Origin of the sequence: Lactococcus hircilactis (assembly GCF_009601015.1) — a bacterium.
Taxonomy (GTDB): Bacteria; Bacillota; Bacilli; order Lactobacillales; family Streptococcaceae; genus Lactococcus; species Lactococcus hircilactis.
Map to the genome: position 1 here is coordinate 1 of NZ_WITJ01000005.1, position 115343 is coordinate 115343.

The window sequence follows — 115343 nt, forward strand, 5'->3', positions numbered from 1 at the left end:
CAATTGGTGCTTAGCTTTAAGCGTTTCACTAAAATGCAGTACGCCCCAGAGGTAACAAGCGATAACTAAGCAATCTGATGTTGCGAGATGGACGTTCTTTCGGTTTTGAACCTCAAGGGGAACACTCGTTTGATAAAGCGTCTCAATGGTTGTCAGTAAATAAACAAAAACTTTTGGAAGTGTGCTATTATAAGTCATATAAGTCGTGCGCTTTCTAATGCTTAGTGGTTTAAGATTAGGATAGCACGACTTATTTATTTTCCAATGAAATTAACTAGCAATTCGGGTTTTGCTATTGTTTCAGGCATTTAATGTTCCTCCTTTTCTTGTTCTAAAATTGACAGGCTCATCTTTAAAAAGAGGGCCCAATCTTCGATAAATTGTTGCGTTCTTTCTTCTCCCATCGCCTTAAATACGTTTGAGATGCGAGTGATGATCCGCGTGCGTCGTTCTTTTGTTTCTCTTCGTCCTTTATCCGTCAGAAAAACTAAGATTTTTCTACGGTCTTCTCTTGAAATTTCTCTTGAAATCATTCCTTTTCCTTCAAGACTGTTGAGGATACTTGCAACACGTGCGGTACTTGTTCCAATGTATTTCGCAATATCACTCGGGACGATCAAAGCGCCAGCATTTTTGTATAAATAAACCAAAACAAGTGGTTCACCTTGTGAATTTTCATTGAGCTTTAGTAAGACTTTTTTCGCGTCTTTTTGCTTCATACATGAGAAAAAATCCTCCGCTGCTTTTGTATAATCCATGCGTTTCCTTTCTGAAAAAAATAGTTTTTCGCTAACCTCATTTTATTGCTAACGGTGTTACTTGTTATATCCTACTCCTTTCTTTGGGGATTGTCAATCATTTAAAACATTTTTTTGAAAAAAAAAAGGAAATTATCCTTTTCCTTTAAATAATTCGCGATAAGCTTCTGGTGTTCGGATAAAATTTAAATCTACATCTCCTGAATACCCACTGATTTTGCCACGACTGGTGTATTGTTGCATGAGATAATTCAAGTTCGTTTTAGGAGAAGCATCCCAAGTCCCTGTATTTCTACCATAATCCGCCATCCAGATGGCATTAAATTTACTTGTATTAATTTTATTTTCTGTGATGAACCAGTCTTGTGCGTAAATGCCAATTTTTTTAGCGCCAAGTTTTGAGAGCTCTGATCGAAATGCTTCAATGCCGACGTTCATGTTGGGCATATTTGTTTCTTCAACATCTAGCCAATAATAAGTTGGGGCATATTTTTTCGCATGTAGGTAAAATTGTTGCGCTTGTTTTTTCATTTGAGCCACTGTTTTTCCAGAAACATAAGCATAAACAGCAACAGGCACATCTCTTTTTTTAAAGGCACTCAAGTGAGCGCCATAATACTTATCCTCCCCCGATGCTTTGGCGGATCCGTCTCCTTTTCCTGGTGTTGCTTCAACGCGAATCACCGCTCCAATCACTTGTTTTGAGAGGAGGTCATAGTTAATCTGATCTGGCGGTTGCCAGCCTGAAAGATCAATGACGGGTTTATTGAGATTAGTGGTCGGTTTATTTTCTTTTGTTGGGGATTGATTTTTTTGTATTGTACTTTTAATTGGATCAAGAGTAAAATCGGGTGAAAATCTTGTCATTCCTAAAAGAATGAGCATTCCAATCATTGCACATGTGAAAAAAATCGCACTTAACGCATTTAATTTTCGCCTCATTATTGTTTTCTTCGTTTCTTTTTATCAATTTTTTTGAAATCTATTGTATCAAATTTTGATGCTTATTCAAAATCTTCTGCAAGTAAAAACTCAGCAAACACTTCATTTCCGAGCTCAAAACCTTGATTTGTGAGTCGGATTGTTTTTTCATCATCTACTAATAAACCACGTTTGATGTATTTTCTCACCACATCACCATACAATTCATCAAAATTGCGATGGAACTTTTCTTCAAATCTTTGAACATTGACGCCTGTTTTTTTACGTAATCCAAGAAACATTTCTTCTTCAATTTTTTCTTTTTGAGTCAATCGTTCTTCGTGGACGCGTTTATTTTTTGCTTCAATGTAGTGATGAATGGGACCATGATTTTTATACCGGATGCCGTCTAAATACCCGCTTGCTCCAGCTCCGATTCCGTAATACTCTGCATTGTCCCAATAAGTGAGATTGTGTTGGCTTTCAAATCCTGGTTTCCCAAAATTCGAAACTTCATAATGATTATAGCCTTTTTTACTTAAAGTATCAACGATATACTCATACATGTCGGCATTTTTATCCTCATTCGGCAGTTTTAGCATCCCTTTGCGTTGGCGATTCATAAAAATCGTGTGATCTTCTAAGATTAAACTGTAAAGCGCAACGTGTGGAAGATCAAGCGCTAAAAGCTGCTTGAGATCTTCTTTTACCATACTCATCGTTTGTGTGGGAAGGGCATAAATCAAATCAATCGTGATATTTTTAAATCCCGCGTTTCGGAGCTTTTGTATGGCTTCATAGACTTGTGCTTGCGTGTGCGTTCGTCCAATTTTCTTTAAAAGGCGATCATTAAAGGTCTGAACACCAAGTGAGATGCGGTTGACTGGGGATTGTGCTAGGACTTCAATCATTTCGTCGGTCAAATCTCCTGGATTTGCTTCGACAGTAAATTCTGTCAGTACTGACAGATCAAGCGAAGCTGTCAGCGCTGACAATAATTTTTTCATTTGCTGAGCACTCAGTGCAGTCGGCGTTCCTCCACCAATATAAAGCGTTTTGAGCGTTTTAATTTGGTAAGTCCGGTATTGTTCAATCACTGCGTCCAGATATTCCTCTACGGGCTGACCTTCAAGAAGGACTTTTGCAAAGTCACAATAATAACAGATCTGTGAACAAAATGGAATATGAACATAGGCAGCTTTGGGATGATTCAAATCAATTTCTTCTTTCATTTATGATGCTTTTTTTGCAACCTGAAATTTCCGTGTTTCAAATAACAAACAAAAACTGAGTCCTAGTCCGATGAGATAGAGTGGAAAAGCAATTTCTACAAAACTCCAAGCTTTGATTTCTGTGAAGCTTGCAGCTGCTGAGAGAGCTGAACCAAGATAGAGCCATCCATTTTCTGTTTCCGGAAATCTCCATCCTTTCACAAGTGTCGGAAGAGCTGCTAATGCATCTGCACTTAAGGATAAGAAAATCGCGACATTCGCATCTTGAGTTAATGCCCAAGCAATGAGCGCCAAAATCGAACAGCCGCCACAAAGCAAATCAAAAACTGTGACTTTCCAGTAAGCGGATGGATTAAAAAAAGATGCGAAAAAGATAAGAAGAGGACCTAAACCTGATGCAAAAACTGGTAACGTAGCCCATGAAACACCCGCAGAAAATGATGCAAAAGCACTGATTAATGGTGCAACAGCCCAGATGAGCCATGTAACTTTATTGGGTTTTACACTTCCTTTTAACGTGGCAAATAAATAAAGCCCTGAAAACCCCAACGCAACAAGTGCTCCAACAACGACAATCCAATGCAATGTTCTTCCTCCTTTTTGTCAGTACTGACAAAATTACTTTTATTTAAAATCCAGTCCAAAACTGAATTTTAAAACACAAAATAAAATGGAAGCGCTCAGTTCATGAGAAACTACCATTTTTGACCTTATTTATATTGTAGCACAGACTGTCCATTTCTTCAACTATATCTTTTCAATCCATCAGAAATGAAAAGCGTTGAATTGAAAAATCCTGATAGGCTTGAAAATAAAGACTGCAGCTCGAAAGATCCACTGCTGCGCGATAAATTGTGTACGTATCAGATCTACCGTCTGATTTCGGAGTGGTCACACTGTTTAAAATATGCCACGTTTCAATCACATTTTGAACTTCATCTTTTGGTGTGACGGCACGTTCTTTAAGCACTGTCGCCCTCACAAAACGACTGGTTGGCGTAAATCCACCTGGCATCACTGTTTTTCCAGAAAATTGTCCATCTGAAATCTGATTAAGCCCCCTTTTTTCTGATGTAAGCGTCAAATAAGGCGTGAGTTTTTCAATTTCTCGCTCCAGTTTTGGTGCATTTGTGACGACGCCAATCGGATTTTCTTTGACTATAAACGTCTGATTGATTGGCTCAATGGAGATCATGCGTCCCGTGCGATCCGTTGCAGAAAAATGCAAATCATTTCTTCCAAATTTAAAATCCGAAAAATCATCCGTCATTAACTGAAGAAAATCAAGTTGCTTGATCAAATCTGCTACAGACCGACATTTTCCAAGTGCCCACAGTACAAATTCAAACGGAGCAATCGCTAAATGATTTGGTTTTTTTGTCAGCTGATAACTGGACGCATTTGAAAAAGTGAGTTTTTGGACAGACAGTCCATATTCATTTACTCCATCAGAGAGATCGACGCTGCCGTCATCAAGATTTTTTCCCACGCCTAAAATTGCATAAGTATTTTGTATTTTTTGTTGATCATAAACGGTTTTCCACTGATAATTTTTGGGGAGCCTGAGTGGATTTGGACGATACTCATGCCAATCCATCGTTCTTGCAAATAAAATGCTCCCATCGCTTGCCTTCATTTGAATAGATGTACACATCACTCGATTATATCATACTTTTTCTCGCTACAAGAAGTATTGCTCTATAAATCCCACAAAATTGGGCGGTAAGCCTTTGTGGGATTCACTTGTAAAATCGTAAGCCTGCGCATTAATTTATTTGTCAATTCTATTGCTCACACAGCTTTGAAGAATCATTTATTTGCACGATTTCAAAAATTGCTACGTGGGTGCAGTGACGGATCATTTTTAGATGCACACTTAACGCAATAAACCCACTTTCTCACGTCTCGTCTGGACTTTTTTACGATCCAGCGCTTTCGTAGGCTTGAATTCCACGATTCCAAAGAAGTAAAGCCAAAATCATAGCGATGATGGAAACGATTATCAGCCCACCGATATTGAACAAAGAATTATTTCCCGTCAAAAAATAATGCGCGGGATAGTAGGCGGTGAAGGCAAAGGGAATGATAAAACTGACAATAAAACGCACGCCGCGGTTGAAAATCGTGAGCGGATACTGGGTGAAATTATTCATCGAATAAACCAGATAAGTCACGGAATTCGACTGTTTGAGCCAGAAAGCAACGCTTGAAGCGGCAATTTTGATAGCAGTATAAATGAGTGTCGCAAAAGGAATGCTGATGATAAATAAAAGTATCTTTGTCGCTGTCCAGTCAACACTTGCACTACTTGTGATGAGCAATGCAATCCCGATAATGAGCTCGCCCAGCGCATCGAGCTGGAAAACTTCCATCATCACATGGAGTAATGGGTTCATGGGGCGTGTCATGTATTTGTCAAAATCGCCTTTATACACTAAGCGCTGCCCGACTGCCCAGAGATTGTCGGTTAGCAAATGGTCAATGCCGCGCGGAATCAGCGCAAAACCGTAAATGAAATAAATCTGTGAGAGTGTCCAGCCGTGCAGAGACGGAATTTTGCTCATCAAAACACCGATGAAAAGGAGCGAGAGTCCTTGGCTCAGCGAAAATCCGATGAGTCCTGTGATGAAATCTGCCTTGTACTCCATGAGTTGCTTGAAATATTGCTTGATAAAGACGCGTTCAAGTCTGAAAAGTCTTTTCATATCAGATTAACCTCCTTGCACGGTCAAATGACCAATCACAGCCCGCCAGATGATTTTTGACAGAACATAGAAAAAGATTGCCCAAAAAGCCTGTATGACAAATGCAATCAGGAGCTGATGCGGATTGTAACGGCCGAGATAAATCATAATCGGAGTGTAAATCAGTGATGCAAAGGGCAAAAATGAGAAAATACTGGCGACAAGTGGCGGGAAAAATGCCAGCGGAATGAGCGTCCCTGAGAAAAAATTAACAATCGTGCTTTTCATGTTATTTGCACCCCAGAGATTCTGAAAAATGAACGCCGTGAAACCAAAACACAAGTCAAAATAATAGCTGATGAGATAGCTAAGGAGACTACTCAAAACAAAAAGTGCGAAATTTCCAAGATGAAATGCAAGAACTTGCGGATGCGTCAGCTGAAAAGTCACAATCCCACCTAGTAGAATGACGGTCATAAAGCCAACTTGCAGGAGTTTTGAACCGATTTCCTCGAAAAAGTAGGTCAGCGAGTAATTGACTGGCTTTAGCAAACGCATCGCAATCGACCCATCTTTGATTTCTTGCCCGATATTTCCACTTGCATAAGAGGCTGTCAGCGTTGCGAGATAAAAGCTGAGAAAAACGTAAATAATCATCTCAGGCAAGGTAAAACCGCCAAGATTTGGGCTGGTACTGCTTGAAAATACTGCACGCCAGAGAAAATAAGCAACCAGCGCAAAGGTTGCATCAGCGAGTCTGTAAATCAAAAAATTCCCTTGATAGGCGAGGACTTCTTGGTAACCCGCACGAAAAAAAGGCAGATAAGTCCTGAAATTAGAGAGTTTTGGCATCTGAAAGCTCCTCCTTTCTGAAGAACCTGCGAATGATGTCCTCAATATCCGCACCTGTGACAGACACATCTTTGACAGGTGCGACAGCGAGCGCTTGGGCAATCAGCTCTGGTGCAGTGATTTGGCTGCTGTCAAATTTGACAGAAACCGTGAGGTCATTTTGTTCGATTTTGACAAGTTTGTCAGGGATTTTGTCAAATCTGACAGGGATATTTTCTGACAATTCAATCGTCAGCGTGTGTGTTTTTCCGTATTTTTCTTTCAATTTTTTGACAGAACCGTCAAAAATCGCAGCACCTTTGTCAATCATGAAAATCCGGTCGCTCAGCAATTCAATATCGTTCAAATCGTGCGTCGTCAGGATAATCGTCGTCTGTTCTTCCGCATTTATCTGCTGAATTGCCTGACGAATATTGTCCTTGACCGCAACATCAAGCCCAATCGTGGGTTCATCGAGAAACAAGACTTTTGGAGAATGCAAAAGACTTGCCGCAATATCTGCGCGCATCCGCTGACCGAGTGAGAGCGTGCGCACAGGGTCTTTGATGAAATCTTGTAAATCTAGCACTTCATTCAAAAATTCCATGCGCTTTTGATACTGCGCATCTGGCACTCTGTAAATTTCTTTTAGCACACCATAAGTCTCTGACAGCGGCAAATCCCACCAAAGCTGCGTGCGCTGTCCGAAAACGACACCAATGTCGCGGACATAATTTTTACGGTCTTTCTGCGGAATTTTACCGTTGATTTGACAAAAGCCTGATGTTGGCGTGAGAATGCCTGTCAACATCTTAATTGTCGTTGATTTTCCTGCGCCATTTGGCCCAATAAAGCCTAAAATCTCGCCTTTTGGCACTTCAAATGTCAAATCCTTGACCGCTTCGAAAATCTCAAATTTCGGGTGAAAAAGCGATTTGACAGAGCCTGTCAGCCCTGACTGTTTCACAGTTTTTTTGAAATTTTTCTGTAAGTGATTGACTGTAATCATATTTTCAGTCATCGTTGCTCCTTTGCTGGTTAGTGTTTGTCTTGACAAGTCAAGACAAAACTGATAGGCCTAGTCTATCAGCAAATTTTCTGATTATATTATACCCTAAAATTGGATTTTTTTCTTCTGTGCGATCAAAGAAATCCACCAATCTTCACTTTTTTCTCTCAAAACTCAGTCCAGATTTTCTGTCAGTACTGACAGAAAAAAAAGACACCTTTGTGCCTTTTTGTCAGTGCTTATTTGTAAATATCAAGCAAACCAAGGAAACTGTCAGCAACGAGCGATGCGCCACCTACGAGTGCGCCATCAATATTTTCTTTACTCATCAATTCTGCGACAGTTTCAGGTTTTACAGAACCACCATATTGGATACGAACTGCTTCTGAAACATTCTTACCGTATAATTTTTCAACAACAGACCGAACAACACCACACGTTTCATCAGCAATTTCGGCAGTCGCTGTTTTTCCAGTACCGATAGCCCAGATTGGTTCGTACGCAATGACAAGTTTAGAAACTTGTTCAGCTGACAATCCTTTAAGTCCAGCTTCGATTTGATTTGAAACCCATTGTGCTGTTTTTCCAGCTTCAAAAGTTTCAAGCGTTTCACCACAACAAAGAATTGGTGTCACACCAACTTCAAACAAAGCATGTGCCTTTTTGTTGATGTCTTCGTCTGTTTCGTGGAAATATTCACGACGTTCAGAGTGACCGATGATTGAATATTCAACTCCTTCATCAGCAAGTGATTGAGGTGAAGTTTCACCAGTGAATGCACCTGAATTTTTGAAATAAACATTTTCAGCAGCCACTTTAAGTGGATTTTTTCCACGGTGATGTACCAAAGGTACAAGATACATTGCAGGTGCAGCAATAGCAACTTCTACTTTATCTTCTGAAGGCAATTTGCCGTCAATTTGATCCAAGAAGGCTAACACTTCTTTGAGGTTTTTGTTTAATTTCCAGTTACCTGCGATAAAAGGTTTACGTGATGACATCTAAGTTTCTCCTTTTTAAACTTTGTTTTGCAAAGTTTTATGTCGATAAAACACCAAAGTGTTTACAATTTGAACAATTTGTTCATTCTTACATTTATAATTTTATCACAAAGTGCTCAGTTTGTCAGGCATAAATATCAATTTTTACAGGCGTAAGCGTTTTTTTATTTCATCTTTTTTATTGACTCAACATTCGATTTCAAGATTGCTGCAGATTTTTTATAGTGTTCAAGTTCTTCATCCAATAAATCCAGTATAAGCACTTCACGTACCCCTTTAGCATCAATCACTGCAGGAGCACCAATATATACCCCAAAAACGCCATACTCGCCACTCAAATAAGTAGAAACAGGCAAAATTGCTTTTTCATCTCGCGTAATCGCCATCGTCAAGCGTGCCAAAACGGATGCAATCCCATAAGACGTATTTCCTTTTCCATTAAAAATATCAAAACCAATCTCACGCACACGACGATCATAATAATCAAAGTCAGCGAGGGCATTTTCAGGATGTCGCTCAAGCCAGGTTTTCAAAGATAATGCACCAATCATCATCGTGGACCACGCAGAAAAACTCGAATTCCCGTGTTCTCCAAGAACATATCCGTGTATATTTTTAGGACTTACATCAAGATTTTCAGCAATCATATCTTTTAGACGTGCCGTTTCAAGCAATGTTCCTGTCCCAATGATTTGCTTTTTAGGAAGTCCAGAACATTCAGCAATGACTTGTGAAATCACATCAACTGGATTTGAGGCCACTAAAAAAATTCCGTTAAATCCAGAAGCCATGACAGACATGGTAATGGTTTGAATCATTTTCACATTTGCTTCAAGAAGTTTGAGACGATCTGGTTTTTCATCAAACGTGGCCGCACGCGCATTCGCTGTAATCACAACAATATCCGCATCTCGACATGTATCATAATCTGCCGAAGTGATTTTTTTAGGCGAGGTGGATAAATACGGCACCGCATGAAGCAAGTCCCAAGCATTCGCCTGTGTTTTTTCTTTATTCAGATCAATAATTGCGATTTCATCTACTAAATCCCCTGCAACAAGGGTGTTCGCATAGGTCATCCCAACAGCACCAGCACCAACGATTGCAACTTTACTCATGTTTTCTCCTTAATAATGATGTTTGAGCATTTTATTTATTGATAGGCCCTTGCAAGCACTTCATCTGCTTTCATTTGAGCGATGAGACTTTCCATGCCATCAAATTTAATCATGTCACGAATTTTATCCAGCCAGAACACCGTCAGATTTTCTCCATAAATATCCAAATCAAAATCAAAAACATGGACTTCGATCGTTTTTTCTTTAACATCAAAGGTTTCGTTATATCCAATTGATGCAAATCCACGATGGCGCATGCCTTGAATCAAAACATCAACAGTATAAACTCCTGCACTTGGAATATGGATATAATCTTTAATGACAAGATTTGCAGTTGGATAGCCTAATTGACGACCACGAGCAAAGCCATGAACCACAAGCCCTGTCGTTTCATACGCATAACCAAGCAAGTCATTTGCGTGTTTTATTTCTCCTTGATGAATTGCATTTCTAATCCGCGTGGATGAAATTTTTTGCCCATCTTGTGACACTTCGGGTACGCGGATCACTTTGTATTCTTTTGTTGATTCCAACGGTTTCATATCTGATCCCGTCTTGTGATCAAATCCAGTAATTACGACTTTTGGATTGAATTTTGAAATAATTTTTTTACTAAATTCAGTAGTCGTAAGTTTTGAAAACGATGACGTCATATTCTTAAAAATTAAATAATCAACGCCATTGTCAGCAAAGAGAGCCGCACGTTTTTGATCACTCGTTAACTTTAAAAGCATCTCTGGTTCGTATTTTTGAAAAGTCAAGCTTGGTTTTTCAGGAAAAGTCAATACAACAATTTTTAAATTTAACACAGCAGCGACTTTTCTTGCTTGTGCAAATAAGGCCTGATGCCCACGGTGGAGCCCATCAAAATAACCTAACACAAGCACAGACTGCTCATCAAACGCGGTCATCTCATCAAATTCTAATATTTCCATGATTTATGTCATTTAACCAAATACTTTATTTGGTTTCCATTCTCCTTTATTTTCGGGGTGCTTCATATACACCGCCACGAGTTTTTCATTATAAAATGCAGCAAATTGAGAAACTGTCAGCGCTGACAGTGCTTGAAAATCAGTTTCCTGAAATTTTTTTCCAACGATTGCTGCTTCATATTGTTCACGCGTGAGTGGGACACGCACAAGATCAGACACCGCCAACTCAATCGGATAAAGACACTCTGATAATCGATTTTCATCTCGCATTTTTTCAATATCAGACAAAGAAAGTGCAGAATCAAGCTTTAGTCCATTGGCTGCTGTACGTTCCAATCTTGACATGTGCCCAGGTAAATTTAATTTTTTGGCCAGATCAACAGATAGCGTTCTGACATAAGTCCCCTTGCTGCATGCCACTCGAAAAGTAAAATGTGCACATTTTTTGTCAGCGTCATATTCAATCGGACTTGTGCGCACAAACTCATAAATCTCAATCTCTCGTGCAGGACGCTCCACTTCAATACCAGCTCGTGCATACTCATAAAGTTTTTTTCCTTTAATTTTTACTGCTGAGTACATTGGAGGAACTTGCTTGATTTTTCCGTGCATCTTACTCATCGCGTCATCAATCTCTTTTTCACTCGGTGGTGTCAAAATTGGAATGTGCTGGATGATTTTTCCGTGTGCATCCTCAGTATCTGTCGCACTTCCTAGTGTGACTTCTCCCTCATACACTTTTCCGGACGCTTCCATGTATTCCAATAAACGCGTTGCTTTTCCAACAGCAATCGGCAAAACACCCGTCACCTCTGGATCCAGCGTCCCACCATGTCCTATTTTTTTTGTTTTTAATATGCCTCGAAGTTTCGCAACCACATCAAAAGAGGTCCATCCTGCTTCTTTATAGACATTGATTATGCCATTTAAATTTTCATTCATCGATAAAAATTATATCATTTTTTTAAGCAAAATACCGCTTTCTAATTTCTTTTGCGATACAAGAAAAAGCAGTGCCTTTTATCACTCCTTTTTCTAAAACGTTCTGATTATTTTATAATCCTTTTAATTCTGAATATCTAAAACAAGTTTCTACATGATCATTGATCACTCCAATCGCCTGTAAATACGCATAAATGATCGTCGTTCCAACAAATTTAAATCCTCTTTTTTTCATCGCTTTACTCATGCGATCAGACAGTGCATCACTTGCAGGAACCTCACTTTCATTTTTAATGTGATGTTGTACTACTTTTCCATCTGTAAAAGACCAAATGTATGCATCGAACGTACCAAACTCTTTAATAATGTCACACACGATTTTTGCGTTTTGGATGGCTGCATTAATTTTTAATTTATTGCGAATAATTCCTGCATTTTGGATGAGTTCATCCACTTTTTTTTGATCATATGACGCTACTTTTTTGATGTCAAATTGATCAAAAGCTTCATAAAAATGCTCTTGTTTGTTTAAAATCGTATTCCAAGAAAGTCCCGCTTGATTCATATCTAACACTAATTTTGCAAAAAGTTCTTGATCATCGTGTAAGGGAGTTCCCCAAAATTCATCGTGATAGTGCTCCATTTTTGGTGAAGATTCACACCAAGCACAACGTTTTTTCTCTGGCATTATCGTCTCTTTTCTATAATTAACATAATTTTTATTCTGTTAATTAATAAAATTTCTTTTTCCAATCTTCATTATCAATCTCATAATAGAATTCTGATGCCACTCTTTGACCCAACATCATCTCTGCCATCTCAATAAAACCTGACGAGAGTTTTTCTTGGGGAAGATGATCCAGATCAACCCAAAACACTTTTCCTTCTGGTGTTTCTTCACGCAGTTCACCTGAAAAATCTTCTGTGCAATAAAGAAATACGATATAACGTTTGTTTTGATCTTTTTCATACCAATCTTTAATGCCACAAGATTTGAGATTTTTGATTGAAAGCCCTGTTTCTTCTTTGATTTCTCGAATTGTTGATAAAACAACAGATTCTCCTTTTTCGACATGACCGCCTGGAAAAGCGATCCCGCACCAAGATTTTACGCGTTCTTGAACCAAAACTTTATGATTTTTTCGATCAATCACAGCAGCCATGTTCGTTAACTCTACCTGCTCAAGGGGATGATGACTCATCTATCTTAGTCCTTTCTTTCAATCGGTGCCATTGCTGCCAATAAGCGCTTCATTCCGATCTCTGGGAAGTTAATTTTTAGTTCCATATTTTTTCCAGTCCCTGTGACAGAAAGAACCATCCCTTCACCCCATTTTTTATGGACAGCAGTATCTCCAATTTGCCAGTGAGTTTCAGATTTTGATGAAACCGTCTCTTTTGAATTTGCAAACGGATTGAGGCGTGCTTTTCGATCATGTATCGCATCTAGCATTGCCATTCCTGAGCCGAACTGTGTTGTGCCATTTGTGTTTTTATAACTTGCGTTAAAACTGGTATTGGCTTTTCTTGCAAGACCTGCATAGTCTATTAGTTGATCTTCAATTTCCGAAATAAAGCGACTTGGGCGATTATAACTGGATTTTCCATACAGGACACGCTGGTTTGCATTGGTAAGATAGAGCTGTTTTTCAGCACGTGTGATTCCAACATAGGCTAGCCGTCGTTCTTCTTCAAGTTCTTCTGGATCTTCATTTGCCCGTCCAAGTGGGAAAATGTTTTCTTCCATACCAATTAAAAAAACGGTTGGGAATTCAAGTCCTTTTGCGGCGTGAAGCGTCATAAGTGTGACTAAATCTGAATCTTCCTCTCCTGAGTCTGTATCTGCAATCAAACTTAGATCATTCAAGAAACGGCTCAATTTTTCAAGTCCTGTCTCAATGATTGGCTCAGCCGTGGTCACGTCAGTAGGAACTTCATCTTTTTCATCAAAATGTTTTGTAACGGAAAGAAATTCTTCGATATTTTCGATTCGGGTCTGACTTTCGATCGTGCTTTGAATGCTTAAACTTTCTAAATAGCCTGATCTTTTGAGGACTTCTTCGACCAATGCTGTGATGGTTAGCGTTTTTGTTTTACTGCGCAAGAGATCAAACATCACCCCTAAATCAAAAATGGCGCCAGCAGCTTTTCCGCGAATATCAGAAAGCGTAATGTCCAGTGTGGCATTTTCCATTGATTTTTCCTTTTGCGTTGCAAATAAACGAAGTTTTTCAACGGTTCCAGGACCAATCCCTCTTTTTGGCTCATTAATAATGCGCTCAAAACTCATATTATCAGATGGATTTGCAATCACATTGAGATATGCGATGACGTCCCGGATTTCTTTTCTGGAGTAAAATTTCGTTCCTCCAACCATTCCGTAAGGGATATTTGATTTCATGAAGGCTTCTTCAATGTTTCGAGACTGTGCGTTGGTGCGGTATAATACTGCAAAATCTGAGTATTTCTTTTTCTCGATTCGGACTTGTTCAATAATTTTTTGTGCTGCAAAAAGCGCTTCATCTCGCTCATCATTGGCACGATAATAGACAATGTTTTCCCCTTCATTATTTTGAGTCCACAATTCTTTTGGCCTACGATTCACGTTGTTTTTTATGACATTATTTGCTGCTTGTAAGATGGTTTTTGTTGAGCGATAATTTTCTTCGAGCAAAACAACTTTAGCTTTCGGGTAATCTTTTTCAAAATCCAAAATATTTTGCATATCTGCGCCTCGCCACCCATAAATCGACTGATCAGCGTCACCAACAACGCAAATATTTTGAAAGCGTGAAGCTAAAAGCTTAACCAATTGGTACTGTGCGTGGTTGGTATCTTGATATTCATCCACATGAATGTACTGGAATTTTCCTTGATAATAGGCTAAAACATCTGGATTCTGATCAAATAAACGCAAGGTTTGCATGATAAGATCATCAAAATCCATTGCTTCTGATCTTCTCAATTCTTTTTGATAAGCTTTGTAAACGCGTGCTGTCAGTAGTTCATACGGATTTCTTGCATTGGCTTGTGCTTCATAAGCTGCTTCGTCTAATAAATCATTTTTGGCGTTTGAAATACTTCCTAAAAGTGTTTTTGGGTCCCACTTTTTAGGATCAAGATTCATTTCTTTCAAAATCCTTTTCATGAGTGTTTTTTGTTCACCTGGATCGACAATCGTAAAATTACGATGATAACCGATATGATCCGCATCACGACGTAAAATTCGAACGCACATGGAGTGAAATGTTGCAATTAATGTATCTTGTGCTTGTGGAGTAAGTGATAGCGCACGTTCCCTCATTTCACGCGCCGCTTTATTTGTAAATGTGATTGCTAAAATATTCCACGGATTGACCATTTTTTCATCAATTAAATAAGCAATCCGGTGTGTCAAAACTCGTGTTTTTCCAGATCCAGCACCAGCCATAATCAAAAGTGGACCTTGTGTCGTTTGAACAGCGAGTGCTTGTTTTTCATTCATTCCTTGGAGTAATCGATTCATTTTTCTTTCCTTATTGAGCAAAATTCATGCTTTTTCTAAAAATATCAGCTTCTCTATTATACCACGATTTTTCATATCCTCAACTTTTCTTATTTATTGACAAAGCGTGCGCTTAGGGATATAATCGGCTTATGGAAAATAAATTTTTAGTGCTACGCGAGGCACTTTTGAAAATGGAAGTGACTTCAGTTTTGACTGCACAAGCATTGACGGGACTTTCAAGACAAGAAATCATTGATTTTGTCAGTGCGGACAAAACATTGCGGATTTTTGACAATGAAGCTGGTGTTTGGCTCAATGAAAATGCGATTGGACACTGTTAAATGGTTCTGTCAGTACTGACAGAAATCCTCCTATGCTGCTTCATAAATTAAAACTTTCTGTCAGCACTGACAGAAAGTTTTTAGTTCTTAAATGAGTGAATTGGTGCTGGAATTTGTCCTCCACGTGCAACAAAATCTGCTGATGAGGCTTGATTGACCTCCATCACAGGTGCCACACCAAGCAGTCCACCAAACTCGATTTGCTCACCTGCTTTTCCGAGTGGAATAATGCGTACCGCGGTTGTTTTTTGATTGATGACACCAATCGCAGCTTCGTCAGCAATCATCCCTGAAATCGTACTTGCTGGTGTTGTTTCTGGAATGGCAATCATGTCAAGTCCAACAGAGCAAACACAGGTCATTCCTTCTAATTTATCAATTGAAAGCGCACCAGAATTGACCGCAGCAATCATTCCTTCATCCTCAGAAACAGGAATAAACGCACCAGAAAGTCCACCGACGTGTTCTGCTGCCATAACACCGCCTTTTTTCACGGCATCATTGAGCATGGCAAGCGCTGCAATCGTGCCATGAGTGCCCACAGTTTCCAATCCAATTTCTTCGAGCACACGTGCAACAGAATCTCCAATCGCAGGTGTTGGCGCAAGTGACAAATCTACAACACCAAATGGAACATCCAAGCGTTCACTCGCCATTTTTCCAATTAATTGACCGATTCTTGTGATTTTAAAAGCAGTTTTCTTGATGGTTTCGGCAACCACATCAAAGCGTTCTCCACGAACTTTTTCCAGCGCCCGTTTGACGACTCCTGGGCCAGAAACACCAACATTAATCACGACATCTTCTTCACCAACGCCATGAAATGCGCCCGCCATAAAGGGATTATCTTCGACAGCATTCGCAAAAACAACTAATTTGGCACAAGCCATCTTATCTGCTGCAGCCATTTTTTTGATTGTTTCGCCCATATCGCGCACTGCGGTCATGTTAATGCCTGCTTTTGTAGATCCGACATTGACTGAAGCACACACACGTTTTGTTTGAGCGAGTGCTTTTGGCAAGCTGTCAATCAAGATTTTATCGCCTTTTTGATAGCCTTTTTGGACCAATGCAGAAAATCCACCAATAAAATCAATCCCAATCTCATGTGCGACTTTATCCATTGCGAGTGCTAATGGAGTGTAATCTGTCGCATCGCTCGCTGCGCCAATAATCGAAATCGGAGTGACTGAAACGCGCTTATTGACAATTTTAATGCCCAATTCTTGCCCAATTTCATCGCCGACGCTCACTAGATTTCCAGCTTTTAGAAGAATTTTATTATAAATTTTCTGAGCGGCAACATTAATATCTGGATCAATACAGTCGAGCAAACTTATGCCCATTGTAATGGTCCGAATATCAAAATTTTGCTCATCAATCATCGCTAACGTTTCTTTAATTTTTTGAATTTGCATCGTTATTCTCCTCAATCAAAGCTCGTGCATCGCATTAAAAATCGCTTCGTTTTGAATATGCACAGTCACGCCCAACGTTTCTCCTTTTTGGCCCAACGTGTTTTGGAAAGCCAAAAAATTCTGATCCGCTTCAAGCGACACGACCATCATCATTGTAAACGCTCCGCTCATCAACGTTTGTGAAATTTCTAAGATATTTGCATTTAACTCTGCCAATGTGGCCGTAATTCCTGCAACAATACCGACTTTATCAGCCCCAACAACTGTAACAACTGCGCGCATAAGTTCTCCTTTTTTCTATCCCCTGTTTTGTCAGTACTGACAGAATTTTAAAAATTTTTTCTTTATTATACCATTTTTAACGCGTGAGCGGATGTAAAAAAGTCATTTTTCAGCTTTTTTTACTTGAAATGTTCGGATTATGTTCAATTTTGCACAAAAAGCCTTTCTGTCAGTACTGACAGAAAGGCTAAATTCATTTTAAAGTCGTGATATTTGCAATTTTATACGCTGTACTCGTCAATTTAAACTTATCTTTTAGTCCTGGCGTAATATAGACTTTGTCATTTTTATCCACGAAAACTGCCTCAACGTTTTTCATTTTTTCAACTAACGCGTAGCCTTTTTTTGTTCCTAATCCGAAAATTGTTGAAGACAAACCATCACCGTTCGTTGAATTTTTACCAGAAATCAGTAAGGTAATACTTGCAATGTCATTATCAAAAGGATAACCTGTTTTGGGATTGAGTTCATGTGAATATTTCACCCCATCAACAGTCAAATACCGCTCATAAATCCCTGAGGTATTGACGTGTTGATTTGCAGCTTGAAGAATTCCCATCTGCGCACCTGTTGGATCATTTGGATCTTTGATACCGATTCTCCAAGGTTGTGTGGCTCCGCGCGGAGAATCCCCAATCACATAAATCGAGCTGGATCCTAAATTGACAATTCCTGTCGTCACGCCAGCCTTTTTTAGTTGATCCACCATTAACATGGCGACATAACCTTTTACGATCGATCCTAAATCAAGTTGTGTGCCCTTGTGTGTCAATTCAATTTCATGTTTTGCATCATTAAACGAAATGAAGCGATAGTTAATCGTAGGAAGGACCTGATCAATCTGTGCTTGTGTCGGTTTTTTTGCATCAGGAAATCCAATATCCCAAAGTTTTGTTAAACTTCCAATCGTCACATCATACCCACTTTGCGGATATTTTTCAGAATAACTCACGCCATCTTTAATTAACTGATAAACTCCTTGATCGACCTTTACCGGCTTTATTCCAGCATTTTTATTGATCAAATCAATTTGCGAACCGGATTGATTCACTGTGGTCAGTGCATTATACTTTACAGGAATTTTCAGTGCTTCATTGACCGCTTGCGTTTTTCCTTTATCATAAACCGTGACTTGAATAAACGTTCCCATCGTGGTTGCATCTTTTGTAATGGGTGTTTTCAACAAATCACGTACAGGATGTTGCGCTTGATTTTTTCCACACGCACACAAAAGAACAAGACTCATCATGAGACTTAAAAATAAACTGACTTTTTTCATTTTGAATTCGAGTATCGAGCGATTTCTTTTCAAATTGCTTTTTCACCTCTCCATCTGATTAATTTAATCCTTTATTTTCACTCTTTCTCATCTTCCGATTGAGTTGCAGCTTCAATCAGACGCTCAAGTGAGCTGTCAGTACTGACAGCATCATCTAAGTTTATGCCATCAGCATCAAGCTCAAGCTCATCCGCTTCACGCTCAGCATCAACCAAAGCAAAGGTCACAATCTGTGCATCATCGTCAAGTCGCATCACTTTCACACCTTGAGCACTTCGTCCTGTTTGTGAAATATTTTGAACGCTGGTTCTGATAATGACTCCTGTATCAGTGATTACCATAATGTCCTCATCACCATTGATCGCAGAAAGTCCAGCCAATTTACCCGTGCGCGCGGTGATATTCATGACTTTAATTCCCTTACCACCACGACCTTTTGTAGGATATTCTGAGGCTAATGTTCGTTTTCCAAGTCCATTTTCAGAGATTACAAGAATTTCTTGTCCTTCGTTGACCGTTGATGATCCAACAACAAAGTCACTCTCGCGCAAATTGACCCCTTTTACTCCAGTTGCAGAGCGTCCCATATCGCGTACAAGATTTTCTACAAAACGTACAGAATAGCCATTGTGTGTTCCGATAATGATTTCATCTTCCCCTTGCGTCAAAAGCACATTAATCAACTCATCCTGATCGCGTAAATTCAACGCTTTTAAGCCATTCGTTCGAATGTTAGTAAATTGATTTAAGTTCGTCCGTTTCACGATTCCAAGACGCGTCGTAAAGAAGAGATACCGCTCAATTTCAGAATGTTCAACATTAATCACTGTTGCGATTTTTTCATCTTCATCAAGTTTCAAAAGATTAACAATCGGAAGTCCCTTTGCACTTCGACCGTATTCAGGAATTTCATATCCCTTCATCCGATACACGCGTCCTTTATTTGTAAAGAAGAGCAGATAATCATGGGTTGAAGTCGAAACTAAATGTTGAACAAAATCATTGTCACTCATTCCCATCCCTTGGACCCCACGTCCACCACGATTTTGCGCACGGAATTCATCATTTGCAAGGCGTTTAATGTATCCTTTGTTTGACAAAGTAATTAAAACATCTTCTTCTTCGATCAAATCTTCGTCTTCAATGGTCAAAACATCCCCGACTAAAAGTTCTGTTCTTCGCTCATCCGCAAATTTACGTTTAATTTCTTCCATTTCATCTCTGATGATGCGTTTCACACGCTCAGGTTTTGCTAAAATATCCGTCAAATCCGCAATCAAGGCCAATAGATCTTGATACTCTGCTTCTATTTTATCACGTTCTAACCCAGTGAGTCGACGCAAACGCATATCCAAAATCGCTTGAGATTGTTTTTCTGATAGGACAAATTCTGCCATCATTGTTTCTTGAGCAATCGCATCTGTTTTAGATTCCCGAATAATGCTTATGATTCGATCAATATGATCAAGTGCGATTCTGAGTCCTTCTAAAATGTGCGCCCGCGTTTCAGCTCGATTTTTATCAAATTGAGTGCGCCGTGTAACGACCTCAATCTGATGTTCAATATAATCCACTAAAATCTGCTTAAGTGAAAGGACTTTTGGCACACCATTTTCAATCGCTAACATATTAAAACCAAACGAAGTTTGTAAACTCGTCAATTTAAATAAATTATTCAAAATCACTGCTGCTGACAAGTCTCGACGCACTTCAATGACTACTCGAATCCCTAAACGATTCGATTCATCACGCACCGCAGTCAACCCGTCTATCCGTTTTTCGTGATTTAATCGAACAATGTGTTCAACCAATTTTGCTTTGTTCACCATATAAGGCAGCTCTGTAATCACAATGCGCTCTTTACCGCCGGAAAGTTCTTCAATGTGCGTTTTTGCACGCACCGTGATTGAGCCTCGTCCAGTCTCATAAGCACGACGGATCCCAGCTTTTCCCATCACAATTCCACCCGTTGGAAAATCAGGTCCAGGAAGCACATTCATCAAATCAGAAAGTGTCGCATCAGGATTTTCCATCAAGAGATCCGCAGCATCAATTGTCTCTGCCAAATTATGTGGCGGAATGTTTGTCGCCATCCCAACAGCAATCCCCGTCGTTCCATTCACTAAAAGATTTGGAAAACGTGCCGGCAAAATCACAGGTTCACGCTGTGATCCATCATAATTATCAACAAAATCAACCGTGTTTTTATTAATGTCACTCACTAATTCAAGTGCTAATTTGGACATCCGCGCTTCTGTATAACGCATCGCAGCGGCTCCGTCACCGTCCATCGACCCAAAGTTTCCGTGTCCATCAACAAGTAAATGCCGATAACTCCACCATTGAGCCATCCGCACCATCGCTTCATAAATCGAAGAATCTCCGTGAGGATGATATTTCCCCATGACATCTCCGACGATACTTGCTGATTTCCGATGCGGTTTATCAGGAGTGTATCCTCCATCAATCATTCCATAAATAATTCGGCGGTGGACTGGTTTAAGACCGTCTCTGACATCTGGCAAAGCACGCGCAACAATAACGGACATCGCATAATCGATGAAACTCGTTCGCATTTCTTTTGCAAGATTGACTGTTACAACATTTTTATCTTCCATGTTTCCCACTTTCAAAGCAAAATTTAACAAAAAGGAATAAAATTCCGCTTGTAAACATACTTCTTCTATTATATCAAAAAAACTGATTTTTTGCGACTTTCTACTAATAACTCCCTTTTGTTTTCGTGATAAAATTACAAAACATTGTACGTTGTTTATTTCATCATACACGTTTTTCAAAAATAAAAAAGCGTTTCATACGCTTTTTAGACTTTTGGAATAAATAAATTTCCAAGTGTTGCTGCCATGACTGCTTTAATGGTGTGCATCCGATTTTCTGATTGCTGAAAAACAATGGAATGTTCTGAATTAAAAATTTCATCGGTAACTTCAAGTTCATTGAGGTTATATTCCCATTTAATTTCTTTCATCACCGTGGTATTTAAATCATGAAAACTTGGCAAACAGTGCATGAAAACAAAATCTTTATTGATGATTTTATCTGTCATTGCACGATTAATCTGATAAGGCAATAATGCTTTGATTCTTGCTTTTGTTTGATCTTCTTCTCCCATACTGACCCAGACATCTGTATAGATGACATCTGCTTTTTCAACAGCATCCACATCACATCGAATCGTTATTTTACTGCGTGATTTCATAGCTAAATCACGCGCAAGATTTTGAATTTCCTTTGTTGGCTGCAATGCTTCTGGCGAGACGATTGTAACATTAACTCCCAAAATCGCTGCTGTAACAAGAAGTGAATTGGCGACATTATTTCGTCCATCCCCAACATAAACCAAATTAATATTTTGAAGTGTTCCAAAATGTTCTTTGATGGTCATAAAATCAGCCAGCATCTGTGTGGGGTGCCAAGCATCCGTCAGTCCATTCCATACAGGTACACCCGATTCTTTTGCTAAAATTTCAACATCTGATTGTTTAAATCCACGAAACTCAATGCCATCAAACATCGCACCAAGGACTTTTGCAGTATCAGAAATGGATTCTTTTTTCCCAAGTTGAATGTCGTGTGGACCTAAAAATTCCACATGAGCGCCTAAATCTTGAGCGGCAACAGTAAAAGCAGCACGCGTTCTCGTTGATGTTTTTTCAAAAATTAACGCGATATTTTTGTCCGTTAAATAGTGATGTGCGATATTTTGTTGTTTTAATTTTTTTAGATGAATGGCAAAATCAATGAGATAGAGCAATTGATCTTTTGTGAAGTCGATTTCTTTTAAAAAGTTTTTTCCTTGAAACATGTGATTTCTCCTATTTATTGGCTTGTGAAAGGGCGTAATTTTTTTTGACGGATTGATCAATTGCGCCATCTTTTTGCAATTGATCAATCACAGCATCTACTTTTGATTTGAGTGCTGATGAGTGTTTTGGCAGTGCAACAACCATTCCTGAGCTGTTTGAAAGTTCAGGCAGGGTGATCTTTGCGATCATTAAATCTGGATTAACTGAAACAAAACTTTCTGCACTCATTTCCTCCATGACGGAGCCTGCAACTTGACCACTCTTTAACTCATTGACTTCATCGCCCATCTGTGAGAGTGAAATTGCAGTTGTTTTTAAGAGTTTTTGTTGCGTGAGCTGCTCTTGGATGGTTCCTTTTTGAACTGCCAATTTTTTCCCATCCAAATCTGAAAGTGTTTTATATTTATTCACATTTGATTTTTTTATCAAAAGCACATTTGCAGTATGATAATAAACTTTGGACAAATCATACGTTTTTGCTCGAGCGGGTGTATATGAAATATCAGAAATCGCCATATCTACTTTGCCCATCCCAAGATTTGTGAGGACATTATTGAAATCCATGGTTTGAAATTTTACTTTTACGCCCAGTTTTTTTCCAATGGCTTGAGCTAAATCAACATCTGATCCTACAATTGTATTTTTTCCATTTTTAATGGTTTGATACTCAAATGGTGGATCATCTGGCGACATTGCGATGGTTAAGACTCCCTTACTTTTGATCTTGTCAAGGCTCGTTTGAGGGGATGATTTTTGACACGCGCTTAGCATTCCGATTGCTGATAACACGATTGTCAATTGAATGAGTTGTTTTAGTTTCATATTTTTGTCCTCTTGATTTATAATTATACATCATTTTTGAATATTGTCAAATATTTATTCATTATTTTGAGAAAAAATTCAGAAAATAAAAAAAATCTGCAATAGTTACAGATTTTTTAATCCTCATCCATGGATAAAACAGATAAGAATGCTTCTTGTGGGACTTCAACAGAACCAATCGCTTTCATCCGTTTTTTCCCTGCTTTTTGTTTTTCTAAGAGTTTACGTTTTCTTGAAATATCACCACCATAACATTTGGCAAGAACATTTTTACGTAATGCTTTGATGTCACTTCTTGCCATGACTTTGTTTCCAATCGTGGCTTGAATGGGAACTTCAAATTGTTGGCGCGGAATGAGTTTTTTGAGTTTTTCAACAATTAATCGGCCGCGTTCTTGAGCAAATGCTTTATGTGAAATAAATGATAATGCATCCACCTTGTCCCCATTCAAAAGAATGTCCATTTTGACAAGATCAGATTGGCGGTAATCACTGATTTCGTAGTCAAAGCTGGCATATCCTTTGGTGGAGGATTTGAGTTTATCAAAAAATTCAAAAACGATTTCGCTCAAAGGAATGTGGTATTGAACATTCACACGATTGGAATCTAAATAATCCATTGTAATGAATTCACCGCGTTTGCGTTGGGCAAGTTCCATCACAGCACCGACATAATCGTTTGGTACAAGGATTTCTGCTTTTACAAACGGTTCTTCAATGCGCTCTATTTGTGTGGGATCTGGAAATTCGGATGGATTTGCGACTTCAAGCGTTTCATTTGCAGTTGTTTTGATGTGATAAATGACAGATGGGGCTGTCATGATCAAATCAAGATCAAATTCGCGCTCTAAGCGCTCTTGGATGACATCCATGTGGAGCATTCCTAGAAAACCACACCGAAAACCAAAGCCAAGGGCTTGCGAGGTTTCTGGTTCAAATTGCAAGCTGGCATCATTAAGCTGGAGTCGCTCAAGAGCTTCTCTGAGGTCATTATATTTATTCGATTCTACAGGATAGATTCCTGCAAAAACCATGGGATTCATTTTTTTATATCCTGCAAGTGCCGTTGTTGCTGGATTTTCAAAAAGCGTGATCGTATCTCCAACGCGGGTGTCTTGAACGGTTTTGATGGCGGCAGCAATGTAGCCTACATCTCCTGCCATTAAAACATCGCGACTGACTGCCTTGGGGGTAAAAATTCCAACTTCTGTAACGTCAAACGTTTTTCCGTTACTCATTAACATGATTTTATCGCCGACTTTGACTGCACCTTCCATGAGTCGAACTTGCAAAATTACACCACGGTAAGGATCATAAACAGAATCAAAAATAAGCGCTTCAAGAGGAGCATCTACGTGGCCTTTGGGAGCAGGTACTTTTTTTACGATTTGCTCCAAAATCTCTTCGATACCAATCCCAGCTTTTGCACTCGCAAGAACAGCATCTTTAGCGTCTAGTCCAATGACATCTTCAATTTCTTGTCTAACGACTTCTGGTTGAGCACTTGGCAGATCAATTTTGTTAATGACAGGGAGGATTTCAAGGTCATTATCAAGTGCAAGATAAACATTAGCAAGCGTTTGAGCTTCAATGCCTTGTGCCGCATCAACGACTAAAATTGCACCTTCACATGCTGCTAGAGAACGTGAGACTTCGTATGAAAAATCGACGTGTCCTGGCGTGTCAATCAGATGAAAAATATAGGTTTCTCCATCTTTTGCTAAATAATTCAATTCAATGGCATTTAATTTGATGGTGATGCCACGTTCGCGCTCTAAATCCATACTATCAAGCATCTGTGCTTGCAATTCACGTTTTGAGACGGTTTGGGTTAATTCTAAGATTCGGTCAGCTAACGTTGATTTTCCGTGATCAATATGCGCAATGATTGAGAAATTTCTAATTTTTTCTTTTCGCGCGTTCATTTCTTTAATATTCATTAAAACTTCCTCATTTTACTCGGGGTATTTCATCTATTATAGCACATTTTCTGAGGAATTTTGATCTGTCAGTGCGCTGCCTTTTTTTGTGGGGGATTAGGAGATAAAAAGATGCTGTCAGTACTGACAGCATTCAGAGTGAAAAAAATGTTTCTTTGCTCAAAATTTTCCAATGTAAGATCACTTACAGTCGGCGTTGTGAGATTAAAATTTCATTGTGTTAAAAGTGGTGTTATTTTCAGAAAATTCTTGAGTCATCGTGCCGACTTCTCCAAATTCAACAGTGACATTTTCAGCGGAAAAATCGACGAGGTGAGCACCAAATGTTTTGTCAGTGCTGAGAAAATGAAGGTGAAATCCGTTGCCATATAGGGATTCTAAATGTTTCGGTGACCAAATGCCAACAATCACGCCTTTAATTTGCGTTTTTGTGAAGTGAGGTTGATGCGCTAAAATTTCAAGATACGGCGCGGTATTTTTAGGCGGTTTTGAGCTGATTTCAATCTTGCTAAACTGACCTGAAATGAGGACAGTGTGTGGCACATTTGGAGATGAAATTTTTTCTGTCAGTACTGACAAAAGCGTTTCTTGACTGAGCGTTTGATGTTCTAGGTGGACACTTGCATGATGCTCAACCGTTGCTGCATAAGGCATTGTTTCGTCAGCACTCACCAAACGCACCTGATTTTTGCTATCGCCTTGATAAACATGGCCGTTTAAAATAATGACTTCGCCATCTGCTCCATCTAGCGTACCGATGCCGTAAGCGCCATGGGTCAGCACCTCTTTTGCTGTAATTGTACCTTCATAAAATCCGCCGTACAGCGTGGTATAGGAATTATGTTGGAATATTTTACTTTTTTTCATTTTATCCGCTTTCTTCATTTTTATTGTTTTTCATTATAGCACAAATCAATTTTAAAAATACAAAATTTGACTCATTTTAAAAAAACGGGATTTCTTTTTTTGAGGTCTGCTAAGGAAAAAACAAAACTTTGTTTTGTCTCATTTGCTGTGATATAATATCAACATGACCATTAAAACCTCACTGGCAAAATTCACAGGAAAGTCTGCTCAACTGATCTTGGAAAAATTTTTCAAGCGTGGCTCGACTTTACCAGGCAAAATTGCCTTAAAATTTGATCCAGAAATTTTGTCAGCACTGACAAAAAACTATGAAATCATCGTTGTCACTGGAACGAACGGAAAAACATTAACAACGGCTTTGACCGTCGGCATTCTTGAAAAAGCATTCGGTCATGTTGTGACAAATGAAACCGGTGCAAATATGATCACAGGAATCGTTTCTACTTTTCTAAAAGCAAAAAAAGCATCCAAAAACGAGAAAAAATACGCTGTCCTTGAGATTGATGAAGCCAGTTTGCCACGCATCACTCACTATCTTAAACCTAGTCTTTTTGTATTTACGAATATTTTTCGTGATCAGATGGATCGGTATGGCGAGATTTATACGACGTATGATTTTATTGTTAAAGGAGCCGAGAATGCACCTGAAGCGACAGTTTTACTCAATGGAGACAGTCCGCTTTTTCATTCCAGAACATTAGTGAATCCCGTGAAATATTATGGCTTTGACCATGATCATCATCATGCAAAACGGGCACATTATAATACCGAAGGTGTCTTGTGTCCAAACTGTCATCATATTTTAGAGTACACGTTAAACACCTATGCCAATTTGGGAAATTATCAGTGCCCAAACTGCGATTTTGCCCGTCCAACGCTTGATTATAAGCTGTCAGCACTGACAGAAATCACGAATACGTCATCACAATTTGTCATTGATGACAACAGCTACAAAATCAATGTCGGCGGTCTTTACAATATCTACAATGCCCTCAGTGCTGTTGCTGTTGCTGAGTTTTACGACATTAAACCTGAGGTCATTAAAGCAGGATTTGATGAAAGTAAAGCTGTTTTTGGACGTCAAGAGACGTTCAAAATTGGACAAAAATCAGTTACAATTGTGTTAATCAAAAATCCCGTTGGTGCCAATCAAGCACTTGAGATGATGACACTCGCTCCTTATCCTTTCACGCTCGTGACCTTATTAAACGCGAATTACGCTGACGGAATTGATACCAGCTGGATTTGGGATGCGAATTTTGAACGGATCCAAGAAATGCATATTGATCAGATCTACACTGGCGGTGTCAGACATAGTGAAATGGCGCGACGCTTACGTGTTGCAGGATTTGACGAAAATAAAATCACAGAATATGATACACTTCCATCACTATTAACTGAAATTGAAACAAAAGCAAACGATCATGTTTATCTTCTTGCGACTTATACAGCGATGCTCTCCATGCGCGAATTACTTGCCGAAAAAGGCTATGTCACAAAAGAAATGAAATAAACAATCACCCGTTAAAATATAAAAGGAAAACCATGACCTACACATCCCTCCAATCAACACTCAAAAATCCAGCGTACGCCCTGCGCGTCGCCCATCTTTTTGGTGATCTCATGAATACTTATGGCGACAATGGAAACATTCTCATGCTGAAGTACGTCGGCGAAAAACTCGGCGTCCAAATGACTTTTGATATTGTCTCTTTAGGTGATTCATTCAAGTCTGACGATTACAATCTCGTGTTTTGGGGCGGAGGACAAGATTACGAACAAGGCATCATCTCAGAACATCTTAATTTATTAGACGAACTTCGAGATTATATTGAAGCGGGTAAACCCATGCTTGCAATTTGTGGCGGCTATCAAATGCTCGGTCAATCCTATATTTTAGCGGACGGAACGGCCATTCCATGTACAGGAATTCTTGGACATAAAACCGAAAATCCAGGAAATGATCGGATCATTGGAGATGTTGAAATCTACAACGAAACATTTGACGAAACGTACTACGGTTTTGAAAATCACGGTGGACGAACGACACTTTCTGACGACGAAAAACCGCTCGGAAAGGTGATTTACGGCGGTGGAAATAATGGCGTTTCTGGTGAGGAAGGATTGATTTACAAGAATACCTTTGGTTCTTATTTTCACGGACCATTGCTCTCAAGAAATGCCCGTCTCGCCTATCGTCTTGTCACCTTAGCCCTAAAACAAAAATACGGAAACGAAATTGAACTGCCTCTTTTTGAAACCATTTTAGGAAAAGAAGCTTCTGGGCAGAGCATTACTGATGCCAAAAGAAAAGCCTAACGTTTGTCAGTACTGACAAAAAAGTTGAATGAAAAAATCATTCAACTTTTTTTAATCAATTGCTTTTAACGCGCCCAACATATCGACGTGTTTGAGTTTATAATGAACCATCACACTCAAAAGAAGGGTCGTCGCCATCGTGATTACCGCAGACAAAAGCAAATTCTTCCACGCTAAATTTGGACTGAACATCACAAGATCTGTCGGAAGCATCGTAATAATCACCCGATGGAAATAAGCCCCCAACAAAAATCCTGCAAAAATCCCGAACACACTCAATAAAATCGTCTCTCGATAAATATACAACGTCACCTCGCGATCATAAAACCCAAGCACCTTGATTGTTGAAAGCTCACGAATGCGCTCAGAAACGTTAATATTCGTCAAATTATAAATCACAACCACCGCAAGCAAAATCGCACAAACAATCAAAACCACCATGACCGAATTAATCCCATACAAGAATGACTGAATTGTCGTTTTCAAGTCTGTATTTTTCGAAACCGCAAGCATTGACGGATTTTCCATCAGTTGATAAGCCATACTTTCGACATTTTTATCCGACGGATGCACCAGTTCAATCATTTTCGCATTTGCATCAAACGACGCATGAGCACTTTTTTCATACGCCGAAGCACTCATAAAAACGTAATGTCCCATATACATTTCAGTAATGCCTGTAATGTTCATTTGATACCGTTTGTGGTTCTCATTCTCCAAAGTCAGATGATCTCCCACCCTGACGTGCAATAATTTGGCCAATTTTTCAGAAATTACAGCGCCTTTTCTCCCTAATGTCAACTGTTTTTGAGACGTTCGATTTTGTAAGCTGACAAATTTTGAAAAAGAGGTTTGATCCTTCGGAACAATCATCTGAACGGGTTGTTTCCCATCGGCTGATGCTGTCAGTGATGACAACACTTCAAAATGAATGTCCGCATCTCGCTTAACCTTGCTGTCAGTACTGACAGCATCCAATTTTTTCTCATCCGTTTTAGAAACATGATCTTTTTCCACCGCAATCAAATCATAATGGATAATCGATCCAAATTGGCGCACTGAAAGTCCTGCAATTGAATCACGAATCTCAAATCCCATCACTAACAACGCCGTACATCCAGCTACACCAACGATTGTCATCAGCATTCTTTTTTTATAACGAAACAGATTGCGCGCCGTTACTTTATATGTAAAACTCATTTTTTTCCAAATAAAAGGCACACGTTCCAAAAAAATCCGCGATCCCACTTTTGGCGCTTTCGCCAAAAATAGCCGAGAAGGTCCTTCTCGTAATGTCTCCCGCGTTGTCCAATAGGCTGGAAAAACGCTACACAACAGTGCAATAACAAATGCAACAACCGTCCATTTTAAAGAAAATAACAATTTTAAATCGCTAAATGTCGATGATGCGCTATACGCATTAAAAACGATTTTAGGCAAAATCAAATGTCCCAAAATAGCACCAACAAGCGCGCCTAACGTCGCAGAAACAAAACCATACACCATAAATTTCCGTCGAATTTGTCGATTTGTATAGCCCAATGCTTTTAATAATCCCAAACTTGAGCGTTCTTCCTCCACAAATCGCGTCATCGTAGTCAAACTCACTAACGCCGCGATAGCAAACAAAACCACAGGAAAAATATTTGACAAAGTATCAATTCGCGTAGAATTATCCACGAACGTTTGATATCCTGAATCCGCACTGTTTCGATCATTCACCGTATATACTGGTGCTTTCATCGCACGCAATGTGTTTTTTTGCACCTCCAAATGGGACTGTGCACTGACCAATTGCGCTTTTGCATCATCAAGCGATTTTAAAGCGTCAGTAACCGCCATATTTTGAGTTTCACTTGGATTAATTTTTGACATCGCTTCTTTTTGCGAGTTTAAGCGTTGAATTTGTGCATCTAAACTTTGATTTTTTTCATTCAACGTCGTCTGCGCCTTTTTAAGTTCAGTAAAACCAGATGCTTGAATTTTTTTTAAACGCTGCGAAGCCTGCACATTTAGTACGTTTTCCATTGCTTTTTGATTTTTCAATGCACGTGATTTAAACGCATGATCATAAGGCGAAAGTCCAGACATATCCTTAAAAGATAGCCGTGCAATCATTTTAACGTCAGAAGAAAATTCCCGCGCGCCTACGAACGCATAACCCTTTAGTTGTCCTGTACCAATCAGTGTTTGTCCAAAATTACTTTTATCCACCCATTCACTTGATTTCACAAATCCAACAATTTTAAACGTCTGATTTTTCAAAACATCCGTCGTTTTTTTCTCCTGATTAAGTGTAATTTGCTCACCCAAATGATAGTGTTTGGACAATAAATAATCCAGTGCAATATCCCGCGCTTGTGACGGCATTTTCCCAGACATCAGCTGATAAGTCGATAAATCTCCAGCTTGACTGAAAACGCGCACCGCAGTTTTAGAATGCCCCAAAAGAACATCTTGAAAATAACCAAATTCGGCCTGCTTCACACCATTGACATCTGAAATCACCCTTTGATCAGAAGCATCAAGCCCCATTGTTGATGTCACCGTTAAATCAGCCAATTGATGCGTCTGATAAAATTGCTTTGCCGTTGCTCGCATGTCAGGTCCTGAAACCTTCAACCCAACAAAAGCAAACACGCCCAAAACCATCAAAGAAAAGATCGACAAAAATCGTCCCATTGATCCCGTAATGGCACGCTTAATCTCCTTGTTTAATTGCCGTGTTCGAATTTTTTTCATCGTCCACCTTACCATTCAATCTGCTCAATCGCTTTAGGATGCTCATTTTGAACAACCTTACTTACCTGACCATCATGCATATAAATCACGCGATTTGCTATATCACTGAGTGCAGCATTATGCGTCACTATGATGACCGTCGTGCCATTTTTAAGTGCCCGATCTTGTAATATTTTAAGCACTTGTTTCCCCGTTTGATAATCCAAAGCACCCGTAGGTTCATCGCAAAGTAAAAGTTTAGGATTTTTTGTCACCGCTCTTGCAATTGCAACACGTTGCTGCTCCCCACCTGAGAGCTGAGAAGGAAAATTATCCATTCGATGAGAAAGTCCAACTTGCGCCATCACCTCACGTGCTTCAAGTGCATCCGAAACAATTTCTGATGCCAGCTCCACATTTTCGAGAGCCGTTAAATTATTAATCAAATTATAAAATTGAAAAACAAATCCCACATCATTGCGTCGATAAGTAATTAATTCTTTTTCATTTAATCCTGAAAGCTCAAGTCCATCAACCGTTACCTGACCTTCATCGGAAGTATCCATTCCCCCCAAAATATTTAAAACTGTCGATTTTCCAGCACCAGAAGAACCCAAAACAATCGTCAATTCTCCCTTTTCAATTGAAAAACTAACTCGATCATTCGCGAAAATCACCTGATCTCCTGTTTTATATTTCTTTGATTCATTTTTTACCTCAATAAATGCCATCGCTCCTCCATCTCAACATTACTTTTTCTTACATTTATTATAACATTTTAAATTTTCAAAAACGAAGACAAAGCCTACCTCAAAGAGCGAAAAAAAAAACAGAAATGAAAAGTCAAATCTGTTTATTTTCAGGTTTATTACATTTTTATGGAAATTACCATCCGCCACTTTTGGGAACATTTCCCCAATCTCCACCAAACGCATCACGCACTAACGTATCTGCTAATAAATTTTGGTGGGCGACCGAAAAGTCAGTCGGACTCGTTGCTGTTTCACTACATAGCGCAAGCCATGTACTTTTAGCAAATCCATAGCCACCGATATATTGGAGATTTAGCGAGAGATTAATGTTCATATTCCCCCCCTGTTCAATTGAATTTCGTAACGCGCGCGCTGAATCAATTGAATCAAATCCCGTATATTTCAATCCATAAGGATTGTTGGCTTTTTCTTTTTCGCGCTGCGCTTCTTGCGCTGCTTGAGCCTCTTTTGCTGCTTGATCTGCAGCTGCTTTTTGTGCAGCAAGTGCTGCTGCTTTTTTAGCTTGTTCATTTGCAGCAATGACCGCATTAATGCGATCACTAAACGCAGTGGTATGTGCCACTTCAGAAGTCGGCAATTGCGCAATTTGAGCTTGTGCAGCAGAAATATCAGCATCAAGATGAGTTGCTTCAGCTTTATTTACACTCGCCAAAGTTTGATCATATTGTGAGATAAATTGGTTCAAATGCAATAAACTTGCTTCAACTGGCTCATGAAAATTCGTCCCAGATAATTTAGAAACTTCTTTTGTAATCACATCAACCAATTTAGCAGAACGCGTTTGATAAGCTTGCGTAAATTGTTGATTGATTTTATCATAGAGATTTGACTGAGTCGCAGTTGTGGTATCAGCACTTGCTTTAATACTTTGTGAAAAAGATAAAGTTAATAGCGTTGTTGCTAATACTGCGGTAAGTTTTGATTTAAATTTCAAACAAATAATTCTTTATTTTCGTCTCTGGCAAACATGGCGTGCAGCGGAGTTCTCAATGAAGAAAGATCATTCTTTTGAAAATCCGATGGCGTTTCATGTAGGGTCATCAAGATTACTTGCCGTCTAACATATAAGAACCTGAACTTTGAAAGACGGATTAAACGTAAGGTGGTAAGGCGGTCTCCGTTTACTGCGCCTCATAGTATAATAACATAAATCTCTCTCGTTTTATTTAAATTAAATTAAATATTCCTATCATATATTCTGGTTTCATTACAAAAACATAACATCGTATTCTATTTGTTTGAAAAACAATAAAAAAACCAGAAAACATTATGCGTTTTTCTAGTTTTATTTTTCTTTCTCACTTCCAAAAATCATCAAAAATTGAAATTGGTAAATGACGTTTATGTTGCGTTTTTAAATACCACTGCTCAATTTTTTCTTGTGCTTCTTTTTTAATGACTTTACCTTCTGTATAATCATCAATTTCTTGATATGTCACACCAAGTGCAACCTCATCTGCAAGACCAGGCTTTCCATCTTCAAGATCAGCAGTAGGAACTTTTTCATAAATCGCGGGATTCGCACCAAGTTCAGCCAGTAATTGCTTGCCTTGACGTTTATTCAAACGGAAAATAGGAATTAAATCTGCTCCACCATCTCCAAATTTCGTAAAGAAGCCTGTAATATTTTCAGCTGCGTGATCTGTTCCCAAAACAGCACCTTGATTTCCGCCAGCGACCGCATATTGTGTGATCATGCGTTGTCGTGCTTTGATATTTCCTTTATTGAAATCAGAAACCTTAACTCCTGCTGCTTCTACCGCAGCGACTTGCCCATCAACAGCTGCTTTTATATTAACAACGAGACTTTGATCTGGTTTGATAAACTCAATCGCCCGCTGTGCATCTGCTTCATCTGCTTGTACGCCATAAGGCAAGCGCACGGCAATAAATTGATACGCCTCATTTCCTGTCTCTTGACGCATCTCCTCCATCGTCAATTGGGCTAAACGTCCTACTAAACTTGAATCTTGTCCTCCTGATATCCCCAATACAAAGCTTGTAATGAACGGATATTTTTTAAGATATGATTTCAAAAAATCAATGGTTTTTCGAATTTCTTCTTTTGGATCAATTTCGGGTTTGACACCCAGTTCTTTAATGATTTCTTCTTGTAATTTCATTTTTTCTTCTTTCATGTTAATCATAGATTTTACTCATATAAAATTCATCAATAAACTGTCCATCCACGCACATGGCTTCTTGCCTCACTCCCTCAATCTTAAACCCATTTTTTTGATAGAGTGCAATTGCTTGAGCGTTAGTGACTAATACAGTGAGCTCCAAACGATGAATCCCATTTTCATGCGTCCATGCTTCTAAATGCTCAAAAAGTTGATGCCCAATCCCTCTCCCCTGATAGGCTTTTAAAATCCCAATTACAAGATATGCCGTTTTTTTGAGTCGAAGATAAGCTCCAATTTTTGCACTAAGATAACCAATCAAATCCCCGTCTTCTACTGCACCGATGATAAAATCAACGTGCGCAATCTGACTCACTGCTTTTCCAATTTCATACTTTCGCTCATCTGGTTCATACATCATAAAATGCGTTTCTTGATCTAACTGTTTTTGAAGATTCCAAAACGCTTGTGTTTCGCCAATGTCAATTCTTCTAATTTCCATCCATTCAGTTACAAACTAAATCTGACTTGAAAAAACGAGATTTAATTGCCTTCCTTAATTTAATTTTTGTTGAGAAACTTGTGTTCTCACTTTAGAAATCAAACGCATTTTATGATTCCAAAGGTCTTGCGACAAATCAACAGGATAAGGCTGTGGATTCAAATCTCGTTTGTATTCATCCCAAAGTTCAAATAAATTTTCCTTAGCAAAAGCTTTGATGTCCTGCAAATCAGGCAATGAATAAACCAGTTTTCCTGATTTAAATACATCTACCAACAATGCTTTGGCTTGATAATCTGTCACGTTTTTATTGATATAAGTGTAAGTCGGATGAAACATATAAATTTCATCTGCCAAATCTGGACGTTCACCATCAAACGTAATATAATCCCCTTCTGACTTGCCATCTGAAGCTCGAGTAATGCGCCACACTTGCTTTTTACCTGGAGTTGAGACTTTTTCAGCATTACTAGAGATTTTGATGGTGTCTCGCATCTTGCCTTGTTCATCTTCAATAGAGACCAATTTATAAACAGCCCCTAACGCGGGTTGATCATAAGCTGTAATGAGTTTCGTCCCTACTCCCCAAACATCTATCTTTGCTTTTTGCATCTTCAGACTTAAAATCGTTGATTCATCAAGATCATTTGAAGCGTAAATTTTTGCATCTGTAAATCCTGCATCATCTAGCTGTTGACGCACTTTCTTTGAGATATACGCCATATCACCAGAATCAATCCGCACTCCTTGAAACTGAATCTGATCACCAAATTCTCGCGCCACTTTAATCGCTGCTGGAACTCCACTACTTAAGGTATCATAAGTATCAACTAAAAAAACACAGTTTTTATGCGTCATTGCATACGCTTTAAATCCGTCATAATCATTCCCGTAACTCTGTATTAGTGCGTGAGCATGCGTTCCACTTGCAGGAATTCCAAACATTTTTGCCGCACGAACATTGGAAGTGGCGTCAGCCCCACCAATATAGGCTGCTCGTGTCCCCCAAATCGCAGCATCCATTTCTTGTGCGCGTCTTGTGCCAAATTCTAAAAGTGGATCATCTCCAATCACAGACTTTATTCTGGCAGCTTTTGTCGCAATCAACGTCTGGAAATTAATGATATTTAAAATGGCCGTTTCAACCAATTGACACTCCGCTAATGGTCCTTCAATCTGGACTAGCGGCTCATTTGCAAATGCCAATTGTCCTTCTTTTAGCGCTCTTACCGTTCCTGAAAATTTCAAGTTTTCTAAATAGTTCAAAAAAGCTTCTGGGTAATCTAATTCACGAAGATAATCAATATCTGATTTTGAAAAAGTAAGTTTTTGTAAAAAGTCAACCATTCGCTCAAGTCCAGCAAAAACAGCATAGCCATTTTTAAATGGAAGATCACGAAAAAAAACTTCAAATACAGCATGACGCTTGTGACGCCCGAGTTCAAAGTAGGTTTGCATCATGTTGATTTGGTACAAATCGGTGTGTAATGTAAGACTGTCGTCTTGATAAAGATGTGGCATAATTCCTCCGTGATTCGCTTTTTTCGAACTTCCCTCATTTTCAACACATTTCTAACCTTTATTTTATCAAATTTTCGACTAAATTTGTACTGCGAGCCTATTTATATTTGCTTTTCATTCCTTTTAATTTTGATTCTTCTTCTCAAAGCATTACAAACCCAAAAAAACAGGTCTTTTTTTGTTTTTTCTTGAAAAATGAACAAAGAAAGCATAAAATTAAGGCCATGACGCTTGTCGTCTATAAAACAAAGAAAGTGTTGCTCATGAAAATTTTAGTCACAGGTTTTACTCCTTTTGGAGAAGAAAAAACAAATCCTTCCCAAGATATCGTTTCTGCACTCCCAAAGAGCATCAACGGCGCGCGCATTATCCCACTGATTATTCCAACTGTGCGTTTTAAATCCATTCAAAGGATATGTGAAGTAATTGAAAAAGAAAAACCAGATGTTGTGATTTCAGTTGGTCAGGCAGGGGGACGTTTTTCAATTACTCCTGAACTTGTCGCCATCAATCGTGATGATTATGCAATTTCTGATAATGAAGGAAATCAGCCCATTGATGAAACCATAAGCCTTGATGGTCCTGCAGCTTATTTTACCACCCTTCCGATAAAAGAAATGGTGAAGCAAATTCGCGCCCACCATATCCCAGCAGAGTGCTCAACAACCGCAGGGACATTTGTTTGTAATCATGTTTTCTATGGAATCAGTGATTACATTTATCATCACCACCTTCAAATCAAAAACGGATTTATTCATCTTCCTTTTAGTAGCGTTCAAGCACTCCACCACCCTCATCAGCCCTCTTTATCAATAGATGAAATGCAACGCGGTCTTGAACTTGCCATTTCGTGCTGCACACGTGTGAAGGACTAGCTTTATTATTGCAACATCTCGTGGTAAAATAGAAATAGAAAAAAAGCGATGATAAAAAGGAACAGCGAGATGAATCATAAGAAAAAACAAAAAATAGGTCTTTTAGGTGGTAATTTTAATCCGATCCATCATGCACATTTGATGATGGCAGATCAGGTCGCACAGCAAATGAATTTGGACAAAGTTTTTTTGATGCCTGAAAATATCCCACCACATCAAGATACAAAAACAACGATTTCTCCAAACCATCGCATCAAGATGATTGAACTTGCGCTTTTGGATAATCCACGACTGGAAATTGAGAAGATTGAAATCAAACGCGGTGGAAAATCATTCACTTATGATACATTAAAACTCCTTACCGCCCTTCATCCTGAAAATGACTATTATTTCATTATCGGGAGCGATATGGTTGATTATCTTGAAAAATGGTATAAGATTGATGCATTGATTGAGATGGTTCATTTTGTGGCGATTAAGCGCTATGAACATCAAAAAGAAAGTCCTTATCCTGTTATTTGGTTGGATACTCCTCTTTTACCGATTTCAAGCACGATGATTCGTGAAATGATTGCAAAAAAAATTGAGCCGAATTATCTTCTTCCTAAAGCTGTGCTGGACTATATCCACAGTCATCATCTTTATGAAAAAAAATCTTGACATTGCTTTTTAAAACGACTATAATAGACGTATTCCAAAAAAATCAGGAGGACATCTTACGGAAAATAGAAGAAGACGCCGGCATATCCGAAAACGAAGAGTTACAATTGTTATCACATCATTTCTTGTCATTATTCTTGCGATTACTGGCTTTGGCGTTTTTAAAGTTTATGAAAATGCTAAAGAAAAACCATTTATTACTCAACTTTCAAAACATTTGAATTCACTTTATGTGAATCATGTTTTTCCTTCTCAACTCGCGACAAAAGCTGGAATTGCTAAATTTTCTTCTGAGTTGACCAATGAAAAATCAAAGATTTCCAGTTCAAGTTTTGAGGCATTCAAGAAAAAAATTGCTGTATTAGACTTAAAAATCGACAAGCAAAATGCAATCAATGCTTTATTTGCTTCTCCTGTATTCTCGGGTGAAAAAGTCAGTGCAAGCACTGTAAAAGATACAACTTATCAAAAAAATATTGATGAGGTTTCTTTGAATAAACTTCCAGATGACCGCTTCTTAACACAAGCTAAAAAAGAACTTGATAACGCTCAAACGCAAGTCAAAAAACGAGATCAAGCGCAAGTCAGTTTTCAAAAACTTGTGGATGTCGTCGCACAAAACCCATCGAACAGTCATCTTTTAGATGCACAAAATGTGCTTGATAAACTTCCAGAAGCTGCGAAAGCTAAAGAAACTCAAGCGCTCGTAAATGCCGTTCAAAAATTTTATGCTGGAAAAAAATTAATTGCCCTGACTTTTGATGATGGTCCCGATGCTACGACAACGCCAACTTTACTGAACAGTTTAGAAAAAGATAATGTAAATGTGACTTTCTTTGAGATTGGATCGAGTATTGCTGGAAATGAAGCAATTTTAAAGCGTGAAACCGCTGATGGCGATCAAATTTGCTCGCACACGTGGACTCATCCGCAACTTACAAGTCTTTCATCTGCAGCTGCAAATCTTGAAATCACACGCGCTGCAAACTTGATCACGCAAGTGACAGGACAAGATTGGCCTTTTTATCGTCCGCCTTATGAAGCTGTTAATCAAACCGTCTTGAACAGTGTCAACATGTCTGCAGTAAATTATGATGTGGACACTGAAGATTGGAAGGATTCAACGAGTGCTCCTGTTTATGCAGCTGCGATGGCTGGAGCACATGATGGAGCGATTGTTTTGATGCACGATATTCATCCGTGGAGTGTAGCTGCGGCACCTCAAGTTATTGATAGCTTAAAGGCACAAGGTTATACTTTTGTTACAGTAAGTCAGCTCATTTATGCGCGTTCAGGTGCGATTCAGATCCACCATGATTACTTTGGTTGGTAAGTAGATAAAAAACTCTTTCTAAGAAGAAAGAGTTTTTTTCATTTTGCTAAAGCAAGACCGATGATGACGGCGACGAATCCTAAGCCGTAACTGAGTAAAAAATATTCGGCGAAGTGTTTATAGTCGTGCTTGTCCAGTAAATCAAAAAGTTCAAAATTATAGGTGGAAAATGTCGTTAAACCGCCGCAAAATCCTGTGGCAAAAATTTTATAATTTTCGGATTGATTGCCAAATTTCCCGAAAAAATAACCAATCAACAAAGAACCAATAATATTTACGAGGTAGGTCCCCAGAGGAAATCCGATTTTTTTGAACACGACGCTGAGGTTACTGAAAAGATAGCGCACAATTGCGCCAATACCTGAAGCTAGTCCTACAAGTGCAATTTCTATCATCGTTTGTTTTCTCCTGCTTCGTTTTCTTTGTTTTCAGGACGAAGTTCAGCTTCTTTCAGTCGTACTTCTCCTGCTTCATCTTCGAGTGCTGTTACTGTTGGAAAGGCAACTGCGTGTCGTCCATGATACATTCCCAGCGCTGCCATGGCTAAACCTCCGCCAACTGTCAACAAGACATAAAGGGTTAAAAGCCAATAATGCTGCGTTGTCAGGAGGTTGTCAGAATCCATCATAAAGGAGGAAAATGTTGTAAATGTCCCAATATAGCCCGTACCAAGTGCTAAAATCGTTCGTGCTTTGGCATTTTTTGCCGTCAGATAATTTTTTATCAAAAAAGTAAAACAGTAACATCCGACAAGGTTGATGAGTAAGGTTGAAATTGGAAATTGTCCTAATTTGGGGAGATGGACGTTGAGCTCATAGCGGCTCAAGCCTCCAAGAACACCAAAAATAAACACAATGATGAAATTCATAATTTTCTCTTTTCTAAGAATTTAATAAGAAAAAGCACCTACAATGTGCAACAAAAACACACATTGTAGGCGCCATCAGTTGACTTTTGTCAGCGGTTTTGGGTGTGCACCATACCCATTTCTTTTTCCTATATTTTACCACTTCTTTTTCAAGATTACAATTTTTGAGTGATCTTATTCGCGCAATCCACGTTCTTTTTGTAAATTTTTTAGTTTCTTTGGTGTAATGTCTTTTCCATTATCATCCACAAGTTTTATATTTTCGACTTGAGAGCGGAAATTTGATTTTACTGAATCAATATATGCGCGCCGTAAAACAGCTTGTTCTTCTTGTTCTTGCGCTGTGAGTCCACCATTTTTTTTCTTGCGTGCTAGTGCGTTGATTCGTTCAATTTGTTCGTTTGAAATACCCAAATGTGTGACGCTCCTTTCCTTTAGTTTCTGTCAGTACTGACAGTTTTATTTCGTGATAATTTTGCTAAAATCTCCCAAAACTCGGGTCAATTTGACGGTTTCTGTCAGTACTGACAGACGATTATAGCGCAGTGTTTCATCCTCAGTCATGACCATTACATTTTCAAAGTAAGCTGAAATTGCTGGAGAAATTTTGTGGACGATGCTCTTGAATTTGAGTTCGGTAGGTAAGACATTCCAGTCTTTTTTAAGCGCTGTAATCGTATCATAAAGTCCATTTTCAGCTTCATTTTCAAAAAGATCTAGTCTGATCTCAACAAGATGATCTGCTTTTTTCGAGAGGTTAATCACACGTGCAACATTTTCAACGGTAGATTTAAATGGACTGTGTGTTTGGTGTTTTTCAATGACGCGAGCCGCTTGCATCAACGCAGTCAAGTCAAATGGGACAGCCTCAATCGCTGCATCCACAATATCATAACGCAGGCCTTCATCAAGCAAAAGTTTCTGAGCACGTGCTTTGACAAAATCCAAAATTTCAAGATGATTTTCACCTTCAAATTGGTCGATAAATAAAGAGAGATCGAAATGCCAATTCATTTTTTCAATAATCCGAATCAAGCCTTGTACTGCTCGACGTAGGGCATAAGGATCATTTGAACCAGAAGGAATTAAGCCAACATTAAAGAAAGAGAGGACTGAATCAATCTTGTCAGCAGCTGCAAGTACAGCACCAACTTTTGTTTCAGGCAATGCTCCGTCAGCTGAGGTTGGCATGTAATGTTCACGAATTGCTGCGGCAACATTTGCATTTTCCCCAGCTAAAAGCGCATATTTTTCACCCATCACGCCTTGTAATTCATCAAATTCTCCAACCATTCCTGTCAAAAGGTCAAATTTATAAATTTCTGCACTACGGGCAACATCTCTTTTTTCTTCAGCTGTCAAATCAGCAATTTCAGCAAGTTTAGCGGCGATTTCTTTTGTTCGTGCCATGTGTTCAGTAATTGAACCAATTTTAGCATGGAAAGTTACTTTAGCAAGTTTAGCGACCAAATCTTCAATTTTGAGTTTTTGATCTTCTTCCCAGAAAAATTTTGCATCTTCAAGACGTGCCACCAAGACTTTTTCATTTCCAAGCACGACATTTTCAATATGTTCAGCGTTCCCATTACGGACAGAAATAAAGTTTGGCGCGAGTTGACCTTCTTGGTTATAAACTTCAAAATAACGTTGATTATCGCGCATGGATGTCACTAAAACTTCAGAAGGAACAGCTAAATATTTTTCATCAAAAGAGCCTACAAACGCTGTTGGATATTCAACAATATTATTGACTTCTTCTAGTAAATCTTTATGAAGCGTTACTTGCCAATTGTTTTCAGATGCGAGAGCCAAAATTTGAGCAGAGATTTCTGCTTTACGATGTTCAGCATCAACTAAAACAAAGTTTTCTAGCATTTTTTTAGCATAATCATTGGCATTTTTGAGTTCAACCTCAACATTTGCCAAGAAACGATGGCCTCGTGAAAAACGATTTGCTGTTACATCTAATAAATCAAAAGCAACCACTTTATCTTCTAAAAGTGATACGATCCATTGAATCGGACGAACAAAGAGAAAATCATTATTTCCCCATTTCATATAAGTTGAGAAAGTCATTTTTGAGATGACTTCATCGCCAACTTTAGAAAGAATTTCTTCTGCTTTGACTCCGTCAATATGTTTTTTCACATAGTAATAATCACCGTTAAGGATTAAATCATCTGGAGTCGCTCCTTGCCCACGTGAAAATCCTTGAATCGCTTTTGACCAATTTCCTTTTGCATCTTTAGCAATTTTAGCTGACGGTCCTTTAACTTCTTCATCAATCGCTTCTGATGCTTCTGCCAGACCTTCAACAAAGATTGCTAAGCGACGTGGCGTTGAAAATTTAATCAATTTCTCAAATGCTAAGCGATTTTCCTTAAGGAATGTTTCCACTCGCTCAGCAAGCTGATTGATACTTGGAGTTACCAAATGTGCTGGAATTTCTTCCAGACCAATTTCTAATAAATAATTTGCCATAATTAACCTTTCAATTTTAACTCATATATCCGAGAATTTCGGTCTGGAAATGGATAATCCACCGTCAATTCCTCTTTTTTTATTTGCACAAAACCTTTTTTCTCATAAAATCCATGACTGCGATGCTCGCCTTCTGGTGTGTCAAGAACGATCGTCACAAACCCTTTTTCTTTTGCAAAATCAATGAACTGCTGATAAAGCTGTGCGCCCAAATGTTCAGGCGCTCCACGAAATTCAGGATAAGTAAAGAATTTTTTCAGCACAGCCGTTGTCGTGTCGACTGGAAGCAATGCAATCGATCCAACAACTTTATCCTCCTCAAAAGCTAGCCAAAACTCGCCACCTTTTGCTTGATAATAAGCTGGAATTTGAAACATATCATCTTGCTCTGCAAATTTAATGGATAAATCTGCTTCAATATTTTGGCAAAAATTGACCAAATCAACCAACTGCGCCAAATGATGCGGATTTTCCTTGTAAGATTTAATTTTCATATTTCCACCATTGATTTTTTTCTTTTATTGTCCGAACAAAACCGACTTTTTCAAGCACACGCTCTGATTTCAGATTTCCATCTTCTGTGTCAGCACTGACAGCTTTCACATCATTTTGTGTCAAAGCCCACTCACATAATGCGCACACCGCCTCAGTCATATAGCCAGAACCTTCAAATGGTGTGGCTAAACCATAACCAATCTCCACTTCTCCCGCTTCATTTGGCAGTGTTTTGAAATCCGCCGAACCAATCACAGTACGTGTGTCGCGCAAAATAATCAGCCAAAAATCCGAAAAATGCGCTGTGGGAAATTTTGAGACTCTATTTATCTGCTGCTTCACGATTTCCCGAATAAAGCCTGTCATCGCTTCACCCTGATAAGAAACAGCGAGTTTTTGCTCTAACTCATCCAAATGATCCAGCCAAAGCTTTTCTTCTTGACTATTGAGCTGACGCAAAATCAAGCGCTTTGTTTCAATTTTCATTTTTTTACTTAATATTCCTTTTTAAATTCAATTCCTAACTCATTTCCAAGCGAAATTAATTTATCAAAATCCGACAACGCAACAATAAATAGATGATAAGAATCACTGTCTGTATCCCAATAAATAAGCAAAAATCCTTTATTTTTTAGAAAATTAGAAATCTCGTAAAGTGCATTTTGAGTGTTTTTTTGATCAAAATGTTCATTTTTAAAATCAACAGAATATCCTTTATTTTTGGTCACGAACTCGAGACTTTTAAGTATCTCATCCGTTTCTTCTTTCCAGTCAATATAAGCACCAAATTGTTGACTATTTCCCAGCTCATATCCTGTCAATAAATAAGCCGCAATAATCTTGGTATCTTCAAAAACTGAAAAATCTGTTTCATAAAGCCAGTCAGCAAACTTTTCTTCAAATTCTTCTGGTTTTTCAACTAAAAGTTTGATTGTTGCTACGGCTTGTTCATTATCATTCGCTAAAAGCGCTGCAAGCTCAACTAAATGTAATCTCTCATTTTCTGACATCATCTCTTTTTCCTCTATTCATAATTCCCATTCAAATAGGCTTTTATTCCTTTTTCAGGACTTACAAAATGAATTTGAAAATTTTCTTTAAGTAGCTTGAAAAATTCTGGATAAAATTTTTCTTTGACGGGCAAAAATTCTAAGTCAACTTCTTTCTTTGTCAATATTTCTTCAAAATCTCTGTTTACCCAACGGCAACTATCTGCGCTTGTATTTAAGATTAAGGTCAAAATTTCAGTATTTCCCGATTTATGACGATGCTTTTGTGTCAGATAACTCACACGAGAAAGTGGAATTTCATAACGCATATTTTCATGTCCATCTGGAAAAATGTAAATGACATCATTCTTAATTTCAAAGGCTTTTTGTTTGCGACTTCTCAGCTTTTGTATAAATCCAGCGAGCAAAAGTAGGATACCAACAAAAAGACTGATCAATGCCACTATAAAACTAAACATCCATAAAAACGGAATAATAATGAGCGCAATGAGACCAAATGTCATCGCAATCGAACCTTGCGCATTTCCTCTGATAATGAGATGCTTTCCTTCAAGCGTCATCCCTGTCATCTTTTTTCTTCCGCTTTTTCACTATATTTCCCATTTATTCCAAGATATTTCTCGCGCAATGCTTCATCTTTCAACAATGGAAAACCAAGTTTTGCACGTTCTTCGATGAATGTTTTTGCGACTTTACGCGCCATGGTGCGCACGCGGTGCATATAGCCTGCGCGCTCAGTGACAGAAACTGCGCCACGCGCATCAAGCAAGTTAAAGGTATGTGAAGATTTCAAAATATAATCATAAGCGGGGTGAACCAACCCTTTATCAAGTAAATCAAGCGCTTCTTGTTCATATTCGCCAAAAAGTTTAAGTAAAAGTTCTTGATTGGATGCTTCAAAAGCAAATTTAGAATGTTCGTATTCAGGTTCTTTGAAAATATCCCCATAAGCAACGCCATTTCCCCATTCAAGATCATAAACAGAATCCACTTCTTGAATTACTGTTGCAATACGCTCTAAACCATAAGTGATTTCAGAAGTCACTGAATCCACTTCGATTCCTCCGACTTGTTGGAAATAAGTAAATTGAGTACATTCTTGTCCATCAATCCAAACTTCCCAACCAATACCAGCACAGCCCATTGAAGGATTTTCCCAATTATCTTCAACAAAACGAATGTCATGCTCAAGTGCATCAATGCCAAGCGCAGTCAAACTTTGAAGATAAAGTTCTTGGATATTTTTTGGAGAAGGTTTCAAAACGACTTGAAACTGATGATGTTGGAACAAGCGGTTTGGATTTTCTCCGTAACGGCCGTCAGCTGGACGACGTGAAGGTTGTACATAAGCGGCTCCCCAGGGTTCAGGACCATTTGAACGCAAAAACGTATATGGACTCATCGTCCCAGCGCCCACTTCGTTATCATAAGCTTGCATCAAATTTGCGCCTTGTTTAGACCAAAAGTCTTGAAGAGTCAAGATGATGTCTTGAAATGCTAGTTTTTTGTTTTCTGCCATTATTTCTCCTTTTTTATCAGAAAATCTGATTGACAACGATAAAACCACCCATGAGCGCCTGTAAGATTTTTCACTTACAAAGGGCGCAAATGCGCGGTTCCACCTTTATTTTTTACTTTTTATATCCCAATTGATTGTAAAGACCATTCATCACTGAGCTTTCACCGTCCTCAATTCGCTTTATGATTATTATAATCTTTTTTATTTCGTTTTGCAAGAGCTGTCTTTTAATGCGAGCGATTATATAGCACACTTGATACAAATGAGAGTAAAATCAAAACGCCTCCTAAAACGCCTGTGACGACATCATTGATTTCAAATCGAATACTAAGTAAAAGTAACACTGCAAGTGACAAAATTGCCCAGTGCGCTCCGTGTTCGATATAAATCAAATCATTGAGTGTTCCTTTTTTAACGAAAAATACTGTCAGTGACCGTACAAACATGGCACCAACCAATCCTAAACCAAGCATGATGATGATTGGGTCTGCCGTAATCGCAAATGCACCAATCACGCCATCAAAACTAAACGAGGCATCAATCACTTCTAAGTAGAGAAAAAGGACAAAAGCAGCTTTTCCAGAGACTTTTGTGAGCGAATTTTGCGCCTGATTTGTCCCTGTCCCTTTTTGTACTTCAGCTAAAGTATTGTGTTGACTCATTAATTTTCCTAAGCCATCCACGATCAAAAAAGTGATGATTCCTAAAACTCCTGAAAATAAGACCGTATGCGCATTTTTAGCTAAAAACTCAGAGGTCAAAACTAATACAATCAACGAAATCAATGCTGAGGCTAAAGGCAAACGACCGAGAGAATAGAGCATTTTTTCGGGAAATTTTAACCAATGATACTCCAAATCTTCAAAAAAGAAGGAGAGCGCAAGCATCAGCAAAAAAAGACCTCCAAAAGCTGCGATTGATGGATGCGCTGCATGTAAAATATAGCCATAAGTCCCTGGAATATCAGGATTTCCTTTTTCAAGTGCGAGATGAAGTGCACTCATTGGACTCGTCTGGGCAGAAATGGACACTACAATTAGCGGAAAAATAAAACGCATGCCGACAACAGCAATCAAAATCCCTACTGTTAAAAATATTTCTTGCCACGCTTTACTCATTTTTTCTAAAATTCGAGCATTGACAATCGCATTATCAAATGATAATGAAATTTCCAAAATCGCTAAAATTGCCGTCACGAAAACAGCGTTAAATCCGCCATAGAAAAAGGCAAAGCCAAGTGCTAAAACGGTAACAATAATTGATCCATAAAAATTTTTCAAAATCTTAAACTTTCTTTTTAAATGATGCGACAACCGTGATCAGTCGTCTCTTTCATCATAGCATAACTGAGTGCAAATAACGATGATGTTGTTTATTCTATCCTCTAAAGCGGTGCTGACGGGTCAAAATCAACTTCAACTCGGTGTTTTATTCCGGTCGTAATCTTGATTTTTCCAGCAAATTTTTCTGTCAGTACTGACAAAAAAGACGTTTGAGCGGATTCATCAATAAAAATCTCGACGGTGACCACTGACGAAAAATCACTTTTCACAATCGGAATTTTTTCCACTTGTAAAAGGTGTTGAAGGCGATCAAATTGGGCATATTCAAGCTCCAAATGAAGCGCAATTTGTTCCACTAAAACAACACGTCCGACGGTTTTGATTGCCTCATTGACACTTCCTGCATAGGCACGAATCAATCCGCCACTTCCAAGCTTTATCCCTCCAAAATAACGCGTCACGACAGCACAGACATTTGTGATGCCATATTTTTTAAGCATTTCGAGCATCGGAACTCCTGCCGTTCCTGAGGGCTCTCCACCATCACTGCTGCGCTGAATTTCTTGATGCTCTCCTAGCGTGTATGCTGTACAGTGATGATTGGCCAGACGATGTTCCTTTTTTACAGCAGCAATAAACGCGCGCGCATCTTCTTGACTAGTGACACGCTTGAGCTGACAAATAAACCGTGATTTTTTAATTTCCACTTCATACGACACATCATCTTTGATTGTAATGACCATTTTTTCTCCTTTTCTCATGAGATAAAAAAAGCGCCAAAAGGCACTTGAAAACTGGGATAGTAGGATTCGAACCTACGCGTGAAGGAATCAGAAACCTTTGCCTTACCGCTTGGCTATATCCCAATTGAACTTCTCCATTATATCACTTTTGAGGTAACTTTTACAAAAATTTTTTATGAATCTGTGACATTTTTTTAATTTTTTCGTATAAAAGAGTATGGAAAATCTTGAAAATTATTACGGACGTCTACTCCTCAAAGTGGATGTCGAAAATCAAAAGATACTCAGAAAACTAACACGCTATCCTGGAATGACTGAACTTTCATCACAAAAAATCAAATGCAATCGCTGTCACACTGAACACGAAAAATCTGAGGTTTCACTTGAGCTTTCAGAAACCTTTTATTGTCCCAGTTGCATCCAACTTGGTCGTGTCCGCTCTGATGAATGGCTCTATCATTTGCCTCAAAAGCATTTTTTGGGTCACGACTATCTTTGCTGGACTGGTCATCTCACTGATGCACAAGAAAAAATCTCACGCGAGCTTAACCTCCAACTCACTCATACTTCGCGCGTGATGATACTGGCTGTGACTGGTGCAGGAAAAACAGAGATGATTTATGCTGCACTCAACGCCGCCCTAAAATCAGGAAAAGTGGTTGCACTTGCGAGTCCGCGCATTGATGTCTGTATCGAGCTTCATAAGCGGCTCAGTCGGGATTTTTCTTGCACGATTCCTTTATTATTCGGCGGTGGAGCTCCTTATTTTCGTGCGCCATTAGTCATCACAACAACCATGCAACTCTTGAGATTTAAATCTGCGTTTGATTTTCTTGTGATTGATGAAGTGGATGCTTTTCCATTTTCTGAAAATCCTCAATTATATTTCGCTGCTGAAAATGCCTGTCAAAAAGAGGCGAAAATTCTTTATTTAACAGCCACATCAAGCCCGATGCTTGAAAGGCAAGTGAAAAAAAAGCAGCTTGTAAAACTAGAACTTGCAAAACGATTTCATGAAAATCCACTGGTTGTTCCAAAAACTTTTTGGCATCATCAGTGGTTAAAAAAAATACAGCAGCAAAGAAAAACAGGATTCCCTCTTCTCATCTTTGCTCCAAAAATTGATTCTGGTCGTCAGTGGACAAAGCAACTTCAAGAAAAATTTCCTTTAGAAAAAATTGAATTTGTTGCATCCACCAGTGAAAATCGACATGATCTCATTTCTCAATTTCATCTCGGACGTATTGATATTCTTGTCAGTACAACAATTTTGGAGCGGGGAGTGACATTTCCAAAAGTCGATGTCTTTGTTTTAAATACATCACATCCTAATTTCACGACTTCATCACTCATTCAAATGGCGGGGCGTGTCGGGCGAAGTCCTGAGCGTCCTTATGGATTAGTCTATTTTTTTCACGACGGAAAATCAGACGCAATGATTGCTGCCATCAAAGAAATCAAGCGTCAAAATCAATTAGGAAGTAAACAATGATCTGTTTATTATGTGCACAATCAATTCCAATAACTTATAAATTTCAAGATCTTTTCTTATTTCAGACTCCTGAAATTCAACTTTGTTCTTCTTGTCACGCTCAATTTGAGCACATTTCACATTCCCATTGTCCGCGGTGTTTCAAATCAGGAAGTAATGGCATTTGCATGGACTGTCAAAACTGGGAATCCAAAGGTGTTATCGTCTCTCATCATGCGTTTTATTGTTATAATGATGCGATGAAATCATATTTTAGTCAGTACAAATTTCAAGGAGATTATCGACTTAGAAAAGTTTTTCGCAACGTCTTTAAAAAACTTCCCAAAAATTTCGTTTATGTCCCAATTCCTGTCTCAATCGAGCGATTAAAAGAACGCGGATTTAATCAAGTGACTGGCTTTTTGTCTGAAATCGCTTATCAAGAGGTGTTGGAAAAAGAAGAAACCACACAACAATCCTCACTTTCAAGAGCGCTGCGCTTAAAAAGTGAGAATCCTTTTCGGATTAAAAAAGAGGCACATTTGCCTCAAAAAATCTGTCTCATTGATGATATTTATACAACAGGAGCGACGTTGAATCATGCTGTTAAACTCTTAAAAGACGCTGGAGTTTCTGAGGTTAGGACTTGTTCGCTTTGTCGATGAAATTCCTTTGATCCTGCCATTGTTCAATTGTAAGGTGATTAAAACGGGACTGCCATTTTTTGACTTTAGTTTCATAAAGCTCTTTTGAATTATCTGGATGATAAATCGGACGAATCAAGCGATGTTCGATATCATCTAATCCAAATGGCGCAAAAAGTGTGATTTGTTTAGCGCTTTTTGTAATTCCAATGGCATGAACTGTTGCAATAAAACGCTCAATCGCATTTTCTGTGGACTGATATGGTGCAATTTTTCGTCCTTTCCAGACGTGCATGTACGCTTCATTGTGGACGTCAAAAGTAAGGTTAAACTCTTGTGACAGTACGTTTTCTATTTTTTTATCTTGGATGAGCGACGATGCTAATGCAAGTGTTGGATCATGATAAACTAAATCTATGTCATGTAAACCGCTCATTAAGGGCAGCTCTTCTTGATCATTCCACAAGGTTTGAAAGACACATCCAGCGACCAAATACCAGTTGGTAAGTTGAAGTTTTTCAGCGCTATCAAGAATTTTCATCAATCGATCATTCTTTTTTAAAATCTGAATCGCGTCATTTTCGTCCATCACTTCTCTCCTTTTTCTGTCAGTACTGACAGAATCCATTTTTTAAGTTTCTATGGGATTATCCAAAAATAAATGCCCAAATTTTGGGTAAAAAGATAAAACATCCGACCACAAGCGCAAAACATGAAATCACAAGTACTGCACCTGCTGCCATGTCTTTAGAGCGTTTCGCGCGCATGTGAAACTGATAATCTGCAGCTAAGTCAACCACATTTTCAATGGATGAATTAAAAAGTTCTGCTGTGATGACCAAAAAACAAGAGAGGAGTAAAAAGAGCCAATCTGTCTTTGAGATTTGAAAAATCAGACCGCAAAAAATCGCGAGAAAAGTAGAAAAAAAGTGTTTTCTCATATTTCGTTCTTGTTTTAGCGCTGTCCAAATTCCTGTCACAGCAAAATCAAAACTTGCGATAAAAGACGTATTTTTCCAACGGTCGCGCTCTTTTTTACTGGGTGTATTGCCGTCTTTAAAATCCGTTTTATCATAAACTCTGATGTCTTTGTCTTTATCTTGTGAGTCCATAAGCCGTCAAAATTTCCTCTTGCAGCGAAAACATCTCTGCCTCTTCTTTTGGTGTATAATGATCGTATCCATTAATGTGTAAAAAACCGTGCACACACAGCCAACCGTATTCACGCTCAATGGAGTGGCCGTATTCTTTTGCTTGCTCTTTTGCTTTATCAATCGAAATATATAATTCTCCAATAAATGGATCCAGCTCTTCTAATAATTCTTTTGGAAGTTCCATTTCTTCGTCAAAAAAGAATTCTTCATCATCAGGTTTATACTCAAGTGAAATAACATCTGTTGGACGATCGGTTTTACGATAAGCTAAATTGAGTTCATGCGAGCGTTGATTATCAACAAAAGTCACTGCCATTTCTTTTTTTTCAGGTAATTTCATATAATCTGCAGCAAACATAAGCAATTTTTTGGATTGATCCATAATCCCATCAGGAAGTTGTCCTGTTTCATCTGTCATTTCAATATACATTTTTATTCCTTTTTGACTTATTTGTTAAGTGTTCTTTTACAAAATTTATAATTGGCTCTTTCGTGGGTAAATTAATGTTTTCAGGTAATTCATCCCAGTAAAACCACTGACAATCACTGACTTCTGATGATTCAAGTTGAATGGCGCCAGAAAAATCAGAACAGGTAAAAACCGTATCAACAATATGAACCTCATCGCCATTTGGATATTTGAAATGTTGATCTGCTCCTGAGGCAACCGTGTAAAGGTTCATTTTCTGTGCGTGAAGTCCTACTTCTTCAAATAACTCACGTTGAGCCGCTTGTTTTGCAGTTTCTCCTGGTTCAATGGATCCACCGTGATAGCACCAACTCCCATTATCTTTGCGCTTTTGAAGTAAAATCCCCTTGTTTTCATCATAGATGATCACACTTGCACAAGCCACAACAAGCGGCACATGACCAATTTTTTGACGCAATGCCATGATGTATCCTTCTGCCATGATTTTTCACTCCTTTTATTTCAATCTTTTTCAAAAAATCAGCTTTTTTTGACACAACACTTTTTGTCAGTACTGACAGCATTTATTTTATTCATAAGCTTTGATAATTTCGGCAACAACGGGGTGTCTGACCACATCTTTTGCCGTGAAATAGACAAAATCAATCGCATGAACATGGCCCAATTTATCCTTTGCATCGACTAATCCAGATTTAACGCGACTTGGAAGGTCAATTTGTGAGACATCACCATTAACAATCATTTTTGAATTAAATCCAAGACGCGTCAAAAACATTTTCATTTGCATGCTTGTTGTGTTTTGTGCTTCATCCAAAATGACAAAGGCATCATCAAGCGTTCGCCCACGCATATAAGCAAGTGGTGCGATTTCAATAATTCCACGCTCCATCATGCGCTCGGTTGCTGTTTTTCCTAAAATCGTAAATAAAGCATCATAGACAGGACGCAAATAGGGATCCACTTTTTCTTGCAAGTCTCCCGGTAAAAATCCTAAACTCTCACCAGCTTCTACCGCTGGACGCGTCAAAATAATGCGCTTCACAACGCCATTTCTTAGCGCCTGAACAGCCATGACAACAGCCAAAAACGTTTTTCCTGTCCCTGCTGGTCCGATTCCAAAAACAATATCATGTGTTTTGACGCTATCAACATAAATTTTTTGCACCAAATTTTTCAAACGAATGGATTTTCCTGCTGCATCTTTGGTCAATTCAACCTCATAAAGCGCTGTAAAATTTTCAATATCGTCTTGAAGAACCATTTTTGAAGCAATTAAAACATCTGAGGTCTGAAGTGTCATGCCTCTTAATACCAGAACTTGGAGCGCAAGAAGTGCTTTTTTCGCACGTTTTGCACTGGTTTCATCGTCTGATAAAATCTGCACCATTTCCCCGCGATAATTAATTTCAACCCCAAGTTGATTTTCGAGCAAAAGTAAAAATTTATCTTGTGTCCCAAATAAAAGAACGGCGTCTTCGGGATTTTCTAATTTAAAATCTACTGAATTTTTTGACAAAAAGGACATCTCCATTTAATGTTTTTCTTATATTATAGCATAAGTCCACGATCAGTGGTGATAATATCTACATTTCGTTTTTTGTCAGTACTGACAAGATTAAATTTTAAAAGAAAAACGCTCCAAAGCTGAGCTGTGAACCGTTTCTTTTTTTGTCAGTACTGACAAAAATCAAAAATCATCTAATTGACGCTTAGTATAACACGCGCAGGCAGAAAATCCTTTTTGTTGTATTAATTCAAAAGCAGAATCCAAAGCTTTTTCGTCACGCTTTGCGATGTGACTATCTGTACCTAACGTCACTAATCTCCCTCCAAACGCACGATATTGATCCAATAAATAGCCATAAAAATCAAGTGTCCTAGGATCATTGAAAAGTCTCGTGTTCACTTCTAAGGCTTTGTTTTTTTGCACGAGCACTTTCAAAATTTCATCCAGTGTACTTTGTAATGAACTTGGAAGATCAACGAAATTATTGTCATAAGTCGCATAACGAACAATATAATCCAAGTGTCCCAAACTTTCAAAGCAATCGAACATTTTGACACATTTTAGTGCTTCGTCAAAGTATATTTGATAAGCTTCGAGCTTTGTTTTATGATCAAAAAATGATGTCGTTTCAAAAAATTCTTCGTGATTAATGACATGAATTGAGCCAATCACAAAATCAAACGGAGCTTGTTCAACAAACGCAGCAATGGCGGAGCGATAATTAAGATCCAATCCAATTTCAAGTCCCCATTTTATTTTAATTTTTTTGCCATATTGCGCTTGTAACGTTTTAATTTTCGTGTAATAAGCATCCACATCTAAATCAAAAGCAAGTCCAGGATAATCAAAATCACGATGTTCAGTAAAACAAATCTCATCAAATCCAAGTTTTATCGCAGTTTCAATGTGGTTTTCGGGTTGTTCTTCACTATCTGCAGAAAAATAAGTGTGCATGTGATAATCGACTTTTTTCATCACATCTCCCCTCGTGTATGAAATTCTTTTTTATTGCCTGAAATTTGATGCCGTGCTTTTAATTTTGCTTCAATTTCATCTAAACTCACACCATAAATCGACATCAGAACAAAAAGATGATAAAGCAAGTCATCAATTTCTCCAATCAAATCTTCTTTACTTGGATTTTTACTTGCAATAATGACTTCACTCGCTTCTTCTCCCACTTTTTTAAGGACTTTATCAATTCCCTCATTGAGTAAATAATTTGTGTAGGATTTTTCCACTGGATTTTTTTTGCGTGTTTCAATCAAATCCTCTAAATCACGGAAAATATCTCTACTATCGAAAGCTTTAAGCGTGTTAAAAAAGCAAGAAGGTGCTCCTGTATGACACGCCACACCAATTTGCTCTACAAAAACGAGCAAACTATCCGCATCACAATCTAAATACATGCCTTTTATTTTTTGAAAATGTCCAGAAGTTTCTCCTTTGTGCCAAAGTTCCTGTCTTGAACGCGAGTAGAACCATGTTTCATTGGTTTTAAGCATTTTTTCGTATGCTTCTTCATTCGCATACGCAAGCATCAGGACCGCATTTGTTTTTTCATCTTGTACGATTACTGGAATCAATGCTTGTTTTTGAAAATCAGGTTTCATTCTTTTCTCCTATTTCTCTAGTCAAACGCATTTTGAGCTTGGATTTTTGACATTCTTTTTTGACATCAGCTACTGTCGCACGATGAGAGTGAAACAAACTCGCAACAAGCGCCGCATCGCTTTTTGTCTCTTGAAAAACGGTGATGATATCTTTTATCTCACCACAGCCGCCACTCGCAATCACAGGTAAATTTACTGCTGCTGTCACTGCATTGAGCATCTCAAGATCATATCCTTTTTGTGTGCCATCTCGATCCATTGATGTCAGCAAAATTTCGCCCGCACCTAAGCGTTCACAGGTTTTTGCCCACTGAACTAAATCTAATCCTGTATTTTCCCGTCCTCCCTTGACATAAACATCGAATCCCGATTGATCTGCGCGTTTTTTTGCATCAATCGCGACAACAACACACTGAACACCAAATTCGTGTGCTGCTTTTTGGATCAGCTCAGGATGAGCAATTGCAGCAGAATTTATGGAAACTTTATCTGCTCCTTTTGATAAAATCAACCGAAAATCATCTAAACTTTGAATTCCACCACCCACCGTTAAAGGAATCGATAATTCACGCGCTGCTAATTCGATGATTTGACTCATGATTGCTCGATTTTCAAAAGATGCTGTAATGTCGAGAAAAACAATTTCATCGGCATCTTCTTGTTCATATTTTTTTGCTAAAGCAACGGGATCTCCGACTTCTTTTAAGCCTTCAAAATTCACTCCTTTGACCACTTTTCCATTTTTAATGTCCAAACAAGGAATAATTCTTTTGGTTAACATCTTAAAAAGGCCTCCTTTAAATCAATTTTTCCTTCATAATATGCTTTGCCAACGATGACTCCTTCATATTTTCTGAGTGCCGCTTCATCTAAATCTGCTTGATCTTTAATCCCTCCTGAGACAATGATTTTTAGTGCAGTATGTGCTTTGATTTGATCGTACCACTCAAAATTTGGTCCCAAAAATGTTCCATCTTTGGATACGTCAGTGATGACAACAGTGGTCAGCCCCCTTTTTTCAAGATCAGACAAAAATTCAAGATAAGGATGTGAGCTCGTATCAAGCCAGCCTTTTGTAGCAATATTCCCCTCTTTAATATCTACACCAACGACGATTTTTTCTGGACCAAAACGCACAAGCGCAGCGTCTAAAAAATCAGGATCAACGACTGCAGCCGTTCCTAAAATCACACGATCAACACCGAGTTGATTCAGATAATAATCAATGGTTTCAAGCGTACGAATGCCACCACCAACTTGAATTTTAAGGTGCGTGAGCGTTTTTATCTTTTTTATAACACTGTCATTACTGACAATTCCTGTTTTTGCACCATCAAGATCTACCAGATGTAAAAAACTAGCTCCCAATTGCTCAAACGTAACAGCGAGTGTTTCTGGATGCTCACTGTAAACTGTTTTTTGTTTGTAATCTCCTTTATAAAGTCGAACAGCTTGTCCATTTTTAAGATCAATTGCTGGAATAATGAGCATGTTATACCTCCACTTTTTCTTCAATCATTGCTTTAAACGCTTGTAAAATCAACTGTCCGATGCGCGAAGATTTTTCAGGATGAAACTGACATCCAAGCACCCTTTGATGAGACACGATTGCTGGAATCCGTGCTTGTCCATAATCTGTCACAGCGATGATATTTTCATCTTTGCAGTTTGCTTGATAAGAATGGACAAAGTACACCTCATCGTTTTCTACTAAATTTTTGACCAACGGATGTTTTTGTTGCAAAATATGCAGTTGATTCCATCCCATGTGAGGTAATTTTTCATCTGTGACGATGGGCTCAACAGTTCCTTTAATCAAACCTAATCCCAATGTTTCTCCGTTTTCGTATCCTTTTTCAAATAAAATCTGCATGCCAAGACAAATCCCAAGCAATAATACACCAGCTTTTACACGCGCGCGAATCAAATCAATCAAATCATAACGCGCCAAATTTTCCATCGCAACAGAAAAACTTCCCACACCAGGCAAAATCAGTGCATCCGCTTTTTCAATGATCTCTTTATTTCTTGAAATCACACAAGGAAGACCAATTTTTTCAAATCCACTCTGTACTGATTGAAGATTTCCTAAATTATAATCAATAATAACAAGCATTGTCACTCCTTTTTTTAAATGATGCCTTTTGACGATGGAATTGCATCACTTTTATTTTTGTCAGTACTGACAGCGTGTTTTAACGCTCTTGCAGTAGATTTAAAACACGCTTCAATAATGTGATGGGTGTTTTTTCCGTATTTTTCATTCAAATGAAGTGTGACACCTGCATTAAATGCGAGCGCTCTAAAAAATTCTTCTGTCATTTCTGTATCATAGTTGCCCAATTTTTGATTGCCAGACAAATCCACATTAAAGACCAAATAAGGACGTCCACTAATGTCAAGATCACACGTCACCAAAGCCTCGTCCATTGGAATAGTAAAACTTCCATAACGCTTAATCCCACGACGTTCACCAAGCGCCTGATCAAAACATTTTCCTAAAGCAATCGCAATATCTTCTGTGGAATGATGACAATCCACCTCAAGATCTCCCTGACACTTCACCGTCAAATCAAAATCTCCGTGAAAGGCCAAAAGTGTCAACATGTGATCTAAAAATCCAATGCCTGTGTCAATCGTTGCTTTTCCTGATCCATCCAAATTCAACTCCAGACTGATTTGTGTTTCTTTTGTGTCACGTGTTAATGTCGCTTTTCTCATGATTCCTCCTCCAATTTTTCATCATCTTTTTCATCAAATCGCACTGCAATAGAATTTGCATGTCCACTTAACCCTTCAGAATTAGCAAATGTAATCACATCATCTTTAAATGTTTCCAAAACATCACGTGGATAATAACTATAAGCGGAGTGTTTTACAAAGTCATAAACACCTAAGGCAGAGTAAAATTTTGCAGTTCCACCTGTTGGAAGCACATGATTTGTCCCACTCATATAATCACCTAGCGGCTCTGGCGTGTATTCACCAAGGAAAATACTGCCCGCATTTTTGATTAAAGGTAGTTTTTCTAAAGGATTTTCTGTCAGAACTTCCAAATGTTCTGGTGCAATTTGATTGGACAGTTCAAAAGCATCCTTTAGATTTGAAACAACCAGCGCTCCCCCATAATTTTCAATGGCACTTTCAATAATTGATTTCCGTGCTAACGTTTGAACTTGTCGTGCCAACTCGACATTGACTTCATCAACCAATTGGTTTGATGTTGTAATCAAGATCGCACTGGCAAGAAGATCGTGTTCTGCTTGCGCCATCAAATCTGCAGCAATATATTTTGGATTTGCATTTTCATCAGCAATGACAAGTACCTCAGAAGGTCCTGCAATCATGTCAATATCGACTTGTCCATAGACACATTTTTTTGCAGTCGCTACATAAATGTTTCCTGGTCCCACAATTTTATCCACTTTTGGTAGTGTTTGGGTGCCATACGCCAGTGCAGCAATTCCTTGAGCACCACCGATTTTATAAATGGTTTCGATACCACACACTTTTGCGGCAGCTAAAATAATCGGATTTACTTTTCCGTCAGCTCTGACAGGTGTTAAAATGACCACATTTTTCACCCCAGCAAGGAGTGCCGGCACTGCATTCATCAAAACCGTAGAGGGATAAGCAGCCGTCCCACCTGGAACATAGAGCGCCACATTTTCAAGCGGGCGCACCAGCTGTCCCATAATTACTCCATCTTCTTTATAAATTCCCCACGATGGACTTAATTGATGCGTGTGAAATGCTTCAATCTGAGCTTTAGCACGATGCAAAATCCGCAAATAATTCGCATCAACGTTTTTTAATCCTTCTTCAAATTCTTCAGGACTTACTTTCAAATTATCCTTTGAAATCTCAAAACCATCGAATGTTTTAACGTAATCAAATAAAGCACCATCCCCATTTTCTCTAATATTTTCAATGATTTTTTCAACAGCATCTGTCACTTCCTTTGAAACACTAGCTTTACGATTTTGAAATTTTTTTGCCACCTCGGCAAAATCTTGATGAACATCTAATTTATTTAACATCATTTAATCTCCTTACCATTTCTAAAATTTCTTTTTCTTTAAATTTAAAACTACTTTTATTCACAATCAGTCGTGTGGACACCTCACTAATCCGCGCGATAATCTCAAGTCCATTTGCAGCCAAGGTATTTCCAGTCTCAACCAAATCCACAATTGCATCAGATAATCCAACGACAGGTCCTAATTCTACGGACCCTTCTAATTTAATAATTTCAACATCTTCTTTTTGAGTTTCAAAATATTTTTTCGTCACTTTCGGATATTTAGACGCAATTCGCTTTCTTGCTTGAAATTCTTTTTTTCGATATGCAGGTGGTGCAGCAAGCGCAAAACAACAGTTTCCAATTTTTAAATCCGCCAACTCATAATAATCTTTAAAATCATTATCTTCAAGTGTATCTTTTCCAACAAACCCAACATCCACAATGCCATGTTCCAAAAAAGTAACCACATCATTTGCTTTTCCAAAAATAAATTCAAAATCATCTGCTGTTTTCACTTGTAAGGCACGCCCCATTGATAAAATTGGCAAAATATCATATCCTGCCTTTTTAAGCAGTGTCATACTTTGATTTTGAATGCGCCCTTTTGTCATCGCTATTTTAATCATGATCTCCTCCTGTCACTCTGATGGCTTTTAAAATTGAATCCATCTGACAACAAAATCCAATTGCTTTGCTGTGACTATCGAAATGATCCAATAATTCATCATATCGCCCTCCAGAAATAATCGGTTGTGCGACTTTTTCACTATACACCTGAAACATCAAACCGTTGTAATAAGCCATTTGAGGAATCATCCCCAAATCAATGATGATGCCTTCATTTTTCTGTTGTTTTTCCATCGCTATTTCAAGTTCAGATAGAGAAGACAATAGTTCTTTATCCTGCGTTTTTTGAATCAAAGCAGACAACACATCGAACTCTCTTTCTATCGGAAGCGCTAAGATCAACTCTGCTAATGCTTTTGGAAAATTTTGTTGCGCAACAAAACTTGAAAGTTGATCCAAATCTTTACGCTTCAACAAGTCAACCAACTTTTGTGCTTCACTTCCCACAAGTTCAAGAAGTCGTCTATAAAACCGTGCATTCCCTAGCTCAATGACGACCGCATCAAGAGGTAAAAGTGCTAGAACTTGAAACACCATCTCTAAACAACTTTGATCTGCTTGATTGCCCTGAAGGCCAAAAAGTTCTGCTCCAATCTGATAGGATTCCATTCGACGTCCTTTGAGTTGTTTTTCCTTGCGATAAACTTTCCCGAAATAAGTGAAACCGGAGGTCGTTTTTTCTTGTTTTTGATTCAATGCAAAATAGCGCGCGATAGGAACCGTAAAATCATATCTCAGACTCACATTTTTTCCCTCAGCATCAATAAATTGAAACATTTTTTGAGGATCAAAACCAACATCTAATCCTGTATAAAAATCAACAAATTCAAAACTTGGAGGCATAATCTCTTGATATGTGTGTGCTTTAAATAACTCACGCAGTTGCGTTTCAATGTCGCGCAAAAGTTTCGTATCATAAAGACTGGTTTGACAAGCTTCATCGGGCATTAAAATATTACTTTTTTTCATTTTCTTGCTCCAAAATTTCCTTTAACGATAGGATGACTTCTTCCATTTCTTTTTCTGTGCCAATCGTGATGCGCAACCAATCTTTAATTAAATGATCCTCAAACCTTCGAACGATGATTTTTCTGTCGCGCAATTGTTGGGCTAATGTTTCTCCCGAAAGGTTCGGGTAACGGACAAAAACAAAATTTGCTTGGGAGGGTGTTGTCTCAAATTTAAGGGATTGAAGTGCGGATTGAAAATTTTCTCTGGTTTTAATAATTTTTTCGACTTGTTTTTTAAAATAATTCTCATCATTGAGCGATGCAAGTCCAATTTCTTGTGTCAATCGGTCAATTGGATAAGAATTAAATGAATTTTTCACATCATAAAGTCGTGCAATTGCTTCAGGATGTCCAAGCGCATAGCCCAATCTAATTCCTGCTAGCGCTCGAGATTTAGAAAACGTCCGAACAATCACGAGATTATCATATTTTTCTAATAATGGACATACAGATGTTCCACCAAAATCAATATAAGCTTCATCAATAATGACAATGCCTTCTTGATTTTCTTTGAGTAATTGCTCGATTTTTTCAGGACTTAAAGCAATCGCTGTCGGCGCATTAGGATTAGGAAGTACAATGCCCCCATTTTTTTCAAAATAGTCTGTCACGTCGAGTTCAAAATTCATTTTGAGTGGGATTTTTTTGAATGGAATTCCAAAGAGTTGACAATAAACAGGATAAAATGAATAAGTGATTTCAGGCATTAAAATGGGAGATTTCGAGTTAAAAAAACTAAGAAAACTCAATGCAAGAACTTCATCAGAACCATTTCCCAAAAAAACTTGTTCTCTTTTGACCTCATGATAACGTGCGAGAGCGCTTCTAAGATCATCTGCATCAGCATTGGGATAGCGCTTTAGAAGCTCCAGATCAAAAGAGTTCAGAAGTGTTTTGATTTTTTCAGATGGGGCATAAGGATTTTCGTTCGTGTTGAGTTTGATCATTTCAGAAAAACGAGGTTGTTCTCCTGAAACATAAGGGGTGACGTGTCGTAGATTATTTCTCCAATTCATGGAAGCTCCTTTTTTGCAATTTTCAGACATGATCATGCTTTTTAAACCCTTATCTCCATTTCTTTTTGAAGTAAGATAAGGGGAGTACATCAAAGTATAAAAAAGACCCATTGTCTTCACAACCGGTCTTTTGGAAAATCACCGGCATAGATACTGAGTGTACTCAAAAGTCGTATCTATACCGCTTGGAATGATACAACTTTTATCTATGCAGATGGTGATGATGGGATAGCGTTGATAATAGAATCATGTGATTTTCCTTTCATTATTGATGTGTTAAACGTATTATAACGCTAGATTTAAAAAAATGCAAGTTAAAACATACGATTTTTCAGAATTTTTTTAAGAATCAATCAAAAAGAGCACAAAAAAATGCTGTCAGTACTGACAACATTTGAAATTTCAATTATTTTGCAACTGCTGGATAAACAGAAACTTGTTTTTTACCACGTTTCATTTCGAATTTAACAGTGCCTTCGATTTTTGCGAAAAGTGTATCATCGCCACCACGGCCAACGTTGTTTCCTGCATGGATATGAGTTCCACGTTGACGGAAAAGGATTGATCCACCACTTACAAGTTCGCCATCAGATGCTTTCGCACCCAAACGTTTTGCTTGTGAGTCACGACCATTGGAAGTTGAACCTCCACCTTTTTTGTGGGCGAAGAGTTGTGAATTAAGTTTTAACATAATATTTGCCCTCTAATCTTCAATAGTTAAATGAACATACTGTGGGAACTCTTCAACAACGTCTTTCATCGCATTCGTAAATGCTTGAAAAAGAATTTGAACAAGTTCTTCTTGTTTGTTCGGAATACTGATTGGAACTTCGACATAGAGATAACCGTCCTCCATTTTGGTGATCGGCTTAATCTTTGCCATCGAATGAATATTGTTTGCTGTCGTGATGGACAAAACACTTACATCTGCACAAACGACATCATATTCAAACTCGCCAGTCCCTGATGATGCGTGACCAGAAATTTCATACGAAACAAATCTGTCACGTTTTTTTCTAATCACTGCTTCAATCATAATTAAGCGTTAACTGTTTTGATAACAACTTTTGTATATGGTTGACGGTGACCTTGTTTACGGTGAGAGTGTTTCTTAGGTTTGTATTGATAAGTAACAACTTTCTTTTCTTTACCGTGTTTTTCAACTTCTCCGACAACTGTTGCGCCAGCTACAAGTGGTGCACCAACTTTTGTTGCGTCTCCTCCAACGAAGATAACTTCGTCGAAAGTTACAGTAGCTCCAGCTTCCACATCCAATTTTTCGATGTAAATGACAGAACCTTCTTCAACTTTGAGTTGTTTGCCACCAGTTTTGATGATTGCATAGTTTGACATTGTGATTCCTCCTTATTAGATTTTGCTCTTGATTTTAGTCATGAGCTGTCAGACTCGCCTTAGTTCGTGGACTTGCGTCACTTACTTCTTGTTGAACGAAACTTCGAGCGGTTGCACTTTATGGAAACCACAAAGACAACTACACTATTATACTAGAAAATAACTAATAATGCAACCATTATTTCCTTTTTTATTTGTATTTTTTAAAAAGAGAGGAATTAGTTTTTATTGAGTGGGACTTTTGGATCAATTTGCTCAACGTGATAGACTTTTCTTTGATCCCAGATGAGCTTAAGGAGATGATTAATCAAAAGCATGACCCAAGCAAAACTTAGACTGAACGATAAAATCTCAAACGCAGTTAATGTAAAATAATGCACATAATGCCACATCACATATGAAAACGCCAGTAATGCAACGATAGCATAAGAAATGATGTACATGTTCCGATTTAGAGTAGGTAAAAACCAGCGAATCCCAAGAATCGCAAGTCCCATAAACAAGACAATCAATTGTGCAAACACGTCATGTGCCACATGCGCAATTCCTAACCCATTATTTGGAATCAAGCCCACTAAAGCAATGCAAACCGCACAAAGTGTCAAAAGAATTTGTAAAATAAAATGACGCGTTTGTTTGCCAATTTTTGTCCGAAGAGATACAAAAATATAATCAAATAATCCAATCATGAGCGCAGCAGAAAGGATTAACGTTGCATTAAATTGAACACTCGCATTAGAGTTTGATGTCCCTAATTCACTGAAATTTCTCTGCCACCAGTATTGATTTCCATTTGTGACCATGCTTGAGACTAATCCACCAATCGCCACCATAATCAACAAATTGAGTAACATTGAAATTTCAAAAACATCAACCACAAATAAAAGAACAAAACTTAAAATACCTGTAAAAATAGCAAAAATAATCACTGCCGTGACCAAGTCAAATGCAACGCCATAAAAGATTTGATTAATAAACCAAAAAAAAGCAGACAAGGTCAACGTGACGAGAACAAAAACAGATAGCACGACTGTTCCAAACGTTCGAAAATAAACTTTTTGCGTCATCTGATGATACAATTCTTTTCGCTTCAGGAGATAAGATAGGATGAATGAGCAAATCCCAACCCCATTTGAAATCACAATCACTCCTGTCGCAATGGATTCGTTGCCAGAAAGTGCGATAACATGATTTATTTTTAGTAAAAAAATGGCTAAAATAAATAATAAAGTCGAAATGACTGTGGGTAACATGAACCAAACTGCAGCGTGTTCTGTTTTATTTCGTTCAAGTGATCTAATTTTGATGGTATCATTTGAAATATCTACCACCTCAACTTGAGCATTTTCACCTAACTCTAGTTTCTCATATAAGTCTTTTGGTAATTTAATTTTTTCCATGATTGCTCCTTACATTAAACTTCTTGCCAGAAAACGTGCATGCGGTAATCTCCAATTTTCAGTGTATTTTGGATGAGCTGATAGGTCAAAAAGACTTCATTATTTTTGTCATTAATGACAAGTTTTTTTGTCAGTACTGACAGCGCTCCTAATCCTTCATAGTGGAAAGAAGTTTTCTTATCCGTACAAAAACGCATGGTTGTCGGTGGTTTTGTGTATCTTGTCATTGATACTTCTTTGTTATCACACTTTAAAAGTACTTTTTCATCCGCGGCATTGTGATAAAGGAGAATGATTTTTCCAGAGTTTTCTTTTTTTTCACCAAAAAAAACATCATGAATGCTATCTTTATCAGTACCAATCCTAATGTCGTTGTGAATTGTTATTTTTATCATGCTTTCTATTTTACACTATTTTAAAGATGAAATAAACCGTTTTTTATCATACAAAATGGAAATTTATCCCTATTTTTAGTATAATAAGAAAAAGAAAGAGCTTTAATTTTCAAAATGAAGGGGTAAAAAATGGAAAAAGTGTTTCGAGAACCTGTCCATGATTTTATTCATGTGAATCATCAGATCATTTACGACTTGATTAATACAGCCGAATTTCAACGCTTACGCCGCATCAAGCAACTAGGAACCGCGAGTTGCGTGTTTCATGGCGCTGAACACAGTCGATTTTCGCATTGTATGGGCGTTTATCATATTGCAAAAACCATTACAGATCATTTTTCGATGCAATATCCTCTGGAATGGGATCCAGATGAAAACTTGGTGACGCAGTGTGCTGCTTTATTACATGATGTGGGACATGGTGCTTATTCTCATACCTTTGAAGGACTTTTTGGGACGGATCATGAGGCTGTGACGCGCGAAATCATCACCTCAGATCAAACAGAGGTGAACGCCGTTTTAAGACGTGTTTCTCCTGATTTCCCTGAACAAGTGGCCGCTGTCATCGCACACGAATATCCAAATCCACAAGTGGTGCAACTCATTTCAAGTCAAATTGATGCTGATCGGATGGATTATTTGTTGCGAGATTCTTATTATACAGGAGCGGTGTATGGTCAATATGATCTGACGCGCATCTTGCATGTCATTCGTCCAGTCACTAACGGGATTGCATTTGCGATTAATGGGGTACATGCTGTTGAGGATTATATTGTCAGTCGCTATCAAATGTATCAACAAGTTTACTTTCACCCCGCATCACGCGCGATGGAAATTTTATTGCGTAATTTACTCGCACGCGCAAAAGATTTATATCCTGAAAATGAAGCTTATTTCAATCAGACCAGTCCTTGCTTAATTCCTTTTTTTGAGCACCATCATCAACTTAAGGATTATCTAGCACTTGATGATGGTGTCATGAACACTTATTTTCAGAGTTGGATGAATGCAACCGATCCTATTTTAGCGGATTTGGCACACGCCTATATCACGCGTCATCTCTTTAAATCCATTAAATTTGAAAAAGCTGATGAAGAAAAATTAGTTCAACTAAAAAAATTAGTGGATGATGCAGGATTTGACTCGACGTATTATACTGGCATCCACAGTAGTTTTGATTTGCCTTATGATTTTTATCGCCCCAATGCAAAAAATCCCCGCACCCAAATCGAAATTATCCAAAAAGACGGCAGTTCCTATGAACTCTCAGAACTCTCAGCACTTGTGTCATCACTGACAGGAACCATTCATGGCAATCGCAGGTTTTATTTTCCAAAAATAATGTTAGAAAATGAAGCTTTCAGTGCTTTTGTCATTAATGACAGCTTTTATTCTGACACACCAAAAATAGAAAGTGAAAAACGATGATTAAATTAGTAGCCATTGACCTTGACGGAACACTTCTTGATCCGGAGCGAAAAATTACCCCCGCCGTAAAAGAAGCGGTAAAAGCAGCCAAAAAACTTGGTGTGAAAATCGTCATTTGTACCGGACGTCCTTTGATGGGGGTCACTGACATTCTTGAGCAATTGGATTTGACCGAGCACGGTGATTATGTCATTACTTACAACGGCGCACTCGTTTTGCGCGCAGACACTGGTGAAGAATTCATCAAAGAAAGTATTTCACGCGATGATTTTCTGGATCTGGATGCAATGGCAAGAAAGATTGGTCTGCCTTTGATGGCCATCACTCGAAAAGGCATTTATACTCCACAACGTGACATTGGAAAATATGTCGTTCATGAAGCTGCAATGGTCAACATGCCACTTTATTATCGCTTGCCTGAAGAAATTGCTGATCTTGAAATTGCAAAAGTCATGACCGTTGATGAGCCAGAAAAACTGGACAATGGCATTGCTTACATGCCATTTGAGTTCTTTGAACGTTTCAATATGGTGAAATCAACCCCTTATTATCTTGAATTCATGAATAAAAAAGCCAGTAAGGGCTCTGCTGTAAAACATTTAGCAAAAAAATTATTTCTTGATATGGAGGAGGTCATGGCGATTGGAGACGAAGAAAATGATCGCGCCATGCTCGAAGTTGCAGGCACTCCTGTCGTCATGGCTAATGGAAAACCAGAACTGAAAAAAATAGCAAAATACGTTACAAAATCAAATGCAGAATCTGGCGTGGCTTATGCTATCAACGAATGGGTCATTAACCCTTATCTCACAGATTAAACAATAAAAAAAAGGACTCGTGTGAGTTCTTTTTATATATCATAAAACGGATTTGTAGAAACCTGACTTTCAAATACCTCTAGTTTGTCATTGTATGTGCGCAGCAATTTAGCAATTTTAGGGATAAATAAATGTTCAATATAATGTCCTGGATCAATTGCGACAAGTCCTTGAGATAAAAAATCATGTGCGGTGTGATAATAAATATCTCCAGTAATCAAAAGATCGGCCTTTTTTTCAACAGCTAAAGGCCAAAGTTTGCCACCAGTCCCGCCACAAATCGCGATGCGACGAATGACTTGATTCATCGTGTGATCATAAGTGACGACGCGAAGCCGATCGCGTCCAAAAACCGCTTTTACTTTTTCTGTCAGTACTGACAGACGGATTGGTTCAACCTCACCAATGCGTCCCATTTGATTTTCATCATCAAGCGCTCTAACCTCAGTGAGATCAAGTAACGACGCAAAGTCATCATTTAATCCACCAGCGACGACATCAATATTCGTGTGACTGGTATAAACCGCAATATTAGCTCTTGCCAAACGCCACACAAGATGTTCTTGAGGATTTGTGGTTGTCAGCGCTGACAGCGGGCTAAAAATCACAGGATGCTTAGCAAAAATCAAATCCACACCCAATTTTATGGCTTCATCTACAACTTGCTCACGAATGTCTAACGTCACAAGTACTTTTTTAACTTCCTGATTCAAGTCTCCAATCTGTAAGCCCACAGGATCATCAAAAAGTGCGAGTGATTGCGGACAAAACATTTCATAATCCTGTGTCAACTCAGCAATTTTCATTTCAAAATCTCCTTGATTTGTTGGACTTCTTCTTTTACAGCTTGATATTTGGGCATTGTCGGATTTGGCAATTGAGAGAGGATGTATTGTCGTGTTTGATATTCTTTTTGCCATTTTTTTATAAAAATAGCGGATTTTTCTTTTTTTAAGCGTGGACCAAATTTAATCTCATCAACAGAAAGTTCCTGTTTTTGATCTGTTTTTTTAGCCACCATCATTTCATAAATTTTGTCAGCATCTTCAACAATCTTTTCTGAAATAATTTCAAATCCATGACGCGAAAGCCACTCACGAAGAGTATCTTCATGATTATTTGCCTGTAAAATCACGCGCATTTGAGCATTGATTTTCTCAAGTCCAGCTTCTAAAATCTGCGTGATCAAAACTCCTCCCATCCCCGCAATCACAATCGTATCGATCTCATCTTTTTTTGAAAATGCTGCTAAACCGTTTGCCAAACGCACCTGAATCTGATTTTGCAATGCTTGAGCGGCCACGTGCGCTTTTGCGATTTCATACGGTCCTTTGACGACCTCACCTGCAACAGCAAAATCAATCCGTTTGTCGGTGACTAAAAAGACAGGCAAAAAAGCATGATCTGAGCCAATATCTGCTAACCTTGCGCCTTGTGGAACAAAAGAAGCGACTTCTTTTAATCTCAAAGATAAATGTGTGCTCATGCGTCAAATCCTCCTAATCGCTCTTGACCAAACTTACAATATGAAAGGACGGGACAGTTTTCACAGTTCGGATTTTTGGCGGTACAATGATAGCGTCCAAAAAAAATCAAGTGATGATGTGCTGTAACCCATTTTTCCTCTGGTATATAGCGCATCAAAGTCTTTTCAACATCCAAAACAGAGGCTTTTTGAGGGACAATATTCAAACGCTTTGCAATCCGATCCAAATGTGTATCTACAGCAATACCTGGTATTCCATACGCATCTCCGAGTACGACATTTGCAGTTTTGCGTCCCACACCTGGTAATTTTTGTAATAAAACTTTGTCTTTTGGTAATTCTCCATCAAAATCTTCCATCAGCATTTTTGCTGCCGCTTTGATATTTTTAGCTTTGGTATGGAAAAGACCAATCGACTTGATTTTACTTTCAATTGATGAAATATCCGCAACCGCAAGACTTTTTGCATCTGGATAAGCTGAAAATAAAGCTGGTGTTGCTTTATTGACTCCTTTATCTGTCGCCTGAGCAGACAAGATCGTCGCAATCAAAAGCTGAAAAGGGGTTTTTGAATGTAACTCTCCTTTGGCTTCTGGAAACATCTCAAAAATAATGGCGAGTGCCTCTAAAAATCTTTTTTTACTTAACATTATTTTCCTTAACTTTTATTTCAAGTACTCCACTTAAAGTGTAAGTCCTAACTCCACGGTCCATCCATTGGGATATAGAAATCCTGCTGTGGTGTGTGCGCTTTACTCGATTGAAAGTCACTTTGCTTGTTTTCAACCGCTTGAACATTGGTCAGTCCTTCATTTTTCCAATTTCTCAAAATCGCTTTGATGTACTTTAATGACAACTTTCGATTCAACACTGCTTCTCGTAAAGCAAGTTTTACGAGTGCTAATTCATAATGATCCTCAAATAAAAGTGCACGCAATTCATCCAGCTGCATCGGTGAAATCACACCCATTTCGGCCTCAAAAGTCGATACCAAATCGTCTAATTGCCCTTTGTTTTCACTCTGATTTTCCACTGCTAAATCAGAAGTCGTCCCAAGAAGTTCGTCTAAATGTTGAAATACTGGACTCACATCAAAAATCGTCTCAACCTCCCCTGATAAATCCAGTAATGTTACTTTTAATGAGCCAAAATTTTGGAGCGCTGTGATGGCTTGATTGACTTCCTTTAAGGTTTTTCCCGTTTTTTTGGCAATTTCGCTAGGTGCAATATCTCGGTTATCATAAAAATATAGCCAGACCAAAAAATCATCACTGCTAGGAAAAAGCACAGAAAAATGGGCCATTAACGCTTTAGGCAAAATCAAATGTCCATTTCTATATTCTTCGTAATAGTTCATAAATTTATTATAACATAAACCTCACTATTGCACTTTGATCGGTTACAAAAAAACCTGCAAAGCGCAAGTTTCATCTTATTTTTTTTCGTAGATAATGGCTCCAGAGCTGATGGTCATTAAGATTTCACCTTTGACTTTTTGATGAACGAAAGGCGAGTTTTCTCCTTTTGAAGCAAAACGATCAGGAATTTCTGAACTTTTTTCACTGTCGAAAATCACAAGGTCAGCTGGGCCATTCTCACAAAGATACCCCGCATCAAAATCGTACAATTGGGCAGGATTCCACGTCATTTTTTCTAATAATTCCATCAACGTGAGATGTTTTTTGTCCACCAAATGCGTCAGTCCAAGTTGTAATGAAGTTTCAAGCCCGACCATTCCAGAAGGCGATTTCAAAAGCGCTTGCGCTTTTTCTGCTGTGGTGTGTGGGGCGTGATCCGTTGCGATAACATCGATGGTGCCATCTTTTAATCCCTCAATCAAATGTGAAAGATCTTCTGATTTTCGCAGTGGCGGATTGACCTTCGCATAACTTCCCGCTTCAAGCACAGCAGCTTCGGTGAGTGAAAAGTGTTGCGGTGTGACTTCTGCAGTGACTTTTGCGCCCATTTTTTTGATAAATCGAACCAAATCTACTGATTCTTTGGCTGACAAATGTTGAATGTGAAGTTTTGCCTTTGTTTCGTAAGCAAGCATCATATCTCTCGCAATCATACTGTACTCTGACACGTTTGGTGCCCCGTCAATTTTGCAATGTGACGCAATAAACTGACTCCCGTTAAATCCTAAAGTCCCGACCAATTCTGGATCTTCTTCATGGATAGAAAGCATTTTTCCAAAGCGTTGTGCTTTTTTTAAGGCATTTCTCAGTGTTTTTGAACTTTTGAGCGGTACACCATCATCTGAAAATCCAACTGCACCAGCTTGAATCAATTCCTCAAAATCCGTGAGTGTCTCCCCATCAAAATTTTCAGTGATTGAGGCAACGGTGTAAATATGAAGCGGTTCTTTTTTAGCCCACTGAACGGTTTGACGCACGAGTGCCGCAGACGATAAGACTGGACGGGTATTTGCCATCATGACTACTGTCGTAAATCCTCCAGCTGCCGCAGATAAAGCACCTGTATGAATCGTTTCTTTTTGCGTTTGACCAGGTTCTCTAAAATGAACATGTATATCTACTAAACCAGGTGCAACGATTTTTCCAGTAGCATCAATGATTTTAGCATCTTTTGGAGCCGCCACATTCTGCCCCATCATCTGGATTTTTTCTCCGTCAATCAAGAGATCCATCACCTGATCCAGTTGTGTTTTAGGATCCATTACTCGTCCATTTTTAATCCATAACATGGCACATTCTCCTTATTTTTTTGTCAGTACTGACAGTTTTTTTTCACGCTCCATTTGACTTAAAATGGCTCAATCTTGCCAGTTTTCTTGATTTTCCTTAAATTTTTTCAAAAGTGCAAGTTCTTTTTCATTAATTTCATTTGACGCGTGAGCCACGTGAATCAGTGCTGTATAGGTCGTCAGCGTCTCCAACGCAACATTTGCAGCAGTAAAATTAGCACTTGCTTTTTCAAGTTCATACGTAAAAATCGCTACAACCCCCAAAACGTCTGCACCTTCGCGTTTTGCGGCTTCAACAGCTGAAAGCACACTTCCTCCTGTCGAAATCAAATCCTCAACAACGACCATTTTTTGACCTTTTTGCACGCGGCCTTCGATTTGGCGCTTATTGCCGTGATCTTTTGGTTTACTGCGAATGTACGCAAACGGCAAATTCATTTTGTCAGCGATGATCGCTCCGTGCGGAATCCCAGCCGTCGCGGTCCCAGCAATCACTTGAACCTCTGGAAATTTGGTTTTGATCAGTTCAACAAATCCATCTTCAATGGTCGTTCGGATTTCAGGATAGGCAAGTGTGATTCGATTATCGGTATAAATCGGAGACTGAATCCCAGATGCCCACGTAAATGGCGCTTTTGGTGATAAACTGACCGCTTGAATTTCAAGTAACCCTGAAGCAATTTTTTCTGATAATGACATTTTTTCTCCTTTTTACTTTTGTAAGCACTGACAAAAAAAACACTTGCCGGCTTGCAAGTGTCAATCGTTTAAATCTACATTTTTGTCAGTACTGACAGCTTTCTTTGGTCAAAAAATAATCATTTAACCCCTCTAGCTGAGCCCTTTTTATGTACTTTTCCCGTCTTAACCTTGCAAGTCTCTCTGGACTTACTTAAAAGTTCGTTTGCCCTATTGTATCAAAGCCTTATTATTTTTGCAAGTCTCAACGCATTTTTCACAAATTACTGCCTAAAAAGTCTAAATGGATGCTTCTTCCAATGCTTCCATGACCTCAAGCAGCTCGATTTCACGATTTTCTTTTTGGGCATTGAGTTGATCAATTTGCACTTGTAATTCGCCCAATTTCACAAAGTCTTGTAAATCTTTGTGCATTTGTGCAGTAATTATTGTGATGTTTTGATCAATATCATCTAAATCTTTTTCTAAGCGCTCCACTTCACGTTCTAATTTCCGTCGATTTTTTTGACTCTCTTTTTGTGCTTGAAAATCAATTTGACTGCGAGATTCAGTATCCTCAGTGATTTCGTCAGCACTGACAGCAAGCTGTTGCGCCTTTTTTTCGAGATAATAATCATAATTTCCCAAAAAAACTTGACTCCCCTCACGTGACAACTCGATTACTTTTGTCGCGACACGATTGATAAAATATCGGTCATGACTGACAAAAAACAAAGTGCCGTCAAATTCAGTCAAACTCTTCTCAAGCGCTTCACGACTGTCAATGTCTAAGTGGTTTGTCGGCTCATCAAGCATCAAAAAATTATCGTGATCCATTGCTAATTTTGCAAGTAAAAGGCGCGCTTTTTCTCCACCAGAAAGCATTGCAACAGCTTTTTTTACATCTTCACCACTGAACAAAAATGCACCCAGCATCGTTCTAATCTCAACTTCTGGTAACAACGGATGATCATTCCACAGCTCTTCAAGCACCGTATTAGATGGTGTCAAACGTCCCTGTTCTTGATCGTAATATCCTACAGAGACATTCGCTCCAAGCTTTGCTTGCCCTTTAAGAAATGGGATTTGACCAATGATAGATTTGATTAATGTCGTTTTTCCAACACCATTTGGTCCAACAAGCGCAATCGCTTCTCCTTTTTTCTCATCAATCGAAATTGATTTTGACAAAATTACATCTGGTTCATTTTTGTCAGTACTGACAAAACCGATTTCGGCATCTCTAACTGTCAATACAATATTCCCAGACGTTTTTTGCGCAGAAAACATGATGTGAGCTGATTTTTCACCCGCTTTTGGTGCATCCAACCGCTCCATTTTTTCCAATTTTTTCCGTCTGGATTGTGCCATTTTTGTCGTTGAAGCACGCACCAAATTTTTTGCGACATAATCCTCTAACTTCGCAATTTCCTTTTGTTGCTTTTCAAATTCTTTTTCTTCTAATGCTTGTTTTTGCTCACGAAGCTCGATATAGCGAGAATAATTCCCCGTAAAACGTGACAGCGCCCCTCTTGAAAGCTCAAAAACTTCATTGACCACCTTATCTAAAAAATAACGATCATGACTCACAATCAATAAAGCCCCATCATAATTTTTTAAATAATTTTCTAACCACGCCAAAGTTTCAATATCCAAATGGTTCGTTGGTTCATCTAAAATCAAGAGTTGTGGTTTTTCAAGTAACATTTTTGCCAAAGCCAGTCGTGTCTTTTGACCACCAGAAAGCTCTGAAATCTGTTGTTTCCAGCTCTCCTCATGAAAATGAAATCCATTTAAAACCGCCTTCATTTCCGCCTCATAAGTAAATCCAGATTGATGACGAAACTGCTCTGATAAGTCGTCATAACGCGTCATTAACGTTTGCAAATCAGCACCTGAAAGTGTTGACATTTCTACTTCTATCTGACGCAATTCCTGCTCTAAAGCACGCAATTCCTCAAACACACTCAACATTTCTTCATAAATCGTGCGCTTAGAATTTAAACCTTGATCTTGCGCCAAATAATTCATTGACAGATCCTTTACCTTAGAAACCACTCCACGACTTGAATCTTCAACCCCTGCAATAATTTTTAAGAGCGTTGATTTTCCCGCTCCATTTCTTCCGACCAAAGCGACACGTGAGTGCTCCTGTAAACTAAAATTGATTCCTTCAAATAAGACATCCGCTCCAAATGTGCGCGCAATGTCACTGCCCTGCATTAATATCATGTTACACCTTTTCTTACGTTCCTATCCATTTTATCATATTTTTACTGATTTTTTACAGAATTTCTAATTTCCAGTTTGAGTGGGTTGCAACTTTCACAAGTATTTGATAAAATTATCACAAGGGAATAAACATCTTGACTACAAGAACAAGGAGTAAAAAGTGTCAGAAATAAAATTAAATAAAAAATTACCAAAAGCGACCGCGCGTCGCTTGCCCCAATATTATCGTCTTTTCAAAAGTTTAGTGGATGAAAAAATCACACGAACCAATTCAACCATCATCTCAGAAAAAATCGGCGTGGATGCTGCAACTATCCGTCGTGATTTTTCACTTTTTGGAGAATTAGGACGCAGAGGATATGGGTATGAAACCATCGTGTTACGCGACTTTTTCGCAGAATTGCTTGGACAAGACCAAGAAACGCACATCGCACTCATCGGAGTAGGAAATCTCGGCCGTGCCTTAATCCACTACAGCTTCCAAGACCGCAATAAAATGCGCATCACACAAGCTTATGACATCGCAGGAAATCCAATGGTCGGCACCAAAACTGATTCTGGAATTTATGTCTATAACATTTCAGATTTGGAAAAAAATATTGCAAATTCCGACATCAAAACAGCCATCGTCTCAGTCAAAAAAGAAGATGCTCAAGAAGTCGCGGACTTGCTGGTATCCTCAGGCATCAAAGGCATTCTAAACTTTGCACCTGTCCGCCTCCACGTCCCAGACGACGTCGTCGTTCAATCCATCGACCTTACAAAAGAACTTCAAACACTCCTTTTTTTCATGAATGGAAAAACAGAAGATTAATAAAATTAAAAATGGCTTAACAGAGCCGTTTTTTATATTTTAAAAACAACTAAAATACATAGAAATAAAAAACTCATACAACAAAGTTACAACATATTTATCATTTTCTGGTTGTGTTGTTGTAAATTTACAACACAAAAAGCACCCAACTTTGAGCGCTTCTTTTTTTATATTACAAAAGTATTTTAACATTTTTATAAACCGCTGTCAACAAAAATATCCAAGCCCAATGCTTGAATATAGAAATGTGTTACAACCTTATAATATTAGGAGATTATTTGGTATAACCTAAGGATACTCTTTTCTTTATTCCAACGCAATAACAAATCATAACAACAGATCAGTCTCTTCTCAAAAACATTATTTTGACAAATTTGGACCCAATCTCGTCGCTTTCATCTACCAAATTCCCGAATTAAAACACACCCCAGTTCTTTTTTTCATATAAAAAGCCATCCAAAAATGGACGGCCAAAAGGGAATTTGCTTTTAAAAAGCTAACTATATTATACCATGATTTGAATTTATTGCAAGCGTTATCAAGAATGGCTTTTTCATTTATCAAAAAAATGTCTCTCCATCCTTAATCTAATGCGAAATTCATTATTCCTTAAATTCATAAATGAAATATAAATAATTTTTAACAGCTTGATAATAATTTCAATTAGAATTTTGATGCACTCCTCCAAAGTTGGTATTTAATGCAGTGCTTCCCATAAATTTGACTAAATATCCAAAATATGGGAAATTTATTATGGTTTAATATTCATAAGAATTAAAATACCAATTGATTCAAGATGATAAAAATATAAATAATTAGCACAGAATTACGACTTAAAAACAAAATCAATTGTTCTTCAATCGGACTGATCTTCATTTTATGTTCTTTTCTGCATTATTATTTTAATTTTTTTCAAAATCTGGTGTGATATTTGATAAAAAGACTTGATAAATTCTTAAAATAGGTTTAAAATAGTAAATAACAGACGTAGTATATGTACTACCCGTAAAAATGATTAGAATTGAAGGATAACAATTTGAAGATTAAACAAAAAATATTCACGGTTTCTGGGCAAATTTTACTAAGTGGTGTCACATTGGGCACTTTATCTGTCGTCCCTCAACTCATTGCTCACGCAGATACTCCTGTTTCAACAGATCAAAAAGTTTCCGTCTATCGACTTTATCAGCCTCAATCTAAAGTTCATTTTTATACAACTGATGTCAACTATTACAATAATAAGGTCATTTCTGATCCATCCTGGGTTAAAGAAGGCGTAGCTTTTGAAGAGCCAGAAAAAAGCGACTTTCCTGTTTTTCGGTTGTATAATACAAAGACAGGCGAATATTATTTTACAGCAAACAATGATGAGGCCAATAAATTAATTACAGCATCTGCTAATTTAGGTTGGCAAAATGATACTAGCTTAGTACAATATCAGCACGATACAACTTCCAAAACCATCGCTTTTTATTCCGCAGCTCCAGATCAATCCAATATTCCAGTTTTCAGCCTTTATAATGCACAAGCAGGTCTAGGTGAACATTTCTATACTGCAAGCCAAGATGAAGCAACGACAGCTGAAAATGATTGGAATTGGACCAAATTTGATGATTTCAATAATCAACAAGGTGTAGCTTGGTATGCGTTAAGTCAAGAAAATAACACTCCTGAACAGTCCACTACAACAAATACAAATAGTACTCCCGCAAGCAATTATCCTATTCCTGGTATTCCAAGCGGGTGGCAAATTTCTAAACCCATTAACACTTCTCATTATTCTTCCGCAACTTACAATTTTCGTCAATGCACCTGGTTTGCGTGGAATCGTGCCAAAGAATTTGGAATTAATTTTAGTCCTTATATGGGAAATGGTCAGGATTGGCAAAGTGATGCTGGCTACCGTGTTACTTCAACTCCCGTACTGCACAGTGTTGTAAGCTTTAAAGGCGGGCAATTTAGCTTCAATAGACAATACGGTCACGTCGCTTTTGTTGAAGCGATACATCCTGATGGCTCAATTCTTGTCTCCGAATCTGGTCTTGGCTATTCTAGTTTATATGTCTATCAAATCTTTACCGCCCAAGAAGCTAGTCAGTTACACTTTGTGATTGGTCAATAAAAAATTTCTACAGTGGAGCTTGAAAAAACAACACTGCCCTACAGAAGTGAGAAAGGTAATCCTTCAGCAATGCTTTAGGAATGAATTGGGAAAAAATAACCACACTTGCATTGAATTCTAGCTTTTCCATCGTGTAAAATATAACCGAAAATAATTGTAATGGCTTTGTTTCTTGCCTTATTTATATCCAGCCAGTAGGAAAACATTTCGGATTTTATAGTGGGATGAAAGCTTTCAAGCAGGAACTATCCTGTATTTCTATAATATTAACTAATTGTTTCCTCATTATATGAGTCTGAATACTGAGTCCATCAACTCTTCGACACTATTCCCACAAAAGTATGTTAAACGAAATACAAAAAAGTGAACTTTGGTTCACTTTTTTTGCCTTAGAAAGAATCAGTTGAAGCACAATTCTCATCCTAAGATGGTAAAAACGTGTAATACGAGTAAATGAAAAATCGCACAATAAGGAAATTTTAAGACTGGAAATACTATGTTTCTTTAGTGTTTGAAACCGAAGAGTAAATTTTCATTCATAAAAAATGATGTGACTTCATTTTAACAGAAAACAGGAAATTTTTATGATATAAAAAAGTGGTAGAGATCCCTCTACCACCATAGATTATATAAAAACAAACTTTATAACTTGATTTTATAAAACTAAAAATTTTATTTCATTATAAAATGAAAATTAAAAAGGAATAAACAAACAGACACACGCTCTTGATTTTACTTTGACACATTCTTTCAGCGTTTCTTACGATCTTTACGTTTAAATCCAGAATAGAGAAAAGTAAATGTTGTCAAACCAACTAGTGCTATTCCAATTTCTGAAACCTGCACTTGATCCTGACTTCCCATTTTTGGAAGTGAAGAATTAGATAAAATATTAATCTCTCTCGTCGACGTTAAGGTCTGAGGGCTTCCTGCCGTTACCGTTGGGGATTTCGCTGTCCAAACCGCATAAAGCGTCGTGTTCGAACTCAAGCCGGTCACACTTGCTCCGTCAGCGTAAACGATGCTACCAGTTGTACTGGTTGCCCATCCTGAAAAGCTATAACCACTCCGGGTAAAGCTGTTCTTGGGCAAGCTAACCGCACCTGTCGTGTCTGTCGTAACGCTCGACATTGTGCCTGTGCCACCGTTATTGTTAAACGTCACGCTGTATGTTGATTGTGTTGCATTTGCTGTATAAAGAAATTGCAAACTTGGTGTTGGGGTTGATTGTGGGAGACTTCCTAGTACAAAATAAAATCCATTATTTCCATCGCTATTTATTGCTGAAACTGTCCCATTATAGTTGACATTTCCAGTAAAGGTATAACCTGCGATTGTTGGGGCATCGCTGGTATGAACTAGTATGCCTGGAAGGCTACCTGTATTTCCTCCGTAAACGGGTAAACCTGTGGCTTTACTTGTAATATCTACATTATTTGTGGTATCATAGGCTCCAACCTTAAACGGAACCCACTGGGCATAAAGTTTTAAATCTGTTGTGATGCCAGAAATGACGACACCTGTATTACTTGATCCAACTTGCGGAAGATAAGATGTTCCACTCCCATCAGCAGCTGTATTCCAGCCTGTAAAGACATAACCTGTTTTCGTATAGGTATTGTCATTTGTTGTAACAATCCAAGTAGGTCCAGTCCCCACGGTGATCTGTGAAGTCATCGTTCCAGTTCCACCATTAGAATCATAGCTGATAACAGGGTTATTTGCCCACTGAGCATAAAGTGTCACGGTAGAGCCAGCAGCTAAGTTTTGTAATGTCGCTTGATCTAAAGTCCCAGTACCGCTCCCATCGGCAGCTGTATTCCATCCTACAAAATGTTCATTAGCTGGTGCTGTGAAGCCAAGTCCATTTGTTCCAGTCCCATAAGAAGGAAGTGTCAAATCTCCATTCGCATCCGTCGAAAGTGAGCTTGCTGTCCCACCTCCACCATTGGGATTAAAATTCACAGTAGCTGAGGTTGTCGGTGCAACAATATTGACATAAACCGTTCCCAAATCCGCCGCTGAGGAGCCATTGCCATCTTTTCCTTTTACTTTAATCGCATGCATCCCTGCTGCCGAGGGACTCGAAGTGGCAGTAAAAGGAGTAACAGGACTAGAAACAACTTTATTTGTTGCAAAAAGACTGTTAATATAGGTATCACCCTCCAGGTAAATACCATAAGACGCATTACCCACATTCCCTATACCACTCATTGCATATTGAAATAGATAAAATCCCTTTGCAGCATTAGCAGCTGTGACAGGATAAGAAGCATTAGCACCGCGAGACACTCCAGCAACAGTTCCCACTTGCTGACCTGCTGGATAGGTTCCGGTGAGATCTGTAATAGTTTGAATGAAAGTAGCAATATCAAAAGAATCGCCAACGTTAATCGTCAGTGCTGTTGATGGAGTTGAGTAGTTGAGGACAGTGGTTATTGGCGTTGTAGCATCAGTAGCTACAGGAGTAACAGCCGCGGCCAAGGGTTTTACAGATGTCGATGCAGAGGATACAGGAGTAGCGCGAGTTGTTGCGTCTGGTGTAGTGGATGATGTTACTTCTGAAGAAGATGATGAACTCGGTAGTATTTCTGTGTTTGATGCTTTGTCTGATGAAGTGGTGGAAGCAGGTATTGTTGTAGCAGGTGCAGAGGATTGATTAGAAGGTGCTTCTTGAGTGGTTTGAGCATCTGTTGCTCCATCTGCAAAAACGGCCTGAGTGCTTGTCACCCCGCTAAACAGAAGCGTCGTCAATAGAGAAGCACCATAAAACCAACTCTTCCCTGATTTCCATGTTCTAAAATGTGTAGGGGTTTTATCACTAAAATCCCCCCATTTTTTTATGCTTTTTTTTACTCGCTTTTTTTCATTATCCATAATTTTTCCTTTTTTAAAATCTGACATTGATTATTTTAATTTCTTAAATGTTAAACAACAAAAACTTTATCATGATAGTACTATTCTTTTAACACGAAATGGTCGTCAGTATGATTCCGTAAATAAGTATTCTGTACTTGAATATGATTTAACTGCCATCTCAATGTAACTTCAGAAAGGGAAGAAATACCGTTTAATTCTTTTAAAAATGAAGCTACATTTTTCATTAACGCTTGCTTATTCGTAATCGACAGAGTAGTAGTCAATGGGAATGTCACTTCTAAGCTTTCTGCATCAGAGAGAAAAAATGACTGTGGAAACGCGCTCCCAAAATAGTGTTTCAGTTTAAAATTCAAAAGAGAAGTTAATTTTTTTTCTGTCTTGGGTTGACTATCGACTGCTTCATTCCAAGGAAGTGAATCCATTTCTAATCCTTTTTCAGGATAGTGTGGAAGGGGTTGTTCTTTTTTTAATTGATTCAACTGTTGTGACAATCTATTGTTATTAGAATCAATTTTATTCATCCTTTCATTGATAAGCTGAGTGTTTTGCCAAAAAATTACCCAGCCAAATGCAAACGCAAAAAACAATATAAGAAAAAAAATTTGTTGGTAATCCCGATCTTTTTGTCTTACATTTATTTGATAAAGGGCCAATTTCTTTTGAAAAACATGATCTTCCTTAAACTTTTTCTTCAACCAAAAAAGTTGGAATTGTTTGAAAAGTCTAAGAATCATCCAAAAAAGGACAATGATAAAAAGTAAAATCTCAATACTGAATAGAATAATCATTCAACTTCTCCTTTCTTTTTATAGTCAACTTTTCCAAATGATTTTCCCTTCAATTTGAGTTTTCTCAATCAGCCCAAAGTCACGACTGTCTTTTGAAATATCACTTGCATCACCAATCATTAAATAATAACCATTTGGGATTTGAGTTTTTCCCTTAAGTTCTGAGGAAAGTTGAGGCTGAATCTCAAAAGTGACAACTGATCTAAATCGATTAGATCCTAGGCTTATCGTCAACTGATTTCCTTGCAAAATAAATGAATCTTTTGGCAAACCAATGACTCTCTTTATATAGCTTTTATGCTTCTCTTTGAATGCCACAACATCATATCGATGTACGATCTGTTGCTTTTTTAATAATACGATATCCCCATTTTTAAAAGTTGGAGTCATTGATAATCCTTGCATTCGATGAAAAGAGAACTGGGTTCCCAGAGTAAAAATGATAACTATAATCACTATCATGCAAAAAATGAGCTTACTTTTTTGATACTTTATTTTAATACCTACTACTTTCATCAGTAACTCCTCTTTTGACTTATCCAGTTTAATTGAAAAAAGAGAAGTCAATCACACCTTCTCTTTAAATCGTTCTTCTTTTAATTTAGTCTTAAGAAATATGCACTTCATATTGATTAAATTCACTTGAAGAAAAATGTTTCTCAAAAGTGATGGAGAGCGAAAATACCAAAGAAAAATATGTAATTATTTTTTTCAATTCCAAACTTTCTACTTACTTTTTAAAAACAATGAGTCATTTGATATTGAATAAAATTTTTATTCTGAAAAGTCACGAGAAATTTGTGATTTAAGAAGTTCTAAACTCTTTTTTGCTTCTTCTATTTGATGTTGTCGCTCATCTTCGATCGTTAAGTCTTTCACATCAGGACTAACACTTGTCTCGCCTTGAGGTGATATGTTTTCTTGTGCAGTGGTAGAACGCCATTTAAGCATTCCTCCTTTATAAAATCCTCGAACATTTGCAAATTCGGATTCCTTTGGAAAAAGTAACCGTTCAAAATATTCATCCCCAATTTCATCAAGAAGTGCTTCTTTTGATAACAAACTTGCCCCACCACCAGTTAATACGATAAAATCAAGTTCTTCTATATCAGGAAAATTCTCAGTAATAAGTGGAGCGATTGTAAAGCGCGTATAGCGTTCAATTTCAGATTTTACAATCGTAGTTATGTCCCTAATATCAGCTTGGTTCGCTGATGGTCGATAAATATACTTTCCTGTGTCCTGTGAAGAACGAAGCATTTGTTCAATTAAAAAGGTCTTTGTTGAATTTATTCGACGTCCGATTTCTTTAATCAGATTCTGAACACCTTCAAATCTTTCATCTCCTAATGGAGATGGATTTAAAGCTACTGATCGATTAACAAGAATCGTTCCTCCACCAATATCCATAACTCCGATTCGTCCATCAGAATACCGAACATCTCGCTTATAATCCTGTGTGAATGCAAGATTAAGTACTGTCCCCATATATTGAGGAATAATCGATTAAAATTCTTCTGACGGAATTAAAACAGTTACTAGTTTATGATTGATTTTTATTTGGTGTTGACCGACGGCTAAAGATTTCAAGATATTAACTGTATCGCTCTCTTTATGCAGATCGGTAATAGAGAGTCCCAGAGTCAGATGAACCACCAAAGGTGATTCATAGCTTTCTTCGTAATCCATAGCTAATCTTCCTAAAGCAAATTCTAAAATGCGAATGGCTTTCTTTTGTTTCATTCGGCCAGTTCTAGCATAAGTGTCAATCAAACGCTCTGGTAAATTATAAACTTCTAAATGGGGACCCCAAATAAAACTATTCTCAGAGTCACTCGGAAGCGAGAAGTAAAAATTATCCTCTTTTTCGAGACTTCCAAGTCCACCTTGTGCCACTTGCTCAGCATTCAAGTATGAAGACGGGTAGCTGTACTCTCCCCGTTCAGATTTCATTTTAATTCGTTTATTACCTAAATCAATTGCAAAAGTATTCATTTTTTTCCTCTTCGTTTTATCAAAAATTTTAATTGTTATTTACTATTGGATCAACTACCAAACTGATTTTTCTTAATTGTTCAGTGTAATCTGTAATTTTTTCATTCAATACTTGTAGCTGATTTTGCCTTTCCAGCTGAATTTTTGTTGCTTGCTTTTGAGCAGCCTCAATAATTTCTTGTGCTTCAGTTTTTGCAGCATCTAGCTGAGCTTTTGCTTCTTTGGCAGAATTTTCTTGCATCTCTTTAGAGATTTCAATCGTCTTTCTTGCCTCAGAAAGAGTGGCGTGATCAGGATAATCTTCATAAATTCGATTTAACAGATCTGCTACCTGAGCTTTACTCTCAAGTTGATTTTTTTCAAGAGCAAAATGATGATTTTGGTTTTGATTTTTGAGTTCATTATTTTGGACTTCTAAACGTTTTTGAGCTTCCAAAGCTTCGCTTAACTTCTGATCTTTTTGCGCTAATTCAGATTCTATTTTAGAATAATCTGATTTCAAATTTCCCAATGTATCAATTTGATCTTTAGCTTTTTGAAGGTCGTTTTCTAGTTTTTTTCTTTTCATTTGCTCTTTTTGAATCAAAAGCTCATTTTCTTTAATTAAACTTGGTTGTTTCTCAAAATTGTTCAACTTCTTTAAGGCTGATTGATGCTCTAGTGCTAAATGTTCAAAATCCACTTGTAATTTTTGATGTGTTTTTCTTTCATTTGCTAAGGTTTCTTCTTGTGATTTAATCACAGAATTTTTTAGAGAAATTTCGTTTTGAAACTTAATTAACGAATTCTTAAATGCAAGTTCATTTTTTAATTGAACAACTTTTAAAGGTTCTTGATTCTCTAAAGGCTCTTGAATAGAGTATCGAATGCGTGCTTTTGGCACTCCGGGTACTGGCTCGCTTGCATTCTCCTTTTCTTGTGCCATTTCCTCAATTGGTGAAACCTCTTCTACTTTAGGTGAAACTTCTACTTTATCTTTTTCCTTACTCATTTCATCATCAGGACGGATTACTTCATCCATCTTAGGCTCATCTTGAGGGGCTGTCCCCTCAGCATCCGATAATTGCTTGATTTCCTCCATTAATTGATTAGAAAAAAACCAATTTCCTTTCTTTTTTGTCTTCTTTTTATCATTTTTATCGCTCATAATAACAGCTTCTCCTTTTTCTAATTAGTTATTATTTTTTTACTTCAGTAGTTGTAGATTGCAGAATCGATTGGGAAGTGCTGCCACTCTTTTTTTCACTAGAAGAAGTCGATGTTTTCACATCTGTATTTGAATGTTCAGAAGTTGGTGTTTTTGAAGTGAGACCAACTTTCTTTTGAAGTTCTTGGATTTTTTCATTTTGTTGATTCTGCATTTGATCATAAATCTGTGTTACTTTTTGAAGTTGACTTGATCTGCTTTCAACTGTGTAAATAGAAAAAATACACAACACAAGGCTAAAAACAAGAAGAACATTCACAATTAAAAGTGTTAAAATTTGTTTTTCATGTAAAAAAATCCGAAAAGCTTTTATTTTTTGATTAACTTGGGGATCCTTTTCCTTCTGAAGTAATCTTTGGTAGCTATACTGGCGAAAAATCGCATAACTACTTAATAATAAAACAAAAATCAAAAGAACAAAAAGTCCAATATTCATTTTGTAACCTCCATTATTTTCTTTCGATTTTTAGTAATTCAATCAAAAATTTTTTTCAAACTGATTTTACTGAGATGAAAAATGAATACGCCCTGTTTTACGCGATATTTTATGTCTCAAAAAGTCGTTTTTCTTTTTTGACTAAATTCACAAGTTTTATTACAAAATCAATTGACTCTGTAATAAGTAAAAATACTACTCTTTAATTATATTTTTATTTTCATCTGAGTCAAGATTCATTTAAGTCATTTTTTTAATTACTTCATACAGTTTATTGCTGATTTCGCTTTATAATGCATTTATAATACAAAAAAGTGATTGAAACAACCTATTTCTGATTTTATTGTATTTATTTTTAAAATCAAAAAAAACACGTAATCAAGCGTGCTTCTTTGATTTGGAGAACGTGCTAATTTTAAATCATTGTTTGTTGTACCTCATTTTATAAGACCATTAACAACAGAAATCTAATGTTCAAAATTGCTGAACTTCATTATCCATTCCATTTTTTTGGGTACTTTTCTATCCAAATATTCATTTGATTCACTCATCACATCTTCCAATTTGTAATTTTCTTGGTCTGTTGAGATATTTTTAGCATCATTTTGCGTCAATAAAGAAAGAATTCCTAAATTTTTTTAAAAATAAAATAGGGCTGAGATTGTGCGAAATTTGATTTCTTTTTATTTTAGAATTCTTTTATATATTCAAAAAAGGTCCTGCAAGACCTTTTTTGGATTGTTCTTATTTAACAATCATAACATTACATGGTGCATGGCTTACCACGTAAGTACTGGTTGATCCGACTAAAATTCGATCGAGTAAATTTTTACTATTTGATCCCATAACAATCAGATCAACCGCTTCTTTTTCAGCAAACTGTACGATTTCTTTTTTGGGAAATCCTGTATAATTATGAAGCGTGTAATCAACTGAATCTTTGATGATCTGCCTTGCAGCGTCTAGCACTTGTTGTGATTCTTTTTCAAGTGTTTCAAGATAAAGCGGCATCGCATAAGGAGTTCCTCCTAATCTCGTTTCATCTTTGACATACAAGACGTCAAGAGCAGTTTGGTTTCTTTTCGCAATTGCGATTGCTTCATGAATCGCATTGTCAGATTGAGGTGAACCATCAATAGCAACTAAAATTTTTTTATAAATTTCTCTCATTGTAAACGCCTCCTTTACTATTATTATAATATTTTTTGAGCGAAGATTCAATTAATATCACTGTTTTTTAATTTAAAGTAACGCTTTTTCTCTAAAACTAAAATACTGATCCTTTCCGACAATAACATGATCAAAAAACTGGATGCCAAGAAAATGACATGCTTGTGAAATCTGAGTTGTAAATTCACGATCTTGATGACTTGGTACTGATTTTCCAGAAGGATGATTATGAGCAACAATCATTCCTACGGCCATATTTTTTACAGCAAAATGCAAAATTTCACGCGGATTTGCGATAGAGCGATTGGCGGCACCTACAAAAATCGTTCTTTTTTCAATAATCTTATTTTGAGCATCAAGATAAACCGCAATCAGATGTTCTTGATCAAAATCTTGCATTTCATCAACTAAAGATTTTCCAAAATCTTCTGAGCTTAAAATTTGTCCGTAACGCTTTCTTTCACTGGTTTGGATTCGTTTTCCAAATTCAATCATCGCTCGAATCTCAATCGCTTTGACTTTCCCAATGCCAAGATTTGATCTAAGTTCTGTGATGCTTGCGCGCCTAAAATTTTCAATCGTTTTAAAGTTCATTAAAAGCAACGTCGCAATCTCAAGCGCACTTTTTTGATGTGTCCCTGTCCGAAGTAAAATCGCAAGTAACTCTTGATCGGAACATTTTTCAGCGCCTAATTGCTCTAATCTTTCTCTTGGAAAAAGTGGGTATGTATTTTCAGAAATTTCGTACATGTCAACCTCCACTTTTTTATACGAAAAACGAGAGTTATTGTAACAAAAAAAGATAAGAATTTTCTTATCTTTCTAAATAAAATTCAAAGCGATCGCCAACATATTGGGATAAAACATATTCAAATGCTCTGCCGTCTGATAAATAAGAAACTTGTGTGACGCCTAGCATGGCTGATCCAACACGCGTTTTGAGATCTTCTGCAAGTTCAGTACTTGCTTTTTTTGCTGAAACGATTTGCTCACTATGTGAAATTTCATATCCATTTTCACGTAATGTTTTAAAGAAATTACTCGTAATATTGTTTTTATCAAAATCTTTGACAAGCTCAAAAGGAATACTCGCGACTTCAAAACAAATCGGGAGATGATCTGCGTAGCGAATCCGCTCCATTCGAATGATGGAATTTTCTTTGGTAATATGGAGTTTTTCACATTCTACATCATTTGGTGCTGTTCTGATATAAGAAAGGAGTTCTGAGGAGGGCGTTTTACCTTGAGCTAAAATAATATCTGTAAATGACGTTGTCCCTCGCATTTTTTCTCTGACACGTCTGCTGGCAACATAAGTCCCAGATCCGACACGGCGCTCCAAAATCCCTTCATCGACAAGGGAGGTCACGGCTTGTCTAGCTGTCATTCGACTCACGTTAAAACGCTCCGCAAGATCACGCTCTGATGGCAAGCGTTCTCCTATTTTCCAGACGCTGTTTTCTACTTCATCTTTGAGTGCGTCATGAATTCTGACATAATTTGGAACTTGTTTTTTTGTATTCATATTTACACCTCAGGGCTTCAATTGGTATAGTTATTATAGCATAAATTCACTTAAATTTCTTTATTTAATCTCATTTAATGGATTTTTTGTTTTATGAACACTCAATAGAAAAGAACACTTCCAGCCACAAACAGCCGAAAGTGTTTTTTAGTTTCGATAATGAGATTATTTTGAAGGAACAGTAATCTTACCGGAAATGATATCTTCTTTAGCTGTTTCTACAGCAGATTTGATGCTTGATGTAACATTATCATAACCAATATTAACTCCGCCGTTTTTAAGATTATAGGTCGTCACAGATCCACCAGGGAACTTGTTTGCTTTTGTCTTATCTGCCATATCGCGAACAACTTTTCCGACTTCTTTAATCGTTGAAACTAAAACAAAGTTTGATTTTTTACCATCTTTAGAAGTATAATTTCCAAGATATTTTTGATCTTGGTCAACACCGATCAACCAGACTTTATCTGCTTCGTTTTTACCTTCATTTTGAGCTTTGGCTTCGTTGAATGCTCCAACCCCAACGCCTCCGGCACATTGATAAACGACATCTTCTCCTGCGCCATACATGGCGTGAGCGATTGTTTTACCTTTTGCGGCATCTGTAAAGCTTTGTGCGTATTGAACATCTACTTTGATATTTGGATTAACAGATTTTGCACCTGCTGTATAGCCTGCTTGGAAACGTGTGATAACGTCTGATTGCATGCCTCCAATAAATCCGATTTTTCCAGTTTTTGATGCTTTTGCTGCAGCAACTCCTGCAAGATAAGCCCCTTCATTGTCTGCAAAGAGTGCAGAGGCAAGATTCTTGATTGGTGTTGTTGGTGCTGAGTCAACAATCAAGTAATCATTTTTTGGATTGTTTTTAGCAGCTTCTTCTGTTGCTTGTTCCAAACTAAATCCGATTCCTACTTGAAGTTTGTAGCCTGCAGCTGCTGCTGAGTTAAAGTTTGTGGTGTAATCAGATGCTGAGTTTGATTGGTAGTAGTTGAATCCTTGACCTTTGGTCAAGCCATTCTCTTTCCCCCAAGCTTCCAAACCTTCCCAAGCTGATTGATTGAATGAGCGATCATTGATTCCGCCAGTATCGGTAACGATAGCAACTTTTAGATCAGTCTTTGCTTTTCCTGAAGCTGATCCGTGTGAACCATTTGAGCGACACCCTGCAAGGACTGCGACTGAAGCGAGTGCGACTGCACCAACTGCAAAAACACGTTTATTCATGGAAACGGTTTCCTCCAAAATTTTATTTGATTGCTAAATTTTTAGCTTAAGCCTATTTTAAGCTATCTTTTACTTTTTTTCAAGTATTATAACCAACTGAATCAATTTCATTTTTAAATGTTCGATTATTACGAACATTTATCCAGACTTTCTTGCTTTTTTTCTTTTAAATAAGATTAAAAACAAACATTTAATCCAGTGTTCTAAATGAATAAGGCAAGAGTGCGCCAACTGTAGTTGCTTTAATGGTTAAGTCCTTTGAGACAAGATATACGGGCATTTCTTCAGAGCAAAATTCTACTAAAACTTGTCTGCAAGCACCGCAAGGTGAAATCGGTTCATTGGTTTCTCCGTAGATTGCAAGCGCTGAAAATTCACTTATTCCGTCAGAAATTGCCTTAAAGATGGCTGTACGTTCTGCGCAATTGGACAGTCCAAAACTGGCATTTTCAATGTTGCAACCCGTCACTATTTTTCCGTCAGTACTGACAAAAGCTGCACCTACTGGAAAATGGGAGTAGGGAACGTATGCTTTTTTTGATGCTTCTTTTGCTTTTTGTGCTAATTCAAGATTAGTCGTTTTCATTGGAGCGATCACCTTCCATCACGGCAATACTTGCAGAAATTCCCAAGCGACTTGCTCCTGCTGCAATCATACCGTGTGCTTCTTTTGCTGAATGAACACCGCCAGAAGCTTTGACTCCCATGTCAGGGCCAACCGTTTCACGCATGAGTTTGACATCATGAACTGTGGCACCGCCTGTTGAAAAACCAGTGGATGTTTTAACAAAATCAGCACCTGCACGCTGTGCGGCACGACAAGCTTGTACTTTTTCATCATCGGTCAACAGACAGGCTTCGATGATGACTTTGAGCACCCGTCCGGCTTTGACTTTATTGACTTGAGCAATATCTTGTTCAACAAATTCCCAATTGCCATCTTTTGCGGCTCCGATATTGATGACCATATCTATCTCGTCAGCACCATTTTTAATGGCATCAGCAGCTTCAAATGCTTTTGCAGCACTTGTCGATGCACCAAGAGGAAATCCAATGACAGTACAGACATTTGTTGGGTCATTTTCGAGCGCTTTTGCAGCAAAGGAAACCCAAGTTGGATTGACACAAACGCTAGCAAAACGATATTTTTTAGCTTCATCAATGATTTGTTGAAGCTGCGCTTGAGTAGCATCAGCTTTAAGGATTGTGTGGTCGATATAAGTATTGAGTGTCATGTTTTTTTCTTTCTATTTTTAAGATTTACTTTTTATATAAATGATACCGATGCCGACATAAATGAAGGAATAGGCAACAACAAATGCGATAAAGCCGCGCAAGCCACCATGCCACAATAGCATGGCAAAACCGCCAACGAGTAACGATAACAGCGTTTGAATCAGTCGAATATTTTTAGGTAAAGGGTCTATTTGTTTCATGAGCGAATGATCTCGATGATTTCTTTAGGAGAGGTGGCTTTGTCAGTAATGACAAGTGTTGATTTGAATTCTAAAACTAATTCGTCAGTAATGACAGCGTTGCTGTAAAGTGTGGCAAGCACTTCGCCTTTTTGTGTTTTATCCCCGACTTTTTTTGCAAGCTGAATGCCCGCTTCAAAATCAATGTGATCGTTTTTCGTGACACGTCCTGCACCTAATTTCATCGCAACAATGCCCATTCCATAAGCTTTTTCTTCTGTCACAAAGCCTGCTCTATCAGCCAAAATATCAATACGATAGGCTGTCTTTAACGGAGCACATAAGTGATCAAAAGCATCTGGATCTCCATTTTGAGCCCGCACCATCTCGACAAATTTTTCATACGCTTGCCCATGATCAAGATGAGAAAGGATGGCTTCAATTGACTTTTCAACACCTGCCAAAGACAGCATGATTTGTGCTAGTTCAGCGATGAACGTTCTAAATGCGTGTGTTCCTTTACCATGGAGCGTCTCAACTGCTTCTGTGATTTCATTACGATTGCCGATTGCAAAGCCTAAGGGCTGACTCATGTCAGTAATGACAGCGACCGTTTCACGTCCAACGGATTTTCCTAAATCGACCATTGTTTGTGCTAAAACACGCGCATCATCAACAGATTTCATGAATGCACCATCGCCCACTGTGACATCAAGCAAAATCGCATGGCTCCCAGAAGCAATTTTTTTGGACATCACAGAGCTTGCAATTAACGGGATAATATCAACTGTCGCCGTCACATCACGCAAGGCATAAAGAAGTTTGTCAGCTTTGACAAGTTCTTCTGACTGCCCAATAATAGCAATGTTTGTTTTTTTGACTTGCTCGATAAAATCAGTTTCAGATTTTTCAATATTAAATCCTGGAATAGATTCCAATTTATCCAGAGTGCCACCTGTGTGACCCAAACCACGCCCTGACATTTTGGCAACTGGAACGCCAAACGAAGTAACAAGGGGTGCCAAAATCAAGGTCACCTTATCCCCCACACCGCCTGTGGAATGTTTATCAACTTTAATTCCAGGAATACTCCTTAAATCAAATTGCTTGCCAGAATTCACCATTGCCATCGTCAAATCTGCAGTTTCTTGCGTCGTCATTCCTCTGAAATAAATCGCCATCGCAAGTGCCGACATCTGATAGTCAGGGACGAAACCCGTCACATAATTTTCAATAATCCAATCAATTTCTTCTTTCGAAAATTGAGCGCCATTCCTTTTTTTCTGGATCAAATCCACCATTCTAAAGGTCATTTTTACTCCTTTTCTTTATACGATCGTAAAATATAATAGCCTTTATCTTTTGCAATCACATCACAATTTCCAAAGACTTCCACCATTTTTTTCTGAGCACTTGGTGCGCCTTGTTTTTTTTGAATAACGATAGTCAAATGTCCATTTTCATTCAACTGATCATACGCACCTTCTAAAATACCATGGACCACACTTTTGCCCGCACGAATTGGCGGATTACTGATGATGGCATCAAAACGCGTTGTGATCTTATCATAGAGATTTGATTTTAGAATCTTGTCAGTACTGACAGCATTCAATTGAGCATTTTTTTCCGCCAATTCAAGCGCCCGAACATTGACATCAATCATCGTGAGTTCAAGATTATACCGCTTGGAAAGCGTTAGACCAAGCGCACCATACCCACAACCAACATCTAAAAGTGTTTTTGCCTCTATAGGTAAAAAGTGTTCCAATAACACACGTGAGCCATAATCAATCGCCGATTTACTAAAAACGCCTGCATCCGTCACAAAAACCATCGGAATCCCCAGTAAATTAACCTTTATTTGATTTAAATCGTGCGCTAAATCACGATTATCCTCATAATACATATTTGTTTTAACCATGATACCCATTTTAACATAAAAAGCCAAAAAATGAGTGTCAAATTTTTCTAATCTACTTTTTTTTTTGAAAACTGTTTCTTTTCATGTTTTGTCAGTACTGACAGCTTTTTTCAATTCGATTTGTAAGCGGTCATCACTTTGATTTTTTTTATGTTTTCTATCAAGAAAAAAATAAGAGTTTGTGCTAAAATAGACGCATGAATGAATTCACAAATTATGACGAAATCAGCCGTGAAAAATGGCAAAATTTATACAAAACCTCAATTGCACCACTGACCAAAAACGAATTAGAAAGTATTCGCTCACTCAATGACGAAATCTCCCTTCAAGACGTACAGGATGTCTATCTTCCGCTCGTTCATTTGGTTCGACTTTACAAAAAAAATCTGGAAGACATGAGTTTTTCAAAAGGTCTTTTTTTACAAAAAATCGTGAAAACGCCACCATTAATTATCGGGATTTCTGGTTCTGTAGCTGTTGGAAAGTCAACAACAGCAAGACTTGTACAGCTGCTTTTATCTCGTGCTTTTAAAAAATTATCAGTAGAACTTGTCACTACTGACGGATTTTTATTTCCCAATCAAGTATTAGAAGCACGTCATTTATTGGACAGAAAAGGATTTCCAGAAAGCTATGACATGGAGCGATTGCTTCAATTTTTGTATCAAATAAAAAATGGTGAACATTGTCAAGTCCCGATTTATTCTCATGAAATTTATGATATTCTCCCTGAACAGATGCAAGAAATTGATAATCCAGACATCTTGATTGTCGAAGGGATTAATGTGCTGCAAAGCCCCCAAAGTCAACTGATTTACGTCAGTGATTTTTACGACTTTTCAATCTATGTTGACGCAAACGAAGCAATCATTGAAAAATGGTATTTGGAACGTTTTGACAGTTTATTAAAATTAGCCGAATCCGACGAAAGCAACTATTATCACCAATTCACAAAACTTCCGTATGATGAAGTGGTCGCACTTGCACGTGACACGTGGGCAAAAGTCAATCGCATTAATCTAAAACAATACATTGAACCCACAAGAAATCGCGCAGAAATCATCCTTCATAAAACAGATAACCATCACGTTGATAAAATTTATCTTAAAAAATTCTAAAACGAACGGATAAAATGAACGAAAGTTGCCTCAAAGTAGTGCTTTCAACTAATTTATGATAAAATAAAACAGTAATATTTTTTAATAAACAAAAGTAAAAATGATACTTTTGTATTTTTGATATGGAGGTCCTCTTGCTAGATCACAAACTAGAAACCATCATCGTCTTAGACTATGGTTCGCAGTATAATCAGCTGATTTCGCGACGAATTCGCGAAATTGGTGTCTTTTCTGAGCTCAAATCACACAAGATTACAGCGAGCGAAGTTCGTGAAATTGCGCCGATCGGAATTATTCTTTCTGGTGGGCCAAATTCTGTTTATGATAAAGGTTCATTTGATATTGATCCTGAAATTTTCGAACTCGGTCTTCCTATTCTTGGCATTTGTTATGGCATGCAACTCATGAGTTATAAACTCGGTGGAAACGTTGAAGCTGCCGAAGATCGTGAATACGGAAAAGCCATGATGACAGTACAAAAAACATCAGAGCTTTTTGATCATACCCCAAGTTCACAACAGGTTTTAATGAGCCACGGTGATAAAGTCACAGCAATCCCAGAAGGATTCGAAGTGATTGCAACCTCAAAAAACAGTCCTTATGCTGCTGTTGAAGACAAAAATCGTCGTTTTTATGGCATTCAATTTCACCCAGAAGTGCGTCATTCCATTTACGGGACTGATATTTTGCGTAATTTTGCCCTCCAAATTTGCGGTGCAAAAGGTGATTGGTCAATGGAAAATTTCATTGAAATGCAAATTGATGCGATTCGTAAAAAAGTAGGAGATAAAAAAGTACTGCTTGGCTTGTCTGGAGGTGTTGATAGTTCAGTTGTTGGCGTGCTTTTGCAACGAGCAATTGGAGATCAGCTGACTTCAATATTTGTGGATCATGGTTTCTTAAGAAAAGGCGAAGCTGACCAAGTCATGGACACCCTAGGTGGAAAATTCGGACTCAACATCATCAAAGTGGATGCTCAAAAACGCTTTATGGACAAGCTTGAAGGACTTTCAGATCCAGAAACAAAACGTAAGATTATCGGAAATGAATTCGTTTATGTCTTTGACGACGAAGCCACAAAACTTAACGGCATTGAGTTTCTTGCTCAAGGAACCCTTTATACTGACGTCATCGAATCTGGAACAGATACTGCACAAACGATCAAGTCACACCATAATGTTGGTGGACTTCCAGAAGACATGCAATTTCAGCTCATAGAACCCCTCAACACCTTATTTAAAGACGAGGTCCGTGCATTAGGAACACAACTCGGAATGCCTGATGATATTGTTTGGCGTCAACCTTTCCCTGGGCCAGGACTCGCCATTCGAGTCCTCGGTGATTTGACCGAAGAAAAACTCGAAACCGTCCGTGAATCAGATGCTATTTTGCGTGAAGAAATCGCTGCAGCAGGGCTCGAACGCGACGTGTGGCAATACTTCACTGTCAACACAGACGTTCGCTCAGTCGGCGTCATGGGAGATGGTAGAACATACGACTATACAATAGCAATCCGTGCGATCACCTCAATTGACGGCATGACAGCTGACTTTGCGAGACTCCCATGGGAGATTCTCCAAAAAATCTCCGTCCGTATCGTAAATGAAGTGGATCATGTCAACCGCATCGTCTATGATATCACAAGTAAACCACCTGCAACTGTAGAGTGGCAATAAAATTCACGAAACACAAAGAATTATGATTGTGGGAAAAGTGCTATAAATCAACGAAACAACATCTTTTGAAATCGAAATTTCTCGAAAAGAGCCGAGATTTCACTACTAAATTAAGTGCTAAAAATTATTTTCAATGATTTTTAGCACTTTTTCTTTATTGAAGATATTTTAAGTCGGACATACCGTTTGAATTCTACTATACAAAGAGTAAAATAAAGGTACATAAAAATAATGGAGGTCATTATTATGACTGAAAAACCTAACTATCAACTCATCCATGACGGACTTGTAGAACTCGCTAAACTCTTTGATAATCCTGATAGTGCTGGTGGGATCATGCAAGAGATTGAACCCGATGCAGATTTAACACTAGATTTCGATGGGCTTGCTGTGCAAGGATTTCAAAAGTAACAAAAAAAGGATTTTCAGATAATATCTGAAAGTCCTTTTTTGTTCAAAATCTACTCTTTATCCTTTGGCAGTCTGTTTTGAACAACTAAATCAATAAATTGTAAAATTAACTCTATTTCTTCGTCGTTCAGCCCATTTAACGCTAATTTGTCGGGCAGTTTATCAGATAGCCCCAACAGATAATCTGATGACACACCAAAAATATCGCATATTTTCATTAACCCTTCAACGCTAGGATATGATTTGCCCTGTTCATATGACGCAACTGCCCAACTGGACAAATTAAGTTTTTGTGCTAATTCTGCTTGAGAAAGCTTTTTGGCTTTCCGCAAACTTCTCAATTTATTTCCTATGTATTCTTTTCCCATATCTATAATTATTGTACAAATTTGATATGGAATATAAATACTCACACCGTAATTAAAATGCTCAATATGGTCAAAATATGATATAATAAATACTGAATTAGCATTCAAATTACCTGAAATCAACTGAACGGAGGAGTTTAAATGAATTGTAATTTCTGTGGTGACTGGTTACCAAAAGGGACAGGAATTTGCCCGCATTGTGGAACACGTCAAAATCTCTCTTATGGTGGAGAAGTTAGCAGTGCTGTTGGCGAAGCAGCAGGTAATGCTTTAGGAGCAGCTATCGTTGCCATTATCGTTATTGTAGTACTTCTTGCGATTCTCCCTGTTGCAATTTTGAATCCTTTGACCATTTATTTATTGCTGATACGAGGCAAACGTTTTCCGAGTATTGGCACTAGAGGACGTAAGTTAATTTTCCAAGGGTCTATTATTTATACAGCATGGTTAATAATCATTTTTAGCCTTGGCCTTGTTTTTCCTAACCTATTCTATCCAAACATTGGAAAACCCTTTGTCATTATCAATTTACTAATTATTGGTGCGGTATTTCTAGCATTCATTATTGAAAATATTCGTGGAAATCTAAGTCAAAAACGGATTGGGCGTGCTATCTGGCGTTCAGTGGTTATTGTTGCCCTTTTCTGCTGTGCAACTTTTTCAAGTGCGCTCATCATGGCGTATAATACTTCAAATGCGCCAACTATTATACAAAATAAGCAAAATGCAGCAGAGAATAAAATTCTTCAGCAAAAACAAGATAAATATGCTTCTGAAATTGCTTCCTCTAAATTTACTAATAATCAAATCAAATCCCAGCTAGAAAAATTGGGTTATCTCAGTGGTGACAATACAAAGGCTACTTTTTCTTCCCCTGTGTATGGTGCAAGCAAACTGGGAGGTTTTTTCAATATCTATCCAATAGGAGTTCATCGTTATCCGATGATTTATATTATACAAATCACGAGCGATTCAGACTCTGGTTATTCTGGGATTGGTCATTTTGAGGGCACAGATGGTAGTTTGCAAATTAAGTCGTTATCAGAATTTAATAAAGCCAATCATCTTAACTTAAAAGTTGGGGACTGGTACATGACAAAAGAGCCTACTCCAGATGAACACGGAACACCACAAGAGCTAACTTCTCTCAGCCAAATTCCAAATTTTTAAACACTAAAAATTTCAAAAGGAAAATTCACACAATGAAAACAACAAAAATCATCGCAGCTACAGGTATCTTAGTCCTCCTCATTGCGGGAGGGGCAACCTATGGCATCATTCAGCATGATAATGCTGTACACGCCGCAAATGTAAAACATGATAAATTAGTCAAAACAGAGAAAACAAATTTAGAGGTAGCGACTGCAGCCGTTGAGCAAGCCTACAAATCAAGAAAAGCTCAAGATATTAAAACTACCTATACCGCTATTGACAAACTTGACAAAAATCAGCAAAAAGACAAAACATCCTTAAGCGACAAGATGACTAAATTGAACGGCTTTCTGTCTCAAATTGCCGCAGTTAACACAGCATTGCAAAGGCTACAAAATCAAAAGTTGATTCAGACATTAACGCAACCCAAGACCTTATAAACAAAGAAACAGACATCTATTTAAAAAGTGACAAGACAAGCGCACAAAGTAAGCTCAATGCTATAAAAACTCAAATAGCAAAGGCTAAAGCTGCGGCTGATGCTAAAGCAAAGGCTGATGCGGCGGCAAATCAAGCAGCTCAAAATACGGCTCAAGCCGCACAAGACACTGGAGCAAGTAATGGGGGTGAGTCAAACCCTGCTCAACAAGCTCCAGCACAACAAGCACCTGTACAACAAACTCCAGCGCAACAAGCGCCTGCACAACCTGCTCCTGCACAACCTGCTCCTGCACAACCGGCGCCACCGGCTACAAGCAATAATGACGCACAACATGCTGCTGAGAATGTTACACCACCGGCAAACGGGTATGCGGGATATGGACAAAACAAAGATGGTAGTGATCCGTTCCACTTCTAATAACACAAACAAAGGAGATTATACCTATGTATGATGCGTATGAATCACGTCGTAGAGAACAGTCCAAACAAGACTTACAAGCCTTGCAGAAATCTGTTGAAACGACAACATATAAAGATGACCCTCGATTTAAACTATTAGAAGCTTCTCAACAAGTTATTGTCACTCAAGTAATGAATTAAAGACTGTCTAAGACGGTCTTTTTTTTGAGGTTATCTATTTAGTTTCCACCCTATGCTCCACTTAATAACACCATTTGGTAATAACTCTATATCATGACTAATATTTGTACAACATGTGCCATGATATACTACGATTTCATGATTCCACTATATATATCACATAATATACCACTACATTTTAACTAAATCAGGACTAATGATACAACGTTATATTGTCATGATATAGAGCAATTTTATAGTCACGCTCAATAGTTCTTTTTAACATTTTTTAAAGCATTTTAGCTAAAAAACGACACCCCCTTTTTCTTTTCAATTTATTTTGATAAAATATAATTAAAGATAGCACAGCACCATATGTAGCAACAGAGCCGACCCACAATTTTAAGTGGAGGAATCGGAGCCGACGAGTACACGGAAGAGAAAGGCCGTTTCTACTCGAATCGAACAAATGCACCGCGCCGCTATTGACCTATTTCATGATTGGAATAGGAGATGACGGCGGGGTGCATTTCTATTTATTTTTTAAACGGAAGCCCCGCCATACACTGGACGGGGCTTTTTTCATCCCCTTAATGTCAAAAGGAAATAGTAACTACCATGGAAAAACTAATTAAAAAATAAGAAATCGAAGAAATGGGCTTTGACCCCAAAACAACTACGCGAATCTGGCGAGCAATCAAAAAATTGCTAAAGGATGATGGCTACACTATTTACACTAGCCGTACAAAACAAGTGCCACAGTCCTATTTATTTCGAGTGCTCGGAACGGAAAAAGATGAATAACTTACTGAACCCCGTAGGGTAGGGAATATGGGAACATATTTCCGCACGGCGAAGCCGTTCCTTTGGCGCATAGCGACAAAGCCCGTACTTTACGCAAGTAAAGTATAACGGGCTATACTTCACTAATGTGAAACAAAGAAAAATGAAAGATAAAAAAGGGAGAATAAAGATGAGCATTAGTATCTCTTATTCCAAACACTCAGCTTCTGAGTTGAAACGCAGTACATATGAACACATCATTCGCAATGAAAAAAATGCAGAGCGAGTAGCTGCTCACACCAAGAGCAATCATGACCCCGCACTGGCTGGCTATAACGTGGTATTACTTGATGAAGGGATTGACGAAACCAAGAAGAAACTAGCGGATTACGAGGAAGCCCGACAAAAATCAGGTTTGAAATCCATGCGAAAGGATGCTAAAGCCTTTGTGGACGCAACGATTCAGCTTTCAGATGATACCTTACTTGCGCTTGGGTGGGAAAATGATAGTGTGGGACGCAAACTTCCTGTCAGTAAACAAAGTCCATCAGCTATAAAAAATGTCATTTTAGCATATAAAACGACATTTGAAGCCATTTGTACAGATGAGGCTACATTTGGTCACATTGCCTTAGCTGATATACATTTTGATGAGTCGAACAATCCGCATTTAGACTGTTTAATGTCTGTTTTAGATGGCGATAATCCAAACTACTCAGTCAATGAATTCATAAATGGTAAAAATCGCTATGAGAAAAGCGTAGTTAATGGAAAGAAAATGACAAAAAAAATCATGCAACCAAAAGGGCAAGAATTGTCTCGTAAACAGGGCCGATTAGGCGAGTTGGTAGCACAACGTTTTAAAGTCGAAGACATCGAAAAATTCGACTTAAAGCGTGGCGCGGGTGAAAAATCTCGGGCAAAAGCTCGTGATCTAAGACGAGAAGCTGAAAACAAATTATCAGAGGCACGCAACCTAGCTAATGATGCATACGCAAGTAAACAAGCTGCAAATGCTGAATATAATGATGAATGGGGTCAATATCGCGATAAAATGAGACTATTGCGTGAACAACATGAAAAATTATTTACTTCTGATGAGCGTAGCAGATGGGATGAAGCTGCACGCCGTTTAAAACACGCCAAATCTTTAGAGTATGTGGCGCAGCAAACTGATGGATTTATTGGTGTGGCATTTGCCATTATTGCTGCTATTCAGCAATATACAGCAGAAGAACAAATTAAACAAATGAATCAAGAGCGACAGAAAACCATCAGTAAAATCAATGAGCAAAAGCAACTTTTAAAGCAAGATTTACAATCTGCCAAGAAAAAGCGAGATAACGCAATCTTACAAGTAAAGCAAGCGACTACGAAACGCGATAAAATTCAACAAGAATTTAACGCTCTAGTCCCAAAACTAAGACAGGCAAAGGAAACAATCAATAATGAAAATGACTTTAGAGTGTCTTTGGCTGCTCGAGAAGATAGTTTAAGCGACAGAGAACAAAATGTCGCCAAACGTGAAGCTAAACAGAAGCGTGCCGTTGCTTCATGGGAAACAACCCTTTCCGTTGTTAATAACGGCACCCTTGCAGAACGTGAAAAAGCAAGACTAATAGCTGAAAATGTTGCTGAAAAGCATGGAAATAAGCAGACATTTGATATAGACGCGCTTATTCTTGACTTAGACAAGGCAAATCAACAACTGTCCCAATAATCTCTTTATCCGCGCGTATGCGCGAGATGGAATTTTGAGGTAAAGGGCGCGTAGCGTGATAAGGCGGCGTATGCCGCCACAGTAACAGATTATCGCCTATTATATAGACTTAAAAAGCGACAGATTACTTTAATAGTCTTCCTCGTAAAGACAGTCATATCAGTATTTAGTACAATCAACCATATTTTCGATTATTTTTATAAAATGCTGTAATCCAGCTAATAGTAGTGCTTTAGCTCATTTTTATAAAACATAAATAAACATCGAAAAACGTTAAAAAATATAGGAAAACAGGTAAAAACATGGCAACAGAAACATCAACCGATTGGACGTTTACCGTCCGAGCAAATGCGAATCTTGAAAAGATTAAAACAGACTTAGAAACTAAAGGATTAGCCTTTGCTCTGTCTGAACGACCACCTGAACAAATGGGGAAAACCAAATTTGAGGGTACTCCCTCGACCTTCTGGATTCATTTACCCTCCAAAAAATCAAAACGGCAAATGACAGAATTACTTCCTAAGTCAAAAGGATTGTCAATCGTTGCAGATACCAACACAATGACGGTTCAGTTCAATCTTTCAAAACGGTTATATGTGTCAGAAACTTTTCCATCAGAAAAATTTGAGGAAAAATATATCAAAGATGCCAAAAAAGGGACAGCTCCTAGCATCCAAATTCAAGATATTATTGAAAAAAAGGATTTTACAAATTATTATGCTTTAGCAAAATATGTGCGTTCAAATCATCCTTTTTTGTATGACACATTGAAAAATGGATCTGGTCATTTTAATAATATTTTGCGCGATAGCGAAAATCAAGCATTTGAAGATTTCATCAACAATGTTTATGCACCTTATTTTGCGACAACGGTACAAGACAGCACAGCTTATACTGCCAAAGCACATTTTAAGCGTATGGGAGACTACTTTAAGCGAAAATCTATAAATAAGCTCACACGTCTTGATTGTTCTGATTTTCGTATGTATTTGTTGAAAAAATATCCAGGCAATGACCCGCGCCCGACAGCTTCAAATTATGCTGGAGCAGTTTGGACACGCTTCAAAGCAGCACTAAGTTACGCTTATGACATGAAAATCATCGTTGAACATCCTGCGGCAGGAATTAAAACACCATCAAAAGAGCATTTAGATGAACCCTTTTGGACATTTGCAGACTTCAAAAAAGCTATTTCTATTTTTGATTTAAAAAAATTCCATGATCAATGGCACTTTACAATCGTTTGGCTCTATTATTTTATCGGCTCGCGGGTAAGTGAAGGTGTGGTTCTGCTATGGCGAGATGTGGATTTAGACAATGGCATTTTGAAGATAAGTAAGACAATGTCACAAGATAAAAATGGACGTCTTACAGTCCATAACCACACAAAGACACATGCAGGAATGCGAACGATAGACCTTGACACTCAGACCGTTGAAATATTGCGACGCTGGAAAGCTACACAGCCGAATCAGTCGGAAGATGGCTATATACTGGGCGAATCTGCCACTACAGCCGTATCAAAGACTACAATTAACCGCCTGCTTAAAGCAACCGCGAAAAAAGCAGACGTAACCCACATTACAGGTAAAGGCCTTAGGTCTTCTCATGCCTCATATCTCATCAATGAACTACATGAAACAAATATCAAGTATATTCAGCAACGACTTGGACATGAAAAAATTCAAACAACGCTGGACTATTATGCTAAATTTGACACATCTGATGCAATGAGAAATGAAAAACGGAAAAACATGGATAGAAGCATATATAACGCGGGTTTACAGGTTTTTTCTGAAATTCAAACTTTGCAAGAAAGTGCTAAAAAAAGTGCTAAGCCTAAATTAGTGAGCTAAAAACAGCTCAACCACGCTATTTACAATAAAAATATCATTGTAGAGTGGGAATAAGAGAAAAAAGCCTAGAATCCTTTATTTATAGGGTGTCTAGGCTTTTTTTTATATTATGCAACCATTTTGCAACCAATAATCTTTTAATTCTGAACTAACTTAATTCCTTCTATTAATTCAATAGTTTCCATACCATCTATTCTATTATCTCTGTATTCAGGAGTTATAAACGAATCTTGCCAAAATGCAAATAATTCGTTATTCTCATTTCTTATTTCTACTACATTAGGGTACTTCTCTCTTTGATTAATCACGCCCGTATATTTATTGCGTCCCAATATGGCGTCACTAACAATGGATATTAAAATCTCATTTGATATATTTTCTATATTTATTTTTATATAAATTCGGTTTCCTCCAATAGCGGATAGTTCTTTAGCTTCCTTTATAGAATTAGATAAAACAGGATAAATATCTTTATATTTTCGAAATTTTATTTTTTTCACTAGCATTTGAAACCAATATATAAAATAACTATATATCCTATTTTTATGGTCACTGAAGATAACTTTTTTTTCTATGTAAACCATCTCTCTAGCTAGATAAATTACAGGAATATTTAATCCCCATACCAAAGGCTCTATTCCAAAGGAAATCCAAAAATCTAACGAAAAAATATCTTTCACATTTTTAAAAAATTGATCTAGTGACGTGTATATCATAAATAAACCTATACCTATCAAGAAAAAATTAAAAAACTTAGAGACAATTTTCGTATCTTCCTTTTGATTTGCGACTGCTATAAATATAGAAAGAAACGTTACAACAAATACTAATACCATTTCCCAAACAACGGGCAAAGTATACGTTGAATTTATAAAGAGAGGAATCGTTGCTAGACTGAACAGTTCAGTTTTTTTCTCACGAAATATTTCACTAAATTTCAATCTTTTTAAATACTCAACAATTGGAAATACTGAAAAAAGTAAAACAATTAAGTAGTCTTTTATATACCATAAAGAAATTTGCAAATCATCTTTATATACGAAATAATAAATTATAAAGATGTACAGTAAATTAATTGAAATTATTACCATAGCAATAGGATTTAATAAAAATTTTATCGTGTATTTAATAACATCTTTTAAAGAGTCCAGCAGATTGTTTTTTCTTCCAAATACTATAATAAGAAATAGTACAACTAAAAGCCAGTATAAAATTGCTTGTTCTCGAGTGCTCACTACTTACTCTCCTTTACTGCTATTTACAATAATTATACCATATGCTCATCTCATTTATTTAATCAGTTATTTAATCAGTTATCAATCGTCCCATATATTTCCCAAACAATTTGGACACTGATAATAAATGTCTGTTTTTGTTACATAATTTTTCACTTGAAATAATTTAATAATTTTTTTCAAAACTTTCTTATCTGAAAGATAGCACTTGTCTATATAGATAATACTTTGATTATTTAGTTCATCAAAAATAACTCTTCCTCGGGGTACATTGATATAGTCATCTGTATCAAACTTAAAAATAAGCGAATCGAACAACTCCCAATGATCGCTATTACTATCATATAGCCCATTTAAAATCCTTCCTTTTTTATAAGGTATATGATTTGCGATAATTTCACCATTATTACAAATAAAAAAAATTCCTATTCTATTCATTGCTCCACAACCTTCTGTGAGACTAATTATTCTAAACTCTTCAATTCATTCATTAGCTCCGTAGCAGTATATTTTGTATAAGGCTTCCCAATCAATAGCCCATATACTTCAATATTCGGAAAGAATAAGGAACTATCTTTTTTATCGTTGAGTTCTTCAATACATCCAAGGCGTTTTAAAATATAATAACCAATTGCTGAGCTTCGACTAATACCCTGCTCACAATGGAGAACAAAGTTTTTATCAGCATATTGGTCTATAAACTCATCTATTATCACCTTATCTTGTTCCGTTAATCGATTGCTACCTTCTGGCGTATTTCGGTCTATTTCATCAGCAAATGTCCATTCATCATAAAAAGCTAAAGATAAGGTATCTAAATATCGTTTAGAGGCAGTGTCTTTCACTGGTGGTCTATCGCCAATTCTAATGGCAACAACTTGCTCTTTTGAAATTGGGGGTATCCACTCCAAAAATTTTTTTTTTGGCTCATGATGGTAACTTTATCCATTGAAAACCACTCCTTTACTTTCGTTTAATATACTGATTAGTAATAAGTTTTCTAGTCACATTAGCTTTTGGAATATCAATTATATTTGTTAGTTTTCTCGCTACTTCTTTATTAGCATTCTCATACAAGTGTCCATATGTTCCCAAAGTTGTTTGTATATCCTCGTGACCTAACCTATCTCGAACAACTAGTGCATTTTCACCCATTGAAATTAACAAGGAAGCATGAGAATGTCTTAGTGCATGGGCTTTAATTCTATGAACACTAGCTAGCTTAGAATGACGTGTTATCACATGATAAGTAGCACTCTTATTTGTTGGCACTCCATTATATGATAGCACATACTTAGAAGGAATATTTTTAGTTTGAAGAGTTTTCCATTGTTTCAGTAATTCAACGGTATCATCATCTAAAGCTATTACTCGATTACTGGCTTTTGTTTTTGGTTCGGTTAAATAGTACTCACTAGCATTCTTGTAATACATGGATTTGTTTACTCTTAATGTTCGATTTTCAAAATCAATATCTTTTTCCCACTCTAATGCTTGAGCCTCTCCAAAACGTAATCCAGTCATAAATAACAACCAAATTAAAACAAAACTAAAATATTCATGGTAATCTGATAAATCAAATGTTGCAATAACTTTTTCAAACTCATCTTTTGTCCAAAAATCTACTTTTTTCTTTACCTTTTTTACATTACCCACTTGTTTAGCTACGTTTTTATTTAACAATCCTAGTGTCACCGCTAAGTCTAGTGATTTTTGAAATAACCCATAAATGTTACGAATATAAGCAGAAGAATAGTTTTCTGATAAAATGTTTTGCCATTTCTTAATGATGGGTGGTGTAATATCTTTTAATTTTCGGTTGAAGAAATAGGCAAAATGGATATCCATAGACGACACTCGATTTTCATATGTCCTTGATTTAACTGAACGTTTGTAATCTGGTTTAAAATACGTTTCGTAAAACTCTTTAAACGACATCGTGCTATTTTTTTTTGATAGCAGTATCCGAAAAATCATTCATATAATCATCATAGGCACGCTTTGCCTCTCTTTGAGAATTATATCCACGTCCCCAATGCCTAATGCGATTTCCTTTTTCGTCATACCCTAAATTAGCTACAAAATACCACTTACCACTTTTTTTATCTTGATAAACATTGGATATTTTAGGCATTAAATTGTTCTCCCTTTATCTAAACATGTTCCATAATAATTCTAAATCCAAGTATCTCTTCAACAGCGGAAACAGGTACTCTCCCTAATCGTTTACTTGCATAATAGGAATATCCTTTATTTACCATTAAATATTTTGCTTTTCGGATAATATCAGAGGATTGGCTTGGCCCGAATCCTAAGTCACATAATTCTTTTTTTGTAATAGTGTTATTTGTCAAGTAAATCACTCCTTTAAAATTTTCGTATAGTGAACAGTTCCTTCTTTAAAATTAAGATATTCTCCTGTAAACTCTTTAAAATCTAGAACTTTCCGTTTGTAATCTTTTGTATAAATAATATTTTTATTGGAAAAATCATACGGTTGTGACGTAGTTATTTTCCTAATTTGAGGCGTTTTTAAATTTTGAGATTTAAAAAACGCTTTTTTCTTATGCTCTTTAATTTCGAGGTCTTTTGAAAAATATTTACTCAAATAACGACCTCTATTCTCAACACTATCAACGTCTACTTTATTGATTTTTACAAAACCATTTTGCCATACTTTTTCTAATTCAGAATTTTTAATATAACCCAATGAAAAGAAGACAACATGATAATGAATTGAACCTCTTTTTTGTTTTTCCCATGTTGCTAAATACTTAGCACGTTGACTACGCTTTTTTAATCTTCTATTTAGCCTTTGGATGAATTTTTTAAATTCATTGTTGGCATAATCTACTGAAGATATATTTTCGCGAAAAGTCAATGTCACAAACTTTGTCGCCTCATCAAAATTACAATCAACAATGCGAGCTATTTCCCAACGCATATCTTCATAATGCCGTTGCTTTCTTTTCAAACTGTCATACTTTTCACTATTAGATAATTCTTCAAAAGTACGTTTCTCGATATCATCATCTAACCACTCTAACTGTGTAGACCTTGATTCAACTTCGATATGTCTACTATAAAAAATAGGCTCTTCATACTGATAAACTTCAATATAAGTTGAAGTTTCAATAATTTTTGTATTATAGGCACGTGTTTCTTTATACATCACACACCTCTCAAAAATATATTTTGCGAGCAGATGTTGTTTTATATATCAAGTTAAGTGTCGGGCAAAGAACGCCCGACTGCACCTCTCAAAGTGAGTGAAAAGACTCGGACACTCCGTTTAGTCGCTAAGGCGACTACCTCCCTATTTCACTCACTTTAAGAGGTATTATTGTCGTTTATAGATAATACTTTCCAATTCTGCAATAAAATCAAAATCTTTCATAAATGGTGTTTCAAAGTATTTTTCTTCTCCTTGTCCATCAATCTTGATATATCCTCCACCTTTGACAGAAATAGACTTATGTTCTACGCTAGACGAGCCAAAGCACATCATGGTAGCCTCTTTACTTGCAGTACCTAACAGGGTTCTACAGCCAAGCTGGTCACGTAATGCACCATCTAGAATGGAACTATCTGGACGTTGAAGAATAATTTCAACGAAACACCCCATTGCACGACCTTTTAAAATAAGTGAGTATAGATAAGACATACATTCTGTACTTAATTTTTTATCGGCACTCTTGATAAATGCTGCAAATTCATCAAATACTAGCACAACAGGTGGTAAGTTGAAATCAACAAAGGTTTTACCAAATGCAGAAACTTCACTGAAGTACTGCCTATATCTTGTTTCCATAATTTCCGTTACTTCTCTTAGTACCCTTGCAATGTGATTCGGTTCGCTTACTACTCTATCTTCAAAGCCATGAACATATTTTAATAACGATAAATCTGCTGATTTCGGATCAGCTACATAAATTATTGCACCCATTTGTGCATAAGCTAAAATCTTGTATTCAATCCAAACTGATTTTCCACTCCCAGTGTTTCCAATAGTCAAACCGTGGCTAACTCTACTGACATCATAAGAAATTTTTTCAGTGACTTGAATGATTGTTCCATTAGTTTTAGGAATGCCATGTGCAAGGTGTAAGCGATTATCTAACACTTTTTCAAAGATATAGTCACAGTATTGAATATCATCATTTATTGTGCAATTAAGACCAAAAATAGCCGATAATTTATTGGTACTAGCATTAGCTAGCTCGTTCCATTTATCACCATTTTTCCAGAATCGAATAATTAGTTCTTTGGGGGTTTCTTTATATAATATAAAAACACTTTCCGTTATTACTTTTTTCTTTACAGCTTTGCCATTGCTGTCTGTTCCTAAAACTTGTATTTCTTCTAGGAAAAGCCGATTATCATTAATAAACCTTTTAATCAAGCTATACGGAGAATTTTCCCAGTTTGTTTTTCTATACATCACAAATTTATAGATTGTACTGGTAAACAGATAACAATAACTAACAAAAACAAAAATGTGTAAAAATCCATTAACTAGTTGTCCTATAATGAAAAGAAAAATTATTAACTCAACACTTAAGACAGCAAGTAAAAAACTCCAACGGTATCGTAGAGGTATGCTTGGTGAAAATGCTGAAACTTCTATAAAATCATCTTTCTGTCTCCGTTGCATAATATTAAGCCTTAACAACTACACATTTGTCCGCTTTGGAAGACAACTGAATCCAACCATTTGAAACGTATGGAGTAAATGTTAAATTCTCAAACTTCACATAAGTGTTTTCAGGAATATCTTCTCTCTCCGTATCAAATAGAGGTCGTATTTCTTCAATTTTCACACTAATTTTTTCAAATTTTTTTTCAAGACATACAACCGTGTAATTGTAATGAGTAATTCTATCTGTTTTTTCAAATCCTCCATCACTATTTTTAACCCTTTCAAACGCTGGGTTCAAATCTACTAATAGTAATGAACTACCTACAGTTGCAACAGAATCAATAATTGGTTTAATAGCCATTCTTTCAAATCCTTTCATTTTATATCTATATGACACTATTACCAGTAACTTAACTAGGTGAACCTCTGTTTCTTGTGTTCAATCAATCACCCCTAAATTTATTCCACATTATTAAAATAAAACCTAGAAAATTTCTAATTCTCATTCTGATAAAAAACATTAAACAGACAACTAATGATAAACACCCTATTATATTTAATAGTCCATTAGTTATACCCTCAAATTTAGTTGCAATAAATCCAAACAAACAGCCAATAATAAGAAAAATAAAAAATTTAAAATTATCCGATTTCATGTTTCTTTTCCTCTTTTTCAATTATTTTTAAAGCTTTTATAATTCCTTTTTCTGCATAGTCACGTTGCATAATATCGAATTGCAAATAATGCTCAATTTCGTTTAATATTAGTTTTGTCTTTTCGTTGGTACTCATTTGCTATCCTCCCATTTTCTTTTTGTTCAGAAGTAACTAAAATTAATTCAATCTGATTAAAGCAAAATATCTAACCTCAATTTTTTATGGTCACTAATTTTAGTTGCTAAAGTTTTATAGAATAAATTTTTTTCTGCTAGGTTTCGAGAAATAAAAATGTGGTCTAACTTACTCTCTCTCCACGTTGGTTCCTGTGTACTTGCATCAGTAAAATAGTTTTCCAAGTCATAAATATTTTCTGCCAGCATTGTCGGATTGGAAGGCAATCTACTTTCATTGAAATCACCTGCAAGAATAACATCGTTATCAGTTTTTCTTGCATATTTCAATATCTCTTTCCAAAATTCTATTTTTATTTCTTTATTATTTGAATATAGCGGTAAATGTAATGAGTATAAATCAATCATTCTACCATTCACCAAAAATCTTGCACCACATTGTCGATTTTGAACTTTGTCATATATGGGATTGAGTTTTTCCAAAAATTCCACTTTACAAGATTTATAAAATATACAAGTGTTTACTGGATATCTTGATTTCTTTTCATTTTCAATTAATTCATAGCCTTTTTGTCCAAGAATTTTTATTAAAGCTCCTCCATCAATATCATTTGTCATTGAGTGACTACCAAATTCTTGAATAGCAATAAATGTACTATCCTCAATCAATAATTCATCTACAACTTCATTCACATTTCTGTGTATAGAGGATTTAAATCCATTGCAAAAATTAATATTTAAGCTTGTTATACTTATATTTTCCATTTATTCTCTCCTTTAAAAAATTGTGTTTAAACTAGCTGTAAACTAGCTTAAAGATATAATAAGCCTAAAAAATAGTTTTGTCAACTAATTTTAATTGATTTAAACTAGTTAAAACACAAAAAAGAGTTTTTAACTAGCAATAAAACTATTATCTACTAGCTAAAACTCTTTTATGGTGGTATGATTAAATAAATATAAAGGATAAGGAGGAATCTTTATGGCAAACGCAAATGAAAAACAAATAGCTTTTTATATGACTAAAAGAAGTGCTAAAGAACTTGATGAGATTCAAAAAATTTTTGCTGAAAATGAAGGACGGGTTACAAAGGCCTATGTTCTAAACCAAGCGATTTATCATTATTATGACTATGTCAAAGAGTTTTATGGAATTACTGACACGCAGGAAGATAAGTAGTCTTTTGCAACCAATACAAAAAATATTTATCAAATTCATGCACTTTTTAACAAGCAAAAACCGTTTATTATCAACAAATGAATCCTTATTAATTTATACTCTCACGGAGTGGCAATAAAAAACGAGCATAAAATGAGTGAGTAAATATTTTAGTAACTCACTCATTTTTGTCTTATAAAAAGAAAGCTTCGAGAGCATGTCAGAACCTTCTACTTAAAAAGTTAGGATAATGCTTTATTTTAGAGTCTTCATCGCTTTTCTTGCGCTTCATTTTTGTCTTATTTTCATTTTCTCCTCAAAACTATGGTATAATGTTAATGGCACTATACAAATTGTTTTCAATTTTAAAGGGGGAAAGTTTTATGGCATATCAAATTACAAAAATTCGTTTGGCAGATGCCTCTCATCCATCAACAGACGAAATCACAGAAGTCAAATTGGCAGATGGATCTGTTGAAACCATCAAAGAACTCATTCGTTTCTTGGATTCTGATTATGAGTATTTTTATGTAAATTCAGCAGGAAAAAAAGCAGCGATTGAAGCTGTACACGATTCTATTTTAAAATGTTCGATTCAAACAAAGGACACCGCATCAAACCCTGATGCTCTCCTTTCTCTCCCTCAATTTTAAATCTTAAAAAGTCACTTGAAGTGGCTTTTTTCATTACGCTTTAGCCAGTCGATTATAAAGCAAGTGATAAAAAAACATTCGTTACACGGGTGGCTAACCAAACTTCTAGTTTTCATTTTTTCATTGATCAAAAAAACGGCACTGCCGTTTTTTTAATTGTTAAAGCCAGAAGTTTGATTCGTCCATTCTTTTGACATAAATTTTTGATTATTAATGTGATACTTTGGACTTTGAGGTGGAGCTTTCATGAACTTTTGAATCGCTAAACTCGCATCCAACCATCCGATGGTTCCAAAATGATCTGTATCTCCGATAAAGTATGGTGTATTATACTTATTTGTGAAATCTGTGACAGTATTAAATCCTTGTGATTTCAGTTGGTAAGTTATTTTTCTACTAAACTCTTGAAGCATCGGAATTGATAATCCTGTGTAATTAACCCAATCTGAATTGACAGGTTGAATAATAAATTGAACATCGTTGTGATTTTTTGCAAGAAGTTCTAATAATGCTTGGAAATTAGCATATTCCGGGCTGTTTAAATAACTGACATTATTTTGGAACCCTTTTAAATTTTTCCAACGCGAAACGATAGTTTTGTTCCACACACGATTATTAATTCTAAAAGGATTGTTATTTTGTGCATCGATGGCAATCTTTAAAGCATCTTCTCGCATCACTGCATCATCTTGAGTACCTGGAAGTTGCTTTGCAAGTTTATCCGCTGCATGCAATTTATTTTTCTTACTGCTCTCAAAAGTACTGATCCCTGAAAATAAATCATCTTCTTTTTTCCAAAATTGCTCAGAAACAAGCACTAATCCTTTGATTCCTGGATTAACGGCCTTCCCTTTTTCTAAAGCGTGCAAACTTTTTGAAATCAAGATGTCATCTGTTGGTCCCTTAAACTTGAGAAGACGACGTGCAATAACTTGTGTCGATAGATCTTTGGGATTTGCAGAAGATATCCAAGAATATATCTCACCTTTTGAAATAAACTGTTGAAAAGCTGCTTCTCCGATCCCTTTTTTAGTAAACCATTGTGGACTGATGATGAAAACCATTTTTCTATCTTTGAGTTGATTAGAAACAGAATTAACATAGAAAAAATGTGTCAATGGTGAAGTTCCAGGCATTCCCACTAAATATGGTGTGTAGCCAGATGGATACTTTGTAAAAAAGCTCGTAGGATGATAAGGATTTGTGTGCTCTAATTCAGATGATCCTAAAATTGGAAGATAATCTGGATCACTAAATGCTTGTGATTTAGCAGTATAGCCAATAAAATTCAATCGATTTCCTGGATCAGCAGCAAATTCATTCAGTTGATGTTTTGAGTATTGAGGTGAAACATTAAAGGGAAGAAAGATTAATAATAAAATTAAAAGAAGAGCAGTGAGAAAAGGCGCTAGTTCTCTTAGAATTCTATTATTTTTCATCTAATTTTTCCTTAATTCTTAAAACGATCTTATTAGCAGTATTCCAGTCTTCACGGTCCATTTCACTTGGAGGTAACGTCACATCGAAAACCCCCTCTAGCTCGACAATTAACATAATGGCTTTCATCGAGTCAAGAATGGATTCTTCAAATAAATCCATGTCCAAATCTTCACGAAATTCGTCTGTTTCTGATACGCGTTCAATTACGTCTAATACTTCATTTTCCATTTTTATTCTCCTTATAGAATATGTTTTTTGTGTTTAGCTTACTTAACATTAGAAGTTAGGAAGCGGGAAATCATGGTTAAGTGCATGCATAATCGCATAGTTTGGAATTCCTGAGAAAATCAAGAACCCAATAAATACAAGATTAAAAGTGATAAAAATACTTACTGCAGTCGTCCAACGATTGTTTGGAATTTTCCATTTTCGTTTTTTCTTCATTCTGACCCAAGCATCATAGCCAATGAGAAGGAAAGCGTGGTAGAAGCCATACAAAATATAGTACCAAGTAAAGCCATGCCAAAATCCCATCAATCCCATCGAAGCAAGATAACCAAGATTGGCAATCAAAACCATATTTTTTGTCCATTTTTTGACCATGATTGTTTTCATAAAACGCATTGCAACAAAGTCTCTGAACCAGAAGCTTAAAGACATGTGCCAACGATTCCAGAAATCTTTGATGTTTTTGGATAAAAAGGGTTTATTAAAGTTATGAGGGATATCATATCCCATAATGCTACTTACACCAATGACAAAGAGTGAATATCCTGCAAAGTCAAAGAAGAGATAAAGTCCATAACTATACATACTTCCCATCATATTTAGGAATGTCGGATGTACTGTAGCACTAATGGCCAAAATATGAAGGACATAAGTATCTAATAAATATCCAATAATGAACTTATATAAGAAACCTTGGAAAATATAAAAGATTCCTTTTCCAACCATTTCTGAATAGTTTTTTGCAACGGGTGCTTCCATTTCTTTTCGGAATCTTCTAAATCGATCAATAGGTCCTGATGAAATCGTTGGGAAAAAATAAAGGAAATAGAAGTATTCTTTTAATGGAACTTCTTTGATTAATCCATCTCGAATTTCAAGAATGATATTAACTGTTTTGAACGTCACATACGAAATCCCTAAAAATCCAAAAATGGACTGGGGATGTGCGGGATCAATAACAGGATTTAACTTGACTAAAAAGAGTGGAAGAATGGATAGGAGTAAAATCAAAACGAACACAAAAAATATATTTTTCTTTAATGTAATACGATAATACTCATAAATCTTAATCAAGATGGTTTCAAAAACGCCAAAGAAAAGCAATGCCCAAAGTGTGACTGAACCAGCAAACGTAAACCATAGAAATGCAATCGTGAATAAAACTTGATACCACATGAGCTTTTTGCCAAATGAATGAGCAATGACAATCGGAATTAAAGCTAAACCCAGATACACAAAATAAAACGGTGATGAATAGGGCTGCATATTAATTTCCTAAAACCTGCGTTGCAAGCATCTTTCTATCAATTTTTCCATTCGCATTGAGTGGGAATTCATCTAAATAGACAAATTTAGTCGGAAGCATGTATTCCATGACAGATTTGAGAAGTTCAGACTTGAGGAGTTTTGTATAATTTCTCTCGTAGGCTCTTGTAGGAAGTTCTACTTTCGTTTGAATGACTGCAACTAACGCGACCACTTTGTGATCATCAGAAACTTTTGGTAACACGATGGCTTTTTCAACTTGATCAATCAATTGCAGATTAGCTTCAATATCTTGTAATTCGATACGAAATCCATTAAATTTAACTTGAAAATCAATTCGTCCTTGATAATGAACTAAACCATCTGGATCAATGGATCCTGCATCTCCACTGTGGTAAGCTCTTTTTCCATCAATTTCAAAGAAGGCTTGTTTGGTTTTTTCTGGATTTTCAAAATATCCTTTTGCTACGGAATCCCCAATAATAATGAGTTCGCCGTCTAAAATTTGAATTTCAACACCTGGCTTTGCATGACCTAAAGGCAAACGATGGTAGTGTTTCACCATCTCTTGAGTCACAAGAGTTTGTGAAATGGCTCCTGTTGCTTCTGTCGGACCATAAGTATTATAAATCTGGGCATGAGGGAACGCTTGAAGCAATTTTTCTGCTGTTTTAACAGTCAATTCCTCACCACAGAAAATAAATTGTTGGAGCGTGGGATGGTTTTCTTCTACAAAGGAGCGATCAAGAAGGCAAATATCAACAAATGAAGGCGTAGAAATCCATGTATTGATTTCTGAGCGGTTGAGTCGTTCAAAAAGAAGTTTGAAATTCATTGTTTCATCACGCGAGAGTGACACGAGTGTTCCAGCTGTTGTCAAACTTGGATAAATTGAAAAAATGGATAAATCAAAACTGTATAGTGCTTGTTCTAAGAAGTGATTATGCTCAAATTTCTCAAAATCTTGGTTCATCCAATTGGTGAATGTCAACAAATTATCGTGAGAAACTTCTACTCCTTTTGGTGTTCCAGTTGTTCCAGAAGTATAGATGATATAATTACTCTGATTGCCTCGGATACTTGATTTGAGATCAACATCAGCCCAATCAAACGCAACTGATGCGTCATAATTTACTGTGATCGGATCTTTTAATACATCGCGATAATCAGACTGAAGCTCAACTGTTGTCAGAACAAGGCTTGGCTTTGCGGCATTAAAAATCATGCCCGTCCGCTCAAGTGGCGTATGCGCATCAACTGGAATATATGCTCGTCCGCTATTTGAGACAGCGAGCATCGTGGCCAACGTAAGAAAATCATTTTTCCCAAAAACTAAGATGGGGCGCTCACTCACATGGGTCGCTTTAATTTGTTGTGTGATTTGATGAATTGCTTGGAATAATTGCGTGTAGGTAAACCCTTGTTCACTTTGCGAAACGGCCAATCGATCTTTGTGCTTTAATCCTGCTTGATATATCTGTTGTAATAAGTTCACGTTGATTTCCCCTTTTAAAATTCGTTATAGATAAAGTGCGCTCCACCTGTATGGCTGTATGAATAAAGGTAGAGTAAAATCAGGATAATAATAAAATAGAATGCTGTTTTACCTATAAATTTCCAAAATGTTGAATGATTCATATTTCCCTTTCAATGTTACGGTGAGAAAATTTCTCAGCGCTTATTCCATTTTATAATAAAATCTCTCGCTTAACCTTACATTAACGTAAGGTTGCGATATATTTTTAACTCTTGAATGGATGGATTTTCAATTTAGTGAGATCAAGTTTCTCAGTCAAGTCAAAAGTCGCTTCCAGATCATTCGAGATGAATAAAAGAGATGCGACTTTGTATCTTTTTCAAAACCAACAAGAATTATACCAAAAAAAAAACCAAAAAATTCAATACCAATCTAAGCTTAAAAAATTTTTTTGATGTGTCATCCTCGTTTTTTATCGCATGATTAAAAATTGAAACATTTTAACTTCTTATATTGTATCATTTTTTCATGGATTTTCAGAGTATTTAACAAAGAAAATTAAAAAAAGCATAACTTGCTCTTTCAGACTGAAAACAAACTCTGTTTTGCTCCAAGATTAAAAGGACTTGTCATTAAAAACAAGTCCTTTGTTTTTCTTCTATAGAGCATCGAATTTCTTTTTTAAAGCTGATTAGATGGCTAGGTCAAATTTTAGTTGTGGGCGGACGGGTTCATAATCTACTAACTCAAAATCTTCTGCTTTGATGTCAAAAAAGTTTGTCCCGTCTGGGACATTTAAGATCAATCGTGGTTCTTTTTTGCTTGGGGTTCTATGTAAGAGTTCTTGTGCTTGTTCAAATTGGTTATCATAAATGTGAAGATTATTGATGAAATAAAAGAACTTTCCGACCTGCCATGAAAAATGTTTTGCAATCATGAGTTGCAGGGCTACGTATTGCATGGCATTAATATGATGTGCAACAAGCATATCATTGGAGCGCTGAATCAAAGTAGCATCTAAATAAAGTGCTCCAGATTCTCCCCTTCTGACTTCAAACATGGTTTGAAAGGCACAAGGCAATAGTCCTTTCGTTGCTTCAAAATCTTCGTATTGCCAAAGATTAATGATGTTTCTGCGATTCCACGGATTTTTTTCTAATCCTGCTAAAAGCTTGGTGATGATGTCATATTTTTTTACTGTTGCACCATAACGCTGACCGATGGTTCCTGTTGTCCCAACTTCCCATTCGTCCCAATAATTGACACCGTATTTTTCTTTTAGTACTTTTAAGCTGCTGGTTTGGTCTTGATAAATCCATAAGAGTTCTTTGATTGCGGATTTGATGGGAATGGGACGCAAGCTTGTGATTGGAAATTGTCCTTTTTCAAGATCATACGTTGCAAAATTTCCAGTGATGTATTTGCTATTTGCTGTTTTTCCATCTTTGTATTTTGGACGTGCTTGCTCAGAGAAAACGCCATTCGTTAAAATGTTTTCAATATTTTCTTTAAAGAGTGTGTCTGCGTAAGTCATTTTATTTTCCTTCTATGCCTTTTTCTTTATTCTATCATAACATATTTCCGACACCTCGGCCAAATAGACCAGAGGTTCCGATTTTTTGGTAAAACGCACTCACTTGTGGGGTTAGATTATGACGAATTGCGAGTGGTCTAAGGTTGGCTTCTAATTCACTTAACACTTTGGCGTAGTTTTGACCAAATTCCAATTGATTTTTGGCTTGTAGTAAAAAGGTTCGCTCGTAGGCTCTGATGTGTTTGCTTAACACCAAATTATAGAGTTCGTTGAGCGTGCTGATTGTGAGATTATCCATGAGTTCAATTATATCATGTTCTTGTGTTTGCGTGCTATAATGAGACTGAGGTGATGAGATGATTGAAAAAGCTGTTTTTGCAGGTGGATGTTTTTGGTGTATGGTT

General features: G+C 37.3%; 125 protein-coding genes, 1 tRNA gene, 2 pseudogenes, 1 riboswitch and 1 other annotated feature (1 of these 130 running past the window's edge). Of the genes and pseudogenes, 25 read left to right on the top strand and 103 right to left on the bottom strand.

Translation table 11 applies throughout. From position 1 onward, the window contains the following. The 16 genes and pseudogenes from GHI93_RS04090 to pcrA all read right to left on the bottom strand — a co-directional run. Positions 1 to 198, bottom strand: a pseudogene (locus GHI93_RS04090) (IS982 family transposase); the annotation flags it as partial. Between the two features lie 110 nt (positions 199 to 308). Further along, the gene (locus tag GHI93_RS04095; protein ID WP_170272385.1) at positions 309 to 758 is read right to left on the bottom strand and encodes a MarR family winged helix-turn-helix transcriptional regulator; all 450 of its coding nucleotides are present in this window, start codon (positions 756 to 758) and stop codon (positions 309 to 311) included. Between the two features lie 132 nt (positions 759 to 890). Next, complete coding sequence (locus GHI93_RS04100) at positions 891 to 1700, bottom strand: GH25 family lysozyme (RefSeq protein WP_153495805.1); 810 nt, start codon at positions 1698 to 1700, stop codon at positions 891 to 893. Between the two features lie 62 nt (positions 1701 to 1762). Then, the gene (gene hemW, locus GHI93_RS04105) at positions 1763 to 2911 is read right to left on the bottom strand and encodes a radical SAM family heme chaperone HemW (protein ID WP_153495806.1); all 1149 of its coding nucleotides are present in this window, start codon (positions 2909 to 2911) and stop codon (positions 1763 to 1765) included. Beyond that, the gene (locus tag GHI93_RS04110) at positions 2912 to 3496 is read right to left on the bottom strand and encodes a hypothetical protein (RefSeq protein ID WP_153495807.1); all 585 of its coding nucleotides are present in this window, start codon (positions 3494 to 3496) and stop codon (positions 2912 to 2914) included. 172 nt (positions 3497 to 3668) lie between these two features. Next, positions 3669 to 4565: a choloylglycine hydrolase family protein gene (locus GHI93_RS04115; protein WP_153495808.1), complete on the bottom strand. Its 897-nt coding sequence runs from the start codon at positions 4563 to 4565 to the stop codon at positions 3669 to 3671. 265 nt (positions 4566 to 4830) lie between these two features. Beyond that, positions 4831 to 5616 (bottom strand): ABC transporter permease, encoded by a 786-nt coding sequence (locus GHI93_RS04120; RefSeq protein ID WP_153495809.1) that lies wholly within the window; start codon positions 5614 to 5616, stop codon positions 4831 to 4833. 6 nt (positions 5617 to 5622) lie between these two features. Continuing rightward, on the bottom strand, positions 5623 to 6447 hold the full coding sequence (locus tag GHI93_RS04125) for an ABC transporter permease (RefSeq protein ID WP_153495810.1): 825 nt from the start codon (positions 6445 to 6447) through the stop codon (positions 5623 to 5625). Further along, positions 6431 to 7447 carry an ABC transporter ATP-binding protein gene (locus GHI93_RS04130; protein ID WP_281347477.1) on the bottom strand — a complete coding sequence of 339 codons (1017 nt, stop codon included), beginning with the start codon at positions 7445 to 7447 and terminating at the stop codon, positions 6431 to 6433. The genes GHI93_RS04125 and GHI93_RS04130 overlap by 17 nt, the downstream gene beginning before the upstream one ends. 227 nt (positions 7448 to 7674) lie before the next feature. Then, entirely contained in the window at positions 7675 to 8436 is a 762-nt protein-coding gene (tpiA, locus tag GHI93_RS04135; protein ID WP_153495811.1) for a triose-phosphate isomerase, read from the bottom strand. A gap of 164 nt (positions 8437 to 8600) precedes the next feature. Then, the gene (locus GHI93_RS04140) at positions 8601 to 9554 is read right to left on the bottom strand and encodes an L-lactate dehydrogenase (protein WP_153495812.1); all 954 of its coding nucleotides are present in this window, start codon (positions 9552 to 9554) and stop codon (positions 8601 to 8603) included. Positions 9555 to 9589: 35 nt separating this feature from the next. Then, positions 9590 to 10489 carry a bifunctional riboflavin kinase/FAD synthetase gene (locus GHI93_RS04145; RefSeq protein WP_153495813.1) on the bottom strand — a complete coding sequence of 300 codons (900 nt, stop codon included), beginning with the start codon at positions 10487 to 10489 and terminating at the stop codon, positions 9590 to 9592. Positions 10490 to 10501: 12 nt separating this feature from the next. Next, positions 10502 to 11431 carry a tRNA pseudouridine(55) synthase TruB gene (truB, locus tag GHI93_RS04150; protein ID WP_153495814.1) on the bottom strand — a complete coding sequence of 310 codons (930 nt, stop codon included), beginning with the start codon at positions 11429 to 11431 and terminating at the stop codon, positions 10502 to 10504. A 112-nt stretch (positions 11432 to 11543) separates the two neighbouring features. Continuing rightward, positions 11544 to 12119 (bottom strand): DNA-3-methyladenine glycosylase I, encoded by a 576-nt coding sequence (locus GHI93_RS04155; RefSeq protein WP_153495815.1) that lies wholly within the window; start codon positions 12117 to 12119, stop codon positions 11544 to 11546. A gap of 43 nt (positions 12120 to 12162) precedes the next feature. Beyond that, the gene (locus tag GHI93_RS04160; RefSeq protein ID WP_153495816.1) at positions 12163 to 12633 is read right to left on the bottom strand and encodes an 8-oxo-dGTP diphosphatase; all 471 of its coding nucleotides are present in this window, start codon (positions 12631 to 12633) and stop codon (positions 12163 to 12165) included. Positions 12634 to 12638: 5 nt separating this feature from the next. Continuing rightward, positions 12639 to 14936, bottom strand: coding sequence for a DNA helicase PcrA (gene pcrA, locus GHI93_RS04165; protein ID WP_153495817.1), 2298 nt, complete (start codon positions 14934 to 14936; stop codon positions 12639 to 12641). Between the two features lie 131 nt (positions 14937 to 15067). Between pcrA and GHI93_RS04170 the strand changes: the two genes are divergently transcribed. After that, entirely contained in the window at positions 15068 to 15259 is a 192-nt protein-coding gene (locus GHI93_RS04170) for a hypothetical protein (protein WP_153495818.1), read from the top strand. 80 nt (positions 15260 to 15339) lie between these two features. On the opposite strand, the gene GHI93_RS04175 is transcribed toward GHI93_RS04170, so the two are convergent. From GHI93_RS04175 to GHI93_RS04210, 8 genes are all read right to left on the bottom strand, one after another. Next, on the bottom strand, positions 15340 to 16677 hold the full coding sequence (locus GHI93_RS04175) for a PFL family protein (RefSeq protein ID WP_153495819.1): 1338 nt from the start codon (positions 16675 to 16677) through the stop codon (positions 15340 to 15342). A 15-nt stretch (positions 16678 to 16692) separates the two neighbouring features. Next, positions 16693 to 16959, bottom strand: coding sequence for an ACT domain-containing protein (locus GHI93_RS04180; RefSeq protein ID WP_153495820.1), 267 nt, complete (start codon positions 16957 to 16959; stop codon positions 16693 to 16695). A gap of 193 nt (positions 16960 to 17152) precedes the next feature. After that, complete coding sequence (locus GHI93_RS04185; RefSeq protein ID WP_153495821.1) at positions 17153 to 18238, bottom strand: FAD:protein FMN transferase; 1086 nt, start codon at positions 18236 to 18238, stop codon at positions 17153 to 17155. 77 nt (positions 18239 to 18315) lie between these two features. Further along, positions 18316 to 20856 carry a DNA gyrase subunit A gene (gene gyrA, locus GHI93_RS04190; protein ID WP_153495822.1) on the bottom strand — a complete coding sequence of 847 codons (2541 nt, stop codon included), beginning with the start codon at positions 20854 to 20856 and terminating at the stop codon, positions 18316 to 18318. 206 nt (positions 20857 to 21062) lie between these two features. Further along, complete coding sequence (gene argF / locus GHI93_RS04195; RefSeq protein ID WP_153495823.1) at positions 21063 to 22064, bottom strand: ornithine carbamoyltransferase; 1002 nt, start codon at positions 22062 to 22064, stop codon at positions 21063 to 21065. Positions 22065 to 22074: 10 nt separating this feature from the next. After that, positions 22075 to 22887, bottom strand: coding sequence for a transporter substrate-binding domain-containing protein (locus tag GHI93_RS04200; RefSeq protein ID WP_153495824.1), 813 nt, complete (start codon positions 22885 to 22887; stop codon positions 22075 to 22077). A 116-nt stretch (positions 22888 to 23003) separates the two neighbouring features. After that, positions 23004 to 24827: a translation elongation factor 4 gene (lepA, locus tag GHI93_RS04205; protein ID WP_153495825.1), complete on the bottom strand. Its 1824-nt coding sequence runs from the start codon at positions 24825 to 24827 to the stop codon at positions 23004 to 23006. A 204-nt stretch (positions 24828 to 25031) separates the two neighbouring features. Next, positions 25032 to 25694, bottom strand: a complete 663-nt coding sequence (locus GHI93_RS04210) for an acetolactate decarboxylase (protein WP_246177019.1) — start codon at positions 25692 to 25694, stop codon at positions 25032 to 25034. 163 nt (positions 25695 to 25857) lie between these two features. On the opposite strand from GHI93_RS04210, the gene murT reads away from it, so the two are divergent. Beyond that, positions 25858 to 27207: a lipid II isoglutaminyl synthase subunit MurT gene (gene murT / locus GHI93_RS04215; RefSeq protein WP_153495827.1), complete on the top strand. Its 1350-nt coding sequence runs from the start codon at positions 25858 to 25860 to the stop codon at positions 27205 to 27207. Positions 27208 to 27239: 32 nt separating this feature from the next. Next, positions 27240 to 28013 carry a lipid II isoglutaminyl synthase subunit GatD gene (gene gatD / locus GHI93_RS04220; RefSeq protein WP_153495828.1) on the top strand — a complete coding sequence of 258 codons (774 nt, stop codon included), beginning with the start codon at positions 27240 to 27242 and terminating at the stop codon, positions 28011 to 28013. A 51-nt stretch (positions 28014 to 28064) separates the two neighbouring features. On the opposite strand, the gene GHI93_RS04225 is transcribed toward gatD, so the two are convergent. From GHI93_RS04225 to GHI93_RS04250, 6 genes are all read right to left on the bottom strand, one after another. Beyond that, positions 28065 to 30746, bottom strand: a complete 2682-nt coding sequence (locus GHI93_RS04225) for an FtsX-like permease family protein (RefSeq protein ID WP_343030313.1) — start codon at positions 30744 to 30746, stop codon at positions 28065 to 28067. Between the two features lie 17 nt (positions 30747 to 30763). Beyond that, complete coding sequence (locus tag GHI93_RS04230; RefSeq protein WP_153495830.1) at positions 30764 to 31465, bottom strand: ABC transporter ATP-binding protein; 702 nt, start codon at positions 31463 to 31465, stop codon at positions 30764 to 30766. 154 nt (positions 31466 to 31619) lie between these two features. Next, the gene (locus GHI93_RS04235; RefSeq protein WP_153495831.1) at positions 31620 to 32441 is read right to left on the bottom strand and encodes a hypothetical protein; all 822 of its coding nucleotides are present in this window, start codon (positions 32439 to 32441) and stop codon (positions 31620 to 31622) included. 364 nt (positions 32442 to 32805) lie between these two features. Next, positions 32806 to 33630, bottom strand: coding sequence for an ammonia-dependent NAD(+) synthetase (gene nadE, locus GHI93_RS04240; protein WP_153495956.1), 825 nt, complete (start codon positions 33628 to 33630; stop codon positions 32806 to 32808). A 16-nt stretch (positions 33631 to 33646) separates the two neighbouring features. Continuing rightward, positions 33647 to 34132 carry a GNAT family N-acetyltransferase gene (locus GHI93_RS04245; RefSeq protein WP_153495832.1) on the bottom strand — a complete coding sequence of 162 codons (486 nt, stop codon included), beginning with the start codon at positions 34130 to 34132 and terminating at the stop codon, positions 33647 to 33649. A 54-nt stretch (positions 34133 to 34186) separates the two neighbouring features. Continuing rightward, positions 34187 to 35653, bottom strand: a complete 1467-nt coding sequence (locus tag GHI93_RS04250) for a nicotinate phosphoribosyltransferase (protein WP_153495833.1) — start codon at positions 35651 to 35653, stop codon at positions 34187 to 34189. Positions 35654 to 35916: 263 nt separating this feature from the next. Here GHI93_RS04250 and pcp point away from each other — a divergent pair, with 263 nt between their 5' ends. From pcp to GHI93_RS04265, 3 genes are all read left to right on the top strand, one after another. Beyond that, a complete protein-coding gene (gene pcp, locus GHI93_RS04255; RefSeq protein ID WP_153495834.1) occupies positions 35917 to 36528 on the top strand; it encodes a pyroglutamyl-peptidase I in 612 nt (203 codons plus the stop codon). Between the two features lie 69 nt (positions 36529 to 36597). Continuing rightward, complete coding sequence (locus tag GHI93_RS04260) at positions 36598 to 37188, top strand: nicotinate-nucleotide adenylyltransferase (RefSeq protein WP_153495835.1); 591 nt, start codon at positions 36598 to 36600, stop codon at positions 37186 to 37188. A 232-nt stretch (positions 37189 to 37420) separates the two neighbouring features. After that, positions 37421 to 38521, top strand: coding sequence for a polysaccharide deacetylase family protein (locus GHI93_RS04265; protein ID WP_170272386.1), 1101 nt, complete (start codon positions 37421 to 37423; stop codon positions 38519 to 38521). 38 nt (positions 38522 to 38559) lie between these two features. Here the strand turns inward: GHI93_RS04265 and crcB are convergent, their stop codons facing one another. From crcB to GHI93_RS04325, 12 genes are all read right to left on the bottom strand, one after another. Continuing rightward, on the bottom strand, positions 38560 to 38916 hold the full coding sequence (crcB, locus tag GHI93_RS04270) for a fluoride efflux transporter CrcB (protein WP_153495837.1): 357 nt from the start codon (positions 38914 to 38916) through the stop codon (positions 38560 to 38562). Next, entirely contained in the window at positions 38913 to 39389 is a 477-nt protein-coding gene (locus GHI93_RS04275) for a CrcB family protein (RefSeq protein WP_153495838.1), read from the bottom strand. The genes crcB and GHI93_RS04275 overlap by 4 nt, the downstream gene beginning before the upstream one ends. Before the next feature lie 59 nt (positions 39390 to 39448). Further along, positions 39449 to 39515: riboswitch (Fluoride riboswitch) on the bottom strand. Positions 39516 to 39563: 48 nt separating this feature from the next. After that, positions 39564 to 39803: a DUF896 domain-containing protein gene (locus GHI93_RS04280; RefSeq protein ID WP_153495839.1), complete on the bottom strand. Its 240-nt coding sequence runs from the start codon at positions 39801 to 39803 to the stop codon at positions 39564 to 39566. Positions 39804 to 39848: 45 nt separating this feature from the next. After that, positions 39849 to 41870 carry a glycine--tRNA ligase subunit beta gene (glyS, locus tag GHI93_RS04285; protein WP_153495840.1) on the bottom strand — a complete coding sequence of 674 codons (2022 nt, stop codon included), beginning with the start codon at positions 41868 to 41870 and terminating at the stop codon, positions 39849 to 39851. 2 nt (positions 41871 to 41872) lie between these two features. Further along, positions 41873 to 42364, bottom strand: coding sequence for a GNAT family N-acetyltransferase (locus GHI93_RS04290; RefSeq protein WP_153495841.1), 492 nt, complete (start codon positions 42362 to 42364; stop codon positions 41873 to 41875). Further along, positions 42354 to 42851, bottom strand: coding sequence for a GNAT family N-acetyltransferase (locus GHI93_RS04295; RefSeq protein WP_153495842.1), 498 nt, complete (start codon positions 42849 to 42851; stop codon positions 42354 to 42356). The genes GHI93_RS04290 and GHI93_RS04295 overlap by 11 nt, the downstream gene beginning before the upstream one ends. 8 nt (positions 42852 to 42859) lie before the next feature. After that, positions 42860 to 43378, bottom strand: coding sequence for a DUF6630 family protein (locus GHI93_RS04300; protein WP_153495843.1), 519 nt, complete (start codon positions 43376 to 43378; stop codon positions 42860 to 42862). Between the two features lie 11 nt (positions 43379 to 43389). Continuing rightward, the gene (locus GHI93_RS04305) at positions 43390 to 43944 is read right to left on the bottom strand and encodes a hypothetical protein (protein ID WP_153495844.1); all 555 of its coding nucleotides are present in this window, start codon (positions 43942 to 43944) and stop codon (positions 43390 to 43392) included. After that, complete coding sequence (gene glyQ / locus GHI93_RS04310; RefSeq protein WP_153495845.1) at positions 43941 to 44894, bottom strand: glycine--tRNA ligase subunit alpha; 954 nt, start codon at positions 44892 to 44894, stop codon at positions 43941 to 43943. The genes GHI93_RS04305 and glyQ overlap by 4 nt, the downstream gene beginning before the upstream one ends. Positions 44895 to 45121: 227 nt before the next feature. Beyond that, positions 45122 to 46174, bottom strand: coding sequence for a DUF475 domain-containing protein (locus tag GHI93_RS04315; RefSeq protein ID WP_153495846.1), 1053 nt, complete (start codon positions 46172 to 46174; stop codon positions 45122 to 45124). Between the two features lie 104 nt (positions 46175 to 46278). Next, entirely contained in the window at positions 46279 to 46920 is a 642-nt protein-coding gene (locus GHI93_RS04320; RefSeq protein WP_153495847.1) for a YigZ family protein, read from the bottom strand. Positions 46921 to 46971: 51 nt separating this feature from the next. Then, positions 46972 to 47043 (bottom strand) — tRNA-Gln (locus GHI93_RS04325). 94 nt (positions 47044 to 47137) lie between these two features. Between GHI93_RS04325 and GHI93_RS04330 the strand changes: the two genes are divergently transcribed. Both GHI93_RS04330 and GHI93_RS04335 read left to right on the top strand, forming a co-directional pair. Further along, positions 47138 to 48412 (top strand): ATP-dependent helicase ComFA, encoded by a 1275-nt coding sequence (locus tag GHI93_RS04330; RefSeq protein ID WP_153495848.1) that lies wholly within the window; start codon positions 47138 to 47140, stop codon positions 48410 to 48412. A 167-nt stretch (positions 48413 to 48579) separates the two neighbouring features. Next, positions 48580 to 49056: a ComF family protein gene (locus GHI93_RS04335; RefSeq protein WP_246177020.1), complete on the top strand. Its 477-nt coding sequence runs from the start codon at positions 48580 to 48582 to the stop codon at positions 49054 to 49056. On the opposite strand, the gene GHI93_RS04340 is transcribed toward GHI93_RS04335, so the two are convergent. From GHI93_RS04340 to GHI93_RS04435, 20 genes are all read right to left on the bottom strand, one after another. After that, positions 49031 to 49624, bottom strand: coding sequence for a nucleotidyltransferase family protein (locus GHI93_RS04340; protein WP_153495850.1), 594 nt, complete (start codon positions 49622 to 49624; stop codon positions 49031 to 49033). The genes GHI93_RS04335 and GHI93_RS04340 overlap by 26 nt on opposite strands. A 58-nt stretch (positions 49625 to 49682) precedes the next feature. Continuing rightward, the gene (locus tag GHI93_RS04345; RefSeq protein ID WP_153495851.1) at positions 49683 to 50147 is read right to left on the bottom strand and encodes a diacylglycerol kinase family protein; all 465 of its coding nucleotides are present in this window, start codon (positions 50145 to 50147) and stop codon (positions 49683 to 49685) included. Beyond that, positions 50131 to 50619, bottom strand: coding sequence for an rRNA maturation RNase YbeY (gene ybeY / locus GHI93_RS04350; protein ID WP_153495852.1), 489 nt, complete (start codon positions 50617 to 50619; stop codon positions 50131 to 50133). The genes GHI93_RS04345 and ybeY overlap by 17 nt, the downstream gene beginning before the upstream one ends. Beyond that, positions 50609 to 51100, bottom strand: a complete 492-nt coding sequence (locus GHI93_RS04355; protein WP_153495853.1) for an NUDIX hydrolase — start codon at positions 51098 to 51100, stop codon at positions 50609 to 50611. The genes ybeY and GHI93_RS04355 overlap by 11 nt, the downstream gene beginning before the upstream one ends. An 87-nt stretch (positions 51101 to 51187) precedes the next feature. Continuing rightward, complete coding sequence (locus tag GHI93_RS04360) at positions 51188 to 52150, bottom strand: PhoH family protein (RefSeq protein ID WP_153495854.1); 963 nt, start codon at positions 52148 to 52150, stop codon at positions 51188 to 51190. Between the two features lie 156 nt (positions 52151 to 52306). Continuing rightward, a complete protein-coding gene (locus tag GHI93_RS04365) occupies positions 52307 to 53101 on the bottom strand; it encodes a histidinol-phosphatase HisJ family protein (RefSeq protein ID WP_153495855.1) in 795 nt (264 codons plus the stop codon). Continuing rightward, on the bottom strand, positions 53101 to 53739 hold the full coding sequence (gene hisIE, locus GHI93_RS04370; RefSeq protein WP_153495856.1) for a bifunctional phosphoribosyl-AMP cyclohydrolase/phosphoribosyl-ATP diphosphatase HisIE: 639 nt from the start codon (positions 53737 to 53739) through the stop codon (positions 53101 to 53103). The genes GHI93_RS04365 and hisIE overlap by 1 nt, the downstream gene beginning before the upstream one ends. Then, the gene (gene hisF, locus GHI93_RS04375; RefSeq protein ID WP_153495857.1) at positions 53729 to 54520 is read right to left on the bottom strand and encodes an imidazole glycerol phosphate synthase subunit HisF; all 792 of its coding nucleotides are present in this window, start codon (positions 54518 to 54520) and stop codon (positions 53729 to 53731) included. The genes hisIE and hisF overlap by 11 nt, the downstream gene beginning before the upstream one ends. Beyond that, positions 54514 to 55230 carry a 1-(5-phosphoribosyl)-5-[(5-phosphoribosylamino)methylideneamino]imidazole-4-carboxamide isomerase gene (hisA, locus tag GHI93_RS04380; protein ID WP_153495858.1) on the bottom strand — a complete coding sequence of 239 codons (717 nt, stop codon included), beginning with the start codon at positions 55228 to 55230 and terminating at the stop codon, positions 54514 to 54516. Before hisA ends, hisF begins: the two co-directional genes overlap by 7 nt. 1 nt (position 55231) lies before the next feature. Next, positions 55232 to 55855, bottom strand: a complete 624-nt coding sequence (gene hisH / locus GHI93_RS04385) for an imidazole glycerol phosphate synthase subunit HisH (RefSeq protein WP_153495859.1) — start codon at positions 55853 to 55855, stop codon at positions 55232 to 55234. A gap of 14 nt (positions 55856 to 55869) precedes the next feature. Further along, the gene (hisB, locus tag GHI93_RS04390) at positions 55870 to 56460 is read right to left on the bottom strand and encodes an imidazoleglycerol-phosphate dehydratase HisB (RefSeq protein WP_153495860.1); all 591 of its coding nucleotides are present in this window, start codon (positions 56458 to 56460) and stop codon (positions 55870 to 55872) included. Further along, complete coding sequence (gene hisD, locus GHI93_RS04395; protein WP_153495957.1) at positions 56457 to 57779, bottom strand: histidinol dehydrogenase; 1323 nt, start codon at positions 57777 to 57779, stop codon at positions 56457 to 56459. Before hisD ends, hisB begins: the two co-directional genes overlap by 4 nt. After that, positions 57769 to 58389: an ATP phosphoribosyltransferase gene (gene hisG, locus GHI93_RS04400; protein WP_153495861.1), complete on the bottom strand. Its 621-nt coding sequence runs from the start codon at positions 58387 to 58389 to the stop codon at positions 57769 to 57771. Before hisG ends, hisD begins: the two co-directional genes overlap by 11 nt. Further along, on the bottom strand, positions 58382 to 59359 hold the full coding sequence (locus GHI93_RS04405) for an ATP phosphoribosyltransferase regulatory subunit (protein WP_153495862.1): 978 nt from the start codon (positions 59357 to 59359) through the stop codon (positions 58382 to 58384). The genes hisG and GHI93_RS04405 overlap by 8 nt, the downstream gene beginning before the upstream one ends. Further along, a complete protein-coding gene (gene hisC, locus GHI93_RS04410) occupies positions 59346 to 60416 on the bottom strand; it encodes a histidinol-phosphate transaminase (protein ID WP_153495863.1) in 1071 nt (356 codons plus the stop codon). The genes GHI93_RS04405 and hisC overlap by 14 nt, the downstream gene beginning before the upstream one ends. 406 nt (positions 60417 to 60822) lie before the next feature. Then, entirely contained in the window at positions 60823 to 61107 is a 285-nt protein-coding gene (gene rpmA, locus GHI93_RS04415) for a 50S ribosomal protein L27 (RefSeq protein ID WP_153495864.1), read from the bottom strand. 12 nt (positions 61108 to 61119) lie between these two features. After that, positions 61120 to 61452 carry a ribosomal-processing cysteine protease Prp gene (locus GHI93_RS04420; RefSeq protein WP_153495865.1) on the bottom strand — a complete coding sequence of 111 codons (333 nt, stop codon included), beginning with the start codon at positions 61450 to 61452 and terminating at the stop codon, positions 61120 to 61122. 2 nt (positions 61453 to 61454) lie between these two features. Then, positions 61455 to 61769, bottom strand: coding sequence for a 50S ribosomal protein L21 (gene rplU, locus GHI93_RS04425; RefSeq protein ID WP_153495866.1), 315 nt, complete (start codon positions 61767 to 61769; stop codon positions 61455 to 61457). A gap of 40 nt (positions 61770 to 61809) precedes the next feature. Then, positions 61810 to 61892 (bottom strand) — a sequence feature (ribosomal protein L21 leader region). A 95-nt stretch (positions 61893 to 61987) separates the two neighbouring features. Further along, a complete protein-coding gene (locus tag GHI93_RS04430; RefSeq protein ID WP_153495867.1) occupies positions 61988 to 63169 on the bottom strand; it encodes a DUF998 domain-containing protein in 1182 nt (393 codons plus the stop codon). Positions 63170 to 63183: 14 nt separating this feature from the next. Next, entirely contained in the window at positions 63184 to 63564 is a 381-nt protein-coding gene (locus GHI93_RS04435; protein WP_153495868.1) for a YwiB family protein, read from the bottom strand. A 129-nt stretch (positions 63565 to 63693) separates the two neighbouring features. Between GHI93_RS04435 and GHI93_RS04440 the strand changes: the two genes are divergently transcribed. Further along, positions 63694 to 64992 carry an HD domain-containing protein gene (locus GHI93_RS04440; protein WP_153495869.1) on the top strand — a complete coding sequence of 433 codons (1299 nt, stop codon included), beginning with the start codon at positions 63694 to 63696 and terminating at the stop codon, positions 64990 to 64992. Then, positions 64989 to 65810 (top strand): sugar-phosphatase, encoded by an 822-nt coding sequence (gene yidA / locus GHI93_RS04445; protein ID WP_153495870.1) that lies wholly within the window; start codon positions 64989 to 64991, stop codon positions 65808 to 65810. Before GHI93_RS04440 ends, yidA begins: the two co-directional genes overlap by 4 nt. 32 nt (positions 65811 to 65842) lie before the next feature. On the opposite strand, the gene GHI93_RS04450 is transcribed toward yidA, so the two are convergent. The 7 genes from GHI93_RS04450 to abc-f form a co-directional block, all read right to left on the bottom strand. Beyond that, positions 65843 to 66616, bottom strand: a complete 774-nt coding sequence (locus GHI93_RS04450; protein WP_153495871.1) for a Nif3-like dinuclear metal center hexameric protein — start codon at positions 66614 to 66616, stop codon at positions 65843 to 65845. Further along, a complete protein-coding gene (locus GHI93_RS04455; protein WP_153495872.1) occupies positions 66613 to 67296 on the bottom strand; it encodes a tRNA (adenine(22)-N(1))-methyltransferase in 684 nt (227 codons plus the stop codon). The genes GHI93_RS04450 and GHI93_RS04455 overlap by 4 nt, the downstream gene beginning before the upstream one ends. Further along, the gene (gene nth, locus GHI93_RS04460; protein WP_153495873.1) at positions 67293 to 67946 is read right to left on the bottom strand and encodes an endonuclease III; all 654 of its coding nucleotides are present in this window, start codon (positions 67944 to 67946) and stop codon (positions 67293 to 67295) included. The genes GHI93_RS04455 and nth overlap by 4 nt, the downstream gene beginning before the upstream one ends. Before the next feature lie 47 nt (positions 67947 to 67993). Then, positions 67994 to 68653, bottom strand: coding sequence for a DnaD domain-containing protein (locus GHI93_RS04465; protein WP_153495874.1), 660 nt, complete (start codon positions 68651 to 68653; stop codon positions 67994 to 67996). A gap of 75 nt (positions 68654 to 68728) precedes the next feature. Continuing rightward, complete coding sequence (locus GHI93_RS04470; protein WP_153495875.1) at positions 68729 to 70003, bottom strand: dihydroorotase; 1275 nt, start codon at positions 70001 to 70003, stop codon at positions 68729 to 68731. 69 nt (positions 70004 to 70072) lie between these two features. Continuing rightward, positions 70073 to 70702, bottom strand: coding sequence for an orotate phosphoribosyltransferase (gene pyrE, locus GHI93_RS04475; RefSeq protein WP_153495876.1), 630 nt, complete (start codon positions 70700 to 70702; stop codon positions 70073 to 70075). Between the two features lie 279 nt (positions 70703 to 70981). Then, on the bottom strand, positions 70982 to 72913 hold the full coding sequence (gene abc-f / locus GHI93_RS04480) for a ribosomal protection-like ABC-F family protein (RefSeq protein ID WP_153495877.1): 1932 nt from the start codon (positions 72911 to 72913) through the stop codon (positions 70982 to 70984). 160 nt (positions 72914 to 73073) lie between these two features. On the opposite strand from abc-f, the gene GHI93_RS04485 reads away from it, so the two are divergent. Next, on the top strand, positions 73074 to 73727 hold the full coding sequence (locus GHI93_RS04485; RefSeq protein ID WP_343030309.1) for a redox-sensing transcriptional repressor Rex: 654 nt from the start codon (positions 73074 to 73076) through the stop codon (positions 73725 to 73727). Between the two features lie 1036 nt (positions 73728 to 74763). After that, on the top strand, positions 74764 to 75849 hold the full coding sequence (locus GHI93_RS04490) for a CHAP domain-containing protein (protein ID WP_246177021.1): 1086 nt from the start codon (positions 74764 to 74766) through the stop codon (positions 75847 to 75849). Positions 75850 to 76599: 750 nt separating this feature from the next. On the opposite strand, the gene GHI93_RS04495 is transcribed toward GHI93_RS04490, so the two are convergent. The 16 genes from GHI93_RS04495 to GHI93_RS04565 form a co-directional block, all read right to left on the bottom strand. Beyond that, the gene (locus GHI93_RS04495) at positions 76600 to 78726 is read right to left on the bottom strand and encodes an InlB B-repeat-containing protein (protein ID WP_170272388.1); all 2127 of its coding nucleotides are present in this window, start codon (positions 78724 to 78726) and stop codon (positions 76600 to 76602) included. Between the two features lie 80 nt (positions 78727 to 78806). Then, complete coding sequence (locus tag GHI93_RS04500; RefSeq protein WP_170272389.1) at positions 78807 to 79517, bottom strand: hypothetical protein; 711 nt, start codon at positions 79515 to 79517, stop codon at positions 78807 to 78809. Positions 79518 to 79541: 24 nt separating this feature from the next. Next, entirely contained in the window at positions 79542 to 80033 is a 492-nt protein-coding gene (gene lepB, locus GHI93_RS04505; RefSeq protein WP_153495880.1) for a signal peptidase I, read from the bottom strand. Between the two features lie 258 nt (positions 80034 to 80291). After that, on the bottom strand, positions 80292 to 81005 hold the full coding sequence (locus GHI93_RS13055) for an Alp7A family actin-like protein (RefSeq protein WP_246177022.1): 714 nt from the start codon (positions 81003 to 81005) through the stop codon (positions 80292 to 80294). 18 nt (positions 81006 to 81023) lie between these two features. Continuing rightward, positions 81024 to 81512, bottom strand: coding sequence for an acetate and sugar kinases/Hsc70/actin family protein (locus GHI93_RS13060; RefSeq protein ID WP_246177023.1), 489 nt, complete (start codon positions 81510 to 81512; stop codon positions 81024 to 81026). 28 nt (positions 81513 to 81540) lie between these two features. Then, positions 81541 to 82503, bottom strand: a complete 963-nt coding sequence (locus tag GHI93_RS04515; RefSeq protein WP_153495881.1) for a hypothetical protein — start codon at positions 82501 to 82503, stop codon at positions 81541 to 81543. Positions 82504 to 82690: 187 nt separating this feature from the next. After that, complete coding sequence (locus GHI93_RS04520; RefSeq protein ID WP_153495882.1) at positions 82691 to 83155, bottom strand: hypothetical protein; 465 nt, start codon at positions 83153 to 83155, stop codon at positions 82691 to 82693. A 744-nt stretch (positions 83156 to 83899) separates the two neighbouring features. Then, complete coding sequence (locus GHI93_RS04525; protein ID WP_153495883.1) at positions 83900 to 84325, bottom strand: universal stress protein; 426 nt, start codon at positions 84323 to 84325, stop codon at positions 83900 to 83902. A gap of 72 nt (positions 84326 to 84397) precedes the next feature. Next, positions 84398 to 85075: a RadC family protein gene (gene radC / locus GHI93_RS04530; protein ID WP_153495884.1), complete on the bottom strand. Its 678-nt coding sequence runs from the start codon at positions 85073 to 85075 to the stop codon at positions 84398 to 84400. Between the two features lie 64 nt (positions 85076 to 85139). After that, entirely contained in the window at positions 85140 to 85850 is a 711-nt protein-coding gene (locus GHI93_RS04535) for a GntR family transcriptional regulator (RefSeq protein ID WP_153495885.1), read from the bottom strand. A gap of 165 nt (positions 85851 to 86015) precedes the next feature. Further along, positions 86016 to 87077 (bottom strand): BMP family lipoprotein, encoded by a 1062-nt coding sequence (locus GHI93_RS04540; protein WP_153495886.1) that lies wholly within the window; start codon positions 87075 to 87077, stop codon positions 86016 to 86018. A gap of 190 nt (positions 87078 to 87267) precedes the next feature. Beyond that, complete coding sequence (locus tag GHI93_RS04545; RefSeq protein WP_153495887.1) at positions 87268 to 87663, bottom strand: cytidine deaminase; 396 nt, start codon at positions 87661 to 87663, stop codon at positions 87268 to 87270. Then, positions 87650 to 88312: a deoxyribose-phosphate aldolase gene (gene deoC / locus GHI93_RS04550; RefSeq protein ID WP_153495888.1), complete on the bottom strand. Its 663-nt coding sequence runs from the start codon at positions 88310 to 88312 to the stop codon at positions 87650 to 87652. The genes GHI93_RS04545 and deoC overlap by 14 nt, the downstream gene beginning before the upstream one ends. Before the next feature lie 18 nt (positions 88313 to 88330). Beyond that, the gene (locus GHI93_RS04555; protein WP_153495889.1) at positions 88331 to 88513 is read right to left on the bottom strand and encodes a hypothetical protein; all 183 of its coding nucleotides are present in this window, start codon (positions 88511 to 88513) and stop codon (positions 88331 to 88333) included. Then, positions 88510 to 89805: a pyrimidine-nucleoside phosphorylase gene (locus GHI93_RS04560; RefSeq protein ID WP_153495890.1), complete on the bottom strand. Its 1296-nt coding sequence runs from the start codon at positions 89803 to 89805 to the stop codon at positions 88510 to 88512. The genes GHI93_RS04555 and GHI93_RS04560 overlap by 4 nt, the downstream gene beginning before the upstream one ends. A gap of 2 nt (positions 89806 to 89807) precedes the next feature. Beyond that, positions 89808 to 90413 carry a class I SAM-dependent methyltransferase gene (locus tag GHI93_RS04565; protein ID WP_153495891.1) on the bottom strand — a complete coding sequence of 202 codons (606 nt, stop codon included), beginning with the start codon at positions 90411 to 90413 and terminating at the stop codon, positions 89808 to 89810. 197 nt (positions 90414 to 90610) lie between these two features. Here GHI93_RS04565 and coaA point away from each other — a divergent pair, with 197 nt between their 5' ends. The 3 genes from coaA to GHI93_RS04580 all read left to right on the top strand — a co-directional run bounded on the left by coaA (position 90611) and on the right by GHI93_RS04580 (position 93618). Beyond that, on the top strand, positions 90611 to 91531 hold the full coding sequence (coaA, locus tag GHI93_RS04570) for a type I pantothenate kinase (RefSeq protein ID WP_153495892.1): 921 nt from the start codon (positions 90611 to 90613) through the stop codon (positions 91529 to 91531). Between the two features lie 122 nt (positions 91532 to 91653). Then, entirely contained in the window at positions 91654 to 93207 is a 1554-nt protein-coding gene (gene guaA, locus GHI93_RS04575; protein WP_153495893.1) for a glutamine-hydrolyzing GMP synthase, read from the top strand. A gap of 246 nt (positions 93208 to 93453) precedes the next feature. After that, on the top strand, positions 93454 to 93618 hold the full coding sequence (locus GHI93_RS04580; protein ID WP_153495894.1) for a hypothetical protein: 165 nt from the start codon (positions 93454 to 93456) through the stop codon (positions 93616 to 93618). Between the two features lie 50 nt (positions 93619 to 93668). Here the strand turns inward: GHI93_RS04580 and GHI93_RS04585 are convergent, their stop codons facing one another. Next, positions 93669 to 94094 carry a helix-turn-helix domain-containing protein gene (locus GHI93_RS04585; RefSeq protein ID WP_246177024.1) on the bottom strand — a complete coding sequence of 142 codons (426 nt, stop codon included), beginning with the start codon at positions 94092 to 94094 and terminating at the stop codon, positions 93669 to 93671. 33 nt (positions 94095 to 94127) lie between these two features. Here GHI93_RS04585 and GHI93_RS04590 point away from each other — a divergent pair, with 33 nt between their 5' ends. The 7 genes from GHI93_RS04590 (at position 94128) to GHI93_RS04615 (ending at position 100517) form a co-directional block, all read left to right on the top strand. Continuing rightward, positions 94128 to 95156 (top strand): hypothetical protein, encoded by a 1029-nt coding sequence (locus GHI93_RS04590; RefSeq protein ID WP_153495895.1) that lies wholly within the window; start codon positions 94128 to 94130, stop codon positions 95154 to 95156. 32 nt (positions 95157 to 95188) lie between these two features. Beyond that, positions 95189 to 95578: a hypothetical protein gene (locus tag GHI93_RS04595; protein WP_153495896.1), complete on the top strand. Its 390-nt coding sequence runs from the start codon at positions 95189 to 95191 to the stop codon at positions 95576 to 95578. Positions 95579 to 95695: 117 nt separating this feature from the next. After that, on the top strand, positions 95696 to 96031 hold the full coding sequence (locus tag GHI93_RS04600; RefSeq protein ID WP_153495897.1) for a hypothetical protein: 336 nt from the start codon (positions 95696 to 95698) through the stop codon (positions 96029 to 96031). Next, positions 96024 to 96179, top strand: a complete 156-nt coding sequence (locus GHI93_RS04605) for a hypothetical protein (RefSeq protein WP_153495898.1) — start codon at positions 96024 to 96026, stop codon at positions 96177 to 96179. The genes GHI93_RS04600 and GHI93_RS04605 overlap by 8 nt, the downstream gene beginning before the upstream one ends. A gap of 633 nt (positions 96180 to 96812) precedes the next feature. After that, positions 96813 to 96962 (top strand): DUF3173 family protein, encoded by a 150-nt coding sequence (locus tag GHI93_RS13275; protein ID WP_415579450.1) that lies wholly within the window; start codon positions 96813 to 96815, stop codon positions 96960 to 96962. A 142-nt stretch (positions 96963 to 97104) separates the two neighbouring features. Beyond that, on the top strand, positions 97105 to 98661 hold the full coding sequence (locus GHI93_RS04610) for a coiled-coil domain-containing protein (protein WP_153495899.1): 1557 nt from the start codon (positions 97105 to 97107) through the stop codon (positions 98659 to 98661). Between the two features lie 302 nt (positions 98662 to 98963). Continuing rightward, complete coding sequence (locus GHI93_RS04615; protein WP_153495900.1) at positions 98964 to 100517, top strand: tyrosine-type recombinase/integrase; 1554 nt, start codon at positions 98964 to 98966, stop codon at positions 100515 to 100517. Between the two features lie 137 nt (positions 100518 to 100654). Here GHI93_RS04615 and GHI93_RS04620 read toward each other — a convergent pair whose 3' ends face one another. From GHI93_RS04620 to GHI93_RS04665, 10 genes and pseudogenes are all read right to left on the bottom strand, one after another. After that, a complete protein-coding gene (locus GHI93_RS04620) occupies positions 100655 to 101752 on the bottom strand; it encodes a hypothetical protein (protein ID WP_343030310.1) in 1098 nt (365 codons plus the stop codon). A gap of 81 nt (positions 101753 to 101833) precedes the next feature. Then, complete coding sequence (locus GHI93_RS04625) at positions 101834 to 102190, bottom strand: hypothetical protein (RefSeq protein WP_153495901.1); 357 nt, start codon at positions 102188 to 102190, stop codon at positions 101834 to 101836. 26 nt (positions 102191 to 102216) lie between these two features. After that, on the bottom strand, positions 102217 to 102663 hold the full coding sequence (locus tag GHI93_RS04630; RefSeq protein ID WP_246177025.1) for a protein-tyrosine phosphatase family protein: 447 nt from the start codon (positions 102661 to 102663) through the stop codon (positions 102217 to 102219). Positions 102664 to 102715: 52 nt separating this feature from the next. Continuing rightward, positions 102716 to 103886 (bottom strand): annotated as a pseudogene (locus tag GHI93_RS04635) (site-specific integrase). A gap of 19 nt (positions 103887 to 103905) precedes the next feature. Continuing rightward, complete coding sequence (locus GHI93_RS04640) at positions 103906 to 104115, bottom strand: DUF3173 domain-containing protein (protein WP_002392591.1); 210 nt, start codon at positions 104113 to 104115, stop codon at positions 103906 to 103908. Beyond that, on the bottom strand, positions 104112 to 104924 hold the full coding sequence (locus tag GHI93_RS04645) for a rolling circle replication-associated protein (RefSeq protein WP_153495902.1): 813 nt from the start codon (positions 104922 to 104924) through the stop codon (positions 104112 to 104114). Before GHI93_RS04645 ends, GHI93_RS04640 begins: the two co-directional genes overlap by 4 nt. 168 nt (positions 104925 to 105092) lie before the next feature. Then, the gene (locus tag GHI93_RS04650; protein ID WP_246177028.1) at positions 105093 to 106193 is read right to left on the bottom strand and encodes an FtsK/SpoIIIE domain-containing protein; all 1101 of its coding nucleotides are present in this window, start codon (positions 106191 to 106193) and stop codon (positions 105093 to 105095) included. A 217-nt stretch (positions 106194 to 106410) separates the two neighbouring features. Then, on the bottom strand, positions 106411 to 106752 hold the full coding sequence (locus GHI93_RS04655; RefSeq protein ID WP_153495962.1) for a hypothetical protein: 342 nt from the start codon (positions 106750 to 106752) through the stop codon (positions 106411 to 106413). Between the two features lie 281 nt (positions 106753 to 107033). Beyond that, positions 107034 to 107183 carry a hypothetical protein gene (locus GHI93_RS04660; protein ID WP_153495904.1) on the bottom strand — a complete coding sequence of 50 codons (150 nt, stop codon included), beginning with the start codon at positions 107181 to 107183 and terminating at the stop codon, positions 107034 to 107036. Between the two features lie 56 nt (positions 107184 to 107239). Continuing rightward, on the bottom strand, positions 107240 to 107947 hold the full coding sequence (locus GHI93_RS04665; protein WP_153495905.1) for an endonuclease/exonuclease/phosphatase family protein: 708 nt from the start codon (positions 107945 to 107947) through the stop codon (positions 107240 to 107242). 217 nt (positions 107948 to 108164) lie between these two features. Between GHI93_RS04665 and GHI93_RS04670 the strand changes: the two genes are divergently transcribed. Further along, on the top strand, positions 108165 to 108362 hold the full coding sequence (locus GHI93_RS04670) for a hypothetical protein (protein WP_153495906.1): 198 nt from the start codon (positions 108165 to 108167) through the stop codon (positions 108360 to 108362). Positions 108363 to 108724: 362 nt separating this feature from the next. Next, a complete protein-coding gene (locus GHI93_RS04675) occupies positions 108725 to 108994 on the top strand; it encodes a DUF3892 domain-containing protein (protein WP_153495907.1) in 270 nt (89 codons plus the stop codon). 152 nt (positions 108995 to 109146) lie between these two features. On the opposite strand, the gene dltD is transcribed toward GHI93_RS04675, so the two are convergent. From dltD to GHI93_RS04710, 7 genes are all read right to left on the bottom strand, one after another. Continuing rightward, the gene (dltD, locus tag GHI93_RS04680; protein ID WP_153495908.1) at positions 109147 to 110433 is read right to left on the bottom strand and encodes a D-alanyl-lipoteichoic acid biosynthesis protein DltD; all 1287 of its coding nucleotides are present in this window, start codon (positions 110431 to 110433) and stop codon (positions 109147 to 109149) included. After that, entirely contained in the window at positions 110423 to 110662 is a 240-nt protein-coding gene (dltC, locus tag GHI93_RS04685) for a D-alanine--poly(phosphoribitol) ligase subunit DltC (RefSeq protein ID WP_153495909.1), read from the bottom strand. Before dltC ends, dltD begins: the two co-directional genes overlap by 11 nt. 48 nt (positions 110663 to 110710) lie before the next feature. Beyond that, entirely contained in the window at positions 110711 to 111928 is a 1218-nt protein-coding gene (dltB, locus tag GHI93_RS04690; protein ID WP_153495910.1) for a D-alanyl-lipoteichoic acid biosynthesis protein DltB, read from the bottom strand. A gap of 1 nt (position 111929) precedes the next feature. Then, positions 111930 to 113423, bottom strand: coding sequence for a D-alanine--poly(phosphoribitol) ligase subunit DltA (gene dltA / locus GHI93_RS04695; RefSeq protein WP_343030311.1), 1494 nt, complete (start codon positions 113421 to 113423; stop codon positions 111930 to 111932). 14 nt (positions 113424 to 113437) lie between these two features. Further along, positions 113438 to 113566, bottom strand: coding sequence for a teichoic acid D-Ala incorporation-associated protein DltX (gene dltX / locus GHI93_RS04700; RefSeq protein ID WP_153495911.1), 129 nt, complete (start codon positions 113564 to 113566; stop codon positions 113438 to 113440). 530 nt (positions 113567 to 114096) lie between these two features. Continuing rightward, positions 114097 to 114939: a thymidylate synthase gene (locus GHI93_RS04705; RefSeq protein WP_153495912.1), complete on the bottom strand. Its 843-nt coding sequence runs from the start codon at positions 114937 to 114939 to the stop codon at positions 114097 to 114099. 34 nt (positions 114940 to 114973) lie between these two features. Next, complete coding sequence (locus GHI93_RS04710) at positions 114974 to 115237, bottom strand: bacteriocin immunity family protein (RefSeq protein WP_153495913.1); 264 nt, start codon at positions 115235 to 115237, stop codon at positions 114974 to 114976. Between the two features lie 58 nt (positions 115238 to 115295). On the opposite strand from GHI93_RS04710, the gene msrA reads away from it, so the two are divergent. Further along, positions 115296 to 115343: the 5' portion of a peptide-methionine (S)-S-oxide reductase MsrA gene (gene msrA / locus GHI93_RS04715; protein WP_153495914.1), read on the top strand. 483 nt of this gene lie beyond the right edge of the window; the window shows 48 of its 531 coding nt (coding positions 1-48); it begins with the start codon at positions 115296 to 115298; the stop codon falls past the right edge of the window.

Excerpts from the sequence above, each read along its gene's own strand:
- GHI93_RS04095 (WP_170272385.1), bottom strand. The coding sequence starts at position 758 with ATGGATTATACAAAAGCAGCGGAGGATTTTTTCTCATGTATGAAGCAA.
- GHI93_RS04100 (WP_153495805.1), bottom strand. The coding sequence starts at position 1,700 with ATGAGGCGAAAATTAAATGCGTTAAGTGCGATTTTTTTCACATGTGCA.
- hemW (WP_153495806.1), bottom strand. The coding sequence starts at position 2,911 with ATGAAAGAAGAAATTGATTTGAATCATCCCAAAGCTGCCTATGTTCAT.
- GHI93_RS04115 (WP_153495808.1), bottom strand. The coding sequence starts at position 4,565 with ATGTGTACATCTATTCAAATGAAGGCAAGCGATGGGAGCATTTTATTT.
- GHI93_RS04120 (WP_153495809.1), bottom strand. The coding sequence starts at position 5,616 with ATGAAAAGACTTTTCAGACTTGAACGCGTCTTTATCAAGCAATATTTC.
- GHI93_RS04125 (WP_153495810.1), bottom strand. The coding sequence starts at position 6,447 with ATGCCAAAACTCTCTAATTTCAGGACTTATCTGCCTTTTTTTCGTGCG.
- GHI93_RS04130 (WP_281347477.1), bottom strand. The coding sequence starts at position 7,447 with ATGACTGAAAATATGATTACAGTCAATCACTTACAGAAAAATTTCAAA.
- tpiA (WP_153495811.1), bottom strand. The coding sequence starts at position 8,436 with ATGTCATCACGTAAACCTTTTATCGCAGGTAACTGGAAATTAAACAAA.
- GHI93_RS04140 (WP_153495812.1), bottom strand. The coding sequence starts at position 9,554 with ATGAGTAAAGTTGCAATCGTTGGTGCTGGTGCTGTTGGGATGACCTAT.
- GHI93_RS04145 (WP_153495813.1), bottom strand. The coding sequence starts at position 10,489 with ATGGAAATATTAGAATTTGATGAGATGACCGCGTTTGATGAGCAGTCT.
- truB (WP_153495814.1), bottom strand. The coding sequence starts at position 11,431 with ATGAATGAAAATTTAAATGGCATAATCAATGTCTATAAAGAAGCAGGA.
- GHI93_RS04155 (WP_153495815.1), bottom strand. The coding sequence starts at position 12,119 with ATGCCAGAGAAAAAACGTTGTGCTTGGTGTGAATCTTCACCAAAAATG.
- GHI93_RS04160 (WP_153495816.1), bottom strand. The coding sequence starts at position 12,633 with ATGAGTCATCATCCCCTTGAGCAGGTAGAGTTAACGAACATGGCTGCT.
- pcrA (WP_153495817.1), bottom strand. The coding sequence starts at position 14,936 with ATGAATCGATTACTCCAAGGAATGAATGAAAAACAAGCACTCGCTGTT.
- GHI93_RS04170 (WP_153495818.1), top strand. The coding sequence starts at position 15,068 with ATGGAAAATAAATTTTTAGTGCTACGCGAGGCACTTTTGAAAATGGAA.
- GHI93_RS04175 (WP_153495819.1), bottom strand. The coding sequence starts at position 16,677 with ATGCAAATTCAAAAAATTAAAGAAACGTTAGCGATGATTGATGAGCAA.
- GHI93_RS04180 (WP_153495820.1), bottom strand. The coding sequence starts at position 16,959 with ATGCGCGCAGTTGTTACAGTTGTTGGGGCTGATAAAGTCGGTATTGTT.
- GHI93_RS04185 (WP_153495821.1), bottom strand. The coding sequence starts at position 18,238 with ATGAAAAAAGTCAGTTTATTTTTAAGTCTCATGATGAGTCTTGTTCTT.
- gyrA (WP_153495822.1), bottom strand. The coding sequence starts at position 20,856 with ATGGAAGATAAAAATGTTGTAACAGTCAATCTTGCAAAAGAAATGCGA.
- argF (WP_153495823.1), bottom strand. The coding sequence starts at position 22,064 with ATGTTTCAAGGAAAAAACTTTTTAAAAGAAATCGACTTCACAAAAGAT.
- GHI93_RS04200 (WP_153495824.1), bottom strand. The coding sequence starts at position 22,887 with ATGAAACTAAAACAACTCATTCAATTGACAATCGTGTTATCAGCAATC.
- lepA (WP_153495825.1), bottom strand. The coding sequence starts at position 24,827 with ATGAATATTAAAGAAATGAACGCGCGAAAAGAAAAAATTAGAAATTTC.
- GHI93_RS04210 (WP_246177019.1), bottom strand. The coding sequence starts at position 25,694 with ATGAAAAAAAGTAAAATATTCCAACATAATTCCTATACCACGCTGTAC.
- murT (WP_153495827.1), top strand. The coding sequence starts at position 25,858 with ATGACCATTAAAACCTCACTGGCAAAATTCACAGGAAAGTCTGCTCAA.
- gatD (WP_153495828.1), top strand. The coding sequence starts at position 27,240 with ATGACCTACACATCCCTCCAATCAACACTCAAAAATCCAGCGTACGCC.
- GHI93_RS04230 (WP_153495830.1), bottom strand. The coding sequence starts at position 31,465 with ATGGCATTTATTGAGGTAAAAAATGAATCAAAGAAATATAAAACAGGA.
- nadE (WP_153495956.1), bottom strand. The coding sequence starts at position 33,630 with ATGAAATTACAAGAAGAAATCATTAAAGAACTGGGTGTCAAACCCGAA.
- GHI93_RS04245 (WP_153495832.1), bottom strand. The coding sequence starts at position 34,132 with ATGGAAATTAGAAGAATTGACATTGGCGAAACACAAGCGTTTTGGAAT.
- GHI93_RS04250 (WP_153495833.1), bottom strand. The coding sequence starts at position 35,653 with ATGCCACATCTTTATCAAGACGACAGTCTTACATTACACACCGATTTG.
- pcp (WP_153495834.1), top strand. The coding sequence starts at position 35,917 with ATGAAAATTTTAGTCACAGGTTTTACTCCTTTTGGAGAAGAAAAAACA.
- GHI93_RS04260 (WP_153495835.1), top strand. The coding sequence starts at position 36,598 with ATGAATCATAAGAAAAAACAAAAAATAGGTCTTTTAGGTGGTAATTTT.
- crcB (WP_153495837.1), bottom strand. The coding sequence starts at position 38,916 with ATGATAGAAATTGCACTTGTAGGACTAGCTTCAGGTATTGGCGCAATT.
- GHI93_RS04275 (WP_153495838.1), bottom strand. The coding sequence starts at position 39,389 with ATGAATTTCATCATTGTGTTTATTTTTGGTGTTCTTGGAGGCTTGAGC.
- glyS (WP_153495840.1), bottom strand. The coding sequence starts at position 41,870 with ATGGCAAATTATTTATTAGAAATTGGTCTGGAAGAAATTCCAGCACAT.
- GHI93_RS04290 (WP_153495841.1), bottom strand. The coding sequence starts at position 42,364 with ATGAAAATTAAATCTTACAAGGAAAATCCGCATCATTTGGCGCAGTTG.
- GHI93_RS04295 (WP_153495842.1), bottom strand. The coding sequence starts at position 42,851 with ATGAAAATTGAAACAAAGCGCTTGATTTTGCGTCAGCTCAATAGTCAA.
- GHI93_RS04300 (WP_153495843.1), bottom strand. The coding sequence starts at position 43,378 with ATGATGTCAGAAAATGAGAGATTACATTTAGTTGAGCTTGCAGCGCTT.
- GHI93_RS04305 (WP_153495844.1), bottom strand. The coding sequence starts at position 43,944 with ATGACAGGGATGACGCTTGAAGGAAAGCATCTCATTATCAGAGGAAAT.
- glyQ (WP_153495845.1), bottom strand. The coding sequence starts at position 44,894 with ATGGCAGAAAACAAAAAACTAGCATTTCAAGACATCATCTTGACTCTT.
- GHI93_RS04320 (WP_153495847.1), bottom strand. The coding sequence starts at position 46,920 with ATGGTCATTACAATCAAAGATGATGTGTCGTATGAAGTGGAAATTAAA.
- GHI93_RS04330 (WP_153495848.1), top strand. The coding sequence starts at position 47,138 with ATGGAAAATCTTGAAAATTATTACGGACGTCTACTCCTCAAAGTGGAT.
- GHI93_RS04335 (WP_246177020.1), top strand. The coding sequence starts at position 48,580 with ATGGACTGTCAAAACTGGGAATCCAAAGGTGTTATCGTCTCTCATCAT.
- GHI93_RS04340 (WP_153495850.1), bottom strand. The coding sequence starts at position 49,624 with ATGGACGAAAATGACGCGATTCAGATTTTAAAAAAGAATGATCGATTG.
- GHI93_RS04345 (WP_153495851.1), bottom strand. The coding sequence starts at position 50,147 with ATGGACTCACAAGATAAAGACAAAGACATCAGAGTTTATGATAAAACG.
- ybeY (WP_153495852.1), bottom strand. The coding sequence starts at position 50,619 with ATGTATATTGAAATGACAGATGAAACAGGACAACTTCCTGATGGGATT.
- GHI93_RS04355 (WP_153495853.1), bottom strand. The coding sequence starts at position 51,100 with ATGGCAGAAGGATACATCATGGCATTGCGTCAAAAAATTGGTCATGTG.
- GHI93_RS04360 (WP_153495854.1), bottom strand. The coding sequence starts at position 52,150 with ATGGAGATGTCCTTTTTGTCAAAAAATTCAGTAGATTTTAAATTAGAA.
- GHI93_RS04365 (WP_153495855.1), bottom strand. The coding sequence starts at position 53,101 with ATGAAAAAAGTCGATTATCACATGCACACTTATTTTTCTGCAGATAGT.
- hisIE (WP_153495856.1), bottom strand. The coding sequence starts at position 53,739 with ATGAAACCTGATTTTCAAAAACAAGCATTGATTCCAGTAATCGTACAA.
- hisF (WP_153495857.1), bottom strand. The coding sequence starts at position 54,520 with ATGTTAACCAAAAGAATTATTCCTTGTTTGGACATTAAAAATGGAAAA.
- hisA (WP_153495858.1), bottom strand. The coding sequence starts at position 55,230 with ATGCTCATTATTCCAGCAATTGATCTTAAAAATGGACAAGCTGTTCGA.
- hisH (WP_153495859.1), bottom strand. The coding sequence starts at position 55,855 with ATGCTTGTTATTATTGATTATAATTTAGGAAATCTTCAATCAGTACAG.
- hisB (WP_153495860.1), bottom strand. The coding sequence starts at position 56,460 with ATGAGAAAAGCGACATTAACACGTGACACAAAAGAAACACAAATCAGT.
- hisD (WP_153495957.1), bottom strand. The coding sequence starts at position 57,779 with ATGTTAAATAAATTAGATGTTCATCAAGATTTTGCCGAGGTGGCAAAA.
- hisG (WP_153495861.1), bottom strand. The coding sequence starts at position 58,389 with ATGATTAAAATAGCGATGACAAAAGGGCGCATTCAAAATCAAAGTATG.
- GHI93_RS04405 (WP_153495862.1), bottom strand. The coding sequence starts at position 59,359 with ATGAAAAAAAGTAATATTTTAATGCCCGATGAAGCTTGTCAAACCAGT.
- hisC (WP_153495863.1), bottom strand. The coding sequence starts at position 60,416 with ATGAATTGGAGAAATAATCTACGACACGTCACCCCTTATGTTTCAGGA.
- rpmA (WP_153495864.1), bottom strand. The coding sequence starts at position 61,107 with ATGTTAAAACTTAATTCACAACTCTTCGCCCACAAAAAAGGTGGAGGT.
- GHI93_RS04420 (WP_153495865.1), bottom strand. The coding sequence starts at position 61,452 with ATGATTGAAGCAGTGATTAGAAAAAAACGTGACAGATTTGTTTCGTAT.
- rplU (WP_153495866.1), bottom strand. The coding sequence starts at position 61,769 with ATGTCAAACTATGCAATCATCAAAACTGGTGGCAAACAACTCAAAGTT.
- GHI93_RS04430 (WP_153495867.1), bottom strand. The coding sequence starts at position 63,169 with ATGGAAAAAATTAAATTACCAAAAGACTTATATGAGAAACTAGAGTTA.
- GHI93_RS04435 (WP_153495868.1), bottom strand. The coding sequence starts at position 63,564 with ATGATAAAAATAACAATTCACAACGACATTAGGATTGGTACTGATAAA.
- GHI93_RS04440 (WP_153495869.1), top strand. The coding sequence starts at position 63,694 with ATGGAAAAAGTGTTTCGAGAACCTGTCCATGATTTTATTCATGTGAAT.
- yidA (WP_153495870.1), top strand. The coding sequence starts at position 64,989 with ATGATTAAATTAGTAGCCATTGACCTTGACGGAACACTTCTTGATCCG.
- GHI93_RS04450 (WP_153495871.1), bottom strand. The coding sequence starts at position 66,616 with ATGAAAATTGCTGAGTTGACACAGGATTATGAAATGTTTTGTCCGCAA.
- GHI93_RS04455 (WP_153495872.1), bottom strand. The coding sequence starts at position 67,296 with ATGAGCACACATTTATCTTTGAGATTAAAAGAAGTCGCTTCTTTTGTT.
- nth (WP_153495873.1), bottom strand. The coding sequence starts at position 67,946 with ATGTTAAGTAAAAAAAGATTTTTAGAGGCACTCGCCATTATTTTTGAG.
- GHI93_RS04465 (WP_153495874.1), bottom strand. The coding sequence starts at position 68,653 with ATGAACTATTACGAAGAATATAGAAATGGACATTTGATTTTGCCTAAA.
- GHI93_RS04470 (WP_153495875.1), bottom strand. The coding sequence starts at position 70,003 with ATGTTATGGATTAAAAATGGACGAGTAATGGATCCTAAAACACAACTG.
- pyrE (WP_153495876.1), bottom strand. The coding sequence starts at position 70,702 with ATGTCATTATCAGAAAAAATTGCTTCAGGGTTACTTGAAATTCAAGCG.
- abc-f (WP_153495877.1), bottom strand. The coding sequence starts at position 72,913 with ATGATATTAATGCAGGGCAGTGACATTGCGCGCACATTTGGAGCGGAT.
- GHI93_RS04495 (WP_170272388.1), bottom strand. The coding sequence starts at position 78,726 with ATGGATAATGAAAAAAAGCGAGTAAAAAAAAGCATAAAAAAATGGGGG.
- GHI93_RS04500 (WP_170272389.1), bottom strand. The coding sequence starts at position 79,517 with ATGATTATTCTATTCAGTATTGAGATTTTACTTTTTATCATTGTCCTT.
- lepB (WP_153495880.1), bottom strand. The coding sequence starts at position 80,033 with ATGAAAGTAGTAGGTATTAAAATAAAGTATCAAAAAAGTAAGCTCATT.
- GHI93_RS13055 (WP_246177022.1), bottom strand. The coding sequence starts at position 81,005 with ATGGGGACAGTACTTAATCTTGCATTCACACAGGATTATAAGCGAGAT.
- GHI93_RS13060 (WP_246177023.1), bottom strand. The coding sequence starts at position 81,512 with ATGAATACTTTTGCAATTGATTTAGGTAATAAACGAATTAAAATGAAA.
- GHI93_RS04515 (WP_153495881.1), bottom strand. The coding sequence starts at position 82,503 with ATGAGTAAGGAAAAAGATAAAGTAGAAGTTTCACCTAAAGTAGAAGAG.
- GHI93_RS04520 (WP_153495882.1), bottom strand. The coding sequence starts at position 83,155 with ATGAATATTGGACTTTTTGTTCTTTTGATTTTTGTTTTATTATTAAGT.
- GHI93_RS04525 (WP_153495883.1), bottom strand. The coding sequence starts at position 84,325 with ATGAGAGAAATTTATAAAAAAATTTTAGTTGCTATTGATGGTTCACCT.
- radC (WP_153495884.1), bottom strand. The coding sequence starts at position 85,075 with ATGTACGAAATTTCTGAAAATACATACCCACTTTTTCCAAGAGAAAGA.
- GHI93_RS04535 (WP_153495885.1), bottom strand. The coding sequence starts at position 85,850 with ATGAATACAAAAAAACAAGTTCCAAATTATGTCAGAATTCATGACGCA.
- GHI93_RS04540 (WP_153495886.1), bottom strand. The coding sequence starts at position 87,077 with ATGAATAAACGTGTTTTTGCAGTTGGTGCAGTCGCACTCGCTTCAGTC.
- GHI93_RS04545 (WP_153495887.1), bottom strand. The coding sequence starts at position 87,663 with ATGAAAACGACTAATCTTGAATTAGCACAAAAAGCAAAAGAAGCATCA.
- deoC (WP_153495888.1), bottom strand. The coding sequence starts at position 88,312 with ATGACACTCAATACTTATATCGACCACACAATCCTTAAAGCTGATGCT.
- GHI93_RS04555 (WP_153495889.1), bottom strand. The coding sequence starts at position 88,513 with ATGAAACAAATAGACCCTTTACCTAAAAATATTCGACTGATTCAAACG.
- GHI93_RS04560 (WP_153495890.1), bottom strand. The coding sequence starts at position 89,805 with ATGACCTTTAGAATGGTGGATTTGATCCAGAAAAAAAGGAATGGCGCT.
- GHI93_RS04565 (WP_153495891.1), bottom strand. The coding sequence starts at position 90,413 with ATGGTTAAAACAAATATGTATTATGAGGATAATCGTGATTTAGCGCAC.
- coaA (WP_153495892.1), top strand. The coding sequence starts at position 90,611 with ATGAATGAATTCACAAATTATGACGAAATCAGCCGTGAAAAATGGCAA.
- guaA (WP_153495893.1), top strand. The coding sequence starts at position 91,654 with ATGGAGGTCCTCTTGCTAGATCACAAACTAGAAACCATCATCGTCTTA.
- GHI93_RS04580 (WP_153495894.1), top strand. The coding sequence starts at position 93,454 with ATGACTGAAAAACCTAACTATCAACTCATCCATGACGGACTTGTAGAA.
- GHI93_RS04590 (WP_153495895.1), top strand. The coding sequence starts at position 94,128 with ATGAATTGTAATTTCTGTGGTGACTGGTTACCAAAAGGGACAGGAATT.
- GHI93_RS04595 (WP_153495896.1), top strand. The coding sequence starts at position 95,189 with ATGAAAACAACAAAAATCATCGCAGCTACAGGTATCTTAGTCCTCCTC.
- GHI93_RS04600 (WP_153495897.1), top strand. The coding sequence starts at position 95,696 with ATGCGGCGGCAAATCAAGCAGCTCAAAATACGGCTCAAGCCGCACAAG.
- GHI93_RS04605 (WP_153495898.1), top strand. The coding sequence starts at position 96,024 with ATGTATGATGCGTATGAATCACGTCGTAGAGAACAGTCCAAACAAGAC.
- GHI93_RS13275 (WP_415579450.1), top strand. The coding sequence starts at position 96,813 with ATGGGCTTTGACCCCAAAACAACTACGCGAATCTGGCGAGCAATCAAA.
- GHI93_RS04610 (WP_153495899.1), top strand. The coding sequence starts at position 97,105 with ATGAAAGATAAAAAAGGGAGAATAAAGATGAGCATTAGTATCTCTTAT.
- GHI93_RS04615 (WP_153495900.1), top strand. The coding sequence starts at position 98,964 with ATGGCAACAGAAACATCAACCGATTGGACGTTTACCGTCCGAGCAAAT.
- GHI93_RS04625 (WP_153495901.1), bottom strand. The coding sequence starts at position 102,190 with ATGAATAGAATAGGAATTTTTTTTATTTGTAATAATGGTGAAATTATC.
- GHI93_RS04645 (WP_153495902.1), bottom strand. The coding sequence starts at position 104,924 with ATGTATAAAGAAACACGTGCCTATAATACAAAAATTATTGAAACTTCA.
- GHI93_RS04650 (WP_246177028.1), bottom strand. The coding sequence starts at position 106,193 with ATGTATAGAAAAACAAACTGGGAAAATTCTCCGTATAGCTTGATTAAA.
- GHI93_RS04655 (WP_153495962.1), bottom strand. The coding sequence starts at position 106,752 with ATGGCTATTAAACCAATTATTGATTCTGTTGCAACTGTAGGTAGTTCA.
- GHI93_RS04660 (WP_153495904.1), bottom strand. The coding sequence starts at position 107,183 with ATGAGTACCAACGAAAAGACAAAACTAATATTAAACGAAATTGAGCAT.
- GHI93_RS04665 (WP_153495905.1), bottom strand. The coding sequence starts at position 107,947 with ATGGAAAATATAAGTATAACAAGCTTAAATATTAATTTTTGCAATGGA.
- GHI93_RS04670 (WP_153495906.1), top strand. The coding sequence starts at position 108,165 with ATGGCAAACGCAAATGAAAAACAAATAGCTTTTTATATGACTAAAAGA.
- GHI93_RS04675 (WP_153495907.1), top strand. The coding sequence starts at position 108,725 with ATGGCATATCAAATTACAAAAATTCGTTTGGCAGATGCCTCTCATCCA.
- dltD (WP_153495908.1), bottom strand. The coding sequence starts at position 110,433 with ATGAAAAATAATAGAATTCTAAGAGAACTAGCGCCTTTTCTCACTGCT.
- dltC (WP_153495909.1), bottom strand. The coding sequence starts at position 110,662 with ATGGAAAATGAAGTATTAGACGTAATTGAACGCGTATCAGAAACAGAC.
- dltB (WP_153495910.1), bottom strand. The coding sequence starts at position 111,928 with ATGCAGCCCTATTCATCACCGTTTTATTTTGTGTATCTGGGTTTAGCT.
- dltX (WP_153495911.1), bottom strand. The coding sequence starts at position 113,566 with ATGAATCATTCAACATTTTGGAAATTTATAGGTAAAACAGCATTCTAT.
- GHI93_RS04705 (WP_153495912.1), bottom strand. The coding sequence starts at position 114,939 with ATGACTTACGCAGACACACTCTTTAAAGAAAATATTGAAAACATTTTA.
- GHI93_RS04710 (WP_153495913.1), bottom strand. The coding sequence starts at position 115,237 with ATGGATAATCTCACAATCAGCACGCTCAACGAACTCTATAATTTGGTG.